This is a genomic window from Acinetobacter sp. YH12068_T (genome assembly GCF_024606005.1).
In the GTDB taxonomy this organism is placed as follows: domain Bacteria; phylum Pseudomonadota; class Gammaproteobacteria; order Pseudomonadales; family Moraxellaceae; genus Acinetobacter; species Acinetobacter amyesii.
On record NZ_CP094555.1, the window covers coordinates 1,900,209 to 2,015,551 of the forward strand.

119 protein-coding genes, 4 tRNA genes and 1 pseudogene (2 of these 124 cut by a window edge) are annotated in these 115,343 nt (G+C 39.9%); 41 read left to right on the forward strand and 83 right to left on the reverse strand.

Features of this window, described 5'->3' with window-relative positions; all coding sequences use genetic code 11:
• The 3 genes from MST18_RS09170 to MST18_RS09180 form a co-directional block, all read left to right on the forward strand.
• Positions 1-43: the 3' end of a hypothetical protein gene (locus MST18_RS09170; RefSeq protein ID WP_078193577.1), read on the forward strand. 302 nt of this gene lie to the left of the window's left edge; 43 of the gene's 345 nt are visible here — the last part of the coding sequence; its start codon lies beyond the left edge, outside the window; its stop codon occupies positions 41-43.
• Positions 44-189: 146 nt separating this feature from the next.
• Positions 190-891, forward strand: a complete 702-nt coding sequence (locus MST18_RS09175; protein ID WP_180133039.1) for a VIT family protein — start codon at positions 190-192, stop codon at positions 889-891.
• 135 nt (positions 892-1,026) lie between these two features.
• Positions 1,027-2,238: a YeeE/YedE family protein gene (locus tag MST18_RS09180; RefSeq protein WP_180129443.1), complete on the forward strand. Its 1,212-nt coding sequence runs from the start codon at positions 1,027-1,029 to the stop codon at positions 2,236-2,238.
• Between the two features lie 38 nt (positions 2,239-2,276).
• On the opposite strand, the gene MST18_RS09185 is transcribed toward MST18_RS09180, so the two are convergent.
• From MST18_RS09185 to MST18_RS09195, 3 genes are all read right to left on the reverse strand, one after another.
• Positions 2,277-2,798, reverse strand: coding sequence for a hypothetical protein (locus MST18_RS09185; RefSeq protein WP_180133038.1), 522 nt, complete (start codon positions 2,796-2,798; stop codon positions 2,277-2,279).
• Between the two features lie 65 nt (positions 2,799-2,863).
• Positions 2,864-3,643 (reverse strand): TIGR03915 family putative DNA repair protein, encoded by a 780-nt coding sequence (locus MST18_RS09190; protein WP_180115206.1) that lies wholly within the window; start codon positions 3,641-3,643, stop codon positions 2,864-2,866.
• 9 nt (positions 3,644-3,652) lie between these two features.
• Positions 3,653-4,912: a putative DNA modification/repair radical SAM protein gene (locus MST18_RS09195; protein ID WP_180133037.1), complete on the reverse strand. Its 1,260-nt coding sequence runs from the start codon at positions 4,910-4,912 to the stop codon at positions 3,653-3,655.
• 214 nt (positions 4,913-5,126) lie between these two features.
• Between MST18_RS09195 and MST18_RS09200 the strand changes: the two genes are divergently transcribed.
• Entirely contained in the window at positions 5,127-6,170 is a 1,044-nt protein-coding gene (locus tag MST18_RS09200) for a nitronate monooxygenase family protein (protein WP_180133036.1), read from the forward strand.
• 185 nt (positions 6,171-6,355) lie between these two features.
• Here the strand turns inward: MST18_RS09200 and dusB are convergent, their stop codons facing one another.
• Positions 6,356-7,333, reverse strand: coding sequence for a tRNA dihydrouridine synthase DusB (gene dusB, locus MST18_RS09205; RefSeq protein WP_249679974.1), 978 nt, complete (start codon positions 7,331-7,333; stop codon positions 6,356-6,358).
• Between the two features lie 501 nt (positions 7,334-7,834).
• On the opposite strand from dusB, the gene MST18_RS09210 reads away from it, so the two are divergent.
• Both MST18_RS09210 and MST18_RS09215 read left to right on the forward strand, forming a co-directional pair.
• On the forward strand, positions 7,835-8,209 hold the full coding sequence (locus MST18_RS09210) for a hypothetical protein (protein ID WP_180133035.1): 375 nt from the start codon (positions 7,835-7,837) through the stop codon (positions 8,207-8,209).
• Positions 8,210-8,521: 312 nt separating this feature from the next.
• Positions 8,522-8,692, forward strand: coding sequence for a hypothetical protein (locus MST18_RS09215; protein WP_180088197.1), 171 nt, complete (start codon positions 8,522-8,524; stop codon positions 8,690-8,692).
• A gap of 91 nt (positions 8,693-8,783) precedes the next feature.
• Here MST18_RS09215 and MST18_RS09220 read toward each other — a convergent pair whose 3' ends face one another.
• Positions 8,784-8,999, reverse strand: a complete 216-nt coding sequence (locus tag MST18_RS09220) for an acyl-CoA thioesterase (protein ID WP_257227505.1) — start codon at positions 8,997-8,999, stop codon at positions 8,784-8,786.
• 117 nt (positions 9,000-9,116) lie between these two features.
• Entirely contained in the window at positions 9,117-9,299 is a 183-nt protein-coding gene (locus tag MST18_RS09225; protein ID WP_078193584.1) for a hypothetical protein, read from the reverse strand.
• Positions 9,300-9,576: 277 nt separating this feature from the next.
• Between MST18_RS09225 and MST18_RS09230 the strand changes: the two genes are divergently transcribed.
• The 3 genes from MST18_RS09230 (at position 9,577) to MST18_RS09240 (ending at position 11,758) form a co-directional block, all read left to right on the forward strand.
• Complete coding sequence (locus tag MST18_RS09230; RefSeq protein ID WP_180133034.1) at positions 9,577-10,782, forward strand: DUF1615 domain-containing protein; 1,206 nt, start codon at positions 9,577-9,579, stop codon at positions 10,780-10,782.
• On the forward strand, positions 10,749-11,378 hold the full coding sequence (locus MST18_RS09235) for an HAD-IB family hydrolase (protein WP_180088193.1): 630 nt from the start codon (positions 10,749-10,751) through the stop codon (positions 11,376-11,378). The genes MST18_RS09230 and MST18_RS09235 overlap by 34 nt, the downstream gene beginning before the upstream one ends.
• A gap of 176 nt (positions 11,379-11,554) precedes the next feature.
• Positions 11,555-11,758: a hypothetical protein gene (locus tag MST18_RS09240; protein ID WP_180003812.1), complete on the forward strand. Its 204-nt coding sequence runs from the start codon at positions 11,555-11,557 to the stop codon at positions 11,756-11,758.
• 84 nt (positions 11,759-11,842) lie between these two features.
• On the opposite strand, the gene MST18_RS09245 is transcribed toward MST18_RS09240, so the two are convergent.
• Together MST18_RS09245 and MST18_RS09250 are read right to left on the reverse strand one after the other, a co-directional pair.
• Entirely contained in the window at positions 11,843-12,937 is a 1,095-nt protein-coding gene (locus tag MST18_RS09245; RefSeq protein ID WP_078193588.1) for an acyl-CoA desaturase, read from the reverse strand.
• 12 nt (positions 12,938-12,949) lie between these two features.
• Entirely contained in the window at positions 12,950-14,017 is a 1,068-nt protein-coding gene (locus tag MST18_RS09250) for a ferredoxin reductase (protein WP_180133033.1), read from the reverse strand.
• A gap of 168 nt (positions 14,018-14,185) precedes the next feature.
• Here MST18_RS09250 and fabR point away from each other — a divergent pair, with 168 nt between their 5' ends.
• Positions 14,186-14,860, forward strand: a complete 675-nt coding sequence (gene fabR, locus MST18_RS09255; RefSeq protein ID WP_372491111.1) for an HTH-type transcriptional repressor FabR — start codon at positions 14,186-14,188, stop codon at positions 14,858-14,860.
• A gap of 62 nt (positions 14,861-14,922) precedes the next feature.
• On the opposite strand, the gene MST18_RS09260 is transcribed toward fabR, so the two are convergent.
• Positions 14,923-15,720 carry an alpha/beta fold hydrolase gene (locus tag MST18_RS09260; protein WP_111883850.1) on the reverse strand — a complete coding sequence of 266 codons (798 nt, stop codon included), beginning with the start codon at positions 15,718-15,720 and terminating at the stop codon, positions 14,923-14,925.
• Between the two features lie 106 nt (positions 15,721-15,826).
• Entirely contained in the window at positions 15,827-16,090 is a 264-nt protein-coding gene (locus MST18_RS09265) for a PAAR domain-containing protein (protein ID WP_078193592.1), read from the reverse strand.
• Between the two features lie 514 nt (positions 16,091-16,604).
• On the opposite strand from MST18_RS09265, the gene MST18_RS09270 reads away from it, so the two are divergent.
• Positions 16,605-17,042: a hypothetical protein gene (locus tag MST18_RS09270; RefSeq protein ID WP_180133032.1), complete on the forward strand. Its 438-nt coding sequence runs from the start codon at positions 16,605-16,607 to the stop codon at positions 17,040-17,042.
• A gap of 112 nt (positions 17,043-17,154) precedes the next feature.
• On the opposite strand, the gene rapA is transcribed toward MST18_RS09270, so the two are convergent.
• The 5 genes from rapA to MST18_RS09295 all read right to left on the reverse strand — a co-directional run bounded on the left by rapA (position 17,155) and on the right by MST18_RS09295 (position 23,276).
• Entirely contained in the window at positions 17,155-19,992 is a 2,838-nt protein-coding gene (gene rapA, locus MST18_RS09275) for an RNA polymerase-associated protein RapA (RefSeq protein ID WP_180023849.1), read from the reverse strand.
• 141 nt (positions 19,993-20,133) lie between these two features.
• Positions 20,134-20,778 (reverse strand): RluA family pseudouridine synthase, encoded by a 645-nt coding sequence (locus MST18_RS09280; protein WP_180133031.1) that lies wholly within the window; start codon positions 20,776-20,778, stop codon positions 20,134-20,136.
• A gap of 133 nt (positions 20,779-20,911) precedes the next feature.
• Positions 20,912-21,616, reverse strand: a complete 705-nt coding sequence (locus tag MST18_RS09285) for a phosphopantetheine-binding protein (RefSeq protein ID WP_180133030.1) — start codon at positions 21,614-21,616, stop codon at positions 20,912-20,914.
• A 161-nt stretch (positions 21,617-21,777) separates the two neighbouring features.
• Positions 21,778-22,110: a hypothetical protein gene (locus MST18_RS09290; protein WP_180133029.1), complete on the reverse strand. Its 333-nt coding sequence runs from the start codon at positions 22,108-22,110 to the stop codon at positions 21,778-21,780.
• 383 nt (positions 22,111-22,493) lie between these two features.
• Positions 22,494-23,276, reverse strand: a complete 783-nt coding sequence (locus tag MST18_RS09295) for a hypothetical protein (protein WP_180133028.1) — start codon at positions 23,274-23,276, stop codon at positions 22,494-22,496.
• A 156-nt stretch (positions 23,277-23,432) separates the two neighbouring features.
• Here MST18_RS09295 and MST18_RS09300 point away from each other — a divergent pair, with 156 nt between their 5' ends.
• A complete protein-coding gene (locus MST18_RS09300) occupies positions 23,433-24,347 on the forward strand; it encodes a LysR family transcriptional regulator (RefSeq protein ID WP_180084262.1) in 915 nt (304 codons plus the stop codon).
• A 109-nt stretch (positions 24,348-24,456) separates the two neighbouring features.
• Here MST18_RS09300 and MST18_RS09305 read toward each other — a convergent pair whose 3' ends face one another.
• From MST18_RS09305 to MST18_RS09320, 4 genes are all read right to left on the reverse strand, one after another.
• On the reverse strand, positions 24,457-24,873 hold the full coding sequence (locus tag MST18_RS09305; RefSeq protein ID WP_180023855.1) for a heme-binding protein: 417 nt from the start codon (positions 24,871-24,873) through the stop codon (positions 24,457-24,459).
• A gap of 102 nt (positions 24,874-24,975) precedes the next feature.
• The gene (gene hemL / locus MST18_RS09310; RefSeq protein WP_180133027.1) at positions 24,976-26,274 is read right to left on the reverse strand and encodes a glutamate-1-semialdehyde 2,1-aminomutase; all 1,299 of its coding nucleotides are present in this window, start codon (positions 26,272-26,274) and stop codon (positions 24,976-24,978) included.
• Positions 26,275-26,309: 35 nt separating this feature from the next.
• Positions 26,310-26,930, reverse strand: coding sequence for a thiamine phosphate synthase (thiE, locus tag MST18_RS09315; protein ID WP_078188828.1), 621 nt, complete (start codon positions 26,928-26,930; stop codon positions 26,310-26,312).
• A gap of 592 nt (positions 26,931-27,522) precedes the next feature.
• A complete protein-coding gene (locus tag MST18_RS09320) occupies positions 27,523-27,906 on the reverse strand; it encodes a DUF962 domain-containing protein (RefSeq protein WP_180034739.1) in 384 nt (127 codons plus the stop codon).
• 320 nt (positions 27,907-28,226) lie between these two features.
• Here MST18_RS09320 and MST18_RS09325 point away from each other — a divergent pair, with 320 nt between their 5' ends.
• Positions 28,227-29,687 (forward strand): inorganic triphosphatase, encoded by a 1,461-nt coding sequence (locus MST18_RS09325; protein ID WP_180133086.1) that lies wholly within the window; start codon positions 28,227-28,229, stop codon positions 29,685-29,687.
• A gap of 327 nt (positions 29,688-30,014) precedes the next feature.
• Positions 30,015-30,344 (forward strand): hypothetical protein, encoded by a 330-nt coding sequence (locus MST18_RS09330; RefSeq protein WP_180084258.1) that lies wholly within the window; start codon positions 30,015-30,017, stop codon positions 30,342-30,344.
• 68 nt (positions 30,345-30,412) lie between these two features.
• Here the strand turns inward: MST18_RS09330 and MST18_RS09335 are convergent, their stop codons facing one another.
• The gene (locus MST18_RS09335) at positions 30,413-31,102 is read right to left on the reverse strand and encodes a TetR/AcrR family transcriptional regulator (RefSeq protein ID WP_257226209.1); all 690 of its coding nucleotides are present in this window, start codon (positions 31,100-31,102) and stop codon (positions 30,413-30,415) included.
• A 117-nt stretch (positions 31,103-31,219) separates the two neighbouring features.
• Here MST18_RS09335 and MST18_RS09340 point away from each other — a divergent pair, with 117 nt between their 5' ends.
• Positions 31,220-32,464, forward strand: coding sequence for an MFS transporter (locus MST18_RS09340; RefSeq protein ID WP_180133026.1), 1,245 nt, complete (start codon positions 31,220-31,222; stop codon positions 32,462-32,464).
• 35 nt (positions 32,465-32,499) lie between these two features.
• Here MST18_RS09340 and MST18_RS09345 read toward each other — a convergent pair whose 3' ends face one another.
• On the reverse strand, positions 32,500-33,132 hold the full coding sequence (locus tag MST18_RS09345; protein ID WP_180084256.1) for a hypothetical protein: 633 nt from the start codon (positions 33,130-33,132) through the stop codon (positions 32,500-32,502).
• Between the two features lie 106 nt (positions 33,133-33,238).
• Between MST18_RS09345 and MST18_RS09350 the strand changes: the two genes are divergently transcribed.
• Entirely contained in the window at positions 33,239-33,640 is a 402-nt protein-coding gene (locus MST18_RS09350) for a DUF3144 domain-containing protein (RefSeq protein WP_180133025.1), read from the forward strand.
• Between the two features lie 172 nt (positions 33,641-33,812).
• Entirely contained in the window at positions 33,813-34,877 is a 1,065-nt protein-coding gene (locus tag MST18_RS09355; RefSeq protein ID WP_180133024.1) for an amidohydrolase, read from the forward strand.
• 81 nt (positions 34,878-34,958) lie between these two features.
• Here the strand turns inward: MST18_RS09355 and MST18_RS09360 are convergent, their stop codons facing one another.
• Together MST18_RS09360 and MST18_RS09365 are read right to left on the reverse strand one after the other, a co-directional pair.
• Entirely contained in the window at positions 34,959-37,727 is a 2,769-nt protein-coding gene (locus MST18_RS09360) for a pitrilysin family protein (RefSeq protein ID WP_180133023.1), read from the reverse strand.
• A gap of 149 nt (positions 37,728-37,876) precedes the next feature.
• Entirely contained in the window at positions 37,877-38,698 is an 822-nt protein-coding gene (locus MST18_RS09365; RefSeq protein WP_180133022.1) for a PhzF family phenazine biosynthesis protein, read from the reverse strand.
• 104 nt (positions 38,699-38,802) lie between these two features.
• Between MST18_RS09365 and MST18_RS09370 the strand changes: the two genes are divergently transcribed.
• On the forward strand, positions 38,803-39,411 hold the full coding sequence (locus MST18_RS09370) for a flavin reductase family protein (RefSeq protein WP_180077708.1): 609 nt from the start codon (positions 38,803-38,805) through the stop codon (positions 39,409-39,411).
• A 109-nt stretch (positions 39,412-39,520) separates the two neighbouring features.
• Positions 39,521-40,252: a hydroxyacylglutathione hydrolase gene (gloB, locus tag MST18_RS09375; protein ID WP_180133021.1), complete on the forward strand. Its 732-nt coding sequence runs from the start codon at positions 39,521-39,523 to the stop codon at positions 40,250-40,252.
• A 92-nt stretch (positions 40,253-40,344) separates the two neighbouring features.
• Here the strand turns inward: gloB and MST18_RS09380 are convergent, their stop codons facing one another.
• Positions 40,345-40,611, reverse strand: a complete 267-nt coding sequence (locus MST18_RS09380) for a hypothetical protein (RefSeq protein WP_111883866.1) — start codon at positions 40,609-40,611, stop codon at positions 40,345-40,347.
• A gap of 441 nt (positions 40,612-41,052) precedes the next feature.
• Between MST18_RS09380 and MST18_RS09385 the strand changes: the two genes are divergently transcribed.
• Complete coding sequence (locus MST18_RS09385; protein WP_078188846.1) at positions 41,053-41,256, forward strand: hypothetical protein; 204 nt, start codon at positions 41,053-41,055, stop codon at positions 41,254-41,256.
• A 304-nt stretch (positions 41,257-41,560) separates the two neighbouring features.
• On the opposite strand, the gene MST18_RS09390 is transcribed toward MST18_RS09385, so the two are convergent.
• The 6 genes from MST18_RS09390 to MST18_RS09415 all read right to left on the reverse strand — a co-directional run bounded on the left by MST18_RS09390 (position 41,561) and on the right by MST18_RS09415 (position 44,455).
• Positions 41,561-41,645: transfer RNA gene (locus tag MST18_RS09390), tRNA-Leu, on the reverse strand.
• Between the two features lie 72 nt (positions 41,646-41,717).
• A tRNA-Leu gene (locus MST18_RS09395) sits at positions 41,718-41,802 on the reverse strand.
• Positions 41,803-41,838: 36 nt separating this feature from the next.
• A tRNA-Trp gene (locus MST18_RS09400) sits at positions 41,839-41,912 on the reverse strand.
• Positions 41,913-41,949: 37 nt separating this feature from the next.
• Positions 41,950-42,034: transfer RNA gene (locus tag MST18_RS09405), tRNA-Leu, on the reverse strand.
• 107 nt (positions 42,035-42,141) lie between these two features.
• Positions 42,142-42,966: a protein kinase gene (locus MST18_RS09410; protein ID WP_180133020.1), complete on the reverse strand. Its 825-nt coding sequence runs from the start codon at positions 42,964-42,966 to the stop codon at positions 42,142-42,144.
• Positions 42,944-44,455, reverse strand: coding sequence for a DUF3336 domain-containing protein (locus MST18_RS09415; RefSeq protein WP_180133019.1), 1,512 nt, complete (start codon positions 44,453-44,455; stop codon positions 42,944-42,946). The genes MST18_RS09410 and MST18_RS09415 overlap by 23 nt, the downstream gene beginning before the upstream one ends.
• A 189-nt stretch (positions 44,456-44,644) precedes the next feature.
• On the opposite strand from MST18_RS09415, the gene MST18_RS09420 reads away from it, so the two are divergent.
• Positions 44,645-45,517: an ATP-binding protein gene (locus MST18_RS09420; RefSeq protein WP_180133018.1), complete on the forward strand. Its 873-nt coding sequence runs from the start codon at positions 44,645-44,647 to the stop codon at positions 45,515-45,517.
• Positions 45,518-45,585: 68 nt separating this feature from the next.
• Here the strand turns inward: MST18_RS09420 and MST18_RS09425 are convergent, their stop codons facing one another.
• Together MST18_RS09425 and MST18_RS09430 are read right to left on the reverse strand one after the other, a co-directional pair.
• Complete coding sequence (locus MST18_RS09425) at positions 45,586-46,929, reverse strand: amidase (RefSeq protein ID WP_180133017.1); 1,344 nt, start codon at positions 46,927-46,929, stop codon at positions 45,586-45,588.
• Entirely contained in the window at positions 46,926-48,206 is a 1,281-nt protein-coding gene (locus MST18_RS09430; protein ID WP_257227504.1) for an MFS transporter, read from the reverse strand. The genes MST18_RS09425 and MST18_RS09430 overlap by 4 nt, the downstream gene beginning before the upstream one ends.
• A 112-nt stretch (positions 48,207-48,318) precedes the next feature.
• Here MST18_RS09430 and MST18_RS09435 point away from each other — a divergent pair, with 112 nt between their 5' ends.
• The gene (locus MST18_RS09435) at positions 48,319-49,287 is read left to right on the forward strand and encodes an Lrp/AsnC family transcriptional regulator (protein ID WP_180115229.1); all 969 of its coding nucleotides are present in this window, start codon (positions 48,319-48,321) and stop codon (positions 49,285-49,287) included.
• A 38-nt stretch (positions 49,288-49,325) separates the two neighbouring features.
• On the opposite strand, the gene tsaD is transcribed toward MST18_RS09435, so the two are convergent.
• The gene (gene tsaD, locus MST18_RS09440) at positions 49,326-50,342 is read right to left on the reverse strand and encodes a tRNA (adenosine(37)-N6)-threonylcarbamoyltransferase complex transferase subunit TsaD (RefSeq protein ID WP_180023873.1); all 1,017 of its coding nucleotides are present in this window, start codon (positions 50,340-50,342) and stop codon (positions 49,326-49,328) included.
• 146 nt (positions 50,343-50,488) lie between these two features.
• Between tsaD and rpsU the strand changes: the two genes are divergently transcribed.
• Together rpsU and MST18_RS09450 are read left to right on the forward strand one after the other, a co-directional pair.
• The gene (rpsU, locus tag MST18_RS09445; protein ID WP_001136722.1) at positions 50,489-50,704 is read left to right on the forward strand and encodes a 30S ribosomal protein S21; all 216 of its coding nucleotides are present in this window, start codon (positions 50,489-50,491) and stop codon (positions 50,702-50,704) included.
• Positions 50,705-50,743: 39 nt separating this feature from the next.
• Positions 50,744-51,190, forward strand: a complete 447-nt coding sequence (locus MST18_RS09450) for a GatB/YqeY domain-containing protein (protein ID WP_078193617.1) — start codon at positions 50,744-50,746, stop codon at positions 51,188-51,190.
• 113 nt (positions 51,191-51,303) lie between these two features.
• Here MST18_RS09450 and MST18_RS09455 read toward each other — a convergent pair whose 3' ends face one another.
• The 14 genes from MST18_RS09455 to MST18_RS09520 all read right to left on the reverse strand — a co-directional run bounded on the left by MST18_RS09455 (position 51,304) and on the right by MST18_RS09520 (position 64,862).
• A complete protein-coding gene (locus MST18_RS09455) occupies positions 51,304-51,861 on the reverse strand; it encodes a GNAT family N-acetyltransferase (protein ID WP_180133015.1) in 558 nt (185 codons plus the stop codon).
• Positions 51,862-51,908: 47 nt separating this feature from the next.
• On the reverse strand, positions 51,909-52,268 hold the full coding sequence (locus MST18_RS09460; protein ID WP_111885700.1) for a hypothetical protein: 360 nt from the start codon (positions 52,266-52,268) through the stop codon (positions 51,909-51,911).
• A 122-nt stretch (positions 52,269-52,390) separates the two neighbouring features.
• Positions 52,391-53,830, reverse strand: coding sequence for a M48 family metalloprotease (locus MST18_RS09465; protein WP_180133014.1), 1,440 nt, complete (start codon positions 53,828-53,830; stop codon positions 52,391-52,393).
• 85 nt (positions 53,831-53,915) lie between these two features.
• Positions 53,916-54,887: a D-glycerate dehydrogenase gene (locus MST18_RS09470; protein WP_180133013.1), complete on the reverse strand. Its 972-nt coding sequence runs from the start codon at positions 54,885-54,887 to the stop codon at positions 53,916-53,918.
• A gap of 20 nt (positions 54,888-54,907) precedes the next feature.
• Complete coding sequence (locus MST18_RS09475) at positions 54,908-55,555, reverse strand: hypothetical protein (protein ID WP_180133012.1); 648 nt, start codon at positions 55,553-55,555, stop codon at positions 54,908-54,910.
• A 172-nt stretch (positions 55,556-55,727) separates the two neighbouring features.
• Complete coding sequence (locus tag MST18_RS09480; RefSeq protein ID WP_180007308.1) at positions 55,728-57,617, reverse strand: M48 family metalloprotease; 1,890 nt, start codon at positions 57,615-57,617, stop codon at positions 55,728-55,730.
• Between the two features lie 91 nt (positions 57,618-57,708).
• Complete coding sequence (gene purF, locus MST18_RS09485) at positions 57,709-59,247, reverse strand: amidophosphoribosyltransferase (RefSeq protein WP_078193623.1); 1,539 nt, start codon at positions 59,245-59,247, stop codon at positions 57,709-57,711.
• A gap of 24 nt (positions 59,248-59,271) precedes the next feature.
• Positions 59,272-59,859 (reverse strand): CvpA family protein, encoded by a 588-nt coding sequence (locus MST18_RS09490; protein ID WP_180133011.1) that lies wholly within the window; start codon positions 59,857-59,859, stop codon positions 59,272-59,274.
• 5 nt (positions 59,860-59,864) lie between these two features.
• Positions 59,865-60,866 (reverse strand): quinone-dependent dihydroorotate dehydrogenase, encoded by a 1,002-nt coding sequence (locus MST18_RS09495; RefSeq protein ID WP_078188867.1) that lies wholly within the window; start codon positions 60,864-60,866, stop codon positions 59,865-59,867.
• A 90-nt stretch (positions 60,867-60,956) separates the two neighbouring features.
• Complete coding sequence (gene gspM / locus MST18_RS09500) at positions 60,957-61,436, reverse strand: type II secretion system protein GspM (RefSeq protein WP_168378926.1); 480 nt, start codon at positions 61,434-61,436, stop codon at positions 60,957-60,959.
• A complete protein-coding gene (gene gspL, locus MST18_RS09505) occupies positions 61,436-62,575 on the reverse strand; it encodes a type II secretion system protein GspL (protein WP_180133010.1) in 1,140 nt (379 codons plus the stop codon). Before gspL ends, gspM begins: the two co-directional genes overlap by 1 nt.
• Positions 62,576-62,602: 27 nt before the next feature.
• Positions 62,603-63,058 carry a histidine phosphatase family protein gene (locus MST18_RS09510; protein ID WP_078193626.1) on the reverse strand — a complete coding sequence of 152 codons (456 nt, stop codon included), beginning with the start codon at positions 63,056-63,058 and terminating at the stop codon, positions 62,603-62,605.
• A gap of 79 nt (positions 63,059-63,137) precedes the next feature.
• On the reverse strand, positions 63,138-64,211 hold the full coding sequence (locus tag MST18_RS09515; RefSeq protein ID WP_180133009.1) for an NAD(P)H-dependent glycerol-3-phosphate dehydrogenase: 1,074 nt from the start codon (positions 64,209-64,211) through the stop codon (positions 63,138-63,140).
• A 60-nt stretch (positions 64,212-64,271) separates the two neighbouring features.
• Positions 64,272-64,862 carry a nitroreductase family protein gene (locus MST18_RS09520; protein WP_171525909.1) on the reverse strand — a complete coding sequence of 197 codons (591 nt, stop codon included), beginning with the start codon at positions 64,860-64,862 and terminating at the stop codon, positions 64,272-64,274.
• Positions 64,863-65,075: 213 nt separating this feature from the next.
• Here MST18_RS09520 and MST18_RS09525 point away from each other — a divergent pair, with 213 nt between their 5' ends.
• Complete coding sequence (locus MST18_RS09525; RefSeq protein ID WP_180106623.1) at positions 65,076-65,465, forward strand: hypothetical protein; 390 nt, start codon at positions 65,076-65,078, stop codon at positions 65,463-65,465.
• 98 nt (positions 65,466-65,563) lie between these two features.
• On the opposite strand, the gene rhlB is transcribed toward MST18_RS09525, so the two are convergent.
• Together rhlB and MST18_RS09535 are read right to left on the reverse strand one after the other, a co-directional pair.
• The gene (gene rhlB, locus MST18_RS09530; RefSeq protein ID WP_180003018.1) at positions 65,564-66,715 is read right to left on the reverse strand and encodes an ATP-dependent RNA helicase RhlB; all 1,152 of its coding nucleotides are present in this window, start codon (positions 66,713-66,715) and stop codon (positions 65,564-65,566) included.
• 99 nt (positions 66,716-66,814) lie between these two features.
• On the reverse strand, positions 66,815-67,027 hold the full coding sequence (locus MST18_RS09535; RefSeq protein WP_005014923.1) for a cold-shock protein: 213 nt from the start codon (positions 67,025-67,027) through the stop codon (positions 66,815-66,817).
• 415 nt (positions 67,028-67,442) lie between these two features.
• Here MST18_RS09535 and MST18_RS09540 point away from each other — a divergent pair, with 415 nt between their 5' ends.
• The 6 genes from MST18_RS09540 to MST18_RS09565 all read left to right on the forward strand — a co-directional run bounded on the left by MST18_RS09540 (position 67,443) and on the right by MST18_RS09565 (position 70,991).
• Complete coding sequence (locus MST18_RS09540; protein ID WP_078189214.1) at positions 67,443-67,637, forward strand: sulfurtransferase TusA family protein; 195 nt, start codon at positions 67,443-67,445, stop codon at positions 67,635-67,637.
• A 142-nt stretch (positions 67,638-67,779) separates the two neighbouring features.
• Complete coding sequence (rpoH, locus tag MST18_RS09545; protein ID WP_180034717.1) at positions 67,780-68,649, forward strand: RNA polymerase sigma factor RpoH; 870 nt, start codon at positions 67,780-67,782, stop codon at positions 68,647-68,649.
• A gap of 169 nt (positions 68,650-68,818) precedes the next feature.
• Positions 68,819-69,184: a DUF423 domain-containing protein gene (locus tag MST18_RS09550; protein WP_180133008.1), complete on the forward strand. Its 366-nt coding sequence runs from the start codon at positions 68,819-68,821 to the stop codon at positions 69,182-69,184.
• Positions 69,185-69,241: 57 nt separating this feature from the next.
• On the forward strand, positions 69,242-69,439 hold the full coding sequence (thiS, locus tag MST18_RS09555) for a sulfur carrier protein ThiS (RefSeq protein WP_111885686.1): 198 nt from the start codon (positions 69,242-69,244) through the stop codon (positions 69,437-69,439).
• Positions 69,440-69,451: 12 nt separating this feature from the next.
• Complete coding sequence (locus MST18_RS09560) at positions 69,452-70,237, forward strand: thiazole synthase (protein ID WP_111885685.1); 786 nt, start codon at positions 69,452-69,454, stop codon at positions 70,235-70,237.
• Between the two features lie 181 nt (positions 70,238-70,418).
• Positions 70,419-70,991, forward strand: coding sequence for a hypothetical protein (locus MST18_RS09565; protein ID WP_180115240.1), 573 nt, complete (start codon positions 70,419-70,421; stop codon positions 70,989-70,991).
• Positions 70,992-71,073: 82 nt separating this feature from the next.
• On the opposite strand, the gene MST18_RS09570 is transcribed toward MST18_RS09565, so the two are convergent.
• Entirely contained in the window at positions 71,074-71,685 is a 612-nt protein-coding gene (locus MST18_RS09570; RefSeq protein WP_180115241.1) for a glutathione binding-like protein, read from the reverse strand.
• Positions 71,686-71,900: 215 nt separating this feature from the next.
• Between MST18_RS09570 and MST18_RS09575 the strand changes: the two genes are divergently transcribed.
• The 3 genes from MST18_RS09575 to trmB all read left to right on the forward strand — a co-directional run bounded on the left by MST18_RS09575 (position 71,901) and on the right by trmB (position 76,464).
• The gene (locus MST18_RS09575; RefSeq protein ID WP_180133007.1) at positions 71,901-73,343 is read left to right on the forward strand and encodes a SulP family inorganic anion transporter; all 1,443 of its coding nucleotides are present in this window, start codon (positions 71,901-71,903) and stop codon (positions 73,341-73,343) included.
• A 289-nt stretch (positions 73,344-73,632) separates the two neighbouring features.
• Positions 73,633-75,573 (forward strand): ATP-binding protein, encoded by a 1,941-nt coding sequence (locus MST18_RS09580; protein ID WP_180133006.1) that lies wholly within the window; start codon positions 73,633-73,635, stop codon positions 75,571-75,573.
• Between the two features lie 174 nt (positions 75,574-75,747).
• Entirely contained in the window at positions 75,748-76,464 is a 717-nt protein-coding gene (gene trmB, locus MST18_RS09585; protein ID WP_180023891.1) for a tRNA (guanosine(46)-N7)-methyltransferase TrmB, read from the forward strand.
• 104 nt (positions 76,465-76,568) lie between these two features.
• Here trmB and MST18_RS09590 read toward each other — a convergent pair.
• The 6 genes and pseudogenes from MST18_RS09590 to MST18_RS09615 all read right to left on the reverse strand — a co-directional run bounded on the left by MST18_RS09590 (position 76,569) and on the right by MST18_RS09615 (position 83,933).
• Positions 76,569-78,185 (reverse strand): annotated as a pseudogene (locus MST18_RS09590) (GMC family oxidoreductase).
• Between the two features lie 214 nt (positions 78,186-78,399).
• Complete coding sequence (locus MST18_RS09595; protein ID WP_180133005.1) at positions 78,400-79,083, reverse strand: class I SAM-dependent methyltransferase; 684 nt, start codon at positions 79,081-79,083, stop codon at positions 78,400-78,402.
• Positions 79,084-79,145: 62 nt separating this feature from the next.
• Positions 79,146-79,922: a Rossmann-like and DUF2520 domain-containing protein gene (locus MST18_RS09600; RefSeq protein ID WP_180133004.1), complete on the reverse strand. Its 777-nt coding sequence runs from the start codon at positions 79,920-79,922 to the stop codon at positions 79,146-79,148.
• Between the two features lie 227 nt (positions 79,923-80,149).
• Entirely contained in the window at positions 80,150-80,362 is a 213-nt protein-coding gene (locus MST18_RS09605) for a hypothetical protein (protein WP_078193638.1), read from the reverse strand.
• A gap of 332 nt (positions 80,363-80,694) precedes the next feature.
• Entirely contained in the window at positions 80,695-83,304 is a 2,610-nt protein-coding gene (gene pepN, locus MST18_RS09610) for an aminopeptidase N (protein ID WP_180077671.1), read from the reverse strand.
• Between the two features lie 353 nt (positions 83,305-83,657).
• Positions 83,658-83,933: a hypothetical protein gene (locus MST18_RS09615; RefSeq protein ID WP_180003034.1), complete on the reverse strand. Its 276-nt coding sequence runs from the start codon at positions 83,931-83,933 to the stop codon at positions 83,658-83,660.
• A 493-nt stretch (positions 83,934-84,426) separates the two neighbouring features.
• Between MST18_RS09615 and MST18_RS09620 the strand changes: the two genes are divergently transcribed.
• The 3 genes from MST18_RS09620 to thiM all read left to right on the forward strand — a co-directional run bounded on the left by MST18_RS09620 (position 84,427) and on the right by thiM (position 86,878).
• A complete protein-coding gene (locus tag MST18_RS09620) occupies positions 84,427-84,690 on the forward strand; it encodes a hypothetical protein (protein WP_078193641.1) in 264 nt (87 codons plus the stop codon).
• Positions 84,691-84,839: 149 nt separating this feature from the next.
• Complete coding sequence (locus tag MST18_RS09625; protein WP_111885041.1) at positions 84,840-85,997, forward strand: hypothetical protein; 1,158 nt, start codon at positions 84,840-84,842, stop codon at positions 85,995-85,997.
• Between the two features lie 11 nt (positions 85,998-86,008).
• Positions 86,009-86,878 (forward strand): hydroxyethylthiazole kinase, encoded by an 870-nt coding sequence (thiM, locus tag MST18_RS09630; RefSeq protein WP_180119806.1) that lies wholly within the window; start codon positions 86,009-86,011, stop codon positions 86,876-86,878.
• 95 nt (positions 86,879-86,973) lie between these two features.
• On the opposite strand, the gene MST18_RS09635 is transcribed toward thiM, so the two are convergent.
• The 3 genes from MST18_RS09635 to MST18_RS09645 form a co-directional block, all read right to left on the reverse strand.
• Positions 86,974-87,525 (reverse strand): DUF3828 domain-containing protein, encoded by a 552-nt coding sequence (locus MST18_RS09635; protein WP_180133003.1) that lies wholly within the window; start codon positions 87,523-87,525, stop codon positions 86,974-86,976.
• A 19-nt stretch (positions 87,526-87,544) separates the two neighbouring features.
• Entirely contained in the window at positions 87,545-88,273 is a 729-nt protein-coding gene (locus tag MST18_RS09640; protein ID WP_180133002.1) for a hypothetical protein, read from the reverse strand.
• 382 nt (positions 88,274-88,655) lie between these two features.
• Positions 88,656-90,176 carry a transporter associated domain-containing protein gene (locus MST18_RS09645; RefSeq protein ID WP_180133001.1) on the reverse strand — a complete coding sequence of 507 codons (1,521 nt, stop codon included), beginning with the start codon at positions 90,174-90,176 and terminating at the stop codon, positions 88,656-88,658.
• A 627-nt stretch (positions 90,177-90,803) separates the two neighbouring features.
• Between MST18_RS09645 and MST18_RS09650 the strand changes: the two genes are divergently transcribed.
• Entirely contained in the window at positions 90,804-91,268 is a 465-nt protein-coding gene (locus MST18_RS09650; protein ID WP_078193646.1) for a MarR family winged helix-turn-helix transcriptional regulator, read from the forward strand.
• 21 nt (positions 91,269-91,289) lie between these two features.
• Here MST18_RS09650 and MST18_RS09655 read toward each other — a convergent pair whose 3' ends face one another.
• Positions 91,290-91,949, reverse strand: a complete 660-nt coding sequence (locus tag MST18_RS09655; protein WP_111885089.1) for an SOS response-associated peptidase family protein — start codon at positions 91,947-91,949, stop codon at positions 91,290-91,292.
• 262 nt (positions 91,950-92,211) lie between these two features.
• Here MST18_RS09655 and MST18_RS09660 point away from each other — a divergent pair, with 262 nt between their 5' ends.
• Positions 92,212-92,973 carry a hypothetical protein gene (locus tag MST18_RS09660; protein WP_180133000.1) on the forward strand — a complete coding sequence of 254 codons (762 nt, stop codon included), beginning with the start codon at positions 92,212-92,214 and terminating at the stop codon, positions 92,971-92,973.
• A 75-nt stretch (positions 92,974-93,048) separates the two neighbouring features.
• On the opposite strand, the gene MST18_RS09665 is transcribed toward MST18_RS09660, so the two are convergent.
• From MST18_RS09665 to MST18_RS09685, 5 genes are all read right to left on the reverse strand, one after another.
• Positions 93,049-94,491 carry an aldehyde dehydrogenase family protein gene (locus MST18_RS09665; protein ID WP_180132999.1) on the reverse strand — a complete coding sequence of 481 codons (1,443 nt, stop codon included), beginning with the start codon at positions 94,489-94,491 and terminating at the stop codon, positions 93,049-93,051.
• 111 nt (positions 94,492-94,602) lie between these two features.
• Positions 94,603-95,079 carry a hypothetical protein gene (locus MST18_RS09670; RefSeq protein WP_180132998.1) on the reverse strand — a complete coding sequence of 159 codons (477 nt, stop codon included), beginning with the start codon at positions 95,077-95,079 and terminating at the stop codon, positions 94,603-94,605.
• An 88-nt stretch (positions 95,080-95,167) separates the two neighbouring features.
• On the reverse strand, positions 95,168-97,330 hold the full coding sequence (locus tag MST18_RS09675; protein WP_180132997.1) for a malate synthase G: 2,163 nt from the start codon (positions 97,328-97,330) through the stop codon (positions 95,168-95,170).
• Positions 97,331-97,854: 524 nt separating this feature from the next.
• Entirely contained in the window at positions 97,855-99,006 is a 1,152-nt protein-coding gene (gene zapE, locus MST18_RS09680) for a cell division protein ZapE (RefSeq protein WP_180132996.1), read from the reverse strand.
• Between the two features lie 84 nt (positions 99,007-99,090).
• The gene (locus MST18_RS09685; protein WP_180132995.1) at positions 99,091-100,098 is read right to left on the reverse strand and encodes an AraC family transcriptional regulator; all 1,008 of its coding nucleotides are present in this window, start codon (positions 100,096-100,098) and stop codon (positions 99,091-99,093) included.
• Positions 100,099-100,255: 157 nt separating this feature from the next.
• On the opposite strand from MST18_RS09685, the gene MST18_RS09690 reads away from it, so the two are divergent.
• Both MST18_RS09690 and MST18_RS09695 read left to right on the forward strand, forming a co-directional pair.
• Positions 100,256-101,785, forward strand: a complete 1,530-nt coding sequence (locus MST18_RS09690; RefSeq protein WP_180133085.1) for an NAD(P)/FAD-dependent oxidoreductase — start codon at positions 100,256-100,258, stop codon at positions 101,783-101,785.
• 49 nt (positions 101,786-101,834) lie between these two features.
• Positions 101,835-102,743 (forward strand): lysine exporter LysO family protein, encoded by a 909-nt coding sequence (locus MST18_RS09695; RefSeq protein WP_180132994.1) that lies wholly within the window; start codon positions 101,835-101,837, stop codon positions 102,741-102,743.
• Between the two features lie 77 nt (positions 102,744-102,820).
• On the opposite strand, the gene pyrF is transcribed toward MST18_RS09695, so the two are convergent.
• The 18 genes from pyrF to MST18_RS09785 all read right to left on the reverse strand — a co-directional run.
• Positions 102,821-103,501 (reverse strand): orotidine-5'-phosphate decarboxylase, encoded by a 681-nt coding sequence (gene pyrF, locus MST18_RS09700; protein WP_180132993.1) that lies wholly within the window; start codon positions 103,499-103,501, stop codon positions 102,821-102,823.
• 242 nt (positions 103,502-103,743) lie between these two features.
• On the reverse strand, positions 103,744-104,109 hold the full coding sequence (locus MST18_RS09705) for a lipopolysaccharide assembly protein LapA domain-containing protein (protein WP_180023907.1): 366 nt from the start codon (positions 104,107-104,109) through the stop codon (positions 103,744-103,746).
• Between the two features lie 24 nt (positions 104,110-104,133).
• Positions 104,134-104,436, reverse strand: a complete 303-nt coding sequence (locus MST18_RS09710; protein WP_067767464.1) for an integration host factor subunit beta — start codon at positions 104,434-104,436, stop codon at positions 104,134-104,136.
• Positions 104,437-104,598: 162 nt separating this feature from the next.
• The gene (gene rpsA, locus MST18_RS09715; RefSeq protein ID WP_078193655.1) at positions 104,599-106,278 is read right to left on the reverse strand and encodes a 30S ribosomal protein S1; all 1,680 of its coding nucleotides are present in this window, start codon (positions 106,276-106,278) and stop codon (positions 104,599-104,601) included.
• A gap of 107 nt (positions 106,279-106,385) precedes the next feature.
• Positions 106,386-107,069, reverse strand: a complete 684-nt coding sequence (gene cmk, locus MST18_RS09720; RefSeq protein WP_078193656.1) for a (d)CMP kinase — start codon at positions 107,067-107,069, stop codon at positions 106,386-106,388.
• Positions 107,070-107,086: 17 nt separating this feature from the next.
• Complete coding sequence (locus MST18_RS09725) at positions 107,087-107,518, reverse strand: SRPBCC family protein (protein ID WP_180084221.1); 432 nt, start codon at positions 107,516-107,518, stop codon at positions 107,087-107,089.
• Positions 107,519-107,544: 26 nt separating this feature from the next.
• Positions 107,545-108,096, reverse strand: a complete 552-nt coding sequence (tadA, locus tag MST18_RS09730) for a tRNA adenosine(34) deaminase TadA (RefSeq protein WP_078193658.1) — start codon at positions 108,094-108,096, stop codon at positions 107,545-107,547.
• 7 nt (positions 108,097-108,103) lie between these two features.
• On the reverse strand, positions 108,104-109,225 hold the full coding sequence (locus MST18_RS09735) for an enoyl-CoA hydratase/isomerase family protein (protein ID WP_078188941.1): 1,122 nt from the start codon (positions 109,223-109,225) through the stop codon (positions 108,104-108,106).
• Entirely contained in the window at positions 109,222-109,935 is a 714-nt protein-coding gene (ung, locus tag MST18_RS09740) for a uracil-DNA glycosylase (RefSeq protein WP_078193660.1), read from the reverse strand. Before ung ends, MST18_RS09735 begins: the two co-directional genes overlap by 4 nt.
• Before the next feature lie 36 nt (positions 109,936-109,971).
• Positions 109,972-110,568 (reverse strand): 6-carboxytetrahydropterin synthase, encoded by a 597-nt coding sequence (locus tag MST18_RS09745; protein ID WP_180077646.1) that lies wholly within the window; start codon positions 110,566-110,568, stop codon positions 109,972-109,974.
• A 130-nt stretch (positions 110,569-110,698) separates the two neighbouring features.
• On the reverse strand, positions 110,699-111,646 hold the full coding sequence (gspK, locus tag MST18_RS09750) for a type II secretion system minor pseudopilin GspK (RefSeq protein ID WP_180094183.1): 948 nt from the start codon (positions 111,644-111,646) through the stop codon (positions 110,699-110,701).
• 39 nt (positions 111,647-111,685) lie between these two features.
• Positions 111,686-112,315, reverse strand: coding sequence for a type II secretion system minor pseudopilin GspJ (gene gspJ, locus MST18_RS09755; RefSeq protein ID WP_180133084.1), 630 nt, complete (start codon positions 112,313-112,315; stop codon positions 111,686-111,688).
• 46 nt (positions 112,316-112,361) lie between these two features.
• Positions 112,362-112,754, reverse strand: coding sequence for a type II secretion system minor pseudopilin GspI (gene gspI, locus MST18_RS09760; protein WP_078188947.1), 393 nt, complete (start codon positions 112,752-112,754; stop codon positions 112,362-112,364).
• A complete protein-coding gene (locus MST18_RS09765; RefSeq protein ID WP_078193664.1) occupies positions 112,744-113,301 on the reverse strand; it encodes a type II secretion system protein in 558 nt (185 codons plus the stop codon). Before MST18_RS09765 ends, gspI begins: the two co-directional genes overlap by 11 nt.
• A gap of 9 nt (positions 113,302-113,310) precedes the next feature.
• Positions 113,311-113,925: a TetR/AcrR family transcriptional regulator gene (locus MST18_RS09770; protein ID WP_078193665.1), complete on the reverse strand. Its 615-nt coding sequence runs from the start codon at positions 113,923-113,925 to the stop codon at positions 113,311-113,313.
• 42 nt (positions 113,926-113,967) lie between these two features.
• Positions 113,968-114,741: a TatD family hydrolase gene (locus MST18_RS09775; RefSeq protein ID WP_180132992.1), complete on the reverse strand. Its 774-nt coding sequence runs from the start codon at positions 114,739-114,741 to the stop codon at positions 113,968-113,970.
• 31 nt (positions 114,742-114,772) lie between these two features.
• On the reverse strand, positions 114,773-115,114 hold the full coding sequence (locus MST18_RS09780) for a PilZ domain-containing protein (RefSeq protein WP_111885061.1): 342 nt from the start codon (positions 115,112-115,114) through the stop codon (positions 114,773-114,775).
• A 15-nt stretch (positions 115,115-115,129) separates the two neighbouring features.
• Positions 115,130-115,343 carry the 3' end of a DNA polymerase III subunit delta' gene (locus MST18_RS09785; protein ID WP_180132991.1) on the reverse strand. The gene runs 770 nt beyond the window's last position, so only the last 214 of its 984 coding nucleotides appear in the window; its start codon lies off the right edge, out of view; the stop codon is at positions 115,130-115,132.

Consider the following 115,343-nt stretch of genomic DNA (forward strand, 5'->3'; position numbering starts at 1 on the left):
TGAACAAGGTGCAGCTGACGTGAAAGAAAAAGCGCAGCAATAAGCATTTTATAAAAAAAGCACCTTCGGGTGCTTTTTTTATATCTGTATTTTATTCAACTTACTGTTTCAATCTATTTTTAACTTGAAATTTAACCGATGTCAGGTCAATCTTATGAGGTCATATAAATAACAAACTTAGAGAAAATAATGTCTTACTCACATCATGCCGAAAAACATTTTATGGAACGTACGGGTTGGCTACGTGCATCTGTACTCGGTGCAAATGATGGCATTATCTCCGTCACTAGTTTAATTATGGGCATGGCTGCAAGTGGTGCTTCTAGCCATACCTTACTCATTACCTGCATTGCAGGACTCATCTCTGGTGCAACCTCTATGGCGGCGGGCGAATATATCTCTGTGAAATCTCAAGAAGACGTCGAAAAAGCAGATCTTCACATGGAGCATAAAGAACTGCAAAAGAACCCTGAGCTAGAACTTAAAGAACTTACCCAAATTTATATTCAACGTGGTTTAGAGCCAACACTGGCCCATGAAGTCGCAGTCCAATTAACTGCACATGATGCACTTGAAGCCCACGCCCGAGATGAAATTGGAATCCATGACAATACCGCAGCAAAACCCGTTCAAGCAGCGCTATCATCGGCTTTAGCCTTTTCAATTGGTGCAATATTTCCGATGGTTGCGATCTTGATCAGTGCTGACATGCATATTGAAAAAACTGTTATGGCCGTTGGCGTGATTTCCCTAGCACTCCTCGGTGCCTTAGCTAGTTATGCAGCAGGCACTTCTATGTTGAAAGGCAGTATACGTGTTGCGCTTTGGGGCATTGCAGCCATGCTTTTTTCTAGCTGGATTGGTTCTTTATTTAATGTAAATCCAGTTTAACGCTCGATTTATCAGTTTTTTATATATATTAAATCAATTATACACAGCAATGATTGTGTGATTTTTCAACAATATTCATTTTTACAATATATAAAAACCGTAAAATAGAGATACATTTTTTAAGCTTTTTTCTCCATGTCTGTTATTGCTGCGCCAGCCAATCGATCAAATGTATCGATTTGGGTGGCTTTTGTTTTATTAATTTTAGGTACCCTTGGTGCTTATCTCGTTGTAGGCGTTAACCAAGCATTGCTATTTTTAATTGGTGGTGCTTTGGGTATGACGCTTTATCATGCGTCTTTTGGTTTTACCTCGAGTTGGCGTGTATTCATTAAAGAACGTCGTGGTCGTGGCTTGCGTGCACAAATGATCATGTTGGCTTTGGCTGTACTGCTCTTCTTCCCAGCTTTAGGTGCGGGTGAACTATTTGGCAACCCAGTCAAAGGTAACGTTAATCCTGTTTCAATGTCCGTGATGATCGGTGCCTTTATTTTTGGTATTGGTATGCAACTTGGCGGCGGCTGTGCATCAGGCACTCTGTACACTGTGGGCGCAGGTAGCGCACGTATGATTGTAACGCTGATCTTCTTCTGTACAGGTTCACTGATTGCAACTTCACATATTCAATGGTGGTTTGACCTTCCCCACTTTGAGCCGATTTCTTTAGTCAAAAGCTTTGGTGTAGTCCCTGCACTGGCATTAAACTTTGTGCTCTTTATATTGATTGCCGCAGCAACAGTTTACTTTGAAAAGAAACGCCATGGTCAGCTTGAGGTTGAGCCGCAAGCAATGCAACACGGCTGGAAACGTTTTCTACGTGGACCATGGCCATTGGTTTGGGGCGGAATTATCCTAACTTTACTGAACTTTGCCACACTCGCACTTGCAGGCCGTCCTTGGGGCGTGACCTCTGCCTTAGCCGTTTGGGCCGCAAAATCAGCAAGTGTTATGGGGATTGATGTTGCATCTTGGGCATATTGGCAGCAACCTGCAAATGCCAAAGCACTCACCGAATCATTATGGTTTGATATCACGTCGATGATGAATTTCGGCATCATGCTCGGTGCCTTACTCGCAGCAAGCCTAGCTGGTAAATTTGCACCAAACTTTAATATCCCAAAACGTTCACTGCTAGCGGCTGTGATCGGTGGTTTGATGTTGGGTTACGGCGCACGTTTAGCATACGGCTGTAACATTGGTGCGTATTTCAGCGGTATTGCTTCAGGTAGTTTACACGGTTGGTTATGGTTAGTATTTGCCTTCATTGGGAACGGTATTGGCGTCAAACTACGTCCAATCTTCTTCCCTGGCGAACGTCCACAACCGGAAAAGTTAACAGGCTGCTAATTTCTGTAAATAAAAGCCCCTCATTGAGGGGCTTTTTTTTAATCTGCTAGTGCGGCTTTTAGATTACAACCATATTGCATGGTTTCTTGTGCCTGTTTATATGTGGTATAGCGGTTGATAATAAAATCATAAAATTGGTCTGCATTCGCAAATACCTGACTCAAATCTTCGTTTGCGGCATTTGGCAGTTTAACGTCTTTCACCAAGGCTAAGTTCACATGTCCGAGATGATACATTTCAGAAAAATAATGATTCATTACTTCGCAATAGGCAATTTTGGAGCTTTTTAAAGCGGTATTAGCAACAAAATGCTGATTTAAAGTTTTTAAGTTCTGAACATCTAAAGCGGATTGATCTGAAAAAGCCATACTTTCTACTTTTTTTAGTTGACTAAAATCGGCTGCTAGAGTTTGATTTAATTGTTCAAAGCGTTGTTGTAATCCCGCTGTATCGGCAACTTGATAACTTTGCGGATTGAATGTTTTCTTTTCTTGTTCATTTGCAGAACACGCCGTGAGCGTCATTGCCGTCAGAACGGTTGTAACAAGAAATAATTTCATCAAAGTCTCACTTAAACAATCAAAAGCTCGATCATTATGCCCGAAAACAACTAGATGATTCACACTTAAATCGCTTTCTCATTCATATAACGCCAATAACGACGTGGCACATACTGCACATGTAATTTCATATTACGTCGGGCTTCAATATTGACACTTCTAAAATAATCTTTCCAAAGCTGATCATATAAAACCTCATCATCATCCAGTTCGATATTAAAGGATTGACTATGGCCTGATTGTATTTGCCTATCTATGGTTGTGGCATCCATATCCACTTGATGCACCTGTTTTAAATCATAATAAATGCCATAATTGCGTTTTTCATCGTAAATCAGCCAACGTTGATCTTGATAGCGTGATTTAAAATGCCGTTCGATCAAAGGCAATACATTAAAGTCAGGTGAGACTAAACTGATAAACAAGCCATCCTGACATTTTTTAAAGCGCACAAAAGCTTCCATTCGGTGCTTTTCACGCCCCACTTGCTTCGCCCACTGACTCATCCCTAATACATCAGCATGACCATAGTTTTTAGACACATCACGCTGTTGCTGGAACACATAAATCGCAAAATTAAAACAATGCTGAAAAGCCTGCTGCTGCTCGGATAAAAACGCATAATAAAACTGCTTCAAAGCACTTTCAGATGCTTTAAGCTTTAATCCTTGCCATACCCGCTGTGCTTGTTCATCGTGACTAGCCACATCAATGACTTCGGCGAAAAGACCTGCCTGCACTTGCCCATCTGTACAAATCTGAACGTCAAATTGCTTAAATTGAAAGGCCCGAAAAACACAGCTTAACAATCCTGTCATCGTGCCATCAAAGACATAAATACTCACGACTGTATCCTAAAAACCGAAGTTCAATTGTGGAGAAATTTGCTGCGTATATTTCGACTGGCCACTTTGCAAAATCTGCTGTCTTATTTGATGAGGCTGTTGTTCACGAATAAATTTAGGTGAATCTTCACAGCGTATAAAATGTTGTGCTCTGTTGTAGGAAATACCCATACGTTTTAATTGGTCGATATGAATTTTACCAAAACGTCGTGCTTGAACAATTTTTTTAGCAGAACGCACACCGATGCCCGGCACACGTAAGATCATTTGATATTCAGCACGATTGATATCCACGGGAAATTGCTCGGGATGACGCAGTGCCCACGCTAATTTAGGGTCAATATCCAATTCTAAATTTGGACGTTCTTCATCGACCAACTCTGTCGCTTCAAATCCATAAAAACGCATTAACCAGTCACTTTGATACAGCCGATTTTCTCGTAATAAAGGTGGCGCAGACCCCACAGCTGGCAGCGCACGCTCCTCTTCGTTAATTGGAATATAACCCGAATAATACACACGCTTGAGCTTAAACTCTTTGTAATGACGGTCTGCCATCAGTATGACATCACGGTCAGACTCTTGATGTGCGCCCACCACCATTTGCGTCGTTTGTCCTGCGGGTACAAATTTGGGGACTGTACGTATTATTTTTCGTTCATCTTTAAATTGAATCAAACGATCTCGCACAATACCTAAGTCTTTTTGGACTTCGACATGACTTTTTTCAGGTGCAAATTTTTTTAAACCATCTTCTGTCGGCATTTCCAAATTAATGCTCATACGGTCAACATATAAACCTGCTTCGGTAATGATTTCCTGAGATGCCCCCGGAATGGTCTTCAGATGAATATAACCATTAAAATTTTCTTCTAAACGCAGTTTTTTTACCACCTGCAACATACGTTCCATGGTGTAATCCGCCGATTTAAAAATCCCCGAACTTAAAAATAGCCCCTCAATATAGTTCCGACGATAAAAATTCATAGTCAAATCGACCACTTCCTGTACCGTAAATGCTGCGCGCTTTACGTCGTTACTTCGACGGGACACACAATATGCGCAGTCAAAAATACAGACATTGGAAAATAGAATTTTTAATAACGAAACGCAGCGACCATCTTCGGTATAGCTATGGCAAATACCGTTTCCAGTATTACCCAGACCTTTGTCTTTATTTTGGCGCTTACTACCACTCGAAGAACATGAGACATCATATTTGGCAGCATCGGCTAAAATTTGCAGTTTTTCACGGATACGTTCAGACATGGAAGAATTATAAAATTTAAAGTGAACACAGCATTATTTTAAAAGGATCCACCTCAAAAGTCGGGTCATACATCATTACTACGACACGAGGTGTCGCTTAATTTCAAGTACAACTTTCGTGTAAGCATAAGACCATTTTGATATGAAATAACGAATATTATTTGCTTAATTTCACTCGCTTGGGCAAAGTATTTAGAGTGATTGGAGTATGCACATGACTTTATTAGAAAAACTTGGCATCAAACACCCTATATTTCTTGCCCCAATGGCAGGTGTTTCTACACCTGAACTTGCTGCAGAAGTGTCAAATCAAGGTGGACTTGGTTCACTGGGTTTAGGTGCAAGCAGTGTTGAGAATGCACGTCAACAAATATTACAAACTCAAGAACTCACTGAACAACCTTTTCAGGTCAATTTTTTTTGTCATGACACAGTAGAACTCGATGAACAAGTTGCTGCCAAATGGATCATGCAATTTAAATCACGCTTTGCTCAATATAATGCAGAAGCTCCAGAAGCACTGAACTGTATTTATCCAAGCTTTAAAGATAATGACCATTTTCTAAACCTCTTACTGGAAACGCGCCCTAAAGCGGTAAGCTTCCATTTTGGTATTCCACATCCACATCAAATCCAAGCCTTGAAACAAGCGGGTATTTTGACTCTAGTTTCTGCAACCAACTTAGCAGAAGCTAAACTGATCGAAGCTGCAGGCATTGATATCGTGATTGCTCAAGGTATTGAAGCTGGTGGTCACCGTGGCATTTTCAATGAAAACTTTGATAGTAGCGTTAAGACACGTGACTTGGTTCAGCTCTTGAAACGCCATATTCAATGTCCAATCGTTGCGGCTGGTGGTATTATGAATGGACATCAGGCCTATCAAATTATGGAGTTGGGTGCAGATGCTGTTCAATTGGGCACTGCTTTTGTGCAATGCAAAACATCAAATGCAAATGAAGCTTATCGCAAAGCATTATTTGATGCACCCATCACGCAGATTACATCAAGTATTTCAGGCCGCCCTGCTCGTGGCATTATCAATAACTGGCACACAGATATTGACACACCGACTCGCCCGACCGTCCCGGCTTACCCATATAGCTATGATTTAGGCAAACAATTACATGCCGCTGCTAGCAAGCATGGTGTACATGAATATGGTGCTTTTTGGGCGGGAACCAACGTCTCTCAAATACGTGAATTGGAAGCACCTGACTTGATCAATCAATTGGTTTTAGAAATGCGCTTCAACTAAAACTTAGCTCTACGCGTCATTCAAACATGAATGCCTAAAAAAGCCCTCTAAAACGAGGGCTTTTTATTAGATACTGATTTCAAATCATTTAAAATAAATTAGTTTTAATCTATTTCAATAAATCTAACTAACTTAAATATCGACCTACATTGTATCGAATTGAACATATTTCGTTTGGTTTTCAGTTATTTGGTTTCAAGCAAGTTGACCTGATCAACTTGAACATCACTCATGATCTGACCATGATCGAGTAAGTGATTAAAATAGTTCTCGACGACTTTATATTGATCTGCTGTAGATTCAACTTTATACATATTTTGGCGGAACTCATTACTAGAACGTAAACCTTTGGTGTACCAAGCAATATGTTTGCGTGAAATTCGACAACCTGAATATTCACCATAAAAACCATATAATTCAGACAAATGTCCAAGCAATACGTCACGAACCTCCATAATACTTGGCGCCGCCATATGCTCACCTGTCGTCAGGTAATGTCCTATTTCACGGAATATCCATGGGCGACCTTGAGCTGCACGACCAATCATGACTGCATCGGCACCGGTATAATCCAATACATATTTAGCTTTTTCAGGTGTATCAATATCACCATTGGCAATCACAGGAATATTGATCAACGATTTCACATCTTTAATTAAGCTATAACGCGCCGTATTCAGATACATATCTTCACGTGTACGACCATGAAGTGCCAATGCAGCAATGCCAGCTTCTTCGGCGCGTTTCGCAACGCGCATAATGTTTTCATGACCATTGAGATAGCCCAAACGGGTTTTTAAGGTCACGGGCACATCAACTGCATCAACCACAGCATCTAAAATGCGAGCCACCAAGTCTTCATCTTTGAGCAGCGCAGAACCTGCCAATTTATTACAGACTTTCTTCGCCGGACATCCCATATTAATGTCGACAATTTGCGCACCATTTGCTACCTGATAGCGCGCAGCTTCAGCCAGCTCAGCTGGATCTGACCCTGCAATTTGAGCTGAGATAGGTGCTATCTCACCATCAAAATTGGCACGATAAAGACTCTTTTTACTCATGCGTAGCGTTTTATCTGCCGTCATCATTTCACTGACAGCATGACCTGCGCCAAAATATTTGCAAAGTGTACGAAATGGGCGATCTGTAACCCCTGCCATAGGTGCCACCCACAGTTTTCTCTCGATGGGACGATCGAATAATTCTTGAATGACAGGATGTTGACTCAATGTTTTAACCTCTAGCTATATTTAGCAAATGATGCCTGAACCACATTCGAAATCTTCCAAGCCACTTTTACAATGCTAAATTCAAATCTATGTTCGCAAAATCAGTTGAGCGTAAAAACGTTTCATGGCAATGATTATGCAATTGAATGATGACAATGAATATCAACATTGCTCAACGATTGAATTGAGGAATTTGAAGCTTCGGAATTGGACGGCAAATTTGCAATGCGATAGTTTAGTAATTCCAAACAAAAATTTCTACGCTTTTGCTTAAGAGTCGTTGAAACTTATGCATCAGCCATGTAGTTCACACACTATCGATTCAACATCAGACTTTCAGCAGATCTGCCTGTACAGGTGTTACTATAGAGGGATACTACTAAAATGATTGAAAACTTAAATCTATAAATTCACACGAGTGAGTTGAACTTTATGAAAAAATTGAAAATTCTCTCTTTTATATTTTTCGCTACTTTTCTGACTGCCTGCCAACAACCGAATGACGAGGTAGCTGCAGCTGAAAGCCAAAACGCTGATTTAACAACGGAACAAGCGACTCAACAATTTGAGCAGTCAGATGCGCAAATCAGTCAATACCTTGATGTTTTAGATGCCCCAAGCATATCGATCAAGGAAAAAACACAAGTCTTATGTCATGACTACCCTCATGAATATAAAACTAACTACATGCCTGCCATGCTCAAACTCGCAGCCCAAGACTATACTCAAGATAAAATGTTGAATGATTTGAAGATTGCACAGGACTATTACAAAGAAAAACTCAAAATTGAATGCCCTGCTGAATAACCTCCGTTTCATCATGGCGTCATAATTGTGCGATAAATTGTAATTAAGCGAAAAGTGGGTAAGTTTCGCTGTAATAACAACGTAAAATATACTTCCCGATTTATTCGGGTTTTTCTTTTTAAAGCTTTCAAATAATAAACGGCAATTGAATGGCACATATTATTTTGTGATAGACTTCAAAATACTGATTTATTTTAATAATTTTTTCGTTGAAATTCACAATTTGGACACAGAACAATCTATTTTAATTACACGTTTCTCATGATTAATACATTAAGTTGTTTTTTCCAAAAATAGACTGAAGATTGAATCATGAAAACTTTAAATAAAGCACTTTTTGCTGCACTTATCTCTACGGCGGCTGCAACTACATTTGCTGCTGAAGAACAAAAAGTTGAAGCTGCTGCATCTGAAGTTCAAACAACGGAAGTTGCTCAGGACGCGACTGAAGTAGCCTCTGCTTCTGAAGCCGTTGCAAAATAATTCAGTAAACATTTAAAAACCCACAGTTTGTGGGTTTTTAAATTCACAGACATTTTAGATCTGTCGCAGCTTTCAATGAATTTGATTTCAATTATTTAAAATATAAACGTTGAATTTGACGTGCCCGCCGGTTTAAACCTAATATTTCTTTTCTTTGCAAAATATCTTCTTCACAAAATCCCAAGCGCTGGATTAACTCAGGCATTGCTAAGTCTGCATGTTCGATCAACTCGGCATCTTGTTCAGTTGACCAAATAACTTTTGAAGCTGTTAATTTTTGCTGATGTTTTGACCTTCTCATTTGCATAGTATAAAAGACTTTTGGTTAATTCACAAAAAAGCCCACCCGATGTGAGCTTTTTTTAGCACAGACTGAGTATTCATCATCTATTGGATTGAAATATAAATTTACTGAACGATGATGTTAAAGATTTTCATCCTTTGTGATCATCACTGAGGTTAAAATTGGAACTGCAAAACAAGGTAGTAAGAGTAAGATCCAATATTCCACCATTGGTTTAGCCACAACAAAGTTTATAACGATTGCCCCCAATACCATAACTAACGCAATCAAACCTAAGAAACGACTGAAAAATTTAGCAGGCATAACAATCCCCCTTAAAAAATTATGGATTTCAGCTAGTATATACCTTCATTTTTTATAATCTGTTGAAAATGATATTGGAATATTCATCTATTTAGCTCAAAAAGCATTCTTTTTCCAATCATCCTGACCGAACTGCTTGTTTTTAGACGCGTAGATCTCCATAAATAGATTGACAGTCCCCTATGAGGCATATACATATTTATTCATTACTTATGTATTTTGCATAGTATACTGCTCCTGCTTTGTCGCCCCCATATGGCTGAGTTTATTGGAAAATATGAACAAAACTTTTTCGACCACATTATGCTTTAAATCCCTTTCTGTACTGGCTTTATCCATTGGCTTGACTGCCTGTGGTAATGGTTCATGGTGGAGCAAAGATGAACCCACTATGGAAGCGGAACAGATTAAAAAAGCCATTCCACCTCGCGTGAATGATCGTCTGTCATGGGCCAATGATATCTACGACATTAGTGATCAGCTCGGTATTCCGACCACGAAAGAAAATGTCTGTACGATTGTTGCTGTGGTCGATCAAGAGTCCAATTTTGTTGCTGACCCACATGTGCCGGGACTCGGTGAAAAAGCCGTTAAAGAAGTTCAAGATCGTCTTGAAGAAAAGTTTAAAGATAAATTGGGTGATGGCATCGGTGGTACAGTCGCTGGCTATTTCCAAGATGTGTTGAAAAATCAACCGAGTCCAGAAGATAACTATCTCAGCCAAATGCGCCGTGTTAAAACTGAACGTGAGCTAGACGAGCTATATCGTGAAATTTTTGACTATATGTCTAAACACTATCACGTGAGTGCGTTAACAGGCGCGGCGAAATTGGTTGGACAAGATATTGGTGAAAAGCTCAACCCCATTACCACTTTAGGTTCGATGCAGGTCCATATAGGCTATGCTAAAGACCATAAGCGCCAAGGTGGAAATATTGCGGCACTACGTACAGATATGTATAGCCAATATGGCGGTTTGTATTATGGCATTCACCGTTTAATGATGTACCCGGCTGAATATGACAAACCGATTTATCGTTTTGCAGATTATAACTCTGGTCGTTATTCGAGTCGTAATGCAGCATTCCAGAGCATGTTGAATGACTTAACCCCTGCTGAGCTCGGCTTAGATGGTGACCTCTTACTTTATAATAAAGATGGTTCTCCACGTTCAGTAAAAAGTCAGTCTGAAACCGCGCTGATTGCAGTTTTTGCAGAAAACAATGTGATCGCGACGCCACGTCAAATTCGTTCAGATCTTAAAAAAGAAAAAGATCAGGACTTTGAAGATACTTTGACGTATAAAGCGGTCAAAAAGTTGTACCAAGAAAAGACTGGTAAAGAACCGTTTTACGCCATGATGCCTGAAGTCGTAATTTCGGGGCCAAAATTAAGCCGTGATTACAATACCAATTGGTTTGCCACACGAGTCGATGGACGTTATCAAACATGCATGCGCCGCATCAAAAACCTAAAACTTTAGCCTTATTTGATTTTGACGGAACCCTGTGTAATAAAGACAGTTTTACAGGGTTCATCTTCTATTCCCTGCCTAAAAGGCATATCGTGCGCCAAGGGATTAAAATTCTCCCTTGGATTCAAGGCTATTATCTCAAGCTATATCCTGCACATGCAATGCGTCCTCGCCTATATGCCGCAATGTTTAGCCAAGCCAATCATGAGCACATTTTAAATCAAGCAGCGCAATATGCTGAACATTTGATGGCAGAACTCAATCCTTCACTGTATGAACAATTACAGCAACACCAAAAACGCGGTCATGAAGTCGTATTGGTTTCTGCATCCGTCGATTTATATCTTAAACCTGTGGCCAAAAAGCTCGGGGTCAAACTGATCTGTACTGAAACTGCAACCAATAACCAAAAACTGACTGGTTTATATGAAACCTTAGACTGTAGTGGTGAGCAAAAGAAAATTCGCGTTTTGGAGCAATTTAACCTTCAAGACTACGAGTATGTTTATGCCTATGGAAATAGCGATGAAGACCTCGCTATGTTCGAATTGGCCACCCACCATTTCATGAATGGACAGGATAAGCGCCTACCGGAACTCGACTAAAGTCGAGTGATTTAGTTTGGTTTATTAATCAAAGTTAACAATCACAAACTTAAATTTAAGTCGCTCTAATATATGATTAAATTTTGAAAATTCTGCTTTTATTTTGACTTTATAGTGTGCTATTTTTCTCATTAATTAGAAATAATGCGGTCAAATATTAAAAGCGGGAAAAGAATATGAATCAATTCAATCCACCGAAATATGTCAAAGGCCTCCATATTAAATTTGGCGAAAATCCATTTGTACTCCTTGCTCAATTTGCTTTCTCAGCCACTCGCCAGATGTGGACGAAAGAAGAAATTGAATTGGTCATTCGTATGGCTAAAAAAGGAAATTATATGAATTTGATTAAGATCCTCAAATTACATATCAAAAATTGAAATAAATATTTTCCCCAAAGTTAATATAAAAAAGCCATGCAAATGCATGGCTTTTTTAATCCAGTCACTCAAGTGCAGCTTTTATTACTTTTTAAATGGAAACGCATATTTCACAATACGTTTTAGTACACTGCCGTACTGTTTCACTAAGCTTGCGTTGTTATAGTTCAAACCATATTTTTCACATACGGCCTGTACTTTTGGCGCCATTTTACGATAACGACGCGCAGGAACATCTGGGTATAAATGGTGTTCGATCTGATGGCTTAAATGCCCTGTCAAAATATGAAATGCTTCTGAACCGGTAAGATTTGAAGAACCACGAATTTGACGCATGTACCAATGTCCACGACTTTCATTTTCAAGTACTTTTTTCGGGAAAACTTCAACATCTTTGGTAAAGTGACCACAGAAAATAATACTAAATGTCCAAATATTACGAAGACCATTCGCAACGAGGTTCCCTGTAAGCACAGGTAATGCTGCAGGCCCTGCAATAAGCGGGAAGAACACATAGTCTTTAAATAATTGCTTGCCTATTTTGGCTTGCATTGGTTTCCATTCTTCTTTGGTTTGCTGTTTTGTTTTACGGCCTTTGAAGTATTTACCCAATTCAAGGTTTTGAATGGCAACACCCCATTGGAACAATAAGCAAAATGGAATGCTATAAATCGGTTGTAATAAATAGCCCGGCTTCCAACGCTGTTCTGGGAATAAACGAACGAGACCATAACCAATATCATCATCCATACCTTTAATGTTGGTATAGGTATGATGTTTAAAATTGTGAGTTTGGCGCCAGTTATCTGCAGTACCCACGATATCCCATTCATAAGTCTGACCATTGAATTTAGGATCATTCATCCAGTCATATTGACCATGCATGACATTATGACCTAATTCCATGTTTTCCATGATTTTGGCAAAACCTAAAAGACCTGTGCCTAAAATCCATGCTGGCGGAAACCAACCTGCAAACAATAATGCACGACCCGCCATAGATGAATATCGAATGGTCGAATACACACGGCGAATGTATTTCGCATCCTTTTCACCTAAGTCATCTAAAACTTCTTGCTTAATCGCGTCAAGCTCACGCGCAAGTTCATCTAATTGCGATTGGGTTAACTCACGGTTTTTAGGATTTTTAAAATATTCAATTTTTACAGGCATGTTCATATTTTTTCTACCTTATAAATCAATAACGAGATCTGACTGTGCTGAGTTCACACAAATTTTGAGTAAATTACCCGGTTCTTTATTTTGGCTACCATTGACCATATTTTTAGTCGAACCTTCAACTTTGTTGCAGGCACATTTATTACAAATGCCCATACGGCAACCGTGATTTGGTTTGATATTTTGCTGTTCAAGACTGGCTAAAATTGATTGGCCTTTTGGAATACTGACGGTTTTATTGGATTGCGTAAGCGTGACATTCACAAAGCCAATGTCATCCGTTGCAATTGGACTCATGCTAAATGCTTCACTCATAAAGCATTGTGCATGATCAAATAACGCTTCGGCCTGAGTGACGAAACCCGATGGACCACATGCAAACACAGTACTGTGCTCAATGTCGTCAATTTGAGCAGCGTGAGCGGCATTTAATCGTGGATCAGCAACTTCTTCTTGGGTAAAGAAAATTTGAAATTTAAAGTTTGGATATTCATTTGCCAAAGCTTCGAAGCGTAATTTGAATGCGGCATCATCGTGATACTTAACCCAGTACATTAACTGAATTGGTTGCTCCGCAATTTGCTTAGTTTTGCTCATCGCTTTCAACAAACTTAACATTGGCGTAATACCACTACCCGCAGCCAATAGTAGCAACGGCGCAGAATTTGACACCAAAGTCATATCACCAAAAGGCTGACCAAATTCTAAGATGTCACCCACTTGCGCTTGTTCTACGAGCCAAGTACTCACAATACCCGTATTCACTTTTTTTACGCTAAGTAATACGTGTTGATCATCTAACTGAGTCAAACTATAAGTACGTTCGTAACGGATCCCATTTACACGAGCAAAAACAGGATGATGCTGACCAGCTTCACCCATTTTAAACAAACGGTTCACCTGTATAGTTAGGCTGACCATCTCATTTGCTGCATTTTCTTTTTGTACAATTTTGCCGAGTGCCTGATTACCAGACCATAACGGATTAAATTTCTGCAACCAGAAATTCACCGCATTGACGTCTATAACACTGTCTTTGAGTGCGTTTAAAGGCTTTTTTGCTTTTTCGAGTACATGCATAATCAAATACAACTCATGGGAGGTTTTTAATTATTATACACATGTATATATATTTGTATATACGCTTGTGCATTTAATCGACATTTTCACAAAAGCTATTAGCAGACGCTATAATATGTTAATGTTTTTAATCTATTAAAAAATATGACTCAGTCTGCACAGACGAATATGGTTAACATGTACCAGGAAGAATTACATTCTGAAGCTGAAACTCCACTTGCAGTTCGCACTGTAGGTCGTAAAGCAACAATTACCAAGGAAGAACTGTTTCAGGCAGCGCTTAATTTAATTGGTCCACAAAAAAGTATTTCATCACTGAGTTTGCGTGAAGTTGCACGTGAAGCTGGCATTGCTCCAAATAGTTTTTATCGTCACTTCAAAGATATTGATGAATTAGCCATTGAGTTGATTGATCGAGCTGGTGGTGTGTTACGTCAAATTTTGCATGAAGCACGCCTTCAGGCATCACGCCAAAGCAGTATTATTCGTAGTTCAGTTGAAGTATTTATTCAGCAGCTAGATGCCGATGAAGGCAACTTAAGCCTTTTACTTCGTGAAGGCTATACTGGTTCGCATTCCTATAAAAATGCAGTTGAGCGTCAACTTAACTATTTCCAACAAGAATTAAGAGAAGATTTAATCGTGCTTGAACGTTTAAATCAAAGTAAATTGGCTCATCCTGACATCGTGGCACGTGGTATTACCCAATTGGTGTTTAACATGGGTGCAAAAGTCATTGATCTACCGACAGAACAACGCAAAGAAGTTGCCGAACAAACCATGATTATGATTCGTATGATCCTGGAAGGCGCTCGCCATTTAGACGAAGCACAGATTCGCTAAAAGTTAACGGTCAAAAAAAGGAGACGTTCAGGTCTCCTTTTTTATGAGCAAAATTTATTTTTCTAATGCTGTAAGTACTGCATGACGTGTAGCGCTGTCTGTTTCGGCTGCTCAAGTGGAAACATGTGCCCACCTTCAACTACACTATAATCTATACCATAGGTTTTCTTCATTCCGTCAGGCAAACCTTGTTTATAAAAATGGCTGTTATCTGCGGTGATAAGGTGTACAGGCATTTGAGGGGCTTTTCGTGGAGTACGCCACCACCATGCAGGTACTGTACGGAAAATTTGCGCTTCCACGGCTTTTGGAATGCTGAGGGTCACGCCACCGCGTTTTTCATCAGTGCGAACACCTTGTGCAAAATAATCCTCAAAACATTGCGGATCAAAACTTTTAAATAAACGATTATTCCGTAGTGCCGTATAGGCTTCATCCAAATTTGACCAATGATCATTGCGCTTCAGCGTAATTGCTGCAGGGGTAATTTTATCGACAGCTTTGAGCTTTAATTTTTGCATACCTTCAAAAATGGCAGACTTAGGACCGATTACGAAAGGTGGATCCATAATAATCAGTTGTGAAAACAAATCTGGACGTTTATAAGCCGCCATAAGGGTGACTAAAGAGCCAAAAGAATGCCCAAGCCCAATCACTTTTTGTTTTGGGAATTGGTGCTCGATATCTGCTATGACTTGATCGACCAAATATCGCCAATCTTTGGTGATCGGATAGCGCTCATCCATACCAATCAGCGGAATCGCCTTCACATCAAATTGCGGTGTAAAGTAGGATAAAAACTTTCGATAACTTGCAGCAGGAATACCATTGGCATGGGTAAAATGGATCGCGCTTTTCATCTAGAACTCATCCAATCAACTGATGATGCCACATCATAAAGAGATCAATACGATTTAAACAGGACTCAATGAGTTTATCTAGATGACCTCAAAGTCAGTTTGCAGATTATTTTTGTGAACCGACCATTGATTGATTCGGTAAAAATGTTGCGCCACAAGTGGTTTTATCTCCAGCAACCACAACACCTCGCCCCTTTACCGTTGTACTTTGATCTGCCGCGATCGCAGCCACAGTCGAATTACATTTCGGGCAATAATGTTTCATGCCATTTAAATGTACTGCAATACCATTAATCACAAATGAAGGTTCACATTCTGAAACCACACCACCGTGTGACGTTTTACTACCTAAGGTAATTAAGGATTTCATATTTTTATTTTCTTCTAACGAACTGCTGAAATTTGAAGCATTTTAACGGAACTGCCCTCAACTCGCTAGCATCGACGTATAAATTTAACCAAGCCAAAACTTTACTTAACTTAAGCATCAAAACACGACATTAAGACAGTTCGTGAACAATCATTTGATTATGATGCTATCGCTATATGTCCGAATACATTTAATCATTTCACTTTCAGGATTCAATCGATATCAATAACGACAGTTTATGTCGCGATGCCGATTATTTTACTAATCAAAGCATGTATATTGGGTCTAGCAATGAGCATGAAGCAAAGCGCCCCATTTTACAATTTCAGTATTTAACTGAACTTCGAATCAGAACAAAGTGTGTTTCTACACCATGATTAACTTTAGATCGTTCAAAGATTGAAAACATTATTCAAAACCATTTTTAGTAAATATTTAGACTCAATACGTAGCACAACTTCATATAAATAGCGCAGATAAATAAAGCATAACCATTCTATTTTCAGGAGGTTTTATGATTTTAATAAATGACTTTAATTTAACCCAACCGCAAAAAGTCATGGTGTTAGACCATATACTGGATGACACAACGCTGTTAAGAGAAATACTCGCCTTGTGTAAGACTGCAGACCCAGAGCTCATCGTGGCGGAAAGCAAAGAGGCTGATTTAGTTCTACGCTTATTACCTGAAATACATGATTATTGTGGTGCCATTGCCTTAAAACAGCCGCTATGTAATGACATCGACTTTGATTTACTTAGTGTTCATTATGTAACACACAGCCAAGCAGAACGAAGTACGATCCAAATTCAGTTAGCAAAAAATCATCCTGACTATACAAAGCTTGATGGCATATTTTATATGTTGGATGAACATGAAAATTTTGATCAAGCTGTAGAATTGCTGAAGAATAGTTACTTTTTTTATGCCGATGTCGACAATTTAGATTAAAAATAAACAATACAAAACTTTGATTTAGCGTAAATCTGTCGTGATTAATTTTACAGTTATAATTTTAGCCATAAAAAAAAGCACCCTAAGGTGCTTTTTTAAGATTCTTAACTTATGGCTTAACCACTACCATAATTTGAATCGCTTCTGGTGTAACCGCTAGACCATCAAGCAGTGTTAAACCTTCTTTTTGCAGTTTTTGTAAACGTGCAATTTCGTCTTCACGAATACTTGGGTTGAACTGCTTCAAATAAGTTAAACGGTCAATTTCATATTGCCATTTGCTACCGTAGATTTCTTTGGCTTGTTGTTTAAAGCCCGGTAATGCACCACGAGCAATTTCAAGCGCTTGCGTATAACGCTGTTCAATGACATCACGACGCGCCTTAACCACTTGGCGGCAACTGTTGCCATCAAGATGATGTAAATAAGGACGTAAAATTTCAGGTGCAATTTTTTGCGATAAATCCTGACCTTTTTCGCTCAGTAATACACGAACCAACTGTTGTGGCAAACTTGACGGCAAATTCAATGCTTTCGGTGCAACCACATCGACTTTAAACCACACTTCCATTAACACAGAACCTTGCGGTAAAGCGGCCGATTTCAATACAGCAACGTTAGTACTACCAAAGCCTTGCGTATTAATCATTTCCATCACACTTTCAGTGAATGGATGCTCAAGTGTTAAATATTGAGCATCTTCACGGATCTGTGCTTGGTCACGATAGAACGTCGCCGTCATACCTTCTTCGTCCAAAGTCAGACCTTGAACTTGCATTTGATCCGTTGGCTTGATGATCACGGTACCATTACTTTGCTCATCAAAATCAATGTTTGTAGACGCCATAAAGCGCTTCATGAACATTGGTAACGTAGTATTGTCGTCGTAGTCTTCAAGTGCAGTCACAATTTCTTGTGCCACGATTGGACGGCAAGAGTTGTACTCAAGTAAACGGTCACGACCTTCTTGAAGTTCAGCTTCAAGCGCTTCACGTTGCACACTTACGGCTTCGAGCAGATCTTCAAACTCTTGGCCTTTATCTGCCAACAAACAATCTTTCAGATTGACGATAAAGTTTTCTTGTAAGGTTTGCGCAGTCGGCGAGATATTACAGAAAATATTTAATGCTTCGTTATACCAACGGAACATACGCTCTTGAGCAGTACCAACCAGATAAGGCACATGAATTTGAATACGATTTTCTTGACCAATACGGTCTAAACGACCAATACGTTGTTCAAGTACATCTGGGTTTGCAGGCAAGTCAAACAAAACTAAGTCCGATGCAAACTGGAAGTTACGACCTTCAGAACCAATTTCTGAACATAGTAAAATTTGCGCACCGTATGACTCTTCAGCAAAATAAGCTGCTGCTTGGTCACGCTCTAATAAGCTCATGCCTTCATGGAACATCGCTGTACGAATACCCGCATGCAAACGAAGTACATTTTCTAAAGACTCAACCACTGGACCACTACGTGCAATCAATAACACTTTTTTGTGTTTCAGGTCTGTACGCAGACGTTCCATCAACCACATCACACGTGGGTCTGTTTCCATCCACGAGCCATCAAGCTGCGCTTCTTCAGGCCACATTTGTTCACGTAGCTTGCCATCTTTAGACCAGTTTTCTGGTGCAGGTAATGGCGCAGGCTGACAGTCACGCCCCGGGAAGCCTTGAATCGCTTCACGAGTATTACGGAATAAAATACGACCAGTACCATGACGGTCTAATAATTCGTGAATGGCACGGAAGCGTTGTTCTGGCTCGTCAGTAATTCGATGACCTAATAGACTTTCAATCGCTGCCAAATGCCCTTCTTCGAGTGGTAGATCAGACATGAGTACTTCAGCAATTTTAGCTGTTTGGTGATACTGCTCTTCTTCATCCAAGAAACGATCAAGCGAACTAAAACGTTGTGGATCGAGCAGACGCAAACGTGCAAAGTGACTTTCCACACCTAATTGTTCAGGCGTTGCGGTTAATAACAAGACACCCGGCGTTTTTTCAGCAAGTTCTTCAACAAGGTCATAACGGTCATTGCCGCCTTCTTCTTCTGACCACATTAAATGATGGGCTTCATCGACTACAAGCAAATCAAAACCAGCTTCAAGCGCTTGTTCACGCAAGTCATCATGGTCGATCATCAAATCGACACTGGCAATGATGCATTGTTCTGTTAAGAATGGGTTGAGATCTGGATCGTGTTCTTTAATCGATGCTGTACGTGTTAGATCAAATAATGAGAACTCAAGATTGAAACGACGACGCATTTCAATCATCCATTGATATTGCAATGAATCAGGTACTAAGACCAAGATACGTTCTGAACGACCCGTTTTGAGTTGCTGATGAATGATCAGACCTGCTTCGATGGTTTTGCCCAAACCGACTTCGTCAGCAAGTAATACACGCGGAGCAAAACGTTTACCCACTTCATGCGCAATATACAGTTGGTGTGGAATGAGACCCACACGTGAACCTACCAAGCCACGTAGAGGGCTAGACTTCATATTGGCTTGAAGAAGCAGTGCTTCGATACGCAGGTCATACCATTCTTTATAATCCACTTGGCTTGCGAGTAAACGATCTAATGGTTTTGCTAACTGAATACTTGCACCAATACGTGTTTCATTCAGTGCTTTACGCTCTTCAGTACCATCGGCAAGTTTACGTACCGCGTTATAACGAACCACGCCACCACGGTCTTCAAGCGATTCGACAATCCAAATTTGACCTTCTTGGTCTTGGACTTCGTCATTTACATTGAAAACAATACGAGATAAAGGTGCATTGTGACGGGCATAGACACGAGTTTCATCACTTTTCGGGAATAAAATGCTGACCGATCGCTCATCAACATCAATAAGAACACCTAAACCCAGTTCCGTTTCTGTATCTGATAACCAACGTTGACCAATAGCAAACTGCTGCAATTTTTCCACCTTTTTCTCAAGTTCGGTCTGAAAATATTATGCTCAAACTGTGAATGTTATTTGAGCAAAAATCTAGACCATAAAGCAATATATTTTGACATAAAGCCCACTAAATAGTGAGCAGAATTCTTAGGGATTTAAATGATTTTCCTAAAATGGTACAGGACAGTGAAATTCCACTGTTTGCTCTGTTTCAGGATGGTTAAAACTCAAACGCTCAGCATGTAAACATAAGCGCGGCATCAGCTGTTGTTGTTCAAGTGTTGCATATAAAGTATCACCTACAATAGGATGACCTAAATATTGCATATGAACACGAAGCTGATGTGATCGACCGGTAATAGGAGTTAACACTACACGTGTTACGGCTTGACCCTGAATCTCAAAATGTTCAGTGGCTTTCCAATGCGTAAGTGCAGGCTTATTATGTGCAGGATCGGCAATATGCAGTGGCGGATGTACTGGGTCATACACGACGGGTACATCAACAGTACCTTCACCTTCGAGCGTACCCGCAACCAATGCCTGATATGTTTTTGAAGTTTGACGTTCTTGGAACTGGCGTGAAATTCGATTTTGCCCTTGACGGGTTAATGCAAAAACCAAAATACCTGAGGTATCACGATCCAAACGATGGATGAGCAAAGTATTCGGCTCAATTTGTAATAATCGATTGATAACACAGTCTTGTAAATCTACTGTTTTTCCCGGAACTGTGAGTAAACCTGCTGGTTTATGGATCACCATAAAGTCAGTGTCACGATGTATCAGGTGTTCGGTTAGAAAATTACTCAAAGTTCAATCCAGTTCTGATCTCGAAAAACAAGGCGGCAATAATAAAAAGCTTAGCCAACAATTACAATGCACAAAGGCATATTTCCCGACGTATTTTCCGATTTAGAACAAAAATAATTCCAATTGGCTTTGTTTAGTCTGTACTGAGCAATTTTTCTAGCAATGCTTCTAGACTTGCATCATCTAAAAAGTCTTCATAACGGATGTTTGCACCATTGGCACGCCACAACCCAATTAAGCTGACCATGGCAACGGAATCGAGTCCATAACTACGTAAATCGATTAAGGGATCTATTTCCAATGCATCCATATCTAGCTGCTCTGCAATAGCCAATAAAATACCTTTGGTTGACAAAACGAATTCCGTTGGTGCTGACAGATTCCAAAGCCGCATCAAATTATAACTACTCATATGATGAATACCTTCACCTGACAAGGAGTCCACCCACTGAATATGCTGTTCCTGATTACTCAGCACAATTGCGTCATCAACGATGCAGATTTGCTCTGTTACGCTATATAGATGCGGCAAGATCTGTTTCAGCATAGGTGTGATTTGCCCTGCAAAGATGAGCTGCGGGTGTGTTGTTGCATATTCACCGAGCTGCTGCATGCCTTGAAGTAAATCATCACCATATAAATCGACAATAGGAATCTCTAAAGCTTTGGCTTTATTGGTCAGTTGGATCAAATTTTCCATCAACTGCGTATCTTGTATACCCTGCTGCATGCGTAAATTTTGTAAGCCAACCAGTACCAATACTGACTGTATTGATGACAGCTGCCATTTTGCTTGAGATGGTGAAATTTGGATTTTCTTGGGCATGGGATAAAGCATACAGACTCGGTACATAACTCAAGTTGGAACAATTGATATGCTAACGCAGAATCATATCTGAAAGTGACTTTCGGCTACTGATAATTTACTTTTTGGTCAACTTTAAACTTATAGATTTTTTTAATTCTATTAAGTTTATTAGATAAACCTAAGTTTTGGTTTTATTCAAATTCGGATAAAAAATAATCTTGTAAATATTCAAGTGATTTACCCTCATACAGCAAAGAAAAATCACCATAGTGCTCTTCTAAACTTGAGCTGTCATCAATAACACCTAATACATTACTAATTGAATCAATCATTACTTGTCGTAAGATTGAGAAAAAAATTCTCTTATGTTCGTCTGTTAAAGTATTAAAAAAACTTATTGCATCAATAAAATAAGGATCTTTTATTTCTGATGGCAAGGTATCTGAAAACAATCCTTTATAGATTTCAAGGTTTTCGTTGATTATTCCTATTTTGAGTAAATATACTAATTCCTTTGAGTCCATAGCTGTCCTTTTATTTTAATTTGTATAACGTCCATTCTTTTTAAAAGAACATAAAAAATTTTCAAATATCATTTTTTTATTTTACGATAATTTCTTTAATATTCTTTTCATTCACAAACAATATTCGAGATACATCAATACTCATCATTGTAAAATATATGTATAGCTGCTCCTCCCTAGTATACATCGCATTAAGAATTACATTTTTTTAATATATTTCCTAAATCTGTATATTACATAGTATATCAAACTAGAACTGATCATTATAAAACACACTGCTAGCACTCCAATAAGCCCTGATACTTCAAACGACCACATTTTCTAGACTGTTTTACTACAATATGAATGCTGACAAGAGCACGCCCCCTGTCAGCTTATCGTATTTATTTTTGTGGTTCGACGGTAGGTGCCGCCAAAGGTGGTGACATCGGATGTACCGAAGGTTCACCGCCTGCAACACGAGACAGAGGCAGCCACTGTGCGAGTATTGGATTGGTTCGATCAAATAGTGGAGTTAACTTTAATTCAGAAGGTAACAATTCACTCAAAGAGCTCATGCTTTCAAGTTTAGCCAAAGCCTTGATGCTATCTTCAGCCGCATTACCTGTATCCACTTTGGCAGCCACAGTCACAATACTGACTTGCTTTTCATCTTGATTAAACATCAGCCAAGCACTGGACAAACCTAGCGCCTGCGCTTGCTCTCGCAAAGTCGGCCAAACCTCTTTTAGCAGCTGATCTAACTGATCATGCTGTGTAGAAAACCGTTCAAAACGCACAACATGATGCGATGTTGCTAAGGATTTAAAATCATGCGCACCAGCAACACGCCAAATATATCGCTGCACATTCAAGAAAAATGGGCGGCTCCAAAACTTTACATTCGGCTCAAACTCCAATTCTTCGCTGGTGAAACGCTCATAATCTTTTACATTTTCCCAAGTATCAAATAAGTAGCGTCCACCAGTCCAAAGCGCACCACTAAAACGGTCAAAACCAAGTGGCATATATTTGTGGCGCATGCCCGGACGCACATCCATGCTGCGACGTTCAATTTCCTGCATATTCACTAAATCATGCATCTTGATTTCACTTGCAACCGGGAAGTCTGAAGTAAACGCTGCTTCTGCCTGAATCGGGCCTGTTTCGTAGTTGAGAATCGCCATGTGTATCTCCTATATTCGTTGTGGAGTTGTATAAATAATTGCTCTCAGCCAGTGCTGAATCAGCTGTTAAACCCACTTTATCGAAAATAAATTCTTGAAAAAGATCTTCAAATTTAATTTACTTATTACATCATGTAATTAATAAGCAGAAATATTATGTTGCGTCACTATGATGATCTGCAAATCGGCAGTCTTGAATTATTCTGTTTAACCGTGGAAAAGAAAAGTTTCTCTGCTGCAGCAATTGCAGCAGGCATTTCTCCTGCCGCAGTCAGTAGAGCGATATCACGCATAGAAGCAAAATTTGGGGTAAAGCTATTTGTCCGCACTACACGCCAACTTAAAATTACCGATGCTGGGCAGCATTATTATTATTTTTGCAAACAAGCCCTGAATAGCCTACTCGAAGGTGAAATGCAAATCAGCGGTGAACAGGAACACCCCATCGGCTTACTGAAAATTAGCGTACCTACAGCTTATGCACATTATCGACTGCTGCCTAAAATGGCTAAATTTGCCGAGCTGTTTCCACACATCAAGCTCGAGATTCATGTCAGCAACCATAATGTAAATTTAGTAACTGATGATTATGATATTGCGATTCGCGGTAATGAGTTAACCGACTCTGGCTTAATTGCACGAAAACTTGAAGATGCTGCATTATGCATTGTTGCTACACCTGAATATTTGAAAAGGCACCCTGCACCTATAAACATCGAAGACTTACAGCATCACGAATGTATTTTGTTTGAATTGCCGAGTTCAGGTAAGTCTGGACCGTGGTCACTCATGGATGCAGGCAAAAAAATTATGGTTGATGTGCAAGGAAAAATTACCTGTAAAGATGATTATCTCTCGACCTTAATCTTAGCTAAATCAGGTGCGGGACTGATGCAGGTCTACCGCTTTTCAGTGGAGCAAGAATTACAAAGCGGCGCGTTGGTGGAAGTTCTCAAATCTTATAGCCAAACAACTCGGCCTTTTTATTTACTCTATCCAAAGTCTAACTATCAGTCTTCTAAACTCAAAGCATTTATCAATTTCATGCTGAATGCTTCGGCTCAATCTTAGAAAATTTCGATTTAATGCTATGGGCGAAGTTACTAGACATTTAAATCAAAATAAAAAAAAGCCCAACATATCGATTGGGCTGAATTATCTATTTCACTCAAGATCATGCTTAGTTTTGCTGCGCGAAAAACTTCTCAATCGCCACTTGTGCAATTTCTGCATCTTGAAATGACTTTACCCCAGACACGCCCATTGCACCCACCAATTGCCCTTCATACAAAATCGGCTCACCACCTTCCAGCATGCCATTAAACGTCTGCATGGTTAAGAAACCCATCTGCCCACCTTTTATCAAATCTTCAAACAATTTAGATGGGCGCTTACTGATGGCTGAACATTTGGCTTTTTCTAAGCATAGATTTGCTGTCATTGGCGCTGCACCATCCATTCGTTTCATCGCCAATAAATTGCCTGTATCATCCATTACCGCAATGCTGACATTAAAACCTTGTTCAACTGCATAAGCATGTGCTGTGTTTAGTAAAAATTCTGCATCTGCCAAAGTTAAATAATGCTTGGTTTTCATTTAAAAATCCTTTTCTTAAAAAGCCGAATTTAAAACAACAATAAAGCCCACAGCAGGCTGCGGGCTTTATTCTAAAGCAGAATTTACCGATTTAAATGAAAATTACTTCATTTCGGCAAAAACTTCTTTCGCCATTTCAATGGTAAATGCAATATCTTCATCGCTATGCGCGCTTGAGAAGAAACCGGCTTCAAATGCTGAAGGCGCTAAGTTTACACCGCGCTGTAACATGCCGTGGAAGAAGGTACGGAAAGCATCTACATCACATTTCAAAATTGAATCAAAACCAGTAATTTCAGTTTGATCTGTAAAGTAAATACCAAACATACCGCCCACTTGCTGGGTAAAGAACGGGATGCCTGCTTCATCTGCAGCAGCCTGTAAGCCTGCAAGTAAACCTGATAATTTTTCAGTCAAAGTTTCATAGAAGCCCGGCTGACGCAAATGTTTAAACATCTCAATACCGGCACGCATAGCCAATGGGTTACCAGACAATGTACCCGCTTGATACACCTTACCCAGTGGCGCGATACATTCCATCACTTCGCGTTTACCGCCAAATGCACCAACTGGCAGGCCTGCACCAATGATCTTGCCTAAAGTAGTCAAGTCAGGCTTTACGCCATAATGCGCTTGCGCACCGCCAAGACCGACACGGAAACCTGTCATCACTTCATCAATGATGAAAACAGAACCATGCTCGTCACAGACATCACGAATTGCTTGCAAGAAACCCTCAATAGGTTTCACCAAGTTCATGTTGCCTGCAACTGGCTCGACAATTACACCTGCAATTTCTGAACCGAATTTTGCAAAGCATTCTTTAAGCATCGCAATATCGTTATACGGCAGTGTTAAAGTGTGTTTGGCGAAATCAGCTGGAACACCTGCAGAAGTCGCTTCACCCTCACCTTTAGTAAGTAGGCCAGAACCCGCTTTCACTAAAAGCGAATCTGAATGGCCATGGTAGCAGCCTTCGAATTTTACAATCTTGTCACGGCCGGTGTAGCCACGAGCAAGACGGATGGCGGTCATCGTTGCTTCAGTCCCTGAGTTGGTCATACGAACCAATTCAATAGACGGCATAATTTCGCAAATAATATCCGCCAAAGTTGTTTCATGAACGGTTGGCGCACCAAAACTCAAACCATCAACAGCCGCGTCTTGAACTGCTTTGATAATGTCGGGCTGCGCATGACCTAAAATCATTGGGCCCCAAGAGCCGACATAGTCGACATAGCGTTTTCCGTCTACGTCATAGAGATATGCACCTTGCGCTTTTTCGATAAATACCGGTGTACCGCCTACACCATTAAATGCGCGTACAGGAGAGTTTACACCGCCAGGAATATGCTTGCTGGCTTGTTTAAATAATTGTTCTTGCTTAGCAGATAAGCTCATAAAAATTCTCTACTTATTCAATCTAAAAAATAAAATTAAGCTTGTTCAGCAAAAAGCTCAGACCATTCATAAACACGACTGCTAACAGCAGACATTGAACGACCTAATACATCACTAATCACAGCACAAAGATCAGCACCTGCTTCAATGACTTCTGCTGAATTTTCTACAGTTAAACCACCAATTGCACAAATAGGTACATTTAGTTTCGCTTTGGCTTGTTTTAGCGTTTCTAAGCCAATATTGCCTGCTTCAGGCTTAGTTTCAGTTGCAAAAATGGCACCAAAAGCCACATAGTTTGCACCGTCTGCAATTGCCTGCTCAGCCAGTTCTAAAGAGTTATTGCAGCTTCGACCGATCAAAACATTTTTAGGTAAGCGTGCTACAGCTTCAGCAATTGAACCGTCATCTTGCCCTAAATGGACACCCACACCATATTGAACTGCAGTTTCGAGATCATCATTAATGACAAAAGGCACTTTGTACTGATTACACATATTTTTCATGTATTCAATTTCATAAGCCTGATCTTCCTTTGCCACTTTTTTACGACGATATTGCAAAACAGCAACTTCATAAGTTGCCATCGCGCCTTCAAGCTTGGCTAAAAGCAATTCGATAGGATCATCATTGGTAATGAGGTATAAACCACGCATAGTTCAATCACAACTTAAAACTTTTGAATATTATAACGATTAGGTCTGTGAAATGTTGCTTGGGATATAAAATTTTAATGCTTTGCTGCTGAGAAAGTTATATTCCTTTTCACAGGACTACTTATATAAATGTTTAATTAAATTTTCTGTAGAAAATGGCAAAAAATACCTATTTTCAGGTATAGAACAAAACTGATACAAATTATTTAATAGTGCACCAGAAGAACTCAAAACGCAGCGCATAAAAACACAACACTTTTATAAAAATAAAAATGTGTAACCTATTAGACTTTTTGGTGCTTGGTAAGAAGCGTTTTGGGGAGCGTTCAGAGCATCAAAAAGTCTAGCCTATTTTATGAAAATTTTTATTGTTATATCTTTCAAACAATAGACTTTTCTAAGGCCATAAAAAAAGCCTAGAGAAGGTCACTCTAGGCTCGGAAAACTGGGGTTTATCGACTATTCATGTTTTAGATAAGAATTAAATAAACAATATGAACATTATTAGACTAATCACTCTAATTTTGCAAGTCATTTACTCAAAAAAATCACACCCATATCCATAAAAATTAAGCGTTTGATTAATAAACAATTAACTATCAATCTTATCTAAATTACGGTGTTTTAAGCTTAAGTTCCCCTTCACAATATCAGACAGCATGCGCCAATCGGAAATAAAGCTGTACAAAGGTTGCTTGAAACTAGCTGGCTTATTTTTTTCAAAGAAAAAATGTCCGACCCATGCACAGGCATAGCCTGAAACCAGGCCATAAGCAAAATACTTCGGTTGTCTTTTTAAAATTGCTTTTGCAAAGAAATAGAGTCCTATACTGCTGCCTGTGGCATGTAAACGTCGGCTCATGATATTTCGATGTTCAGTCAAATAAAATCGATAAAATTGCGAGTAGTCACGAATAGGCAACTGAAATTCGGGCTTTAAATCTCGATTAAACTCGGGTTGTACTTGTGAATTCATTTTGTGCTCATCCTGAACTTATTTTAATCAACATAGCTCAAAACTCGCCCACTTTAAAGGCGTAAAATTTTATTTTGTTCCAATGAAAATTGAACTATTGTGAATTATACAATTGATGGAATATCCATTTTTAAAACTTTTCTTTGGCCAAAATCAGCGCTTTCAAATCAGTCAAGTCTTACTTCTCAACTGTTTTTCGCTACAATCGAAACGCGTTTAGCTCATAGAAAATTTACGTACGATTTAGTTTTTCATTTTTATAAAAATTTAGAGATCGCTTCATGCCAGATTATGAAGTTGTAACATCAGGACAGAAAACCATGGTTGAAGTTGAATTAAAGTTCCAGATTCCAGAAGCACGTCGAACTGCATTATTAAAAGCACTCGATCCAAAAAAATCGGAACAAATTCAACTTAAAGCTAAATATTTTGATACCCCAGATCGAAAAATGGCACAGCAGCATGCAGCTTTGCGTCAACGTTTAGAAGGAACGCGCTGGATTCAAACCCTGAAAGCTGCAGGTAAAAGTCACATTGAACGGTTTGAACATAACTTAGATTTGGGCGAGCATGAACAAGCCCCTGCCCTAGATTTATCGGTCTATGCCAATGAAGCTGAAGTTCAATCGGTTTTAAAAACCACTTTAGGTGATCAGCAAGATTCTCTACAACTTCAGTTTGAAACAGATATTCTGAGAACTTATCGCGTCATAGAGTTTGAAGACGCCAAGATCGAAGTTAGCTTAGATGTCGGCTGTATCCGTAGCAACAGCACAGAAACAGAGGTTCACGAAGTTGAATTTGAACTTAAAAGTGGCTCTATTCAATCGCTTCTAGCCTTTAGTTTTGAATGGGTTAAAAAGTACCATTTGTGGTTAGACGTTCGCAGTAAAGCGGAAATTGGTAACTTGCTGGCATTGAATCAAACTGTGAGTCCAGCAGTTGAGGCTAAAGAATTTCAACTCAGTAAAAAAGACACTGCCGCAAAAAACTTACGACTTTTAATTGCACAGGAAATGCAGCACCTTCTGCCTAATATTGCCGCAATTTCTGCAGGTGTGGCTCAGGCTGAGCACATTACACAAGCTCAGAAAGCACTCCATCATCTACAATTAACCATTTCGCTGTTTAAAGATTGGAACAGTGATATCGTTGAAAAATGGGCTTTGCAATTGGGTGCATTTAAGCAACAGTTTGAACAATTACATCATTTTGAGCACATGCAAAATACTTTGGGAGGCTTTTTACAAAACCCAACGACTTCAGAAAATTTAACCAAAGATATTTTGTATGCCAAAGAGAAGTTAGGCAATTTGGTTAAATCGACTCAAAATGTACATCATTATCTTGAGCTTTTAATGTTTAGTTTGAAATTCGATGATGCGCCGCAGCAACATGATTTTAAATGGTATGCTCAAACAACCCTGCAAAACCAATATAAAGCCCTCCAAGAGGCTTTAAATGATGCCGACATTAACAATTTTGAAAGCTTAGACGTGCTTTCTCAACGAATACAAGAGCTTAAATTTAGCTTCCCAATTTTGACGTCGATTTACGATGTAAAAAATTTGCAGAAATACAGTAAAGCACTCAATGATGCACAAGTTGCGGCACAGGAATACCAAATCCTTTCCTCTTCTGCACAGTATATTCAGCAAACAGAGCTGGAAGCTAGCGATTGGTTTGTTCTCGGTTGGTTGACGGCAAAACTAGAGGTTTATGCTGATAAGCTATTAGAAGCGACAGAACAATTCCTTGTGAGTCGAAAACTCATTAAGTAAAATCAAAAAGGGAGATTCAATGAGTCTCCCTTTTTATTTGCATCCCACATTGTCATATAGATATTCATTTGTTGAACATTCAGATTCAAAGTCGGTTAATTTCAATTCATCATTTCTTTAGTTTGACTCAGTTACATTGAAATATTTTGAGAAGCTATTATTTTTGTTTTCTGGATAAAAACTTTTAAAATAAGCTATCTGAAAAATTAGATTCAGGGTGGTTTTATGTTGAATAGTCACATACCTGTAATTCATCCCCTATTTTCATTTTCACTTATATTTATCCTTTTCCCATTACTAAGTGCTTGTAGTGAACAACATAAGCCTGTGCAAAGCACCGAATTAAGGCGCACTGCATCCTTACAAGTAGAAAAGCCGCTTTCTCCAACTCAAAACTTTGATCAGACACGACGAACCTTTAAAGTCCTGCGCAATAATAATGAGGACTATGGTGATGAGTCTTACCAAATCAAAACCGATGCTGGCACACTGAGTATTTACAGTATGAACTTGAATCCGCAGCAAGGTCAGCTACTATCCAGCGTCAAGTCTGGAGAATGTCTAACTCTATCGAGTCAAAGTGACAATTTAATTGCGGTTGATGGTTATATCAGTGTGATGGAATTGGGCGACATTAAAATTCATCCCTGCAAATAAGCGTCAAAAAATTGTTTTTGTATAACAGTCATTCAAAAAACTAAGAAAATTGCCTTAAGGCTACGCTGCTATTGGGGGTTTAATTCATAATCCATACTGATTTGACCTTGTGCTAATAACTCCCATGATCTCATTGCATTACTCACCATGCGCTGTAATTGTATCAAGCCCATGCCATCACGCGCTTGTATGGTCATTCCTTGTAATAAGGTCATATAAAAATCAGTCAATTGCTCTGCATGAGCCAAACTTTCAATTTCCGCATTGTGCACACCTATAGCGAGCCGATCCATAATTTTTGTTTTGGTATAGGCACGTCGTTGTTTGAGCTGTTCTTGTATGGTTTGATTTTGCTGTGAACAATTCATCGTGGCCACTACCACCATACAACCTTTAGGTTTATTAGTTTGCACCAAATGCTGAATACTGTCGTACAGGTAGAGCTCCATCGCAATTTTAGCCGTTTGACCTGCTTGTAGAATTTTTTCTGCAGGCTGAACTTCGTGTTCACTATAGTATTCAATACATTTTTCAAAAAGCGCCGTTTTGTCGCCAAATGTGCCATATAGACTAGGTGCGGTGATATTCAAAGCTTGAGTTAAATCACTGATGGACGTTCCTTCATAGCCAAATTGCCAAAACAACATCATCGCCTTTTCCAAGGCTTGCTGTTCATTAAAACATTTAGGTCGTCCACGCTTCTTGACCGAATCGGCTGGATTAGCGTGCTGATTTTCTTGCTTTGAATCATTCATCATAAGCTAACATTTATATTTTATAACGTTCACTAATAAAATAATTGGCGCTCACAATTTAATCAAATAATTTATTTTTATAACAGTCACTATTAAATTAAATAATTAAGGTGTAACGCTATGAATCCGCATGCTACAGCTTTAAAACCAGATAAACAGTTGACGCAGCAGCCTGATGAATCTTCTCCCAATCAAGGGAATTGGTTTGCAATCCTCACGGTTGCCATTACAGCTTTCGCCCTTGTCACCAGTGAGTTTTTACCCATTGGCGTGTTAAATGCCATTGCTCAAGATTTAAATATTAGTGTAGGTACCGCAGGTTGGGTGATTAGCCTCCCTGGCATTATGGGTGCGATCGCAGCGCCCCTGCTTTCTGTTGCTGTGAAGCAACTTGACCGTCGTATCTTACTGATTGCCTTAACCGTGATTATGGTCATTTCTAATTTTATAACTGGCTTCGCAGAAAGCTTTGCGCTGTTGTTGTTTAGCCGTTTTCTATTGGGTATTGCTATCGGTGGATTTTGGGCAACAGCCATAGCCTTGAGTGGACGTGTCGCACCCAGTCATCTCGCCATTGCCAAAGCCACTGCGATCGTCATGGCAGGAGTTACCTTAGCGACGGTTTTAGGTGTTCCATTAGGTACATGGCTGAGTGACTGGTTAGGTTGGCGTAGTGCGTTTCAAATCATTGCAGCGATTGGCATCATCATTTTAGTTTTAGAAATCAAATTTCTCCCAAAACTTCCACCGACATCGGCTATTCGATTTAGTGATTTACCTGCACTGATTCAACATGATAAAGCACGTAAAGGCCTGATTATTATTTTATTAATTGGTTTTGCTAATTTTTCTTCTTATAGCTATCTCGCCCCATTTTTTAAGAATCATGCAGGCTTTGATGCGACCACCATCAGTTCATTATTATTGATCTACGGTATAGCCGGTTTCTTTGGTAATTTATTTGCGGGTTATAGCAGTAACATCAATGTCCGCTATACCCTTGCTTTTGTTGCCTTCAGTTTTATCGTAGTATTTTTTAGCTTTCCACACTTTGCAGTTCATTTATTCGGTGCATATCTTTTAACGGCATTATGGGGATTCGCTTTTGGGGCATTTCCTACAACGGCCAATATCTGGATGTTTGTACATGCCCCTGAAGCTGTTGAAAAAGGCATGCCACTGTTTATTGGTATTTTCCAACTCATGATTGCGTGTGGCTCACTGTTTGGCGGCTATATTGTCGATCATTTTAATGCCAATACCTTATTGTATTCGGTGATGATCTTTGTCGCATTTGCCATAGTGGCTATATTCACTTTAGGGCGTGGATTAAATTACCCGAAGCTTCCTTGTACAGCGAACTAAGTCCACGCTCTAAGTGATATCGTCAATACATTTGATTAACGATATTTCCCAAAGATTTTCCACGTATTGTTATCGGCTAAAGGGTCGCTATAGCTATCACTACGGGCTTTACGTGGTTTATCACGGGCATCCACCAATTTAAAGTCGTTTTCGACACTGAGAACAATGCCATTCACATAAAAACGGGTACGGGTGTATTCACTTTGTCCATGTTGAAATACATAGGTTCTGAGGTCAATAAATTCACGGTGTGCGACCAAAGCTGCCGTATCATCGCTGTCTAGCCATAGTCGCATCGCTTGAATTTGATCTGCTTCAAATTGCCCACATTTTTCAACTAAGCTGGCAATACCCCGAAAGGTTTTAGATTCTTTCGCACGTGTTTTGTTGATTCGAATACGATCCACGTGAAAATAAAAAAGCGGCAGATTCAAATGACTCGGCAAATGGACTGCATCGAGGACTTCATCTTCCATAAAGGGCTGAAATAAGTCCTGAGCACGTTCAATTAAGCCAGTCCACTGTGCATAATATTCGGCTACTTCAGATTGTGTACCATAATAAATGGGCAGCCCTTCTACATTGGCTAAGGTTGAGGGCGGCCAAATATTTTGTCGAAGTAATGCAATATCACTTTTCAGACTTTGCACTGCGATTGCATCTTGCATGGAGCATTCCATTCTACTTAGGCTATTTTTAGATTAAGTCAAAGGTTTAGTTTCTGCAAGGCTTTGCCTATAATACTGCATTAGATTTTTATGCTAGGACACATTCATGGTTCAAAAGATTGAAGCTACTGATGTAACCGAAGAAGAAGCGTTGAATGCAGCTTTCTTTGAACGTGCGGATGAATTTATTAAACAAGCCAATGAATTTTGTCGCGTTGAAAAAGGTTCTCAAGTCAAACCTGCAGAAATGCGCGGTCAAGTGAGTGCTGCCATGTTATTTGGTACTGCTCGCTTTAATACTTGGGTTGCTGCAAATGGCTTCAAAGATGGCAAAGAAATGCGTGATGCCAAAGATCAAGTGATGTCTTATATTCTTCAACAATTTCAAATGATGCTTGAAGATAATTATGATGAATATTGCGAACAGTTTGAAAACTATCTTCGCTTCCGTCATAACGAAGAATTCCATGCAAATAAGCATGATCACGACCACGATTATCAGCATTAATCAAAAGCCCTTCGGGGCTTTTTTTATACAACTTCTCTTTCACAAAGCTTTGATTTAATATTTAGTCATAACGTTGTATTTTCATCATTCATGCTATTTTCAGTGCCTCGCGTATTCGAAAATACAATGAAATACGCAAGAAATGGACATGGTTTTAAGGACAAGGATAGCAATGCAGACGCTCGATTTTGCCATCGTGGATTCACATATACATCAATGGGATCCATACAATACCCCACATGCCGCTTCACTTGCCGTGAAATTATTGGGTAAACATCCCTACTTGCTCGACAAAATGATGCGCTTAGTTAAGCCGCAAGAGTTAATTGACACTGTTGGATTGACCAAACATGTGACGACACCGTATTTGCCTGAAAATTATAAGCAAGATGCAGGACATTATCAGGTCGATCAAATCGTACATGTAGAAGCGAGCTGGCATGACCATAAAGGTAAAGGGGTAGTTGGTGAAACCAAGTTCATTGAATCCTTAGACTTTAACGCTCAAAAAATTAAACTTGGCGCCATAGTCGGCACTGCAGACCCATGTGACAGTAGTTTTAAGAAAATTCTTAAAATGCATAAACAAGCCTCCCCACATTTTCGTGGCATACGAAAAATGGCAGCTGTACATGAAGACCCAAAAGTTCATGCATGGACCAATGAGCCCCATCTCTATACCAATAAAAAATTTATGAAAGGTTTTGAAGCTCTTGCTCAAATGAATTTAAGTTTTGATGCATGGGTTTATTCAGACCAAATTCGTGATTTAACCGCTTTAGCACGTGCTTTCCCTGAAACATCTATCGTGCTGGACCATTTTGGGACACCTGTCGGTGCCTTTGGACCTGTCGGCTCACATACAGGCTTAACCCAAACTTCACGTGACAATATCTTGTTTCGTTGGAAAGATGATTTAGCTGAACTGGCAAGTTGCCCAAATGTTTATACCAAAATGTCTGGATTATTCATGCCGGTGCTGGGTCATCAGTTTCATAAAGAACAACGCCTTGCATCCAAACAAGAGATTTTCGATTGCGCCTTACCGCTTATTTCTCATGCTCTACAATGCTTTGGGAAATACCGTGTGATGTTTGGCTCTAACTTCCCGATGGATAGTGTGAGTGCATCCTTGGTGAATATTATTGACGCCTTTTCAGATGCGGTCGCGAGTTATGATCATGATGCACTGACTTTAGTCTTCCAACAAAATGCCCGTCAGTTCTACCGCCTATAAGTTCGTTAAGATAATCTTACAATCAAGTCATACAATGCAGCTCAAAAAAAATCCTCCAGATGGAGGATTTTTTTATTAAGTTTATTTTTGAGTAGATTTTACAGCTTGACCATATTGGTCAGCCATCACCTCAATCAAACGCTCAGGTTGAATATATTTTTTGATGACAGCATTAACATCCGCTTTGGTCAAACTAGCAATGCGTTGATCACGCTTTTCACGATAGTTTAAATCACGACCTTTTTCTAACTGTGGAATCAACATGCTATGAATGCGACGGTCATCTTCAAGTGCAGTTAAACGCTTTTTCAAAATACTGGCTTTGGCTGCTTCTACTTCCTGTTCCGTCACGCCATTTTTCAATAAGTCTTGCAACACTTTATGAACAGACTGAGAAACTTGTGCTGATTTACCCGCAGTGTAGTTTGCATCAATACTCAGTACACCTGAATTCACCCATTCATCAAAATTAATGTCTGCACTAAAACCATAAACCAGTGCATTCTTTTCACGTAACTCTTGAGCTAAACGTGAAGACAACTGTGAATCACCGAGTATGTGGCGTAATACTTGTAGCGCAGGAGAATCGGTATGCTCTACACCTACAGGTAGAGTCATAATGGCTTGGTAACTACCAAACTCACGCTGTTCAGACAATGCATGCACTTTCTGTGCAGGATACGCTGTAAATGTAGACTCTAAGCGTTGATATGGCTCGCTGGTTTTCCAATCTGCAAATTCTTTTTTCAGAATTTTTTCTATTTGCTTGGTATCAAAATCACCTGTTACCGCAATTTGTGCATGCTGTGTTTTAAAGAATTTTTGATGTAACTGCTGCACTTGATCACGTGTAGCTGACTCAATTTGTTTTTTCGCAAGTTCAGGTTCGAAGTGATAACGAATATCCCCCGGCTGATAGATCTCGACAATACGCGACAAAGTCATTGCTGCAACGGTATCTGGCTCTGTATAAGGTCGATCCAAGCTCGATAAACTTTGCGCTTTGATTAAATCAAATTGTGACTGCTCAAAGGCCGGAGCTTTAATAACATCAATAACATATTGCAAAAAATCAGCAAATTTTTCTTTACGAGCAACCACCTGAATCATGAGACCATTATCATTTGCACTGACCGTTGCACCGCCACCAACATCAATAATTTTATCGGCAATTTGCTGCAAACTTTGATCTTTAGATGCACGGAACATGAGGTAAGCTGTCAAATCTAGCAACTCACCTTTATTCATTAAACTTTGTGCTGTACCAAAATCCAATGCAATCGTGGCATAGGTCTTGTCGTCACGTGTTTTAGTTGGAAACAACGCATACTGAATGCCGTTTTTAAATTTAGCGCGCTGAATCTGCTTTTCTTTCTGATTTAAATATTGCTTAGACTCTGCAACATATTGCTTCACTTCAGCACGATAAACACTCGCATCTTTCAACGGCTCTTCTGCAGGCGCTTGCTGATCTAAAGTTTCAGCAGGTTTCGACGCAGCCTGTTGCTGTGCTTTCTTCTGGTCTTCAGGTGTTGGTAGAATATTTCCTGTGACACGGTATTCAGGCTTTAGAAAATCCTTATACACTTGATTCACGTCGCTTACACTCAGCTTTTGTACTTTATCTAAGTCTCTGAAATATTGAGACCAGTCCCCGTTATAAGCCACAGTATAAGAACTAAGACGCTCGCCAAGTGCTGTTGCGCTATTTTTGACATTGTCAGCCATATTTCGAGTCAAGCTTTTAACACGGTTCAGCTCAACATCGTTAAAGGCTTTGTTCTGCTCCACACCTTGTGCAAGACTGGTTGCCACTTTGTTTGCATCATGACTTGGGCCATATATCGCCCCCATAAACACCAAATTAAAATCTTTATCTAACCATGTGGTGGATTGAACTGCGGTTGCTGTCCCTGTTTCCACCATGCTTTGATACAAATGCCCACTTGGCTGTAAGGTATACAAGGTTGGAGATACCGCCAAAGCAGTTTTAATCGGCTCGATTGCACCATTTAAATAAATATTAAATTTGCCAAAGTCACTACCCTTATGAACAGTAAATTCGCGTTGCTTTAATTTCGTTCCATCTAATTTAGGGACTTTGGCCTGTTCAGGAATTTGACGTGCGGCAATTGGGCTAAATTGTTGATCAATTTGTTTTAATACAGCCGCTTTATCAAACTTACCAGAAATCACCATCACTGCATTATTTGGCGCATACCAACGGCGATAGAACTGGTTTAATTCGTTCATATTGATCGATTGAAGTTCTTTCAAATCACCTATCGGTAAGCGGCCTAAAGATTGATTGCCATAGGCTTCTTTTAAAACTTGGTCGATTAACACTGAAAATGGCTGATCTAAACGAATTTCACGTTCACGCTTAACGATATCAATTTCTGTTGGTACAAATTTTTCCTGAAGTACCAATTTGTCCATCCGTTCTGCTTCTAAATGCAAAACTTGATCGATTGAACTTTGTTCAGGACGAACCACATTGGTGTATTTCGTTGAATAATAATCCGTACTGGCATTGGTCATCAGCGTGAATTGGTCTAAGCGACGCTGAAATTCATCACCTTTGACATTTTCAGTGCCTTTAAAGGCCAAATGTTCGAGCAAATGTGCCAAACCACCTTTGCCCGCAGGGTCATTTAAAGAACCCGTTAAATACACCGTATTCATAAACACTTTGCTTTCTTTATCGTTTTGCGCCAAAACCACACGAAAACCATTATCTAATTTATATTCTTCAATGGTTTGTTCAGTTTTAACCAATACAGGTTGAGCAAATAGGCTGGTACTTAAACCTGCAAAAAAAAGTGAAAGCGTTAAATGTTTAATACGCATGTAATTCAAGTGTCCTTTATATTAAGCATCGATCAGCGCAGTGCTGTCGATCAGATTGGTTTTGATTTTATGCTGAGCTTTTCTGGATTAATAGTTACTTTTTATTAAATACATGCCGCAGATTTCGACAGCATGTATTTGATTTATGTTCAGATATAAATGTCCGACTGCATATATAAACACGCATAGCCTGAGATTTCTATACGGTCATTTTCAAGCATTTGACAGTGTAACTCACCACCACGACTCGATGCTTGATACGCCAAGATTTGACGTTTTTCTAGACGTTCTGCCCAAATAGGCACGATTCCAGTATGAATAGAACCCGTAACAGGATCTTCATTGATGCCATTGCCCGGTGCAAAATAGCGTGAAATGCAGTCATATTGCTGGGCTGCCGCAGTGATTGCAACATCAGTAATCGTACCCGGCGCTGTGATGGCGGTGCGGATTTTGCCAAGACGTTTTAAAATTTCAAAATTCGGTTGTTCATCCAAGACTTGTTGAGCCGTTTCATATTCCACGATATACGCCTGCGCATTTTGATAAACCTGCTTAAAAGGTTGACTCAACCCTAGACGTAGCTCTTCAGGATAATCGCTCACGACCTGTGCCCGACGCACAGGGAAATTCATCAGAATTTTTCCATCTTCAGCTTTATTTACGCTAAAAATACCGAGATTTTTGACATGAAATTGGATGTTTTTTTCAGCCGTATAAAACTCAAAAAGTACATAACTACTGGCCAATGTCGCATGTCCACAAAAGTCCACTTCAGTGGTCGGTGTAAACCAACGAATTTCAAAATTGCTGCTGTCAATTTTTTTCACAAATGCAGTTTCAGACAGATTATTTTCCAAAGCAATCTGTTGCATCAAGTGTTCATCTAACCATTCATCTAACACCAAAACCGCCGCTGGGTTGCCTTTAAATAACACTTGGGTAAATGCGTCAACATGATACATTTTCATTGATAGAACTCCTGATTTAGTGATTTATATTAAAGGCTTTTGAAAATATTTCATGCGTTATATGCTATGTAGCAACACTTTTTAATAAAACATCTAAGTTTTAGATGAACTTAAATATAGGCACAATTTTGAAAACGCATATTCACCCCGTTCCTTTAGAAAAATCATACCGACTTTTAAATCATGGGCCGACTGTGCTCGTCTCTGCTCAGGATCAAACCCATACCGGTGTGATGACTGCGGCATGGGCATGCGCCTTAGAGTTCAATCCTGCAAAAGTGACGGTAGTACTGGATAAATCAACTAAAACACGTGAGATTATTGAAAATTCAGGCTATTTCGCCTTACAAGTACCGACACTGAAACAACTCAAACTCGTCTATGCACTTGGCATGATGAGCCAACGTGATGCGCCAGAAAAATTACGCCAATGTGGCGTGGAATTATTTCAATTTAATGCCTCAGATATTCCTGTAGTTGAAGGTTGTGCTGCTTGGCTACTGTGCAAACTTATTCCTGAGCCGCACAATCAACAAGCGCACGATCTGTTTATTGGCGAAGTCATTGCTGCCTATGCAGACGACCGCGTCTTCCGTAACGGACATTGGTATTATCATGAAGTAGCAGATGAATGGAAAAGCCTACACCATGTTGCTGGCGGGAACTTTTATACCATTGGTAATCCCGTATCTGTAGACGAGACACCAGACTAAAATAGCGCTGTGAGCTCTGTCGTTTATCTAGGGTTGAAAATCAATAATCATCCGTTTTGAGCATTTTCATGCTAACTTTAACTTAATTTTAAATATTGAATGAATGGATATGGCGTTTAAAATACATACATTGGATGTCAAAAATTCACTGCAAAATTATATTTGGCTGCTTGAACACACCGAAAGCCATGATGTCATTGCGGTAGATCCTACTGAAGCTGCCTTAGTCGAGCGCTATTGTCAGGAACATCAACTCAATCTCACACAAATTTGGTTAACGCATTGGCATAAAGATCACGTCGGTGGCGTACCGGAACTTATTCAAGATAAAAACATTGCCGTTTATGGTCCCCGTGCAGAATTAAGCCGTATTCCATGGGTGAATTATCCTCTCGATCATAATGACCGTTTTGAATTTCATGGTCTTGAAGTCGAAATAACAGCAACGCCCGGCCACACCCTCGGTCATATCGTATATTTTATCGATGACATTCATACACTGTTCTGTGGCGATGTATTATTTGCTATGGGCTGTGGACGTGTATTTGAAGGTACTTTTCAACAAATGTACGATTCATTGAACCGTATTGCCGCATTCCCTGCAGAAACTCAAGTGTATTGTACTCACGAATATACCCTATCGAATGCGCAGTTTGCGCGGCATGTTGAACCTGACAACCTTGCCATACGACAGCGGTTTGATGAGGTTGAATCACTGCGCATGCTCGGACAATGTACTTTACCAAGCAGCATTGAATTAGAACTAGAAACCAATCCATTTTTACGCGCAGAAAGTGTTGAAGCGTTTCAGCGCTTAAGAGAACTCAAAGACAATTTTTAATTGGATTGAGAGTTTAATGAATTTAAGATTTCATCACAAATATACTGTTTTTATTTGTGATGAATATTTCGGGACGATTTATCATTCTATATTTATAAAATTTGATTGGTTGCAGCAAACTCATCCAGTTCAGCTTGAGTCACAACTCGTACGGCTTGCATTTCATCGATACGTACCATCAATAAACCACCTAATGCCGGTTGATAACGTCGTGCACTACCAAATGGTGTATATGCCACTTTGGATTGCTCCGAAAAGACCAACCAATCTTCATGTCCAAGCATCACCGCAACAGGCGTCTGTCCCGCTTGTTGCATCTGTTCAATTTTTGCTTTTACAGCGTGCTCAATGTTCTGCATGCGTTCAATCTACTTATACCAATAGAACATAGTATAAAAGCTTTTCGATAAATCTTGATGAGAAATAGCATTGCAAGCTCACCTATCCAGCGAATTAGGCTTTGAACAAACTGTTATTTGCAATCCACAACTGCATGCCCAAACAGCTGTGCATTCTAAGCCAAACAATCGTTTATTTTGCGCACAGCTTCTCTATAAACATAGTTCAGATTTTAAGCCAGCAGTTAAAACCCAAATTTTTAAAATACGTTATATTTACTTACATTAAGTTTAGCTTGTTATAAAACAGCGAGTTAAATAAGTTTATACCGTTTACAAGCCGATAATCTGTTTATTTATCCATCAAAATTTCATATTTTAAATAAAAGTTTTCCATTTCCCCTTTAAAAAATATTTTGACACCCCTATTTAATATTTTAATGATTGATAAGGAGTTCGCTCGTGAAAAAAGTGGTTAAAGCAAAAAATTTAGTTGCCTTCCGTCTTTGGTTAGAAAAGTTAGGATATTCTGTTCGTACACTGGCAGATAATCGTGGATTTACATTCAGTTTTAAAAAAGAATATGGTCTAGTGACTGTAGATTTGTCTGGTAATGCTTTGGCCATGCAGCTCGGTGAAGAGTTTGAAGATCATTTAAAGGCATAATCTTCTCTATAATTTATTCGAACGATTTGAAATAAATGATTTAATTCGATTGATTCGAATCCGCATTTCAAAATTTGCCCGTATATTCGGGCTTTTTTCACCTTTGTTTTACTGACTCATTTTAACGAGATAAATTTCAGACAATAAAAAAGCAAGATAAGACATCTTGCTGTATCTCTGGTTCATCATTCTTTTATTAAATTTTTTTATTAGAATTAATCTTCAAAAAAGACCATGTTTAAGACACTGATTTTTTCGCATTTCAAAAACAAAAAAGCAAGGTATAAAACCTTGCTTAATCTAATGGTGGGGACGGAGAGACTCGAACTCTCACACCTCGCGGCGCTGGAACCTAAATCCAGTGCGTCTACCAATTTCGCCACGTCCCCAACTCGGGTGCTGACAATGTCAGACTTTAATTTGTTTAAAAACCTGTTTATTTGGCAACTTAATAAATTAAGTGGTGGGGACGGAGAGACTCGAACTCTCACACCTCGCGGCGCTGGAACCTAAATCCAGTGCGTCTACCAATTTCGCCACGTCCCCAACAGGGTTGCTGACAATGTCAGACTTTTTAAAACTTGGCAGAGGATCAAGGATTCGAACCTTGACGAACGGTTTTGGAGACCGTCATGCTACCATTACACCAATCCTCTGTGACCTTCATTACCAAACTCATGTTTAGTAATTCAGTGGTGGGGACGGAGAGACTCGAACTCTCACACCTCGCGGCGCTGGAACCTAAATCCAGTGCGTCTACCAATTTCGCCACGTCCCCGATGGCTGTGTATATTATAGAGATCACCCTTACATGACAAGCCTTTTTTATAAAAAAGCATCTTGTTTGTTTAAATAAAAAACAATAGTGCCTTTTTTGTATTTTTCTTAAGCAAATTCAGCAACTAAGTCGCTTTTTAAGCGATAAAAATCCACCAATCTGTCATTTTTTTGCTTCATCAACATGTGTTGCAATAGCTGATTAAACCCTTGATATTGCATTGGCAGATCAAGCTTTAAGCGTTGGCAATGTAAATAGGCCCAATCTTCATAGTTTTTCGCCTCTAAACGCTGTGATGTCAGCCATTCCAAGAAAATAATCCCCAGCGCATAGATATCACTGTGCAAAGATTTTGCTTGCCCATGGAAAAGTTCTGGAGCCATATAACGTGGTGTCGCAGTTAAGGCATTTTGCTGGTCAACAGCCAACGGGAGCGCTTGCTCAAAGTCGATGAGTCTACACTGCCCTTGCCAATTCACAAAATGCTCTTGTTTTAAATCTGCATGTATCCAACCGTGCAAGCTTAATCGCTCAACCACATCGATTGCTTGCCATAGCACTTGCCTCACCTGCTCAATGCTCAAATTCGATACAGGCTGTAAGAACCAAGGCTCAGCATTGGGCAGTATTAATAGGCGATCAATAGGCTCTTGCTGAATACTGAGATGCGTCTCTTTTATCACTTGAAAAGGTAGCGTGATGCTGTCTTGTGTAGACGCTTGATTGAATAGCTGGTACAGCTCAATTTCTCGACCAAAACTAGCTACATGTTCAGGGCTGCTGTCACTGACTTGCGCCTTGAGCCAATAACGTTGTTGATTGAATTGAAATTGATATAGACGACGGCCAAAAACCAAACTTTTGGTTTTGGTTTTTGGCTCGCAAATGGTTTGCGCTAAATCTGTGGATTTAAACCGCAATAAATTCTGCATGTCGTTGACTGGGTTCATTTTGATAATTTAATAATTCCAAACAATGCTGAATGGTCTTACCGATGCGAGCTTGCGTTTCGATTAATGAAATTTTCGGCCATGTGGCTCTTTCACCTTCACGCTGCAATACTTTAAACAGATAAGGTCGCGGATTTTGCAACATATAACTATAGTGTCTTAAGCCATATTTCCCCACAATATTGACATCACCATAGTAACGCTGATCCACCACGCCATAACCATGATCAAGCAACCGTCTTACCGGTGGAATACTTCCTGCGCGCTCACGGGCGAAATCCATCACCCCTTTACTAATCACCTTACCTTGACGACGAACGATCCGCTCAGGCCAACTCAACATGCTTTTACGAAAGCGTGAAGCATCATCCTGCATAAACGGCACAATATGCGGATTGACCTGACTAGCGATACTATAATTAATATTATATAGACGTGCCATTTTCTCCTGTGGGAAATCACTGCGCACACTACCATCCACCCAACGTGTAGCCGACATATATGGCGTAAATTGCCCGTCATAACGCTTACTGGTCAGTCGTACCGGTGGAAATAGAATGGGCACTGCACAAGATGCCAACACTGCACTCCAAACCAACAAATCGGGTGATGTATACGCATTCATAATTCGTGCATCTTGTGATGCATCATAAGGCGCAACTGCCACATTGATATGCAGACCTGATTGCTTATATGCTTCGGCAAAAGTTAAGTCACCTAAGTTTTCAACCAAAAACTTTTTCAGATATTTTACATCTGCCAAACCGCCATTACCCTGCACTAACTCAGTCAATTTACGAAAGTGAAATGCCTCACTAAAGAAGTTTTGTCCATTTAATAAATTGGTAAATTCTGATGGTTTAGATACACCCAACATCCCGGTCATAATGGCGCCAGCACTGGAACCAGACAGAACTTTGGGCATCAGATCTTGCTCCATCAGTGCTTTACACACACCTGTATGAAACAAACCTAAAGTTGAACCGCCTGAAAACATCAAAACAGGTTGACCATAGGCTTTTTGGCTTTGTTCAAAGAATTCAATTTTTTGTGCAGCATCAAGACAAACGCATTCTTCAGATGCGATAAATGCCAAACTTTTACTCACCTCATCAACATAGTCTTCAATAATTTTTTTGGTGCCGACGTAGGCTTCTGTAAACAGTAAAGGATGAGCAATATTGCCAATATCATAAGTTAAACCTTCACTTAAAATGTACATCAAATCTCGAGTACGTTTCTGAGCACGATATCGTCTCAGTAACCCTAAACGATGAGTAATAATTTCTGCATCAAAATACGGTGAACTATTATCGAATTTCCATTCTTGCGCACCCGATTCTTCATCTATTTTAAGTGCGATATCTTTCCATTCTTCATAACATTCAGCACGGTCGAGCTGACGCTTTAATTTTTTTATCCGATATGCCTGATGTGGATTAATACTTTTTGAAAACCCTGTAAACAACATGACTATCCCTCAGCACACTTTAAACTGTTCACTCAGCTAGATTTATAACAACTTTTTGGTTATTCGAATAGCGCTGATCTCCTAGAACAATCATTTAACTTTGACATATTGAGGCGATTATAACTGCATTATTGATGTACACTGCTGTCATATACTAACCAACAACAAGACACGACAAGCTGACTTATCATGGCTACAATTGATTTACCTGACAACATCCTTCAATCGCTATCTACTGTACTCTTACAACTACAGCACAGTTTGCCTGAGCTTAAACAAGCACCCGATTTTTCGAGTATCGCTTTTAAATGGCAAGATAAACAGCTTAAAGCCATTCAACAGCCCAAAGTCATGTATTTAGAAGATTTAAAAGGAATTGAGCGTCAAAAAGAAAAAGTGATTCAAAACACTTTACAGTTTTTAAAAGGCTTACCTGCCAACGATGTTTTACTCACTGGCTCTCGTGGTACAGGTAAATCATCCATCGTCCGTGCTCTGCTCACCCATTATGCAGACCAAGGTTTACGTTTAATTGAAATTGAGCGTGATGATCTATCTGATTTGCCAGAAATTCAAAAGTTAATTGAAAATCGCCCTGAAAAATTTATCGTATATTGTGATGATTTGGCATTCAATGCTGAAGATGAAAACTATCGCAGCTTAAAAAGTGTTTTGGATGGTTCATTACAATCAGGTTCGAGTAATTTTATTATTTATGCTACCAGTAACCGTCGTCATTTATTGCCTGAATTCATGCATGAAAACACACCTGTAACCAAGGTAGATGTGCCTCAATATAATGAGCTTCATCCACAAGAAGCGATTGAAGAAAAAATATCTCTTTCTGACCGCTTTGGGATGTGGCTGTCTTTTTATCCAATGGATCAAAATTTATATTTAGAAATTGTTGAACATTATTTGGCTAAAGCCGAGATGTCATGGACAGATGAAGCGCGTGCTGAGGCACTACGTTGGTGTCAAGGTCGTGGGCAACGTTCAGGGCGTGCTGCTTATCAATTTTCAAAGCATTGGATTGGGTCAGAACAACTTAAACAAGCCTAGAGCCAAAAAACTAAATAAAAAAGAACCGCTATAGCGGTTCTTTATAATTGAATATGACAAATGATTCTTTAATTCTGACAAATAGGTGGAAGGACAGAACGAATACCTAAACCATTGGCAATTTTCTGCACTGTGTTTACCACATTAACATCATTAGCTTGATATGAAACCAACTGAATACCCATCGGCAATCCACTTTCACTTTGAGTCATTGGAAAAGCATAACTTGGTGCATCTAAATAGTTAAAAGGACGCGTGTATTCACCCACATGACTAAACTCGATATCCATTGAGCTAGACACAGCTGCAAGGAATGGGCTCACTGGAAACAGCAAACATTGACCATTTAAAGAAGCTTTAAATGTCTGCTGAAACTCAGTTCGCTCTGCAATCAATGACTCGTATTTTTCCTGTGAAATACTCTTACCGCGTAGCACACGCTGACGAACTAATTCCCACATCTGTGTTTCAGCATTTTCAGCTGTATCGCCATGATATAAATAACTTTCATAAGCAATAATGTCAGACGTCCGGTCCGATAAATTATGAAAATCGAAATGTGCAGGTGGTTGCCAGCTTTTAATTTCGATTCCCAATGATTCGATGCGTTTTAGCCCTTCGCGCCAAAGGGTTAATACCTCAGGCTCAAGCGGATATGGAAATGCAGATTCATCTAAAGCATAAATTACATTTTGACTTGATGCCGCTCCAACATCTACATCCATCAATACATTGACTAAAGCGCTAATATCATCTGCAAATCGTGCAAAAGGCCCTAGAGTATCTAAAGTTTTGGATAAAGGTACTGCACCCGTGTCGGCAATTTTATGGGCTGAAGGTTTAAAACCAAATATACCATTTAATGCTGCTGGTGTACGAATCGAACCACCTGTATCACCACCAAAGGCCATAGGACTAAGACCACTAGCCACAGCAACCGCTGAACCTGAAGATGATCCACCCGGTGCAAATTGCTGCTCTGCCCACGGGTTTTTAGGTGTGCCTTGCATTGGATTTTGACCAGACAAACCAAAAGCCAACTCGGTCATTTTAGTTTTACCTAAAATCACAAAACCTAAATCTTGCAATTGATCAACCAGTTTACAGTTCGCTTGCGCTTTTTGATCTAAATAAACCGTACCTGCATAGGTGATATGACCCGCTACATCCAGATTATCCTTTAGTAAAATTGGCACACCATGAAATGGACTCAATCGTGTGCCTTGCTGAAGCAACTCATCTAAATGTTGTGCCTGTTGCAAAGCCTCGATTTCGAATAATTCCGAAATACAATCTAGATGTTTAAATGTTTGGTTTCGATCAATATAAAATTGAACTGTCTCTACTGAAGTTATCTTTTTGCAGGCAATCTGGCGACCAAGCTCAAGTGCAGATAAATTCACAATATTCATTTTATATCTTCCAAACCTTTTCCTGCCGTTTCAGGCATTTTCATAAATGTGATTAATGTTAATAATGCGCCAACCAATACCATAAAATAGAAGTAATCTTGTTTACCAATACTTTGTAGCCAAGTTAGCACATACGGTGTTGTGCCGCCGAGTAAAGCCACCATCAAGTTGTAGGGTGCGCCAATGCCAACTGCACGAACTTCTGTCGGAAATTGTTCAGACATGACAGCTGGGCCAATGGCGGTATATAAAGCATATAAAACCAAGCCGAAAAGCTCGACCATTAAAATAGATGCAAACGTACCATCCATCCATTTAATGATTGGATAAAAGAACACTAAATATCCCACAGCAAATACAATCAACTGCGGTTTACGACCAATTTTGTCTGATAGCCAGCCAAATACAGGCTGACACAACATAAAGATAATTAAGCCAACAGTATTTGCAGCAAAGGCTGTTTGTGGCTCTGCGCCTAAAACTTTAATGGCATAGGTCGGGACATAGACCACAAAAATATAGAATGCAAATGTTGTTAAGATAGAAATACCCACAATACGAAGCGTTTCTTTCGGATGACGTTTAATCAGTACAACCAAAGGATTTTTTACTGATTCTTTTTTATGGGTCATTTCGCTATCAGGTACTGATTTACGAATCCACATACCCACCAAGCCGCCAATCGCACCCAAAATAAACGGAATACGCCATCCGTATTCGCTCATTTGCGTTTCAGTTAAAGTACTTGTTAAAGCCCAAGCAAGACCTGAGGCCATCAAAATACCAATCGCTGAACTGAAAAACATAAAGCTTGAATAGAATCCGCGTTTATTTTTTGGTGCCATCTCTGAAAGATAAGTTGCCGCTGAAGCGAACTCACCCCCCAAAGATAAACCCTGAAGTAATCGCGCTAATACCAAAATAATCGGCGCAAAAATACCAATTGATTCATAGGTTGGTGAAAGACCTATCATCAAAGAACCACCTGCCATCATTATGATGGTTGCGGCCAAAGCTGCTTTTCGACCATAGCGGTCAGAAAAGATCCCCAATACGATTCCACCTAATGGACGCATGAAAAAACCTACAGCAAAAATTGCGAAGGTCGCAAGCAAGGATGCAGTTGGATCATCTGATGGGAAAAATTGTTTCGCGAAAAATACTGCAAAAGTTGCATAAATCGTCCAATCGAACCATTCAATAGCATTTCCTACAGTTCCTGCAAGAATAACTTTCTTTTGTGATACATTTCCTTGTGTGGAAATTGAGTTTTGCATTTTTGACTCATCCATAAGCGTCTCATTTAATATTTAGACATAAATACAGGTTGTATTTTATTTTCTAGACTTAAATTTAGATTATAATTAGTTTTTAGACAAGTCAATCATCATGAGTGAATCTTTTAGTTTCGACGAAATCGATACTGCATGCATCAAAGCTCTTATCTCCAATCCGAGAGGATCATGGCGAGAACTGAGCCAGATTAGTGATGTCCCTGAAAAAAAGCTGTCTCGACGTCTAGGTAGATTGCTAGATGACCAAGTTATACGAACTGCAATTGAATTAAATCCTGTGGTTGCCAATAAGGGTTACACCGTTCATGTCTGGATCAGTGTGAAATTTGGGAAGGAAAAAGAAGTTGCGCAATTTTTTGCAAACCGTCCAGAAGTACGCATTGTTTTTCTAACCACAGGACTTGCCGATATTTTCCTTGAAATTGGATTAGAAAAGGCCGCCGATCTCTCTGTTTGGATGCATGATTTTGTTACGCATATTCCGGATATTAAAACCGTAGAAACCCAAGCCGTATTAAAACCATTTACTTGGGCCAGTAAACCCAAAGCTTTAGAAGGTACAAGCGATAAAAACGTCAATTTTAGAAGTTTGACTGAAATAGAGTTAAAACTGATTCATGCTCTGTCTATTGATGGGCGTTCATCTATTAAAAGTTTGGCAGAGCAAATCGAACTCAGTGAACATAAAACTCAGAAATTATTGAATGATTTATTGGAAGAAGGCATTTTCAACATTCGTGTCGATGTAGAACCCAGTTTGATGGGCTATAAGTCCGAAGCGATTATTTTGATTAAAGCTCGTCCAGATGCAGCAAATCAAATTGCCAAGACCTTGTCTGAACTTAAAAACACACGCTGCCTATTTGGTATTAGTGGAGATTCACAATTTTTCTGGCATGTCCTATGTAATGATTCAAGTGATTTATGGAAACTCATTACAGAAGATCTTGGTAATTTTGAAGGCATTCAATCTTGCAATACCAACATGGTGACATTGGCATTAAAACGTGCAGGATTTATGCGAAAAATCAGCAGCGCGCAGTTATTTTCAAATTTAGATTAAAAAAAGAACCGCAAATGCGGTTCTTTTTTTAACGATTTTTACGCTTCGTTTGGATTACTTAATTCCGTCATCGGCCAACGCGGTGTAGTTGTAACAGACAAACCATCATGCTGACCCGCTTTAAGACGCTGATAACCTGCAAACGCAATCATTGCACCATTATCTGTACACAGCGCAGGTTCTGCATAAAACACATTTGCACGGATTTTTGCCAAATCAGCCTCTAAGCGCTCACGTAAACGCTTGTTTGCACTTACACCGCCGGCAATAACTAAACGTTTTAAACCCGTTTGTTTTAATGCCTTCACTGATTTTTTCACCAATGTATCAACCAACGCTTCTTGGAATGATGCAGCGATATCCGCCTCACGACCTTCGCCTTCAACTTTTTTTAGTTGAACTGAAACGGCAGTTTTTAAACCACTAAATGAAAAATCTAAACCTTGGTGTAGCATTGGACGTGGAAATTCAAAGGCATTGATGTCACCATTGATCGCCAATTTCGAAATATTTGGACCACCTGGGTATGGTAGACCCATCATTTTAGCGACTTTATCGAATGCCTCACCTGCTGCATCATCAATCGACTCACCCAATAATTCATATTGACCAATTCCATAAGCAGCCATCAATTGAGTATGTCCGCCAGAGACTAAAAGTGCCACAAATGGAAATTCTGGTGGAGTTTTAGACAACAGCGGCGCCAACATATGACCTTCCATATGATGTACACCAATTGCAGGTTTATTCAGTGCAAATGCCAACGTACGACCAAACAATGCGCCTGTCATTAATGCACCCATCAAGCCCGGCCCGCGAGTATATGCAATGGCATCAATTTCAGATTTATCCATCTGACTTTCTTCAAGCAATTGTTTTAATAACGGAATTAACTTACGCACATGGTCACGTGAAGCTAATTCAGGTACCACACCACCATATTCTGCATGCAGTTTGATTTGGCTATACAATACTTGTCCGCGTAATCCTTGCTCACTATCGTAGAGTGCGAGTCCTGTTTCATCACACGAAGTTTCCAAGCCTAAAACGATCATTAAACTGCCTTTTGCCCATTTCAAAATATTGCGAAACCTATTATAGACTTGTGATATGAGATGTAAATGAGTAAAATACTGACCTTCACTTGTGATCAAGGGTAATTCGACCCGAGATCTTATCCATAACTTAATGAGGATTCTTCATGCCACAAGTTAAATTGAAAGAAGGCGAACCAGTAGACGTAGCTATCCGTCGTTTCAAACGTTCATGCGAAAAAGCGGGTGTTCTTGCTGACGTTCGTAAACGTGAATTCTACGAAAAACCAACTCAAGAACGTAAACGTAAAAAAGCTGCTGCTGTTAAACGCTACCAAAAGAAATTGGCTCGCGAATCAGTACGTACTACTCGCCTTTACTAAGATTAATTTGTGATTGATTGACTAACCTGGACAAGATAAATGACTACTTTAAAAAACCAAATAACTGAAGTTTTAAAAGCCGCTATGCGTGCTAAAGAAATGGACAAGTTAACGGTAATACGTAGTCTACAGGCAGCAATCAAGCAAATCGAAGTCGATGAGCGCATAGAGCTTGACGATAAGCAAGTTCTTGCGGTCATTGAAAAGCAAATCAAACAACGCAAAGAATCGGTTAAAGCCTTTTTAGGTGCAAATCGAGATGATTTAGCTAGTAAGGAACAAGCCGAGATTGAGGTGTTATCTCAATTTCTACCAGAAGCTATGACTGAGGAAGAACTTGATTCCATCATTGCGCAAACAATTACTGCGCAAGAAGCTACTAGCATGAAAGATATGGGTAAGGTGATGAACTCTCTACGTCCGCTCATAGCCGGACGTGCCGATCCTGCACAAGTTTCAGCTAAAATTAAAGCGAAACTCTCTTAATCTTTCATCTAGATTGTTTGATTTGGTCTATTTAAGTACGCTGATGACTTAAATAGCCAAATTATCCAAATTCAAAAATAATTCAAATACATACATTATTTATTTTTTCTTTATTATCTAACGATTTCATACTTGCAAATATCTCGCCAACTTCCATCTACTGGATTTTGAATTGCCGCTTCATCTATTTCAATCAATTTAAAATTTGCTCGTTCACATAGACGTCGTGCTTGCTTGTTTTCTACATCTACAAAAGCGTTTAATTGCTGAAATCCTAGATCATTCAATAATTGATCCACAAATAACTGCAAAGCTTCTGTCATCAAACCCTGCCCTTTAAATTCAACATTTCCCCAAAATCCAACGTTAGCTTGGTTTTCCATCCAATTGATTTGATGAATATCCATGACACCTAAAAAGTTATGCGACTGTTGCTCACGAATCACATAAACAAAATTTTCCTGATTTAACGCAGCCAACACTCTCGAATCACAAAATGCCAATGAAGCATCTAAATTAGGTTCTTGTAAGGACCAAGCCAAACTTGCAGGAAACATTCGTAAGGTTACTATACTTTGACAAATCGCCTCATAAAGTGCTTTTGCATCGTGGCGCTGAATCAACTGAAGCGTGATTCTGCCATGACTCATATCAAAATCATCGAGTTTCATTTTTATTCAGTTTCTCGTAATGATTTAAAATGCTTATAAATTTATTTTTAATTTAGGGCACATTGAACATTATATTTTTTTAATAATTGCATCTCTTTTGATGCGATCACCTGCTGAATCACATCCTGCTTATTCATATTACGGTACTCACGATCTAAAAATGCACGATTTTCGTCTGCGGCACGATAAAGATCATTCACATAAGTCTGAACAATACCGCAGTATTTCACTTGCTGGTCTGCTTTAAATCCCTGTTGCTGCGGATCTAACTGACTAAAAAATTGGCGTACATCGGTTTTATATTTTTCGTTAATATCATTCACAGCAATCACATATTGCTCTGCGCTAGCAGCTGCAATATTCGTTGCTAAGCCCAACAGACAGGCCGCCAAAATCATATTTTTCATTTGTAAGTTCTTAATCATAAAACATTTTACATCCAGCTAGTTTACACTGATTAATCCAAGCCACTAAAACTACAATTTACACTTTATAATCGACATAGATAAGTGCATCACATTTGAAATCTTTATATTTTTAATTTCCGTTCATTTTGCATTTCATCTACACGTTGCTTGATTTTCGCAGCAAGACTTTTCGAGTCTTTGGCGATGCGCTGCGCCTGTAGCAAAGATTTAATCGCGCGCTCTTCATCCCCACCCCAATACTCTACTTCAGCTCGATATCGCAGCACATTGACCGAACGGAAGCTTGCATCTTTGTCTGCATCAGCCATTTGCAACATCAGTCGCCAACCACTCAAGTCGCGTGGATTTGCTTGTAAAAATCGCTGTAGAATCAGTTGTGCTTGCGCATATTCTTTGTTTCGAATCAAAGCCTCTGCATATTTATAATTTAATGCACGATTTTCAGGCATGATGATTGCCGAACTTTTCACAGCGTTCACAGCATCGGCTGTTTTGTTTTGACCCAACAGCACATCGGTCTGCAAAATAGTAAAAAGTGCATGCGAAGCATTTTGTTTTGCTGCTTCATTTAATAACTTTTGAGCAGCACTAAAGTCACCTTGTTTAATATGCAAGCTCACCAAAGCCAACTCAGCTGCATAGTTCTTTTGTGCCACCATTGCATTTAATTGCAATTCAGTCGCCTGACCTGATAGTACTCGACTATACCAACGCAGAATTTCAAAATCTTGATCAACCAAACTGGTTTTAACTTTAGGCAACTGATTGGCACGTAAGCGAGCTTCGCTCATACGCTCCGTGGTTAAAGGATGCGTCAACCAAAAATCAGGCAGAAAGCTCACTCGACTCGTAGAGCGATGCATCACTTCAAAAAAGTCAGCCATGCTTTGCGGATTGTATCCTGCACGGTACATATACTGCATCCCGATGCGGTCTGCTTCACGTTCTTGGTTTCGGCTATAGGTTAGCTGTTTATCCATTAAAGCGGCTTGTGAACCCATCATTACAGCCGCACCCACATCACCATCTGCCTGTGAGGCCACCAAGGCTCCGACTAAGATACCGGCTAGGGACAATAAACCTTGCCCTTTAAAAGCTTCTTGTGAACGACTGTAATGACGTTGTGAGACATGTGCAATTTCATGCGCCATCACCCCTGCCACTTCATCCATGTTGCGAGCTGAATTAATTAATCCAGCATTTAATGCAAATAAACCACCAGGCACAGCAAAAGCGTTAATTTGTGGATCATTAATTAATAACAAGCCGACCGGTTGATTAAGTTGAGTTTGGCTCAAAATATGCGTAAAGACAGATAAAAGACGATCTTCCATCCACGGATTTTCAGTCACAGGAAGTTGACGATGCACCTCACGATACACTTTCTCACCAATGGCACGTTCTTTTTGTTGATCCAACAAGCCAACGCCACTACCTATTTCAGGCACAGAAAATTGTGGGGATGAACTAAAATCTACGGACTGCGTCTGCGCCAATGTCGAACAAAGCCCGAGACCACATGCCAGTAAAATCTTTTTCAAAGTCTATTCTCTAAATTTCATATTCGTACTTCATCGAATATAGCATTGAATTTTGGTGAATTATGGAGAAAACTGTTGTGATTGTTTATTCAAATTTTGGATTGACCACATAGCGTGGCGCGCGCTCATGTACCAAAACATCCACTAGATTTTGATAAGCCAACTCTGCCATACGTTTACGGGTTGCCGCTGTTGCTGAACCCACATGGGGTAATGTCACGACATTGGCTAATGTAAATAATGGCGATTCTTGAAGCGGCTCTTGCTCATACACATCTAAGCCTGCTGCAAAAATTTGACCACGACTTAATGCATCGATTAAAGCGGCTTCATCAATTACTGAACCGCGTGAAATATTGACCAATACCGCATGCGATTGCATCAAGGCCAACTCACGTTCACCAATTAAAGCTTTCGATTCTGCATTTAAATCCACTGCAACGACCACAAAGTCAGCACGTTGCAACAAATCATCCAAATCGCAATATTGCGCTGATAAAGATTCAGCCAATTCAATTTTTTCTCGGCGATTATGATAGAGCACATTCATATTAAAGCCGTAGCGAGCACGACGCCCAATTGCTGCGCCAATATGTCCTAAGCCAATAATTCCGATGGTTTTAGCAAAGATATCCATGCCAAATTGCTCAGGACCCACTGTACGCTTCCACTGCCCTTGTTTGGTCCATTGATCCAATACAGGCACTTTACGTGCTGCACTCATCAATAAGGTAAATGCTAAATCTGCTGTAGTTTCCGTCAACACATGTGGTGTATGACTCAACCAAATATTTTTTTGATTTAAAAATGCTAAATCATAGTTGTCATAGCCAACACTTACACTTGAGATAACTTTTAATTGTGAGGCATGCGCTAAATTCGAAGCATTCAACAAACGTCCCGCACCAATCATGGCGTCAGCATCTTTTGAATGCTCAAGTATTTGCTGATTCACATCGCCCAATTTAGGGCTAATTTGAAAAACTTTAAATTGCTGTTCTAAACGTTGAATTATTTCTTGATCTATTTGACTAAAAACCACTACTTTTTTTTGCATAAATTTTCCATTTACGTAATTTAAGTATTTTGTCCTGCCTTATTTTGCATAAATTGCCATAGGCGTTTTTTCAATAAAGGCTGTTCAATCATTTGCTGTAAAGATGCCAATGGATACACCTTCGCATGCTCTAAATGCGGAATATCGCCTAGGCAAATGACATTTTTATCCAAGCTCATCGCATCGATAAAGCCCTGCACATAAGATGCTGCACCACAACCATCTTGCAAATTCACCCAACCAAAAGGCCACTGTAAGGCAAAAAAATCGGCACTGACTGCGCGCTGAATATTGCTCCACAAAACTTGCTGCTCTGCCGTTAATTCTGTGGCATCAATGACAATGACACAGTGCATTAAACAGATGGCTTCTAAGTTAAACGAAGGGATTTGAACAATTGGACGAACTTCAACAGGCTCAACAACCTTTGGTTCATCTTTAGGTGCTTCTACAGGTTGATTTACAACAATATCAACGTTCTTTTTAAGCTCAGTCTGTGATGAAACAGGCGTTGGCTGAGACTCATTTTTGAGTAGAATTTCAGAGACTATTTCAGGAGCCGCCTGATCTCGCCAAATATTTGAGCTAAATTGCTGACACGGAGCCGCCTGAGGAATCCATATATCAATTCCCATTGCCGCCATTATGCTTCGCTGATGCCCAATCATGCTTTTATTTTCACCTATTCAAGGCTTGATATTCTAACGGGATTCATTGGTTTTTGCTGAACTTTTATAAATCAATTAGATCATACTATTTCTTTAAAGATTCTGTAGACTTGCTCAGATTACTTTTCATTGACACTTTTAATCTATTCATAAATCAAGCCGCTATAAATAATTATACGATCATTAAACTATTTTTCTTTTGCATTAGTTCAACTATCTCAGCTGATTCAAATCCAATACGCCAATATAGTAGCTGCAAAACATCCAACTCATCTTGCGTGATAATTCGATCATTCCATAAACATATTTCAGCAACCCCAAGAATGCTTAACCGCTCACGCAGCAGCAGCCCAGAAATATCATTTAGGATTTCAGCCAAATCAATTGGCTCATCAGATATATCGCGATAGAACTCTAGTTCTTCTTTCGTTAAGATTCGATTGAGGATTTTTTCACGCACTTCGAGTTGGTTATCACTGTTAATTTGTTGCACATGCAACAAGGCATCAATCAAACGCACAATACTCGGTTTTACATCTTCTAAAGATGTAGGTGTATGTGCAGGCAACAGATTTAACTCATATTTCACTGTTTCAAGTAGTAAGGCATCGAGCAAACCAATTTCACCATCTTCTTGAATAATTTTGGCCAGCTTGGTTAAGAACTGCCGTGAAATCGTCGCAGGCATAGTGCCAATATTTTTACATGCCTCATGAAAAATGGAGATATGCACACGACCATCAAGATTCAATAAGGCATCCACAATCGCACGACTCACTTCAGCTTCAGTCGGAATAAACTCTCGATACTGACGAATCATTAAAATAGCAACCATCACCTCACGCGAACCCGTTGCTGTTTGCAAGGCACGTTGGATCAATTCAGGCCGCTGCCAATTTTCACGAATCTCGGGGTTCAACGGTTTAATTGCATCTCGTATCGCAAAACTAATCGGTGACAAGCGCAGTAAAGGTAATGGTTGTGGCGAGTTCCATGGTGTTGCAACATCTGGACTAGCTTCTTCTAGTGAACGGAATAAATAAAATAGCGGCTGGTTTCGCAGTTTTTTTAAATTTTCTAGTTGCAGGTCATGAATGAGAGCCGGATTTAATTCAAAAATACGCTGTTCAATACTTGGGTGAATATTCATCCAGTTTTGCGGACTGAGTGAGTTTGCAAAACACATATGAGAAATCGATTCCGCATATTCACTATGAATTTGCGAACCTGAATGATGAACATAAATCCTTAATAAGGTTTGAATATTGGCATCATTTTGAATCAGACGTTTGGTTTTCTGATCATTACGATAGGTTCGAGAACCCAAAGAGATATATTTAATAAAGCGGGAAATCAATACACCTAAGCTTCCGATCAACCAAATGACCGCGCCAATCGCAACAAAAAGGGTTTCAAACTTATTGTCCCGTGCTTGTCCATTTTTATAGAAGCCACGTTTTGCAATTTTACTGCCCCACTGACTAAAGGTCGTCAACCCGCTATATAAGATTTTCAAACGGGTATTTTCCGCAGCTTCCCCCGACAAGATTTTATTAAATTCATGGCTCAGCAAACCATACATTTCCATCTCATCTAGGGTTTGTAAGGCGCCCCAAGTTAAAATGATCGACGTATCTCGAGGGCTAAAACCAGCGGTGAGCGCATTCACACCCACTTCATCGGGTAGGACATAAAGTGCAGGAGTATCGATTAGAAAGGTATCTGCCAGCTGCTCAGTCATACGCAGTGCAACACTTTCTTCAGGAATACTTTCTATCAGACTGAGACGACGCGCACCTAACTGTTTTGCAAGTGAATAACCACCTAAACGAAAGGTGTAAAAATCATAGAGAACTGAAACCAACATAATCAGCAGTACAGCAGCCACTAAAAATGGGCTAAGGACATGCCAATAGATAGACTGAGTGGAATCATAATAATCCACAATTAAACCGACAATTACATTAATAATTGCGACGGTCAAAAACACTGCCGCCATACACATGGTGACAGGCCAAAACATATTTTTGTTTTTTATAAAATCATAACCCACACGTCTCAATGTAATACCCTTAAGCTACATTGTCTTTTGTTTGCTCATCATAAATGAAAAAAGCAGGAAATTCCCGCTTTTTCAGTGTGTTTTCAGCAGATTATTCTTCGCGAACACCTGTTAAATCCACAGAAGCCGCATCAATGTTGACATCGATATAAGCTGGCTTTTCATTTTTTGCAGAGTCATTACGCTTACGCTCTAATGCTGCCAAATATTCAGCATCAATACCACCTGCCACATATTTACCATCAAATACCGAGCAATCAAAGTCCTGTAACTCAGGGACTTTCTTGGTACGTACTGCAGATTTTAGATCTTCCAAGTCTTGGAAAATCAAGCGATCAGCACCAATAATTTCACGAATTTCTTCTACACTACGTTCAGACGCAATCAGTTCAGATTTGGCTGGCATATCTATGCCGTACACGTTTGGATATTTCACCATCGGTGCAGCAGACGCAAAGAATACTTTTTTCGCACCCGCATCACGCGCCATTTGAATGATTTCGTTACAAGTTGTACCACGTACAATCGAGTCATCGACCAATAGTACGTTTTTGCCTTGGAACTCTAGCTCTACAGGGTTAAGCTTTTGACGCACAGATTTTTTACGAAGTTGCTGACCCGGCATAATGAAGGTACGACCGATATAACGGTTCTTCATGAAGCCTTCACGGAATTTCACACCTAAAGTATTTGCAAGCTCTAGCGCTGAAGTACGTGAAGTATCAGGAATTGGGATCACGACATCGATATCGTGCTCATCACCCCATTCACGTAGAATTTTCTGAGCAAGTTTTTCGCCCATTTTCAAACGTGCTTTGTAAACTGAAATACCGTCAATGGTTGCATCTGGACGCGCAAAATATACGTATTCAAAGATACAAGGACGATATTCAGGGGCTACTGCACACTGCTTGGTCGACATCACGCCATCAGCAGTAATATAAATTGCTTCACCCGGTGCAATATCACGCTCAACCTTAAAGCCGAGCGCTGTAATTGCGACAGATTCAGACGCAATGATATATTCCATACCATTTTCAGTCTCACGCGAACCGTAGATCAATGGGCGAATACCATTTGGATCACGGAAACCAACAAGGCCTTGACCTGTGATCATAGCAACAACCGCATAACCACCTTTGCAACGTTCATGCACACGTGAAACCACGTGGAATACATCTTCAGCGCTTGGTGTAAGTTTTGCGCGTTTTTGCAATTCGTGAGCAAATACGTTTAATAATACTTCTGAGTCTGAATCGGTGTTCATATGACGTAAGTCAGTCTTGAACAAGTCATCATGAATTTCAGCAGCATTAGTTAAGTTACCATTATGTGCAAGCGTAATGCCATAAGGTGAGTTTACATAGAATGGCTGAGCTTCAGCACTGCTAGAAGAACCCGCAGTTGGGTAACGAACATGGCCAATACCATAATTACCCTGTAATGCACGCATATGACGTGTGTGGAACACATCACGTACCATACCCGTATCTTTACGCAGGAATAAACGACCATCCTGACAAGTTACGATCCCGGCTGCATCCTGTCCACGATGTTGTAACATCGTTAACGCATCAAACAACATTTGGTTAACAGGTGATTTACCAGCTATACCAACTACTCCACACATAGCAACCTCGCAGACAAGCTAGGGTTAATAAAAAGGATTATTTGTTGACTCACCCGATCCAGAACGTCCGTGCTTGTTCTGCGACTCAGATGGGAGATCTGAAGATTTCTGAGCATCTTCAGACTGAATATGATGAAGTGCTTGATTTGCAGCATCTTTGGACAATTCGGTTGCCCAAGGCGCATATGGCAATAATGACTGAACCATTTTAGATTGTTTCCAATGTGGTGAACTTTCTACCCAAGGACCTAGCCCCTGCATAGTGATCAGCACCACCAACAATCCTTTCAAGCTTCCGAAAACACCACCTGCCAGTCGATTTAACGGACCGAGCTTTAATATTTTCAAAATACTGTTCAATAACCATGTCGCGACCCAAGTCATGACTACAATCAACAATACAATAAATGCGAACGCGGCAATCTTCTGTACCACTGGATCTGTACTTAAAGATGTCATCGAAGGTGCAAGGACGGTTGCATACTTTGCCGCAATGACAAGTGCAAGAATCCATCCAATGAAGTTCGCAAAGGCTTTTACAAATCCTTGACGCAAACCGTTAAGCCCTCCAATGAGCAAAATAATCAGTATAAAGATATCAATGGTATTCATGATATTTACAATGCGTCTACGCAGTCTTTTACAAGTGTCGGACCTGTATATATGAGGCCACTATACACTTGTACAAGGCTTGCTCCTGCTTTTTGTTTCGCAACAGCATCTGCGCCCGACAAAATACCACCCACACCGATCAATGGAATTTGACCGTTTAATACTTTAGCAAAAGCCGCCAAACATGCCGTACTTTTTTCAAAGACTGGCGCACCGGATAGACCACCAGCTTCATCACCAAATGGAAGGCCTTCAACACCTTCACGTGACAAAGTCGTATTGGTGACAATCAGACCATCAATTTTAAATTTTAACAATTGTTGTGCAATAAAATTAATGTCTTCTGGTTCTAGATCTGGTGCAACTTTAAGTACTAAAGGTACATAATGTTGATTTTCATCCGCCAACTCGAGTTGACGTTTCTTGAGTGTCTCTAACAGTTCAGTCAAAGCATCACCGCTTTGTAAGCTGCGAAGATTTTTTGTGTTAGGAGATGAAATATTAACCGTAATATAAGAAGCGTAGTTATAAACTTTTTCTAGACAAATCAGATAATCGTCAACTGCTTTTTCAACAGGTGTGACTGCATTTTTACCGATATTGATCCCAAGTACACCCTTAAATTTTGCAGCTTTGACATTTTCGATCAACTGATCCACGCCATCGTTGTTAAAACCCATACGGTTAATAATGGCTTTTGCTTTCGGTAAACGAAATAAACGAGGTTCAGGGTTCCCTGATTGTGGAAGTGGTGTAATTGTACCAATTTCAATAAAGCCGAAGCCCTGGCTCGCCAGCGCATCGATATAAGCACCGTTTTTATCAAGACCGGCTGCTAAACCAACAGGATTAGGAAATTCGATTCCCATACATGTCACTGGTTTAGACGCCACGTTTTGACGCATCATTCCCATCTTGTGAGAAGATTTCAACAGTGACAATGTCAGCTCATGTGCACGCTCTGGTGCTAAAGTAAACAACAAAGGGCGGGCTAGAGAATACAACATATCTATAAAAGTCTACTGCTTTTTAAGTCGGCATATTATAGGCACAGCACAGATAAAACACCATGCTTAGCAGATCTTTATTTTTACCGATTATTGTACACTCGCTGTTAATTTAACCTGTCCTGCTTCAGAACTTAATTCCATCTTTTCAATACTTAAGCCCATTTGAACCAATTGCGTCAAAAAATTGGCCAGAATTGCATAATTTTCATGCATCACAGCAATCTGTATTTGCTCGCCGACTTGTTGAGATGCTACTGACAAGCCCTGTTGTTGCGATACACGCTGAACTTTTTCCAACGCGCTCAGTTGTGTATCACCTGCTGGTTTCATCGTGACGGCATTACTTTGCATCCAAACAACAGTATCCTTAAGTTCATTCACGCGCTTTTGTTGAAAATTTGCAGCTTTGTTCATATAAAACAGTGCCGAACCAATCGCTGCCACTACAACAAAAATCGTGGTAAAGATCACCATGACTCGTTCACGTGTTGACAGTTGGTCTAAATAATCAGTGATGCGCTCAATTTGCCCATCTATACGTTGCTGTAGGTTTTCCATTTTTATCATTATTGTATTTTCACCAATCCAATCGCGCCGTTGGCACTTGGTTGAATATTCCCTAATTCGACTTTAAAACCTTGTTGTTTTAATTGATTGGTTAGGGTTTGTAGTACTTCTGCCGAATTGGCTTTTAGCTCCATATTCAACATCGAGGCTTCATAGCTGACACGATTTGCAGAAATTTGGTTTTGCATTAAAACTGGCCCGACACGGCTCAGTAAAGACAAAGCCAGTGCATTGCCCGTTTGACTCTGACGCAATTGTGATTCGAACTGGCTTTTCAGCGTTTGTTCGGTCACAGGATAGCTTTGACCAAACCAATATTTAAACTGATCAATCGCTTGTGACGCAGTGATATTTGCCACTTTTTTGTATTGATACCAACGAACTGCATCATAGCTAAACTGTGTAATTAAAGCTGCGACCAAAACTGCTGCACATGCTTTCCAATAGCCACTCACACCAGTATTGGCTTTGGCTTTCGGCAAAACATTGAGTGGATGTTGTTTCGGTTTTTTTATATTGGGTAATTCATAGTGAAAAGTTTCAATGTGATCATGAGTTACAGTGGCTTCAAGACTATGCGTCTGATCTGAACTTAGATTTGAAATCTTATAGTTCGGCTGACCAATTTGATAATCTAAGTACAATGCCAAATCATCAACAGACTGACCGACATATTCACTATTTCGGACCAATAAATGACCGCTGACATTTGCCAAAACATGTTGCCCAGCTTCTGGGCTTGGCAAGACCAAAAAGTCAGGTAATAACGAAATGACTTTTACAGGAATTAGCGTCAAAGCATGCTGCATCGTTTCGACTGCACTATGTGCAATCCCCATGACCGTTAATTCATCCGGACTTTGAAAATGATGCAATACTTTCATTGCATCCAAAGGCAAAATGACATATTCCTCAAGTAAATATTTTACGCCGTCTGGGCCAAGTTTTTTATATTGGTTTTTTGGAAAATTTTGCTGAATGATTTGTACATCACGACTTGGAAAGAAAACAACCGCTTCCTTTCCCGCATATGGCTGAATTTCCTGAATCAATTGTTCAAGTGTCGATGACTGCTTCCAGAAATCCCCTTCTGACCATTGCCAAACCCCATTGGCTTCGGGCATCCATAAATACAACATTAATTTTTCTGCCGTTTTAATTGGTTTTTATGTTGATGGTATAAACGTTTTAATTTGAGTCGATAACCCTGGAGCAATGACCGCTTGTTCATAAATACGCGCTTCTGCCAAAGCATAGGGATTAAAATATTCTGAGACCAAAACACTGGCCATATGTGCCACAACGTTCATATGGCACACCACCACAATAGACTCATACGGTAAATGTGATAACCATTCCACTGCAACTTTGGCATCATCTTCCGGTTTGATGGCATTACAAATAACCACAGGCACATGTGGAAAATGTTTTTGCAAAGATGAAAGTGTTTGCTGCGCACGCAGTAGCGGACTCACCACAAAAACGTCTGGTTGAATTATATCTTTCAAATATGCTGCAGTTTCTGCCGCTTGAGTTTGTCCGCGCGCTGTTAAAGGACGCTTTTCATCATTCCCCATTACTGGCGGAGCAGCTTCGCCATGCCTAACCAATGTCAGTTGCATAAAATTTCCTTATTCTATTCCGCACATTATATACAGTCAGTATGACAAAGCTATGTGTATTGCATATTAATCAGCAAACTTAAACTTGCTGATGTGGCAAGACAAATTCAACGTCACTGCGATGTCCATTTTTCATCAATGACAATGCAATGTTCAGTGCCGGCGCACCTTCAAAAATCACTTCGTACAAGGCACTGGTAATTGGCATATACACACCGAGCTCGTCAGAGCGTGCGCGTACTTGCACAATAGTATTAATCCCTTCCGCAGTTTGTCCCAGTTCTTTGGTCGCTTGTTCTAAGCTTTTACCACTACCGAGTGCAAAGCCGACTTGGTAATTACGGCTGAGCGGACTACTGCAAGTTGCAAATAAATCACCGACACCAGATAAACCTAGGAATGTTAATGGGTTTGCGCCTAATTTCACAGCAAAGCGGCTCATTTCTGCCAAAGCACGTGTCAAAATCATACTCTTGGTATTTTCACCGACACCATAAGCTGCAGCTAGACCCATCGCGACTGCATAAATATTTTTCAGAGCACCACCCAATTCCACGCCATGCACATCATCACTTGCAAATACACGGAACAACGCACTGTGTAGCGCTTGTTGAACTGCATAACGAACCAGTTCAGATTGGCTTGCAATCACAGTCCCCGCAGGTTGTCCTGCAACAATTTCCTTCGCCAAGTTTGGCCCTGAAAGCACACCATAAGGGACTTCAGGAAGTTCTTCACGAATAATATCGCTCATAAAGCTAAAGGTATTGGCTTCAATACCTTTGGTTAAAGACACCACTGCTTGTGAGGTTATAAAAGGTTTGATCTGCTGTAAAACACTACGGAAAGAATGGCTCGGAATGGCTACCAAAATAATGTCACGATTACGTACTGCTTTTTCTAAATCTGAAACAGCAAGCAAACCTGCTTCTAATTGAAAATCTGGCAAGTAACGTTTATTGATATGTGTTGCATTGATGTCCGCAGCTACCGCCTCATCACGAATCCATATCATGGTGTCACAGCCATTACGTACTGCGGTATTGGCCATCGCAGTACCAAAACTCCCACCACCCAACACCGTAACACGTAGTGCAGTTTTTTGGTCAACTGACACAGGGCTAACAAGACTTGCAAAATCAAGTTCTGACATTGTTCTTTTATCCTAATTTCTTTACTGATCGAACTTCATCAATCGATCTATTTTTCACTTTTATTGGTTTGCTTTATGCCAATGGCTTACAAAGTCAGCAGACTGTATTTCAGCACGAGGTGGAATTGCTTTCACAGCTGTACCGATATAAATAATGCCTGAAATCAAATCGTTTTCCGTTAAGCCTAAGGCTTGTTTAAACAATTTAGATTCAACCACCGCCCCACTACGCCACATGGTTGAAAAGCCCTGTGCTTGTAAAGAGAGCAAAAAGTTTTGTACTGCTGCGCCTGAACTTAAAATTTGTTCGAAATGCGGAACTTTGGGATGATCTTGTAATTGGGTTAAAGCCAAAACCAATAGTGGCGCACGAAATGGATGGTGTTTCACACGTTCCAACTGCGCTTCTTCTGTTTGTCCAGTATCGGCTAAAGCATGTGAAAGCAACTCACCAAATGCTTCACGTTCAGTTTCAGGAATAATCACGAAACGCGTAGGCTTAAGACGATGATGATCTGGCGCCGTTAAAGCGGCTTGAAACGCATTTTCCAATTGCTCAGCATTCGGCGCAGGTTCAATTAAATGACCAATCGACTGACGCTGATGAATATTTTGATGAACTGTATCAACTGCTGATTTTAGAATTGACATCTATACACTGTACTTTAAAACGTTTGCTCAAGATTAGCATATTCTCAATAACTTACTCTAGAATGTTTACATCAGACTCAGTGCTTATTTGTTAAGTCAGCTTTATTCACAGATTTACTATAAAAAAACCGCATAACTTGTACAGCAGTTCCCTGTTCTATAAGAAATTTTATGTTCAAATAAATCAAATTGTTTCTAACTCGGGGGCACCGCATGAAAAAATTCAACAAAACTGTTGCCATTGTTAGCACGCTAAGCGCAACTGTGTTTTTAGCTGCATGTACATCTACACCAACAAAATCCTTAGCGATTCAAAAACCAAATAATCAATATGAAGTGACTGCCGTAGGTAAAACCAGTTTAGCGGCAAAAAATAATGCAATTGCAGCTGCAAATAGTACCTGTGGTAAAAATGCGACCCCTGTCGTGGTGGATGAAAAGCAAGAATACAACGGTGTGTTAAAAGGCGTGGTCGATGAAAAGACAGGTCAAATGATTCAGGCGGCGGCTGGCGTACTTGGCACCATTACTGGAAATAGCGGTAGCATCAGCAAAGATGATGATTACCAAACCGTACTAACCTTTAGTTGCCGTGCAAACTAAAACGCTAGTCTGTGATTTTGTTTTGTCATTAACTCAAAATGAAATAGTCGACATGAAATAAAAAAGCCTGCAAATCTGCAGGCTTTTTAGAAGCAAAATTAGCAATAACCGTCTAAACGGGTTAAAGGTAATTTTTGACCAATGGCTTTTTCAATTTCAGGCAGTGAAAAAGCATCATCTTCAGACAAGAAACTAATACTCACACCACGAGTACCTGCACGACCTGTACGACCGATACGGTGTACATAATCATCCGACTGTTCAGGAAGTGTGAAGTTCACTACATGAGAAACACCATCGACATGGATACCACGACCCGCAACGTCTGTTGCAATCATGATGTTATGTTGACCATTTTTGAACTGATCAAGCATTTTCAAACGTTTATCTTGAGCGATTTCACCTGACAACATCACCACTTTATAACCATCTTTTTTGAGGTGATCATAAAGTTTACGCACTTGATCACGACGGTTGGCAAAGATCATAACTTTTTCAATTGGTTCATCACGTAAGATGTCTTCCAGCAATTTATATTTATCAGACTTCGCCACCATGTAGACACGTTGCTCTACATCTGCATTAGTTTTTTTCTCAGGTTCAATTTCAACAGTTACTGGTTCAAACAACCATTGCTGTGCCAAATTTAAAACGTCATAACTAAATGTTGCAGAGAACATCAAAGTTTGTCGTTGTTCTTTACGTGGTGAAAAGCGCACGATACGTTTTACAGATGGGATAAAGCCCATATCTAATAAACGGTCAGCTTCATCAATCACTAAAAATTCTATTTGATCGAGCCAAACTTCTTTTTGTTCAACAAAGTCAATTAAGCGACCCGGTGTCGCCACCATAATGTCGACAAAATTACGATTTAATAGATTTTTTTGCTTATCAAAATCTACCCCACCGAGCAAAGTCATGACATTGAGATCAGTGTATTTCACTAATTCTTTTGCATCACTTTCAATTTGCAAAGCAAGTTCGCGCGTTGGTGCAAGAATCAATGCACGCGGTTCACCACGATAACGCTGTTCTTTAATTGGATTATTCAACAAGTCATTGATCACACTGACCAAGAAAGCCGCAGTCTTCCCAGTACCAGTTTGAGCACGACCAATAGCGTCATGTCCAGCCAATGTAAATTTTAAAACCTTTTGCTGAATAGGCGTCATATCCTTAAAACCTAAAGCATCAATGGCTTTTTTAAGGTTCGGATGTAAATTTAAGGTTTCAAAACCTGATGACATATAGATGTGCCCTAAATGAATAATCACAAAATTGCTGAAGCATTATAAACAAAAAACGCCCCAATTTACATTGGAGCGTTTTTGAGTACATTCAGACGATTAGTCTAAAGGTTGTACTTCTTCAGCTTGGAAGCCTTTTTGACCTTTAACAACGCTGAATTCTACGCGTTGGCCGTCACGAAGTGAACGGTGGCCTTCGCCCATAATTGCGCGGAAATGAACGAATACGTCGTCGCCGCCGTTACGTTGAATAAAGCCGAAGCCTTTAGTGTCGTTGAACCATTTAACAACGCCTTGTTCACGAGCTGTCATAAGTTAATCCTTATCGTATTTAAAAAAGAAGGACCACCCGGTGTTGCAAACAGCAGACCAAACAAGGTTAAAAAAAATATTTTTATTTCTAAGCTTGTAATCATTCTGTAAAACTATCAACAAAATCCCGGTTACATCCAAATATATCAAGAGTTAAGAGGCTTCACAGCCAACAAAAATCTTAACAACGCAACGAGCTTAACACGGGTTTACCGCAATTAATAGATTTTTTTGATCTATTTTCCTTTTGAATATTCTTATTTTTTCACATCGTTTGAGTTATAAATCACAAAGGATTTTTACCTATTTTAGGTTGGGATTTGGCACTGTATTTGCTAATATTTCCATTGAAATGTAAACATGTTGGATCTGCTTCGTGAATGACAGCCAAAATTCGCTTTTAACTGTAGATGCAATGGGTAAACCCTGCCCGATGCCACTATTGATGCTCAAAAAAGCTTTAAAGAAAAGTCCAGACCAATCTTTATTGTTAAAGTCATCCGATCCGCACAGCCAACAAGATGTATCACGATACTGTCAAATACATCAGTTAAACTGTGAAATGCGCAAAATTTCCGATTCTGAGTTTCATTACTTGATTGAATCTTAAAAAGATTCAGTTAAACTAAATTGCTTCATAATTGAATAAAAGTTTACATTTCTATACCCAATTTTCCATAATTTACGGAAATATTGGATTAAGATGAATCTTAGTTATTGGGCTTACCCATTTTAATTCTCAAGGAGAAAACATGAGTGACAGCAGCAATCAATTGATGCCCCTGTCATTATCGGCACCTGGGGTGAATCTTGGTGCTTATATTAGTACTGTTAATCAGATTCCAATTTTATCGGCCGAACAAGAAAAAGAGCTGGCCGAACGTTATTATTATGACCAAGATTTAGACGCAGCTAAAATGCTAGTGATGTCGCATCTTCGTTTTGTTGTGCATATCGCACGTAGCTATGCAGGCTACGGTTTGCCACAAGGCGACCTGATTCAAGAAGGTAACTTGGGCTTAATGAAAGCGGTAAAACGTTTTGACCCAAACATGGGCGTACGTCTTGTATCTTTTGCTGTGCATTGGATTAAAGCAGAAATTCATGAATATGTGATTCGTAACTGGCGTATTGTCAAAATTGCGACCACTAAAGCGCAGCGTAAATTATTCTTTAATTTACGTAGCTTAAAAAAGTCATCTAAAAAATTATCTTTGGCTGAAGCACAGTCGATTGCCAATGACTTAAATGTAACACCTGAACAAGTCTTGGAAATGGAAGGCCGTTTAACTGCTTATGATGCTGCCTTTGAAGCTCAAGGTGATGACGACGATGAAGGTTCGACCCATGTCGCTCCTGCCCTTTATCTCGAAGATAACCGTTACGACCCTGCGCGTTTAGCGGAAGATGAAGATTACGAAGAACAAAGCACTTCAGCTTTACATGAAGCCATGGATCAGTTGGATGACCGTTCGCGTAACATCTTACAACGTCGCTGGTTAGATGACGAAAAGTCGACGCTGCATGAATTGGCGGCAGAATATAATGTATCTGCTGAACGTATTCGTCAGTTGGAAAAAAATGCGATGGAAAAAATTAAAGTCGCAATGTCCTCAAACTAAGTTGAAGGCTTTTCCAGTCATTCTTAAAAAGAGCATTTCGATGCTCTTTTTTTGTTTCTGAATATTTTTGAATGACAAACTGCAACACAAAAACTTTGGGCATTTTTGCTTTAATCCTGCCCGCTAAATATGCTATGGTTATGCGCAAATTTTGTTAAGGTGAATGCACATGTGGATTGCCATTTCCGCACTTAACTTAGCTTTTGCTGTAATGCTTGGTGCCTTTGGTGCACACGGATTAAAAGCGCGCGCGACTGAAGCCCAATTGGCTTGGTGGCAAACTGCAACGGACTATTTCTTTTATCATGCACTGGGCTTACTGGCCATTGCGATCTTATCTAAAGTCATTCCCCAACTTCCAATAAAAGCTAGTTTCCTCCTTATACAAGTTGGTATTTTCTTCTTCTGTGGTTCTTTATATGTGATGGCTCTAGGTTTACCACGCGGTCTCGGTGCAATTACCCCGATTGGTGGAGCGCTGATGATTGCTGGATGGCTCATATTGGCCTGGAATGCATTTAAATACGCAAAATAATTAACAACAGATTTTGGCCTTATTCAATAGGTAAGGCAGCAAGAACGGAATCCACAAATGCAAATCTATTTAAACGGCGAAGCTACACAAACCGAATGTGTCAACCTCTTGCAATTGGTTCAACAATTACAACTGGAAGGCAAACGCTTCGCTGTTGAAAAAAATGAAATGATCATCTCGAAAAGTAAATTGGAACAAACCCCAATTGCAGAGCAAGATCATATTGAAATTATTCATGCCGTAGGTGGCGGCTAAAATGGAGCTCCCATGGAAGATACACCCCTAATCATTGGTTCACGTACATTTAATTCACGACTTTTAGTTGGTACAGGTAAGTACAAGGACTTAACGGAAACTGACCAGGCCATTCAAGCCAGTGGTGCTGAAATTGTGACCGTTGCCATTCGCCGTGTGAATATTGGTCAACATCCAGACCAACCAAACTTGCTTTCAGTGGTACCACCTGAGAAATATACGATTTTGCCAAATACAGCCGGTTGTTTCGATGCGAACAGCGCGGTTCGTACTTGTATGTTGGCGCGTGAACTATTAGATGGTCACAATCTGGTTAAACTTGAGGTTTTAGGCGATGAGAAAACCCTATATCCAAATATTACCGAGACTTTAAAAGCTGCACGTACATTGATTGACGATGGCTTTGAAATCATGGTTTATACCTCAGATGACCCAATTGTGGCACAAGAACTGGAAAGCATGGGCTGTGTAGCCATTATGCCTTTAGGTAGTCTTATTGGCTCAGGTTTAGGTATTCTCAACCCACACACCATTTCGATCATTAAAGACAATGCCAAAGTGCCTGTCTTGGTCGATGCGGGTGTAGGTACAGCAAGTGATGCAGCGATAGCGATGGAATTGGGCTGTGATGGCGTATTAATGAATACAGCAATTGCAGCTGCACAAAACCCTGTTCTGATGGCTTCAGCGATGAAAAAAGCAGTTGAAGCAGGCCGTGAAGCATTCCTAGCAGGACGTATGCCGCGTAAACGCATGGCAAATGCCAGTTCACCTGAAACTGGATACTTCTTTAAATAAGAACTCATTCACGGTATAAAAGAGGACTCTATTGAGTCCTCTTTTTGATTTTTCAAACCTGATAATAATGAAAATATTCCATATATTCTGTACCTTGAGTCTTTGTGCCGCATCTAGTTGGCTGTCTGCCCAAGTGCCCAGCACAGCCAAATCACTCGCGCCTCAAGGTTGGGACATTTTGATGGCTACGACTGGCGACCTAAACAAAGATCAAATGCCAGATATTGCGATGATCGTGGAAAAACAAAAAGTCGATGTGGTGACCTATGATGACGATGGCAAAGTCGTTCATAACCATCCACGACAACTCATCGTATTTTTTAAAACCGCAAAGGGATATCAACGTATCGTTGAAAACAACAGTATCCCAGTCGCTCAGCAACCGAATTCATGCTTACTTGATCCACTTGCTGAAGCAGAAGACATCCAAATCAGTAAAGGCAATTTACTCGTTCATTTTAGTTATTTTATGGCTTGTGGTGGCTGGGAATGGCCCCGACATAGTTATACCTTCCGTTGGCAAAATCAACGCTTTGACCTGATTGGTTTTGACTACAGTAGCTTTCATCGAGCTTCTGGTGAAGAAACATCGAAAAGCTATAATTTTTCGACCTTAAAACGTAAGGAAATTGTAGGCGGCAATATGTTTGAAGATGCCAAAACTCAAACCAAATGGTCAACCTTCAAAGCACCACAACAACTGACGCTTAAAAATATTAACTTTGATGATTTCTATACACAGTTCGAGTACTAAGTTGAACCTGAGCAATAAAAATCTAGCAATAAAAAACCGCCAATTTCGGCGGTTTTTTTTTAATTCAATTTGAATACACAACTTAAGGAATTAATCCTTCATCACGCATCGCAATTTGAACTGATTGGCGCTCTGCAACTTTGTTGCGTAATGCAATGATATTTTTATATGGCGTTAAATCATGACCGATGCCATTTGACCAATTTGTCAGTACAAAGAGATAAGCATCTGCTGGGCCAAAGTTATCATCGACCAAATAGTCGTTATCCGATTCACCAATCGCTTTATCGATGTATGTCAATAAACGATCAATTTCTGCATAAGCTTTTTCTTTAGCGTCTGCATCTAGTGGAGCACCAAAGAATACTGCATAAGCATCATGTAATTCTGAGTTCAAATAGCCAAGCCATTCTAAAACTTTGGCACGACCTAAACCTGATGGCGGAATTAAGTCTTGTTTTGGATCATGCTGTGCAAGGAACGGTAAAATGGCCACATTCTCGGTCAAGATCAAACCTGGGTTAATTTCTAATGCAGGTACATAACCTTTTGGGTTGATCTCGTAATAATCTATCCCTTTTTCTGTTTTATGGTTTTTTAGGTCAACACGGACCAAATCAAAATCGACATTAATTTCATTTAAAATTATATGTGATGCTAATGAACATGCACCTGGAGAATAATAAAGCTTCATATCTGATCCTTGTTATGTACTATTCAATGTTTTAAATCTCTTCTGTCAAACTTTCAAGTGATCAAACCTGTAAATTGCAAAAAAGCGTAAATGCTGAAACACATATACTCATTGACTATTATCCATATTTAAGAAGATTTCAAGTCACTGTGTTATGCATTTTTATACTTAGTTGTTTTAACATAGCCGCGTTTAAGATTTGATGAAAAGTTACCGTGTTACAACTTAAAAAAGAACAATGGTTTTCCAATATTCGTACTGATGTACTCGCTGGCTTGGTGGTTGGACTTGCGTTGATTCCAGAATCCATCGCCTTTTCAGCTATTGCTGGGGTTGACCCTCAGGTTGGTTTGTACGCTTCGTTTTGTATTGCCGCCACCATTGCCTTTTTTGGTGGTCGTACAGCAATGATTTCAGCTGCTACGGGTGCAATGGCCTTACTTATGATCACTTTGGTCAAAGATCATGGTTTGCAATACCTTTTGGCTGCCACGGTTTTAACTGGTGTGATTCAGTTCATTGCTGGCTATTTTAAAGTCGCAAAACTTATGCGCTTCGTCTCGCAGTCAGTGGTGTATGGTTTTTTAAATGCACTCGCGATTTTGATTTTTTTCGCACAGCTACCTGAAATGTCAAAGATGGATAGTTTGGGCTATGTCTTTATGCTTTTAGGGCTTGCAATTATTTATCTGTTTCCATATCTACCTAAAATTGGCAAAGCCATTCCATCACCGCTGATTTGCATTATTGTCCTCAGTGGTTTGGCATTATTTTTAGGTGCTGACCTGCGTACTGTGAGTGATTTGGGTAAGTTTCCAGAGACTTTACCTATTTTCTTGATTCCTGAAATTCCTTTTAATCTTGAAACCCTCACGATTATTTTTCCCTATTCCATTACCCTAGCAACAGTTGGCCTATTAGAAACCATGATGACCACGACAGTGATCAATGAAGTCACTGGAACTGAAGGTGATCGTCATCAGGAATGTCGTGGTCAAGGGATTGCCAATATAGTCAGTGGCTTTATGGGCGGCATGGCTGGATGTGCCATGATTGGGCAGTCGATTATTAATGTTATTTCTGGCGGGCGAACTCGCCTTTCCACTTTGGTTGCAGGTGTATTTTTGTTGTGTTTGGTGGTGTTCTTAAAAGAATGGTTGGCTTATGTCCCAATGGCGGCCTTAGTCGCGATTATGGTCATGGTGTCATTCACTACTTTCCAGTGGAATTCCGTCAAGCAATTTTCAAAGCATCCAATGTCTTTTAATGTCGTGATGATTGCTGTGGTGATCGTGGTGCTTGCAACACATAACTTGGCGCTTGGCGTATTGGTTGGTGTGCTCCTCTCTGCGTTGTTTATTATCAATCAACTGGAAAGTTCGGTAAAAGTCACATCAGAACTTAAAGACAAAGTCCGTAGTTACACGGTCTATGGGCAAATTTTCTTTAGTAGCTCTGAGAGTTTTTATCAATTTTTTGATTTTCAGGAGAGGGTTAGTCATGTTCGAATTGATCTGAGTCATGCACATATTTGGGATATTACTTCCGTTAATATTTTGAAGAATGTCGTGCAAAAATTTGAATCAAGACAGATTCAAGTAGAGGTTTTTGGCTTAAATGAAGCAAGTAGCACTTTACTCGACCGTGTCAGTGACTAATGGATTTTTGAAATATTCACTTTGAATCCAATCAATTTTCAATAAAGTGTGACCTATTGAAACCCTATTCAGGATGTATATAGCAAAGGGTTTCAATAATCAAAGTCTCATTTGTAATGACATTACATAAAATACTAAGGCTATAAAAAAGAGAAAAATTCACCATTCATTCGATTTAACTGTATAATTCATCTCATAAAATTATAACTATCAAGAATAAAACAAAGATTTGATGTGACTTTCTATTTATTTTTTTAAATTGTGGATACACAAAATTGGGGGAATTTTGATGGTATGGTTTTGGTCACGACACTGCATTCAAGCAAATCGGCTGCTGGTCTTAGCGAGTCTATTTTGCCTGCTATGTTGTATTGCTATACCCACTTTTGCCAATTCCACCCCTCAGATCTCAAGCAGTCATTGTCCTGTTGAAATTACCCATATTGCCACAGCTAAAAGCGCTGTCGAGCAAGAGCGCCCACGTACAGGTTGGCAAAATCTGCAAAAGCTTCCAGACACATGGAATAAACGTTGGCCGGACTATCATGGTATCGCTTGGTACAAAATCCAATTTAAGTTGAACTGTAATTTCCATCAGTTAAATCAACCCATCGCTATCGCCATACAAGGCATCACCCAAAGTGGACGGGTTTACATCAACGATACCCTACTTTGGCAAGATTATATTTCAACAGAACATTTTTCACGAAGCCAACATCAACCTAGACTATTGAACTTGCCTAGCTCGAGTTTAAAGCAAGGTGTAAATACCATTTGGGTGCAAGTGTATGGTTCAGTGACCCAAAAATCAGGACTCAGTTCAGTTGAAATTGGAGAATACCCGCAAGTCTATGACACCTTTAAAATTTGGTTACTCGAACAACGACAATTAGTCGAACTCAATACGATGATTAATTTCGTCGTGGCTGTGTTCTTTTTTTTAGCATGGCTCGCCAATCGTAATGAAAGAGCTTACTTATGGTTAACCATCACTGGTATGTGTTGGGTGTTTTATAGCCTGTGTATTATTTTTAATGGGCCAATTGCATTTCTAACCACCGTACAGATCGACCGTATGCAAAATATAATTTTCTGCTTTTATACGGTTTTTGGCTGTATTGGTGCATGGTATTTTGCAAACCACCCATTCCCGAAAATTCAGAAACTGTTATTAAGCCTAGCCACCATCGCCGCGCTCTGTATAGGTTTTGCGCCAGAGGCTTATTTAAAGACCGTCATCCAAATTTGTTTTAGCTTCTTTGTTTTGGTCTTTATGGCCAAATGTATTAGCTACCCATATTTAGCCTATAAAGCCAAAATGGCTGAAACCTATTTGCTTGCAACGCTGTATCTGATTTATTTACCAATTGCGGTACATGATGCGCACTTTATGATGACCATGGAAGGCCATGCGCTCTCACCATATACTGGCCCACTAACCACCCTCGTTTTGGGCGGCGTACTGGCTTTGCGTTTAGCTCGACACACCCGTCAAATTGAGCGTTTTAATAAGACCTTAACTGAAAATGTACAACGAGCTGAACTGAAACTCGCTACCTCACTTGGTCAACAACATCAACTCGCGCTTGAAAATGCACGACTTCAAGAACGAATTCATTTATCTCATGACTTACATGATGGTTTAGGCGGATCAATTGTCCGTTCAATTTTACTGTTAGAACAAAATGACAAAATTGAAAAACCACAAATCATGTCGATGCTTAAACTGTTCCGAAATGATTTAAGACAAGTCATCGATTCAGGTTCGAGTATAGGAACGAAAGTTCCAGACACCCCGATCGAATGGGCGGCACCGATTCGCCATCGCTTTGTACAGCTCTTTGAAGAATTAGACATGAGCTCGAGCTGGAAAATTGCTGCCGAATGGATTCACTCACCTTCTGCGACCCAATGTCTCAATTTGACTCGTGTCGCAGAAGAAACCCTGACCAACATTTTAAAGCATAGTCGGGCTAGCAAAGTTCAAGTCAGTTTGTTCGAAACAGAGACTCAACTGATATTACGTATTGAAGATAATGGTATCGGCTTTGACCCTAATGATGTTGAACAAGGGCTGCATGTCGGCCTACATAGTATGCAAACACGAATCCATCGTATCGGTGGTGAACTTAAAATACAGTCACAGCCGGGTTGTACCGTTCTTGAGGCCATTTTACCGTTTAAGCTTGATGGTGCTGACAGTGAAGATCTTGATGAAAAAACAGCCTAGATTAATGTTAATTCATGACTTTTGAGCTGAGCATTTGACTGTACATGGCAAATGCTCAGCACGGCTCCAATCGGTAAGATTGAGCAAAAAGCGGATTTATTCACGGTAAAAATTTGACTTGTGTATCTCAGGACTTAAAATACGGCATTCGAATTTTTTACATTTGCCAAAGTTATGTCGAACGATCAATTAGACCAGCACGCAGTAGATCTGGATAACCTGAACGAACACCGTGAAATCGTGACGTTTATGCGCCGCTCTGCGCCACTTAATACTTCGCAACGTACTGCGCTGGAACAATATGGTCATCTAATTTTGGAATATCCTGTTGGGGATTTGCGTCAGCATTTTGAACACCCTGAACGCCCATTAACTGTTGAGATCGGTTTTGGTATGGGGCGTTCTTTGGTACTGATGGCAAAAGCAAACCCTGAACGTAACTTTGTCGGTATTGAAGTACATGTTCCGGGTATCGCTCAATGTGTGTATGAAGCAGGTCTTGCAGGTTTAACTAACCTTCGAGTATTAGATGCTGATGCCATCCAAGTGCTACGTGAAATGCCAGATAATAGTATTAACACTGTGCAATTATACTTCCCAGATCCATGGCAGAAAAAACGTCATTTCAAACGTCGTTTTGTATCTCATGACCGTATGCCATTGGTTGAAGAAAAATTAGAAATCGGCGGCACATTCCACTCAGCGACTGACTGGGAACCGTATGCTGAATGGATGATCGAAGTGCTTGAAGAACGTCCACGTCTGGAAAACCTTGCAGGTAAAGGCAATAGCTACCCTCGTCCAGATTGGCGCCCGCAAACTAAGTTTGAACGTCGCGGAATTGAAGCAGGCCATAAAATTAATGACTTCATCTTCAAAAAAGTATATTAATTTTTAAATGAAGCAAAAAACCACCGTTAGCGGTGGTTTTTTATTGCTGTTTTTGATCTAAGATTTATCTGTGTTGTATCAAATCATATAAAAACGGCTTACATCTAAGCTACTTGTGATTGGAGCTGACTTTGTCGAATCATATCCATGGCTTTTTCAGCAATCATCACTGTCGGTGCATTGATATTGCCATTCACCACAGAAGGCATGATAGATGCATCGACGACACGAAGGTTTTGAATGCCGTAGACTTTCAATTCAGGGTCAATCACAGACATCTCATCTACGCCCATCTTACAACTACCGACAGGGTGATAAACCGTATCCACACGCTGACGTAAGATTGCACGTATATCATCATCTGTTTTGACCAGTGAGGTAAATAAATCTTGCTGATAATGACTCGATAAAGACGGCGACATCATTAATTGCTGCGTCAACTTAAAGCCTTGTACCAAATCTTCTAAATCCTGCTCATCCCCTAAAAAGTTTGGATCAATCAATAATGGATCATTGACACTGGAACCACTTAGTTTGATCGTGCCGCGACTTCTTGGATTGAGCAGACACACATGACACGATAAACCATGGCTTGTATGAAATTTCCGTGCATGATCATCTACTAACGCCACGACAAAGTGTAATTGCAAATTTGGTATCGCTAAATCGGGTGAAGACTTTAGAAAACCACCGCATTCTGCAAAATTTGAAGCAATCATACCCCGTCGTTCCTTACGATAGCGACTGAACTGCTTGAACATATCAATTGAGCCGGGTAAAGACACGCCAAATGTGCCTTGGTATTCTTTGACTTTATAACCAAAAATGAAATCGGGATGGTCGTGAAAGTTCTTTCCTACACCCGGTAAATGATGTTTCACTTCAATACCATGCGCTTGGAGTTCGGCCTGATCGCCTACTCCAGACAACATTAAAATCTGCGGTGATTGCATTGCACCGGCACTGAGCAAGACCTCTCGTCTTGCTTTTAGGTGTTTCATTTGCCCTGCATGTTGGACTTCAACACCTGTGGCCACTTTATCTTCTATAATGATTTTATGTGTTGTGGCTTTGGTCTATACAGTTAAATATGGTCGGTTTAAATGCGGAAACAAATAAGCACGCGCCACACTACAACGCTCTCCATTGATATGTGTTACCTGATAAATCCCTAAGCCTTCTTGTTCTGCGCCATTAAAATCATCAAGGACTTTATGACCTTGTGCACGAGCCGCTTCGGTATAGCGTTGATGGAAAATATTATCGCTTTGTACATCTGTGACGGAAAGAGGGCCGTCATTACCGTGAAATTCATTGTGTATTCGGTTGTTATTTTCCGAGCGAATAAAATAGGGCAAGACCTCGTCGTATGACCAGCCAGTATTGCCCTGTACCGCCCATTGATCATAGTCATTTTTATGTCCACGAATATAAATCATGGCATTAATACTGGATGAACCGCCAAGGCATTTTCCACGTGGTTGATAGCCTTTACGACCATTCAAGCCAGCTTGAGGCACAGTTTCAAAGGCCCAATTATTGATCTTGGTCGGCAAGCTCACCACGCATGCAGCTGGAATATTGACCGTCCACTGATCACCTTGCCCGCCTGCTTCTAGTAAGCACACAGATATATTCGGATCTTCACTGAGGCGTGCAGCCAGTACGCACCCCGCACTTCCGCCACCAATCACAATGTAATCAAATTCCATTTTTGACATTATTTTCATCCAATTGATTATTTTTATAAATGCACAATAATGGATTTAACGCTGACTGAAAAGTTTCTTTCTTAAAATAATGAGCGCCATACCGAGCAAGAAAAATGAGACTATTGATCAAAATTTTGATGCAAGTTTCACTCATGCAACGTAGTAACTATATCGATGAAAATGATCGATAAACTTAATATACTCAAACTTGGTCTTTATTCTTTTAATCCATAGCCGTTTTAAAAGCACTGTAAGCTGCATAGCTAAAGATTTGACTGAAACAATAAATTTGATCAAAGCCTATTTCCGTCAGTAAGCTTTGATAGTGCTGCTGGCTAATCAGTTCAAAATCATCTTCTAAACGCTGCATCATTTTTGTCGCTTGCGCAGCAGATAAACCTTGCATTTGGCAAAATTCAGGCAGGACACGCTGCTCAAAATTCGAATGAGTTTGCATCAAGTCAAAACTTAAAAAAATGCCATGCGGTTTAAGCAGTTCAAATGCTTTTGCTAAAAAATTCGTTTTCTCTGACAACGCAATGAAATGCGTCACCAAGATACTCAGCACCGCATCAAAACAACTTACTTCCTCAAAAGCAGTATGACTGCCCAAAACAAATTTGACGCGATGCAACTGTCCAGCGGCTTCAACGCGTTGCCGTGTTTGATTCAGCATATTTTCAGACAATTCTGTAACGGTAAATGACCATGTTGGATTCAAGGCCATGAGATAACCCAATTCATAGCCCGTCCCACATCCAATGATCAGTACATGGGCATCTTCAGCGACATGGCAATTCAACACCGCCTGAATTTGTTGATGGACAAGTTCATAGCCGGGAATTAATTTTCGAATATGTGCATCATAACTTTCGACCACTTGTGGTCTATTAAAATCTTTTGCCATGTAACATCCTGTTTGACATGTATGTCTAAGCTAATAAATATTCATTGTTCTATATGGATTGTTTATTTCTGATGAAGTTCAAAAATCTGCTGACTCAGCATTTCATAGACCGCTTTCAGGTCGACTTGATCAGCTTGCTCAAGCATATTGGCATGCATCAACATGATATTTTGATCCCCACGCATTGCAGGACCTGTTTGCATGTTACGTGGTTCAGCCTGAGTAGCTTTATTGGCTGTCTCTAAAATCAAAGGATAAAGTAAGCTAAAATCGACGTGTTTTGCATCGACAATCTGCTTTGCCATGTCATAACAATAATTACTAAAATTACAGGCAAACACCGCAGCGAGATGCAAACTCAAACGCTGTGCCGAATCATATTGATAAACCCTTTGGCTAAAGCTGTTTGCTAAATCTGTAAGTGTCGTCAAATCTGTAGGATCTGCCGCTTCTACAAAGATCGGTGTCGACGTCCAGTCCACATCTCGATCTAAACTAAAAGTTTGTAAAGGATAAAACACCCCTGCTCGCGAATGCTGCTGGGTCAGTACTGTGATATTGGTGCTACCTGACGTATGCACAATCAGAACTTGTGGCAGATAGGCTTTGACTTGCTGAATAACGGTTGCAATCGACTGGTCGCTCACCGCTATGATCAATAGATCAATCTCAGCATTCAACTCACTTGGGCTATGAATGGCTTCTGCACCTACACTTGCTGCAAGTTTTTCTGCCTTTTCAAGATTTCGCGCATAAACTTGCACAATGTGATGTTGTGGATGAAGCACATTGAGCAAATGATGTGCAACACGACCTGCACCCACAATACTGATTCGCATATAATTTTAACTCATTTTGGATGGCTACAGCATGTCAGGAAAATATCCGACGTGCAAATCGAGTCGTATCGATAGAATGATTTATTTTCAATACTTCCCATCAATTTCGCTCAGATAAGCACAAAAAAAGGGATGTGTTTCATCCCTTTTGCTAGACGTCAATCTGAGTCTGATTCATATCATGTCGCTTTCAATCTAGACAATATCCACGATATGCACTTTAGCTTTTACGATTTACCAATGATTTGATTCAGAGTCTGTAGGTATTGTTCTGCATCTCGGCGCGCATTGAATTTCTTTTCAAATACACCTGTGTTTTGCACACTGTTGGGTGTGTATTCTACCGAAACAACAAAGGTATCAAGCAAATCTCTATTAATCCGAATTGCAATAATATGATGTGAGTTTAAATAAAAACCTTCATCAACCTTAACTAACATGACCCGCCTCAAAAATCCCACATAATAAAATAGATAAAAAATCTAAACATTCATAAACTTGGATGCCTTACCGCATACAGTCATTCATGTGTTAGACCTATTTTATTGTAACGCCATTATGTGATTTATGTTGCAATTATTATGTAATTTAAATAAATGCTCAGAGAAATTTTTTGAGTTTCAGTCATCTAAACATGATTGATTTTCAATTCTAACTAAAGATTGGATAAAAAGACTGGATATAAAAAAAGCCTGCTGCCATAGCCATGGCAACAGGCTCATTTCAGTACGACTGATTTAACTCAAATCAATCGTACAGAGAGGTTGAATGATTAAACACTTAACATGCTATTTAAGGTTTCTGATACATTCTTCGATTTCACGACAGGTTTAAGCGCTTCAAGTTCGGCTTTAACTTCACTACGCTGCGGCTCTGCCAACGTGTACCAACGGGACAAAATTTGCAGTAACCGTGAACCGACAATTGGATTTTTCTCATCGAGGAATTTTGCTAATTCAACAATATGCTGCACACCAAAGCTCCAAGTGTTGACAGGATTGCTATTTAAGCCACCAGTAACCGCACGAATACGGTTCGGTACTTTCAAGTCATAGTCAGGATGAGCAGTCAGTGCCTTAATGGTTTCCGCAGTTGCTTTCGGATGTGCCGCTTGCAACATAAACCATTGGTCCATCGACAAAGCTTCATTCTTAAAGCGTGTGTAGAAGGCTTCTAAAGCTTGCTGTGCTTGTGGTGCATCATTCCAAACCAATACTTTTAAAGCACCAAGACGTTCAGACATATTGCCTGTAGAGCTGAATTGTTCATAGGCCAATTCAAATACGGATGCATCGCCTTGACGTGCCATCATACTCAACATGATGTTTTTCAATGCACGAACACCCATGGCTTGTGAAAATTCTTGCTGCGCATCTGGGTCTAAAGTTGCATAAGTCTCTTTAAAGAATGAACCTAGCTCACGTGCCACACGACTTAACAGTGCTTCACGCTGTTCTTGCACTTGGGCAGGACTGTAGTCGGTATCAATACGACTACCTAAATAACCCTCTGTCGGTACATCGAATAAACGTGAAGCAAGTAATGGATCACGCTCAACCAATGCTGGTAATGTATTTTGAATGGCTTGAACATAGATGTCGGCATCATGGCCATTTAACAAAATACGTTCTAACAAGGTTTGGCTGGCTTGCCATTGGTTAAAACCATTCGGCTCATACTGCATCAGGAATGCAAGCTCTTCATCTGAATAGTTAAATTCAAGATTAACGGGTGCAGAGAAATTACGCAGTAAAGACACAACAGGCTGGGTTTTTACACCGCTAAATGTAATGGTTGCAGTATCGGTATCAAATAAATACACGCCATCTTTGATGCCATTTTCAACCAATGCATCTGAGCTGAGAACTAACTGTTCACCACTCATCGCATCAAACAATGCCAAAGCCACAGGAATAGGCACAGCTTTTAAATTTGGATATTTCGGATGCGCTTTTATGCTTTGTTTCAAACTTAAAGTATAGGTTTGGTTTGCAGCATCGTACTCACCTTTTGCTTCAAGTTTTGGTGTACCCGGTTGGTTATACCAAATCAAGAAACTCGATAAATCTACACCTGATCCCGCTGTTAGTGCTGCTACCCAATCTTCAACAGTCACGGCTTGACCATCGTGGCGTTTGAAATATTCGTCAGTACCTGCACGGAATTTTTCTTTGCCCAAGAGTGTCGCCATCATGCGGTTAATTTCTGCACCTTTTTCATACACAGTTGCGGTATAAAAGTTATTAATTTCAACAAAATGATCTGGACGCGGTGGATGTGAAAGCGGGCCTGAATCTTCTGGGAACTGATGAGCTTTTAACACAGCAACGTCATCGATCCGTTGTACCGCAGCAGATTGTAAATCTTCTGAGAACGACTGATCACGGAATACTGTCAAACCTTCTTTTAAGCAGAGTTGGAACCAATCACGACAGGTAATACGGTTACCCGTCCAGTTATGGAAGTATTCATGTGCAATCACAGACTGAACGCGCATGATCGCAGCATCAGTGGTGTATTCTTCATCAGCAAGCACACAAGAGGTGTTGAAAATATTCAAACCTTTGTTTTCCATTGCACCCATGTTAAATGCACTGGTTGCCACGATCATATAATTGTCTAAATCATAAGGACGACCATAATGTTCTTCGTCCCAACGCATCGAATGTTTTAAAGCTTCCATGGCAATATGACATTTTGGAATGTCTTTTTCTTCTGCATAGATTTCTAAAGCAACATTACGACCTTCAGACGTCACATAAGTGTCTTTAAGTACTGCCAAATCACCAATCACACAAGCAAATAGATACGATGGTTTTTTGGTTGGATCTTGCCAAACGGTATAATGACGACCTTCACCGGTTTCACCCGCTTCAATCAAATTACCATTGGCAAGTAATACAGGGAATTTTTTATCCGCTTCGACACGTGTGGTAAATACCGATAGCACATCAGGACGGTCAGGATAATAGGTAATTTTACGGAAGCCTTCAGGCTCGTTTTGAGTAACGAATAAATCGCCTGCCGCTTGGTATAAACCTTCGAGTTGAGTATTGCTTTCAGGATGAATCACGACTTCGGTTTCAATGACAGCTTGGTCAGGTGCATTTGAAATTACCAGTTGTTCTGCATCTACAATATAGGCATCTGCTGGCAAAACTTGACCATTTAAGCGAATTGACTTGAGTTCCAAATCACGACCCAATAACACCAAATCCCCTGCCGTTTGACGCTGCATCACTAATTTTGCATTTACATTGGTATGCTCATCAAAGACTTGAATATCTAGATCGATACTATCTACGACAAATGATGGTTTTTGATAATCTTTTAAATAAACAGTTTGGTCTGCTTCGACCACTGGATTTGCCGCAATATTCATATCTCGTCCTATTCCTTAGTTATTGCTTCATCAGCTTTTTGAACACATTGTGAATGACTTGATCATACGACAAGATGCATAAGCTGTCTTCGCATTTACAATGATTTATATATGGGCTCAGCGCATGTTGTTTTCAATCATCTTTATAGAATAATTTAAAGGCTGGCACATATTTTCGCCATGTTTAAGCAAAATAAATGCCTGAGTTGAGTACAGCTATAACAATGTGCAAATTTTTTATCTACCTAAAATAAATAAAGCGCCTATATACTAGAAAGAGAAAGTACAGGTGCTTAATCCATCTGTACGTTCAAATTATTGCGCTCAAACTTTCCTGATTAAGACTTAGAGGATTATTGATTTTCGAAAATTAAATCGAGCGCGCTGTCATAGTCTGCAGCAAAGTAAAATTGAAATGCCGTGACTTTTGAGGTGAGGAATTGCTGAATTTCTTCCGTCGCACCCGCCACATAAATTTTAGATACTTGATGTTGCTGCGCCAGGCCAAGTAACTCGATCGTCTTTTCTAAAGTTTGATCATGCCCAATAATCAGCGCACCAACCGTACCCTGTGGCTGCTTATATAATTGCATGCGAGTGATATTGCTGTTTTTAAGTGCGTCTGACATGTGTATTCCATACAAAGAAAGGATAAAAAAGATCAAAACCTTTAGAAATCAAGCTGAATCATGCTGTGTATCAAGTTCAGTAGATTCCGCTTGGTTTCAATTCTAGAAGTTGAGATCATTAGAATTATAAGCTCAATATATACAAATATACTTTTCAAATCCAATCGCTTAGGTGATTCCTTCCAAAAAGCACCTTAGTACGTAATTCATATCAATCTTCTAATTTGTATTTGATTGCATACTTCTGTTTAAACGATGCACCAAGATGTTTCTTTTTCAACAGTTTAAGCATTTTGAGAATTCATTAGACATAGCCATACGCATCAATATTATTTTGCTACTTTTAAATTATTAATTTATTTTCAATATCTTAATAAAACAATATGCCGTTTATCTGCTTTAAAATCTCTACTCAAAACATTTGAGCATGTGTTTTGCATCTACTTAATTGCCAAAAGCAAAATATTCAGGCTAAAACAAAAAGAGGTGCATTATGTTTATTAAAGAACACATCATCCGTATTGAAAATATGAAGACCCTGCAAGCGCTTGATGCTGCAAATATCGATCATCAGGTAATTGCAATGTTTATGACCTGCGAAGGGATCCCACTCAAAGCCTTTGAGGTCAGTTCATTACTTAATTCATATAGTGCATTAGGCACTAAAAAAGTCGCGTCTAAAAAAGTGCAAGCTTTAATACAAGCCAAACAACTTGGAGAGGAGGACGAATCGATCCCATGCCCAGCCGCCTATTAATAATCCATTCTGACTAAAAGCTGCATCATCACTATGCAGCTTTTTTTATTTGTCGACATATCGCCTGAGCTGCCGCAACTGAAATTGCAAACCCGTCTTTAAACAGAGATGTGTATAATCAATTTAACCTTTCAAGAAACGCTGGCAACATGTTCAATATTCTACGCAAACAAATGGATGAAAGTACACAATGCCCGTTGTGTCGTGCATCAATGTATTGGGTAGATGCTGAAAAATTAGATGAGCAAGAATTTAATTTTTATCAGTGTAGCCACTGTCATCATCAAATATTTCCTGAACAGCAATACAACTGTCATTGTGAAAACTGTCAGGCTGCGCGAAAAAAACTACTGAAAGAAACCCGTTTACAAGAACAGCGTAAACTCAAAAATAAAGATATCGTTGAACGTGAATTAAGTGAACTGAGTTTTTTACAGAAACTCTTTTTGCTGGCTTTATTGGATAATCACGTCCAAGAACATACGGCGCATCAAGAATTTATCGACTGGGACGCTATTAAGTATCATAACATCAGCCCGAATTATTTCTTCCAACAATCACTCAAAAAGCATCTCGTGCATGAGCAAATTTTGATTGTGAAAGATGATGCACTACAAGCTGAACAGTATTATATCAATGTCCGTCTGGATGGCTATTCGGAGCCCAGTCTTTTTAGCGTAGCGCAGCAACTCCGTCATTGGTTTTATGAAAATTTAGCCTTGGGTGTTCCCTTTAAAAGTGCTGACGAAGTGAAAGAGTGTTTGTATCTTCTACTGTTTCAAGAAATTGTGCAATTCATGCAGTTTTACTGTAAGACATGGGGTATTCAAATTGCAGGAAATAAAAGCTTTCAAGTGTTCTGTTATCGCCTACTCGACCATTTAGCGGTTGGGCAGATTTACTATATGATTCAGTCAGCACTCGAATATCTACATAAACAAAAAGCCCTGCAAGTTCGTAATGAAAATTTCATTAACACCAATCTGTTAAAAAAGACCTTACAGCAATACCGTGAACGTGGCTTACAGGAAAAATGGGAAACTTTTACCCTCCCTCGTCCGCCACAACTCCCCTTTAGTAAAATGAGTGAAATTTTGCTCTTTAACTTTTTAGGACTCGATGAAAGTATCTTTGTGCAACCAATACGCCATGCTTGGAAAAAAATCGAACCTCGCTTAAATTTTTATTCCACAAAGCGTTGCATGTACTGTGGTTCACAAGAACTCTCTGTCGATTATGATGCCGCAGATTATGTGACCCTGTTCTGCCGTAATTGTAAACATCAAGACCATTACTTCACCCGCTAAGGGAGAAAACGATGAATCAATCTGAAAATTTTGAAACGACCATGAACAGTGAATTGACTGACTTAAATAGCCCGCTTTTGCAAAGCGTTATTAATGCGTGGATTGAACTTCAATCCAAACAACCTTTGGTGCATATCCTCACCAATGCAGTCGCGAGCAATTATGTGGCCAATGTCCTTTTAGCTGCGGGGGCTTCTCCTGCAATGATTGACAATCCCTTTGAAGCTGAAAGCTTTGCCTCGATTGCCAGTGCATTGAATATCAATTTAGGCACGCCAACGTCTGAACAAATGCAGGCCATGCAAATTGCTGCACAAACAGTACAAAATTTAAATAAACCTTGGGTGCTTGACCCTGTCGGTTATGGCCCCGTTTTGCCGTGGCGATCTGAAATGGTTGATCAATTACTCCAGTACAAGCCAAGCATAATCCGTGGCAATGCATCAGAAATCAGTGGTCTTGCAGGTAATCAAGGTGAGTCACGCGGTGTCGATAGCACGCTCAATAGTGCAGAAATTTACTTAAATGCTGCGCCCTTATTAGAACACTGTGAATGTGTGGCAATTTCAGGCGAATCGGATTTCATCTTATCGAAAGAAATGAATGCGGTGATACAGATTAATGGTGGATCTTACTTACAACCCAAAGTGACGGCTTCTGGCTGCGCTTTAGGTGCGTTAACAGCGGCTTATTGCGCCGTGAGTGAAACGCTAACTGCTGGCACGGTCGCAGCACATTTGCACTTTGCGATTGCGGGTCAAAAAGCCTATGAAATTAGCTCAAGTGTCGGCAGTTTTAATGTTGCATTTTTAGATGAAATTTATAATCTCAATGAAGATGATTTCAATCAACTTGCCAACATACAAATTTATGCACTATGAACTACGATAGCTTGAGAAAAAAACAGCTTGAGTAAAAGGTTCAAGCTGTTCAGGGTTTCATGCTGTTTTTGAATAATTAGAACGCGTCAAAAAGCTTACTGTGCCGTACTATCACTTGCAGCATTGGCATCAAACATTTCTGAATCTTCGATCGTTTCTGTTGGATTACTCAAAATCATGTCTAGGTCATAGTCCCCCACATAAACAATATTTTTGATTTTTGAACAGTCGCCATCACTCATTTCATAATTTAAGACTTTGGCTTCATCACCAATTTTAAACTCAGCACGAACAACGTTTTTATTTTCATCAAAACTCAGTTTAGGCTCAACGCCTTTTTTCGAATCTTGCTGCGGATCTTGGCTATCCGTGAAAATATCAAAATCCACATTACACTCTTGTCCCGACTGCTTACAGTTAATTTCTGCTTGCATACGTTCCGCTAACGATGGCTCAAAATAGGCAGTAAGTTGATCTTTACTCAAAGCGTGCAATTTCAACTCTTGATCATAAATTTGTTTGACCAATTTTTCCGGTGCAACACATTTCTGCGATTGCTCTTGTATTTTTTGCTCTGCAGGCTGACAAGCCGTTAAAAAGACTGCCGCACCAAAACCTAATAATCGATATATCGTCATTTGTCGCATAACACATCCATGTCCATCATTAAACTGCTCGCCCAACTGCCAGATTCATACTTGCTTCAAAAATGGTTGAAACATTTAATTTACAAATACACATTAACCCCATGCCATCAAAATAATCTGGCACGTGCTGCATAAAAAATTGAACATGTTCATCAGATTTTTTCCGTAGCCGAACCAATTGCTCAGGCGTCACCTTCGGTAAATCACAACGATGAACAAAAATATCCTCAGCCCGATGCTGCACATCATGCTGACGGATTTTATAACTATTTAAAACATCCACATACTCGGTGGGCATCGGAACACCATGCCTTGGATAAAACTTAACAGAGCGCGAGGCAAATAATGTATATACCTTTGGTTGTGCCAATGTAGCCACAAACCACATTGGAATCGCTGGAAAACGAATCTGATGCTGCATCGCCACTTTAATCGCCGAGTTTAAGGTCAGGTTTTTCCGACGATAATCAACCAATACCCCTGCCCGTGAATTAAAAATAAAAATCGGCCGATTTTTATGCATAATTTTTAATATACGCACAATGTTTTGCCCAATCAGTTTTTCCTGCTCAAAATACTGAATGATTGGTAAGGCAACAATATCTGGGTCATGCATGTATTGATAAAGTTGCTCAATCCTAGAAGTTGGAAAAATACATTGATCAAACTCCCAGAGCCGTTGAAACAACTCATGTTTTTCTTCAATCGTGAGTTTGCAAAAATCAATGATATTCTCAGTGATCGCCATACCAACACCCATTTTCTTAATGGATTAACTTTGATGTTTTTTCAAAGTCCCTAGTTATAAAGTTTTCAAAAACGATATTTAAAATGAAATAAAATTATTAATAGATCATCTATGATGATTAAAACCCCGAGTTAAAAATGAAACGCTATTTAACCTCATGCCTTTTTAAAACCAACCCTATCAATATTTTTTACTTTTGAACCGTTTTAGCCCTCTAAAAGCCCAAAAGTTGCAGCGTTTTTTGACTGTTACATCATGTAAATATAATACGTTTTAACATCGTGAATTACAGCCTCCTTGGATAGGATTTCTTATACTTTCTAGTCATACAAAAAAGACAGCTTCGAAAAGCTGTCTTAGGGTCATTTTTAATATTTGAGCATTAGGCCTGGTAATAGATATCAACCGTTTTAATGCGGTTTTCATCCATTGCCGTGACTTTAAATTGAATGCCTTTAAAATCAACCACAGTACCGACTTCTACATTGCCGTGGGTCTGATCTAAAATGAGACCTGAAACACTGATATAACCATCATCTTCTTCGATCAAATCCAGCATTTCCAATTCAAGTTCTAACTGATACAGATCGAGCATGCCTGAAGCTTTCCAATGTTCATCATCGATTTTAATCAAATCAAGTTGTTCATCTGCATCAGGGAATTCACCAGCAATTGCTTCAAACACATCGAGTGGTGAAATCAGACCTTGTACCGCACCAAACTCATCCGTAACCAATACCAAAGAGCCTTTAGAAGTCCGCAAGGTATTAATCGCATCAATCACCTTCATTTTTTGGAAAATAAAGATCGGACGATGACGTTTAATCAATGCTTTTAGATCATCTTCACTGTCTAGAACATCAATAAGTTCTTTCGCGCGGACAATACTAATCACTTTATCCAAGCTACCACGACACACAGGGAATAAACTGTGCGGCACTGAAAGGACTTGCTCACGAATTTGCTCAGGTGTGTCATTTAAATCCACCCAAGAAATTTGATTACGGGGAGTCATGATCGACGCAACTGAACGCTCTGCAAGCGTCAATACACCACCAATCATGTAACGTTCTTCGTCTGCAAAGGTTTCTTGCGCTTGATTACCGACTTGATCGGATTCTAAGCGTCCACCCATCAACTTTAAAATACTGTCCGCAGTACGGTGACGTAATGGAATTTTCGCTTCGTGTTTTTGAGCATTACGCTGACTAAACTGATTAAAGGCTTCGATGATAATCGCAACACCAATACCTGAGTAGATATAGCCTTTCGGAATGTGGAAACCAAAACCTTCTGCAATCAAGCTAATCCCGATAAGCAATAAGAAGCTTAAACATAGGATCACGACGGTCGGATGTCGGTTTACAAAAGCCGTTAACGGTTTAGATGCAAGTAACATCACTGCCATTGCCACAATCATTGCAGCCATCATGACATAAATGTTGTCGACCATACCGATTGCTGTAATGACAGAGTCTAAAGAGAAAACCGCATCTAAGACAACAATTTGCGCCACGACTGCTGTAAAGCTCGCATAAGCCACTTTTGTTGTCACTTGAACTTCTGGTTTTCCTTCTAATTTCTCATGTAGCTCTGTGACCGCCTTATAGACTAAGAACAATCCACCGAACAATAATATGAGATCTCGACCAGAGAATGTCCAATCAAAAACGGTAATCAGGGGCTTTGTTAATGTGACCAACCAAGAGATTGCAAATAACAATCCTAATCGCATAAATAATGCGAGTGAAAGACCAAGTACGCGGGCTTTATCACGTTGTTCTGGAGGGAGTTTTTCTGCCAAAATGGCAATAAAGACTAAGTTATCAATCCCTAGTACAATTTCTAAAATAATTAATGTAAGTAAACCAACCCAGATTCCGGGATCTAACAAAAATTCCATTAGCTCTCTTCCTCATTCTGGATTGTGAAAATATCTTCAAGCAGACCAACGCACGGCGACGGATCCATAAATTTAACCTGTGTAACTAGAGACCATTCCATTATGCACAATCTTGCGCATTTGTAATGTATTCAAGCATATTTTTTCGCATCAACTATATGACAAAATGTTAAGAAACGCTGAATGCATTACAAATCGAATGGGCGATATAAAATACACATCTAGATGTTAAAACCTACTTTTTGAGATCTCCTCTTCCACTTTAAAAAAAGTATGAATTCACCTGACTTTTAATTAAATGTAATTAAATGTAATTAAATGCATTGTATGAGATTGTATGACAAATCTAATGAATTATTTATTTCTACCTTTTGGTAAAAAATATTAATATTCAATTCAAATTAAAAACTTATTTATTTTCACTACACTATCTCTATACTTAACCTTATTTTTAATTTCTGTTAAGTATTTAGACAGAATATCAATATAATCTATTTAGATAATCTAAAAATGAGATATCTTCTACTTTCTATTTTTTTATTGTGAACTCTTGCTATTACCCTCTATTTTTCAATAGAATGTTAAAACATTAAATAAAATTAAAACAAATATTCAGGGGACTCCTTTATGACAAAAAAGTATTCAAAATTTTTACCATCCACCGATGACTTTAGTTTAGAAAATTTTCCTTTCTACTGGGTTACTCAGGTGCATTCACAATATGTTTTAAACGTCGACCATGCATTGAAAAAGTATGGCGTTGATAATTCACGTCGTCGTATCCTGCTCGCACTCAAGTCTAAACCTCATGCGAGTGTTTCGGATTTATCTGAAATGGTCGTATCTAAAATGTCGACGACAACCAAGATCGTTTATCGTTTAAAAGATGAAGGCTTAGTAGATACCTATTCTTGTGAAGATGATGCGCGTATTACCCGCGTCGTGTTAACCGATAAAGGCACTGCTATGACGCAGAAGATTAACGATCTAACGAATGTCGTTCTAGAGCAATCTTTTGAAGGCTTAACACCCCTACAAATTGAAAAAACCATGGAAAGCTTAAAGCACATCTTTAAAAACTTAGCGCGCTAAGCATTCTGCATCACCGAAATATCAATCGAAAATATTCAGTTGGGGACTGATTTTTTCGATTTTTATTTTGGGTGCGTGTGCACATTCAAACTCATCAACAGGAAAACCTTGTACAAAACTTTGGATGTTGGGTGATTTCCAACTTAGCCATTCCTCTAATCGCGCATGTGGAATCACAATGACCGAGCGCTTTACATTGCCCGGCTCATGAAAGTGTTTCATCATCTCATGCTGAATAGCATCCATCGTAATCATGGTACTTGAACGTACAATCTCGTCACCTTGCCGACAAATGTCATATAAGGCAGCAATATAAAACGCTTCTCCATCTTTGCGCTTAACACTCCAACGCTGCGGCTTATTATCGATATACATTGACTCATAAAATTCAGACACGGGTATTACGCCAAACTTACATTTTGAAATCGCATTAATAAACGTAGGCTTTTGATACAAAGTTTCATTTCGGGCATTATAGGTTTTAAGTGCAATTGATTTGTCTTCGGCCCATTTAGGCACCATGCCAAAATTCACTTTTCGCCACTCTAGCCCTTGTTCAGACTTAAAGAGTAGCGGCAAATCATAATTTGGATAGACTTCCTCAGGATATTCAAAGCTGATTTCAGGCAAGTTTTGAGACTTTAATTGCGATAAGGTAATCGGTTTGAAATTAGCACACATATTTGCCATAATCCGCAAAAATTCAATCTTTATAATAAATGAAAAATCTAGACTGAAGTCGCTTTATCGTTTAATTCTAATTTCAAGCCTATATTCAACCGCACATGCCGCAAAAGTCTCTGTACATACCGTTTCATTTCTACCTTTTAGTCTCGACGCGCTCTATCTCAACGAATATCCATTTAAACAAGACCTAATCAATGAGACTGAGATTCCGGCAGGCAAGTACCGCATTCAATATAAGCATTTTCGCAATCAGCAAATGATCAGTACACATCATTGGGTTACGGTCAAAAATCTTCCCAACACCCAAGAACAACAATTTTCATTGGTCATCTTGCCTGATGGTGAAGTAATCAATGTCTCTGACTTTAAAATTACATCTCCAGAGATGTTTCCTGAAATCCGTTTTGCAAAACGTGCTCAAAATAGTTATCGCTTGATGCAAAATCAGCAAAGACAAAGAGATCAGTTTGGCGTGATTTTTCCTGACGTAGATGAAGCCCACACGACAGAATTAGAAGATCAATTTGGCTGGTTTACGGTGAACGCAGATGGAGGCCGTGTCAGGACTAATTGTACAGGCACGTTTAAAATCAATCCTCAAGATGCGCTCCCCTATTTCACTACTGCAAATTCAGCTCTTCAGTTTAATTATCAACAAGGAAACAAAATACATAACGCATATTTAGCGTTTAGTGATAACAATCCGCTTATTCCAATTGCAGATCGAACAATTCATGAGGCAACAGATTACAAAAATGGCTTGAAGTTTGATGTGTATATTCACAATATCCAAAAAATGAAAACCGAGAGTATTTCTTCTAATTATTCAATCTACAATTACAAGGTTCAGGTCAAGCTGTATATGACGGCCTTGCAGCGTAAACCTATGCTGTTGATGAATCACAAAATGTACTATCAGGATAATTGTTCAAGCCAAGATATTGGCTCTTTTCTGTATTACAAAACACGTTGGAGTCGTTTTTGGGACTATATACTTCCTGATATTTCATGGAAATAAACTAGAAATGTCCTGCATAACAGAACCTGCAGTGAAGTCTATTGCACAAGATAAAATAGACTTCACTTTGCTACCTTAAGCAGGGAACGTTTGCCAATGGGTGCGGGTGAATTCCTCAAATATCCACTCACCATTAAAACGACCAAGCCCTGAATTACGTTCACCACCAAAGGGTGCATTAGAATGATCCGCCACACTGATGCCATTGATATGCGTCATGCCTATATCTAGCTTGGCAGCAAACTCTCCGCCGCGCGCTAGGTTTGAGGTACATACTGCACTTGATAAACCAAATCGGGTTGAATTTGCCAATTCTAGTGCATGCGCTTCATCTCGCGCTTTTAAAATCGGCAAGATTGGCCCAAAGCTTTCTTCTAATGCAATATCAGCATGTGCATCCACATGGGTGAAAATATGCGGTGCAACCAATTGACCTTCAATACCACCTGCGTAGGCTAAAATTGCATCTTGCTGAATAGCCTTTTGAATAATAGTTTTTAATTTATCGATTTGCGACTTATTGATAATGGGCCCTATCAGAGTTTCAGCATCATTCGGATCACCGACCACAATGCTTTTTATCCGTTTAATTAATTTTTCAACATAAGCATCGTGCAAGGATTCATCCACAATCACTCGATTGGTACTCATGCAAATTTGTCCTTGATGCAAAAAACGCCCCATCACGGTCAGTTCAACGGCTAAATTTAAATCTGCATCATCTAAAATGACCAAAGGCGCATTGCCGCCAAGTTCCAGCGCTAAACGCTTAATCCGTGAACTTGCCAAAGCTTTCACCCCCACCTGTTGACCCACTTCAGTTGAACCTGTAAATGAAATCATTTTAGGCACAGGATGCTCTACAAAATAGTCGCCAATTTCACTGCCGCTGCCTGCAACAACATTTAATACGCCATGCGGCAAACCCGCTTCTTCAAATAACTTTCCAATCAAGGTTCCACCTGTCACTGGCGTGTCACTTGCAGGCTTCAGCACCACACTATTGCCGCAAGCAATCGCAGTCACCACAGAACGCATCGACAAATGAAATGGAAAATTCCAAGGGCTAATCACCGCAATGACACCCAAGGGTTTGCGCAAGACAAAACTCTTTCGACTCGGATCTTTACTCTCCAACTGCGTGGTTTGCATTTTTTCAGGAAAACTCAGCGATTCTTGGATAATGCCGAGCGCCGCATCAACTTCAATATTGGCTTTTAAACGTGTACTCCCAGATTCATCTATCAGCCATTGAATAATTTCTTCTCTGCGCTGCTGAATGGTTTGAGCTAATTTGTTGATAACTTGCTGACGTACTTTAATAGACTTGGTCTTTTCTGATTTAAATGCTGCTTCTGCCGCACTATAAGCACTGTCTACATCGACACTGCTGGCTGCCTGCAATTCAAAAATCTCTGCTTGACTAAAGGGATTTATATTTTTGATGTGACGCGTTGAAGTCCCTGCTCGCCATTGCCCACCAATATATTGCAAATCTAATGCGGTATAAGCTGACATCGTTTCCATCCCATTTTTATCATTCATTCCAATGTAAAGGCTTCAGCATTGAAAAGCTATGAGAAAAACAGGATAAAACTTTATAATTAATTTCTTTTACAACCTTATACTTTAAACAGGCTGATGAATCTGCCGCATCGCTTTATAGATTCGCCAATAAATATAACAGCTAATGATGACTTCAAAACTTAGATCTTTAACTGTGGTGAGTTGCTCAAGCGCAGCCTCCTCCATGTTAACGGTCAACATGGGTAACAGCCCTTCTACAACAACAGCGATCAAGATAAAGAGGACTAAACTCTGAATCGTTACGGGCAAATACAATGCAATAAAGCGCTTTAAAAAATCTCGGCCTTGCTCGCCGCCATTGGCTTTAAATATGGCATTCACCCAGCTAATCAGCAGACCAACTTGTAAAACAAACGAAGCCCAAGCTTCTGTAGGTTTGGATTCTGGGGTTAACATCAGTGCTAAGTAGCTAAAGAAAATCAATATTGAGCTGGCAATATAGTAGTTTTTATAATGGGTTTCAGAGACTTTATTCAGTCTTATATCATCCACCAACCGATTTACATTCCATAAATACATGGAGTTTCCTTTTCATTTTTTATGTCGACATTCTAACTTTCTCAAGCAATAAAAAAAGCCTCCGAAGAGGCTTTTTTTGATTTACAGATTAGTCACCTGTATAACCTTTTAATTTTAAACGGTAAGCATGAAGAAGCGGCTCTGTATAACCAGAAGGCTGCTCGCCACCTTTGAATACTAAATCATAAGCAGCTTTGTATGCATAACCATCAAAGCTTGGTGCCATTGGTGTGTAAAGTGGATCGTTGGCATTTTGCTCATCCACAACTTTCGCCATGCGCTTAAATACTTCTTCAACTTGCTCAGCAGTTACGATACCGTGACGTAACCAGTTCGCAACGTGTTGAGAAGAAATACGTAAAGTTGCACGGTCTTCCATCAAACCAACGTTGTTGATGTCTAGAACTTTTGAACAACCTACACCCAAATCAACCCAACGAACCACATAACCCAAGATACCTTGAAGGTTATTTTCGAGTTCTTTGGTTTTCTCTTCTTCAGACCAGTTTGTATCTGTCGCTAAAGGCGGTGTTAACAAGTCATCTAAAGATAGCGGTTGAGTATTCAACAACTCTTTTTGACGCTCAGAAACATTGCACTGATGGTAATGGATCGCGTGAATAACAGCACCAGATGGAGACGGAACCCATGCACAGCTTGCGCCAGCTTCTGGATGCTCAATTTTCGTTTTATACATATCAAGCAACATATCTGGTTTTGGCCACATGCCTTTACCGATTTGCGCTTTACCACGTAAGCCGGCTTGAAGACCGATCATCACGTTACGGTTTTCATATGCAGGGAACCAGATTTGAGACTTCACTTCGCCTTTACGAACGAATGGACCTGCTTCCATGAAAGTATGGATTTCATCACCCGTGCGGTCCATGAAACCTGTATTAATAAAGATCGTACGATCTTTCGCTTGCGCGATACAGTTTTTCAAGTTCACAGAAGTACGACGTTCTTCGTCCATGATACCGATTTTCAAAGTCTTCGCAGGTAGACCAAGCGCTTGTTCAGCACGCTCAAATAATTCAACTGCAAATGCAACTTCTTCTGGACCGTGCATTTTTGGCTTAACGATATACATAGAACCTTTACGAGAGTTCTTGTTTTCGTTTTCACCTTTAATATCTGCAAACGTCAATAACGGTGTGATCAATGCATCCATGATGCCTTCGTAGATTTCAGCACCATCTACAAGGATCGCAGGGTTTGTCATCAAATGACCTACGTTACGAAGCAACATCAATGAACGACCGTGAAGCGTAGTTTCACCACCGATTAAATTTTTGTGCGTACGATCTTTATTTAATGTACGCGTGATGGTCTTACCATTTTTCTCGATTGACTCAGAAAGCGTACCTTTCATTAAGCCTAACCAGTTACGGTAGCCTTCAACTTTCTCTTCAGCATCAACTGCTGCAATTGAGTCTTCTAAGTCTTGAATTGTGGTTACCGCAGCTTCAAGAACTAAGTCTTTAACACCCGCAGCATCAGTTGAACCAATTGGGCTCGTCGCATCAATTTCAATGATTACATGCAAACCATTGTTTAAGAGTACGATTTCGGTAGGCGCAGCTTCGTCACCATTAAAACCAACAAACTGAGCTTCTTTCGCTAAAGTTGCAGTTGAGCCATCTTTTAGGCTTACAACTAACTTTTTGCCTTCTACAGCATATTTAGTTGCATCTGCATGCGAACCACTAGCTAGCGGGAAAGTTTCATTTAAGAAGTTTTTAGCAAATTCGATAACTTTTGCGCCACGAGCAGGGTTATAGCCCTTACCTTTTTCCGCGCCGTCTTCTTCAGAGATCACGTCAAAACCGTAAAGAGCATCGTAGAGTGAACCCCAACGTGCGTTCGCAGCGTTTAAGCAGTAACGTGCATTACGTACAGGCACTACTAATTGCGCACCAGCCAATAATGCGATTTCTTCGTCTACATTTTCTGTGCTGATTTGGAAATCTTCTACTTCTGGTAATAAGTAGCCAATTTCAGTAAGGAAAGCTTTGTAAGCTTCGAGTTCAAATTTGTTGTTGCGGTGCCATTCATCAATTTTCGCTTGAATGTCGTCACGCTTAGCCAATAGTGCTTTGTTCTTTGGGCTAAGATCGACAACGACTTGTTCAAAGTTTTTCCAGTAAGTTTCACTGTCTAAACCTGAACCCGGTAGTGCTTCATTTTCGATGAAATCGTAAAGTTCTTTAGCAATCGCTAACTTGCCTTTTTGAATACGTGCAGTCATTGTCTTTCCTGATATTGCTATTTTTTATAACAAGAGATTCTAGTATACCCATTTATACTTTGCTGAATAGTACTATCACATTCCTAAATAATGATCATTTTCTATGTAATGAAATACCCTCATCATTCAACATAATAAAGATCAGAAATACGACGTCATCATCAGCCTGAATACCTTTTTACAGTGTATAAAGTTTTTGAAATGTCGAAATTAGACTTAAGTGCAGAATTTTGTTCTAAAACTGAACAAATAGACCCAAGCGTCAAACAAACTCACTCGATTAAGCCATGAAATGCTGCCAATGTCGATGCTACAACTTCAACCAATCAGTTTAAATTTAACGCTTTTATCGATGAATTATTAAACTGCCCTACTTCTTATTAAATGATGCTTTTATCTTGAGACTTGGCTTTAACTTCTATTGTTCGTTCCACAGCTTTTCTTAATTTATACAAATTATCTAAAACAAAAAATCAAAAAAAAGAACGCCAATAAGACGTTCTTTTTCATTCCAACAGAAAGGCTTAATTTTCTGCGGTAGATTCTGGTGCATTGATTTGACGGTGAGAGGTATGTAGATAATCATCAGATTGCATTTCCAATAAGCGCGAACGTGTACGCTCAATTTCAAATGCCAATTTTTCACCTTGATATAATTCAATAATCGTATCTTCTGAAGTAAGCAACAACTTCACCCCACGGTCATAAAATTCATCAACCAAGTAGATAAAACGACGTGTCCCTTCAGACAAATAATCGGTCATGTGCGGCACATTACTTACCAAGACCGTATTATAAATATTGGCAATTTCAATAAAGTCCGCTGGACTACGTGGTTTTAGGCAAAGCTCAGAAAATTCACACCACAGTACATCTTCCGTATGACCAATGGTTTCTACAATACGCTGATTAATAATAATTGGCTCTTGTGAAACCGTTTGGGTTTGCGTTAATGCTGTAAAACGCTGTGCCATCCACAACTTATGTTCATGTGTTAAAGGCGACTTAAACAACTGCGCTTGTTTCAATACACGTAAACGATAGTCTACGCCTGAGTCTACATTTAAAATCACACAGTTCTTTTTTACCATTTCGATGGTTGGGATAAAACGGTCACGGTGGATCCCGTTTTTATATAAACCATCTGGTGCGATGTTAGATGTTGCAACAAGGGTGATCCCACGCGTAAATAATTTTTGGAATAGATCACTCAAAATCATCGCATCTGTGACATTGGATACAAAGAATTCATCAAAGCAGATCACGACTGCTTCTTTATAAATTTGGTCGGCAACAAGGTCGAGTGGATTACGCTGACCTGAAAGCTTATTTAATTCACGGTGTACGTACTGCATAAAGTGATGGAAATGCATACGTGTTTTGCGTCGAAATGGCACAGAATCATAAAACTGATCCATCAGCCACGTTTTACCACGTCCTACACCGCCCCACATATACACCCCTTTCGGTGCAGTTTGACGACGGAAACGACGAAACGCTTTTTTAGAAGCCTTAAAACGTTGGATTAATTCTTGCCAAACTCGATCCAACTCATGCACCGCTTGCGCCTGTTCCTGATCTGGTAAAAACTGACCAGATGCTAAGGCTTGAGCATAACGCTCAGCCGGTGAAATCGGAGTAAATGCAGTGTTGTGTGGTGACTGAAAATCTGACATATCATTAAATACTTTTTTGGGCTAAATGAATTATAACGAAGAATAAACTCGAAGATATAACACTTTGGCAGTAAAGCGCATTGGCTATTTATTATATTGTCTCGGACTATGCCCAAACCAACGTTTAAACGCATGATTAAACGCCGCAGGTTCTGAATAGCCCAGCAATTCTGCAATCATTTCAATTGAATATTCATTATATTCAATCATACGGAGTGCTTTATCTTTAATAATATCTTCACGAATTTGCTTATAACTGGTATTTAACTGTTGCAGTTGATGACGCAAAGTTCTTTCAGGCAAGTTCAACGCTTGAGCAGTTGCTGCCATACTTGGCATCGCACCACTTTGTAATTCCAAATAATCTTGCACACGTTGAACCAATGATGGCGCATCTTCATCGGCGCTTAAACGTTCTAACTCCGCAATACATTTCGACTCATATAATCGAAAAGTAATAATATCTGCGGAAGGGATCCGAATATCTAAAACATCTTCATCGAACCAAAATGCCGCAAATGGCGCACCAAATCGAACTTGTGGGCCATAATAATCGGTGAACATTTTTAATTTTTCAGGATCTTTGGGTTCAGCAAACGGCAAATCAATTTGAACTTGTGGTGTCGATAACCCCATCATTTTGTAAAGATCGCGGATGAATTTATAAGTTCCTGAAATCTCTGAATGCGCCAATAATGCACCCAGTGTCGCATACACATCTTGTGGTTGATAACATAAGGCCACTTTATGCTGACTGATTTGCAAACTCAAACGCCCAGTTAGATGCGTCAACTGTTGAAAGCGAATTCCCTGATTTAAAGCTTGGCGTAAAGTATCACTGGTGACCAATAACATCAGCAACGGGCCATAACCCGCCAATGTATAATGCTGACCAATAAATAACCCTTGCTCAGGTTCTACATCTTTACCAATGACTTTCAGTACATCCCACTCCAAACTCGGATGAATCACCGAAGTAGGATCGAGTGCATCGACACGCAGCCCGATAGTTTGCAAACGTTGATCGACATCTACGCCTGCTTTACGCATTCCTTGTACAAGATACATCAGGCTTAGAATGGATCGTTTCATAAATCGTAAAATGACATTAAATTTCTTCTTTTTTACTACAAATTTGCAATTATGAACATTGCCGTTTCGATCAATTTTTCTGTCATCTCAATCATATTGTTCTGATCATGAACTCAAGTATGCTTAGTTTGTAATCTCGCTTGGAATTAAAAAAATGATGCAGGAAGCGCAAACAAAAACAGTGCGAACCCCAAAAGCCAATTCGGAAATTCATACGCAAATCGCCATCATCGGCGGCGGTTTTGGTGGCATTGCTATGGCGATACGACTTTTACAACAAGGTAATCAAAATTTTCTAATCCTCGAAAAAGCCAATGATTTTGGTGGCACCTGGCGTGAAAACCACTACCCTGGCGCTGCCTGCGATGTGCAATCACATATGTATTCACTTTCTTTTGCACCCAAAACAGATTGGTCAAAGCGTTACGCCGAAGCGCCGGAAATATTTGATTATATCCAACACGTCACCCGTGAATATAATTTAAAACAATTCTGTCGCTTTAACAGTGAAGTGCTTTCAAGCCAATACAATGAATCAACCTGTGACTGGCATTTAGAACTCAAAGATGGCGTTAAAATTACCGCTCAATATGTGATTTTTGCATCTGGCCCGTTACATGTCCCACAAATTCCACATATTCCAGGCATTGAAAAATTTAAGGGTAAAGTGTTCCATTCTTCGCAATGGGATCATCAATATCCATTAGAAGGTAAAAAAGTCGCATCTATTGGTACAGGCGGCAGTGCCATCCAATACATTCCTGAAATCGCACCACAAACACAGCAACTTTATGTTTTTCAACGTACCGCAGCTTGGGTCATTCCACGAGATGAACGTAGTTATCATGGTTTAGAAAAATCATTATTTAAAAAATATGATTGGTTTCGAAAAATTCACCGCGCTCGCCTGTATTGGACCAACGAATCACGTGTCGTGCCAATTGTTAAGCCGACCACCATGAAGTATGCGCAAAAACTGGCAGAACTGTATATTAAGTATCAAGTGAAAGATGCTGAACTTGCCAAGAAACTAACGCCAAACTACATCATGGGTTGTAAACGCATTTTAATTTCTAATAAATACTTTCCAACCTTTAATCGACCTAATGTGGAATTGGTCAGTGATGCAATACAAGAAATCACTGAAAATGCCATTATTACCAAAGATGGAAAATCCCGTGAAATCGATTGTCTGATCTATGGTACAGGCTTTATTACCGATCCAAGAATTTATTTAAAATCATTTGAATGTATTGGTGAAAATGCTCAAGAACTCAAACAAGTTTGGCAAGCTGGCGCAGAAAGTTTTTATGGCATTTGCACCAAAGGCTTTCCAAATCTGTTCCAATTATTAGGCCCCAACACCGTACTTGCGCATAATTCAGTGGTATTTATGATTGAGGCACAAGTCGATTACATCTTACAAATGATGCAATTGGTTTCAAAATCTAATGTTCAAGCCATCGCTGTCAAAGATCAGGTGCAAGATCAATTTAACACTCATGTACAAGACATGCTTGATGGTACGGTATGGCAATCAGGCTGCGTGAGTTGGTATCAGCAAAATGGCGGTAAAAATTTTGCACTTTGGCCGACTTATACATGGAAATATTGGCTGGCTATTCGAAAAATAAATCCAGCCGATTTTCGACTCCTCAGTAAAACAAAATCTAGTCATGCAGCTTAAGCAATAACAGGTCATAATAGGCAGATATTCATTATCTGCCTATTTTTGTATGCAATCTTTCTGGTTGATTTTCCAGCTCTTGGCCTGTTTAGGGCTTGGTTTTATTCTTGCACGTCGCCTACCCACTTGGCTTGAAAAAATCGCCTTTAAACTCCTGCCGTACTTTACTTATATTTTGTTATTTGCGATTGCGATCGAATTTTCTGAAACATTACACACTATTCCAGCACCTCTGCAAATCCTCTCTTCATCAGTAGTTATTGCACTATTGACCTCAATGGGTGCTTTTATTTGCTGCTATATTTTGTTTAAGCTTTTAGGCTACAAACCTAGTCATGGCAAAGTGTCCATGCAGTTAGTGACAAGCTCACTCATCAATATTAGCTATGCTTTTATTGCATTAGGTTTAGGTTATGCTTTTGCCGAAATTGCAGCACATTTTAGTCTTCAGCCACATATGAGTACTTGGGATCTACTCTTAGTCTTTATGTTTCTGATTGGTCTAGATCTCGCCTACTCACCGCTCGATCGTTCTTGGTTAAATTGGAAAATTCTACTTGTTCCTCTGGGCTGTATCGTCGGTTCACTTTTGGGTGCTTTTGCTGCTGCATACCTATTGCCACAAATCAGCTTAAAAGATTTGATCATGCTGTCACAAGGATATGGTTTCTATTCGATGACAGGCATCGTCGTGACAGAATTAAAAAATGCACATCTCGGCAGTATCGCGCTGATGAATGATTTATTCAGAGAAATTTTTGCGATTGTGTTTATGTATATTATTGGCTGGCGTTACCCACGCTCTGCAATTTCATCTGCGGGTGCAACAGCCATGGATGTCACCCTACCTATGGTCAAACAAGCCTGTGGGAATGATTTTATTCCACATGCCATGGTCAGCGGCTTTATCCTTTCTGTACTTGCACCTATATTGGTGAGTATATTGGCGGCTATCTAACCCCTCACCTAAATCCTCTCCCAAAGGGAGAGGACTTTCTCTCTCCCTTTGGGAGAGAGTTAGAGAGAGGGTAAATATTAAAGTGTCGCCAAAATATCTTTTAAAGTCTGACGCATATTATCCGATTTAGTAATTGGACGGCCAATCACCAAATGTGTAGAACCATCAAGCATGGCTTGTTTAGGTGTCACAATTCGTTTTTGATCATCCGCTGCAGAACCCTCAGGACGGATACCCGGTGTTACCAATGCAAAGTCAGCACCCAAAGTTTCACGTAACATTTTCGCTTCTTGTGCCGAACACACCACACCATCCAAACCACTTTCTTTTGTTAAAGTCGCAAGACGCTTCACATGCTCAAAAGGTTCCACATCTAAGCCTAATTCCGCAAGATCTTCACGACCCATTGATGTCAAAACCGTAACAGCAATTAGCTGAGTATTGTAATTGCCCGCTTTTAGGCGCTCTACACAGGTTTCCATCATTTTACGGCCACCTGATGCGTGGACATTGACCATCCACACCCCCATATCCGCAGCTGCACAAACTGCTTGTGCTGTGGTGTTTGGAATATCATGAAATTTAAGATCTAGAAATACTTCAAAACCTTTATCATGCAAGGCCTTTACGACACTTGGACCCTCATGGGTAAATAACTCTTTACCAACCTTAACTCGACATAATGCAGGATCTAACTGCTCTGCAATTGTAAGTGCGTCATATTGGCTTTTAGCATCTAGTGCAACGATGATACTCAAGAGACTTACCCTTCATTTTGACAAAATTAGTGCATTATAGATGGATTCAACTTGATCAGAAAGTCATAAAACTCATGTTAATTGAAATGATTAATTTGAATTTAGCTATCTCATTATTTTATTTAAGATATATGGCTTATTTTTTCAGCCCATAAAAAAAAACACCCCGATGATCCACCAGAGTGTTTAATATAAAATTTAACTATACTCATAAAAGTAGTTAATTTACTTCATAAACCCAATTATAACGGGTTAGAAGGACGCTCATTTGCATCAATATCTAAAACTGTTTTTTCATGACGTGTATGTGCAGCCGCTTCAGCAGCAGCCAGTTGAGCAGTTTGAATTTGCTCTTTACGTAGGCGCTCAATATCTTTACGTAGACGTTTAATTTCCCAGTTATTTTGAAATACTCGGAATACTTGCACTGCCAATAAAAGACCTAAAACCAAACCTAATGACAATGTTAATAGCAATAAAAGCCCTAAACGCATTGCAGGCACTTGTGTAAACAACAAATCGACTGAAAGTTCAGTTCCGTTTTGCAGTACCAAAGCCAATGAGTATCCAAATAGGACTAATAGAATTACGACCAATACGTAACGCATAAACACCCCTAACTATGTTTTAAATTAGTTTGCAGATTCGTTTACCGCATCACGTAAAGCTTTACCAGGTTTAAAGTGCGGTACAGCTTTTGCTGCAACTTCAACTGATTTGCCGGTTTTTGGGTTACGACCCACACGTGGTTCACGGTGATGTAATGCAAAACTACCAAAACCACGGATTTCAATTCGGTTGTCTGTAGACAAAGCTTCGATCATTTGATCGATCATTATCTTAACGGCTTCTTCCACTAAGGGTTCAGCTAAGTGTGGGTTTTTAAGAGAAATACGCTCTATTAAGTCAGACTTATTAAGTGCTTCAGTAGTCATCTGCGACCTCTTTAATTATCAAGCTACCTAGGATCAGTTTCCCGATAATAACCTGTTTAAATACAAAACGGTAGCGTAATAATCACTTACTACGCTACCGTTACAGTAATTGTGTAAAATATATTAATTAATTTACATTAACAATACAATTCAAACACTTACTTAGTGGTTCATTTGAGCTTTGATCAAATCACCAATAGTCTTAGGACCATTGTCTGAAGTTGCTGTAGCTGTCTTGTTCAAGTTAGCTACTGCTTCTTTTTCTTCAGCTTCGTCTTTCGCTTTGATAGACAAGTTGATAGAACGTGATTTGCGGTCTACGTTGATGATTTTAGCTTCAACTTCTTGACCAACTTCAAGGAACTTAGTTGCATCTTCAACGCGGTCGCGGTTGATTTCAGATGCTTTAAGAGTCGCTTCAACTTCGTCAGCTAACTTAACAGTAGCGCCTTTAGCGTCAACTGCAGTTACAGTACCTTTAACAAGCGCACCGCGTTCGTTAGCAGCTAAGAAATCGTTGAACGGATCGCTGTTCATTTGTTTGATGCCAAGGCTGATACGGTTGCCTTCAGCGTCTACTGAAAGGATAACCGCTTCAACTGTGTCACCTTTCTTGTAACGACGGATAGCTTCTTCGCCTTGTTCGTTCCAAGAAATGTCAGACAAGTGAACTAAACCATCGATACCGCCTGGTAAACCGATGAAGATACCGAAGTCAGTGATTGACTTGATAGTACCTGATACTTTTTCACCTTTGTCGTGTTCTTTAGCAAACTCTTCCCATGGGTTAGCACGAGTTTGTTTGATACCAAGAGAAATACGACGACGCTCTTCATCAACTTCAAGAACCATAACGTCAACTTCGTCACCGATCTGAACAACTTTAGATGGGTGGATGTTTTTGTTAGTGTGGTCCATTTCTGAAACGTGTACTAAGCCTTCAACGCCTTCAGCGATTTCAGCGAAGCAACCGTAGTCAGTTAAGTTAGTTACACGAGCTTTAACGATAGAACCTTTAGGGTAACGGTTCATGATCGCTAACCATGGATCTTCGCCTAATTGTTTAAGGCCTAAAGATACGCGGTTACGTTCGCGGTCGAATTTAAGTACTTTAACAGTAACTTCTTGACCAACTTCAACAACTTCTGAAGGATGCTTGATACGTTTCCAAGCCATGTCAGTGATGTGAAGAAGACCATCAATACCGCCAAGGTCAACGAACGCGCCGTAGTCAGTAAGATTTTTGATAGTACCAGTAACTGTTTGACCTTCTTCAAGCTGAGCAAGAAGAGCTTCACGGTCAGCTGAAGATTCAGCTTCCATAACAGCACGACGAGATACAACAACGTTGTTACGTTTAGCATCTAGTTTGATTACTTTAAATTCTAACTCTTTACCTTCTAAGTGAGTAGTATCACGAATAGGACGAGTATCAACTAAAGAACCTGGAAGGAACGCACGAACTGGACCGATGTCAACAGTGAAACCGCCTTTAACCTTACCAGAGATAACACCAGTAACGATTTCGCCGTCTTCAAAGATTTTTTCAAGTTTAGTCCAAGTTTCAGCACGTTTAGCTTTTTCACGTGATAAAACTGTTTGACCCATACCGTTGTCAAGAGCTTCAACAACTACATCAACAGTGTCGCCAACTTGAACTTCAAGTTCACGTTGTTCATTTAAGAATTCAGCGCGGTCAACAATACCTTCTGATTTAAGGCCAGTGTCAACTGTTACCCAGTCAGAGTCAATGCTTACTACAACGCCTTGGATGACAGCACCCTTTTCAACGTTGAGGTTTAATTCGCTTTCTTCAAAGAGGGCTGCAAAAGATTCGGTCATGATATACCTAGTAAAGTCAGCGGTCTTGGATCAGACAAGGCCGGTTTAATTAAGCGTCTACATAGTCCGTATAAGACTGATCAAGCTATGCTTCTGCTGAAAATTCTTTAGTTTGCTAATTGCTGATCGATGTAATTCGTCATCAGCGTGAATACTTCATCAATACTCAAAGTTGAACTATCAATGAAGTAAGCATCTGGCGCAGGCTTGAGTGGAGCGACTGCGCGTTCCATATCTCGCTTATCACGCGCTTCGATATTAGCTAAAATGTCGTTTATTTTAACATCCACGCCCATAGCCTGCAACTGATTTACACGGCGCTCCGCACGGGACTGAGCAGAAGCCGTTAAATAAATCTTGGCTTGGGCATTTGGAAAAATCGTAGTTGCCATATCACGGCCATCTGCAACCAAACCAGGTGCTTGAGCAAAGGCATGCTGACGTTCTAAAAGCGCAGTTCTAAGTGCAGGAATTGCAGCAACTTTTGAAGCAAACTCTCCAACTCTCTCAGTACGGATAACTTTTGAGACATCTTCACCATCTAAAAGCACCGAAACACCTGCTTCATTTGTCACAAATTGTATGTCTAAATTTGTTGCAATTTTTACGCATTCATCGAGCTTAGAGTCTAATGCATCGATTAAGTCTTGCTTATGCAATGACAATCCCAACAGACGATATAACGCACCTGAGTCGAGTAAGTGGAACTGATAATGTGCCGCAATTTTTGCTGCCAAGGTTCCTTTACCTGAGCCACTTGGGCCATCAATTGTAATGATTTGAACTGTCATTGCTCTTCCACTTTTGTTTATACGGTTTTTGCAAGTTTTGAAAAACCAATTTTAATCGCTGACTTCAGTTGCGCAAGGATTAATTGACTAACGAATGGCGCACGCACCTGTAATTCAATCGTATAAGTGACTAAAGTACGCCCGGCATCGATCGCTTCGAATTGAATCACGCCCAAATGATGCTTCACCAATGGGTTTTTAATAATTTTATATTCAATACGTTGGTTTGGCTCAAGCAAGGTAATTTGCTCTTGTAACGGTTTCACTGGCCCAAAGCCCATACGGCGCACAGAACCCACACCATCAGGACGTTCAGGATCTACTGAATCTTTAACACGCACCACTTGAATCGGCGCAAAAGCCACGTTATAGGTCGAATGTTTTGAAAGTAATTCAAAAACTTGCTCGACCGGTGCATTAAATTCTTTTTTTACTTGAATGGATTTCATGATGTACCCTATTTTATTTGACAATATTAATTGTCAGTAGAGTTTACTTGATTTTTTAAATTAAGTTCAGTCAAAGTGGCTTTTTCCTGTAACTTCATCAGTCGTTTTTGTTCACGACGCATTTTAAAAAAATCACTTAATTGTTGGGAGCATTGCGCTTGTAGGCAACCATGCTCAAACTCAAAGATATGGTTATAGTAGCCTGAATTTAATAATTGACGCGAACTGACCAAAGAACCTGCTTTAGGCTCAGTCGTCGCAAATACCACACGCTTAATTCTCGAATGTACCAAAGCGCCCACACACATTGTGCATGGTTCCAAAGTCACATATAAGGTTGCATCGTCAGGTAAACGGTAATTATCGATATTTAAACAAGCTTGACGCAAAGCTTGTACTTCCGCATGTGCGGTGGGATCTTTCAGAGAAATCGGCGCATTAAACCCTGCACCTATGACTTGATTTTGACTCACAATGACTGCGCCTACAGGAATTTCTTGCAATTCGGCAGCTTGTGCAGCCTGCTCGAAAGCAAGCTGCATCCAATGTTCATCACTATATAGATTTTGTTCAGACATCAATTAATTAAATTACACCATACTGTCTTAACAGTGCATTCCAACTGTCAATATTGGTTACAGGAGGCTCATCAGCCAGAATTCCTTTAAGGGAAAGATCTGTACCTTTTTTCCATTCTGGAGACAGGTCTTTATCGACTAGACGGGCGCGTACACCTTCCACAAAGTCTGCATGACGAATTTTCCAATCCGAAATTTGGGTTTCAAGTTCAAACACTTCATTCCAAGAATGTACCTGCTTGCCCCACTGCCATAACAACCATGTTAATGCGGCGGTTGCAGGTGAACCTTTTTGTAGATTTTCACTGGCTTGACGTAACCAATCACTACGCGCATCACTTAAACCTATAATTGATTCATAGTCATGTTCAAAATTATGCCCACGGCACACACTTTGAATCACATCTAACGAGTTTTGTAATGGCCCCGGCCCCACAGGACGATGCATACTATTTAAAGTGTCATCAATGGCACGAAAATCGCCTGCTGGATAATGATCCCAATCAATATTGATGACAGTTTCAAGTACGTTATCACGCTGTGCATCACAAATATGCGTTGCCCAACCGATACCATAAGCACCTGCTGCAGTCATAATCGAGCCGGTTAACCCAGTAAACAACCCAATGGCACCACGGTCAGCAAGGAAACGCGTCGCACCCACATCTGGATACAAACCAATATTAATTTCAGGCATTGCTAAACGTGAATAAGGTGTCACCAAACGGAAAGGTGCGGCCATAAATAGACCTAGGCCACCACCCATCACATAACCTTCGCCCCAAACCAAAATCGGCTTTGCATAATTATGCAGCAGCAAATCTAAGGCATACTCTTGTTCAAAGAATTTATTCGCTGTTTCAACTTCATCATTGACCACCAATTGTCGCAATTTGCGTACATCGCCACCTGCACAAAATGCTTTTGGCGTAGTGGAATCTAACCAAATCGCCTTTACAGCATCATCGTGTTGAAAGTCCTGAAAGACTTCAAGCAACGCTGTACAGATTGATTCATCTAATGCATGAAGCGATTTTGGGCGATTCAAGCGAACAATGCGCCAGCCCTTTTTCGCTTCTTCAACAATCAGATCTGGGTGATAATTTTTTGAAACGGGAGAATAAGTCATGCGTCCAGCTGCCAGTCTATTGGCTCAATGCCATTTTGTTTAAGATAATTATTACTTTTTGAAAACACCTTACAACCAAAAAATCCACCGCGGTTTGCAGCCAAAGGAGATGGATGCGCGGCTTTTAGCACTAAGTGCTTATTTTGGTCAATGCGTTGTCCCTTACGCTGTGCATATGCCCCCCATAAAATAAAGACAATATGCTCACGTTGTTCATTTAAAACATCAATCACATGGTCTGTAAAATCTTCCCAGCCACGTTTTTGATGTGAAGTTGGTTGCCCAGCCTCAACAGTCAGTACCGCATTTAAAAGCAAGACACCTTGTTCTGCCCAGCGTGTTAAGTCCCCATGTTTTGACACAGGAACCCCGAGGTCGGTATTTAACTCATGGAAAATATTACGTAAAGAAGGTGGTAATGCAACCCCCTTTTGTACCGAAAAGCTTAAACCATGTGCCTGATTTGGCCCATGATACGGGTCTTGGCCTAAAATCACCACCTTTACATTTGCCATAGGTGTCGTGTTTAAGGCATTAAAGATCAGCGGATTCGGTGGATAAATCACTTTATCCTGTTTGATTTGTTGTAGCAGAAAGTCTTTTAACTCATCCATGCGAGGGCTAAGCAAAAACTCACTTAGGGCATATTTCCAGCTAGGCTCAAGCTGCACTTTAGCGAGTTTTGCTTGTTGCTCTTCTGTTAAAGACATCACTGTTAACCAATCCTAATAAAACCAAATATTTACTTAAATTCTAACTTGTAAATCAACTGCAGGGTTTAAAAATTTTTGACCCTGTTTTAATTTTTCATACATCTGGGTATCGTTCCATTCCGACTGAACCTGTTCGGAGAAGATAATTTGATCTAACTGCAACAACCCCATTTGTGCGTTGTCGATATCTTCTAAGAAGCTTTGCGCATAGCCTGTGTCTGTCTCATGCACGATCACAGAATACACCTCAACATCACCCTCACCATTTTGAGTTTCTGTTGATTTTAGAACTTGTTGTGCTAAGTAAAAGAAGATTCGTGAAAATTGTTCCGCTGAGGGCGATACGGGTAGTTCGACCCAACGTGCACTGAACTGTTTGCAGGCACGAATGTACTCAGCATCATCGTGTTGCCAAAAACAAATCGCGTGATCAAAACTGTCAAATAAGTCTTTAATTACCCCTTTGAGCAAACCAAAATCGTAAACCATTTGTCCATGGTCAAGTTTCGACGCTTTAAGTAATAGTTCGACTTTATAACTGTGTCCATGAATGGAACGTTTGCAACGGTCTGACGTGCAATTACGCACGATATGCGCGTTTTCAAACTTAAATAACTTACGAATTAACATGTGTCGTAATGCAATCAAATAATCTATGGGTTCTCAGAGATTATAATGCAAAAGTCTAACAAGAGGCATTAATTTTGCTATTCAGCACAATTGGGAAAAGGCATCATGAAAATTTAGCGACCTTTAAGACCTAAAATGGTGCCATACTGCGAAAAGCCACATATACATCTTTATCTTTTCGCACTAACTCACTGGTAAATTGACGCTTTCTTTCATTTAAAATAATTTCAATTTGCGCTTTAAAATAGTTCGACTGCACACCCAATTGTGAATTTAAAACTTCCCTATTTTCTGTGCTCACCTGTGCAAATGGCTCCATTGCCCATAAATCATTGATATTTTCGAAATGTTCAAATTTGGCAGCTTTTTGTTGCAAAGCTTGCTCAACTGCATTGACATCTAAACGATCATCCATAGTCGCTAACAAAAATGCAGGAGCGGTATTAATGTTTACCGTTGTTTCATGCGAGGGCAAGCTACTCACATAGGGCGCAATCAGTTTATATTGAGCACCTTCAAAACCACGGACTGATTTCAGTTCTTCCACACTATGAAATTTTGCATTTGGCGGTAATGCCGCATTATTTAAACCACGATAGTACGCCAGCTCTGCTCCCATCGGGCCAGAGGTCTCATCATTTTCATCTTGCCAATCAATCACGGCTTGACTTAATTCTGCGGGTAAACCAACACGCTGCAATATTTTTTCAAACCATAGCTTTGCTTTGTCATTTACCACACCTTCTTCTGAAACCAAACTATTGAGGTTAAATTTTCCAGATTCGTCTTGCAGCACACCTGCAACAGTTCCACCTTCCACTGGAAAGGCGGGCATAGGCTGAGCCCAATTTTCTTGGAGGTGATCCACCTGCCCTGCATTTTCGGCATCATTTACTAAAAGTTCAGCAAAAAATGCTTCGGCACTTTTCGCATATAACAACGACTGATTTTGGCGCATCACATAAGCGGTATTTTCAGAAGTATGGGCTTGTTGTTTTGCGATGCCTGCTGCAACTATGGTTGCCAAAGCTACCATCATCAGGATAGTTAACAAAGCGATGCCACGTTGCTGTTTCATACGCAACTCCGAACTTCAAATGACTCTACTACCTGACCGCTAACCATTCTTATTTTTATCCAATAAAAAATCAGTATTTAACAAACTGAATAACCATTCGTAGTTTGTCCCATCAACTGTGAGCTGCATCCTGATACCCCGCGGTAACAGTTGAATGGTTTTTTCATTATTCAAATCAGCGGCAGCATCTGGCCAATTCTCTAACTCATTTGGATTGAGTACCGTGATTTCATATTGTTCAACATTATCCAGTAAAACACTCGAATCTGGCTGATCATGCCCCGTTTGGTTGAGATTTTTAAATTTTAGCCGATACAATTTTTTTTCATCAGCTTTGTATTGATATTCCACTCGCTCGTCAGGTGCAATGCCCTGATTTAATGGATCAGTGACACCTGTCTTACTGAAATTAAATCGGCCATTTTGCAATACTAACGCTGGTTGAATATCTCCATTAATATTGGCAGTTAACGGCACAGCTTGTACAGTGTCTCTGAGTATTTGCTGATGGGCATCTTGCAACTGACTGAGCCTTACTTCATGGGTTGCGTTTCGCTCTTTCACTTTCGAGACATAATCAAAGACCTTCCAGCCCAAAGCAGACAGCACTGCGAAAATAGCAATCGCAACCAAAAGCTCAACTAAGGTAAATCCTGCTCGATTCCTCATTCCTTGCTGCACAAGCACAGGCATATCTTGAGATGTACGTTTTTTTCTAATTATTATTTTCATCCAACGGAGCCTTATAGTTAAAGAACACCAAACTGCTAATCCCTGCTTCAACATCGCCTGTTTCAGCATTCATCAAACTCACTTGGATATCAATACGTTGTACATTTGGACTAATGGTGGCTTGGGCTTTTTTGTCAATTTGCCATTGTTCGCCTTGTTCAGTGACTTGTTTAGATGCAGTACCTGTCATCCATTCACGATTGATTTCCATCTTAGCGATTTCATTCAACGCGACGAATTGTGCTTTATTTCTTAAAATTGCGTGTGCTGTCGACTGTGTATATTGCATCGCAACATTAGACAAAGCCATTGCCGCCGTCGCAAAAATCGCCAATGCCACCATGACTTCAAGTAGCGTAAACCCTTTAGCCCGCATTGACTTTCCCTAAATGATCAATTTCGATTTCATTACCAATGGGACGTTCTTCAAAATAAAACTGTATACGCACAGGCTTTACCTCACCATTGCCCAACCATATCAACTTGGGTGCATTGGTATTTAACAAATCATCATTATTGGCATTTTCATACTGCTGATCTAAAGGCTGAATTGTAAAAGAGACATTTTCAGGTAATACTCGGGTTTCAAAATCTTTATAGTTTTGCCATTTATTATTTTGATTTAAAATACTATTTTCTACACGTTTTTGTTCTGGTAAATATTCTTGTACCGCATAGCTTTGCGTGTTGACATCCGTTCCAGCTTTTTGCTGTAAAGCCAATATCAAAGCTTGATCATTTGCATCACGTAAAATTCGTTTCAGATCCATCACAAACACTTCGCGTGCTTGCATGGCTTTGCGTTGATCTGTCCCACCAATATTTAAAAGTACCAATGAGGCCATGATGCCCATAATCACAATCACCACCATCAATTCTACGAGGGTGAAGCCACGAACCGATGATGGTGATGCACTTTTCATAAGCAGCCTTTAAGCGAATTGAGCAACCGCATGCACTTGTTTTGGTAAGGCCAAGGCTTGATCAATATAAGCAACCCGCAAGGTGTCTCTTGAACCCAAATAACGCTGATAAAAACTAGAGTTCAAAATTGCTGCAGCGCCATGTGTAAGTGACCAAATCGAAGCAAGATAATCACGTACTGGCATGCTACTTTGAATCGACTCCAAATAATGCTCAGTCATACGAATGATCAATCGTAGGCGTTGTTTGCGCACTTGATAAAGTTCACTAAACAAGTGTTGAATACCCACACCCGTTGTCGATAAACGCTCTTCAATTTGATGAAACAACACTGTACGTTCTGGGTGATGTAAGTGATGCAACATAAAGAAAGCAAGGTGTTCAGGAAAAGCTTTATCGGTGTCTTTAATCATTTCCAATAACATGCGTTCATTACGAATAATGAGCAACATATATAGTTCATCTTTACTTTGAAAATGTTTATATAACGTCCCTTTTGCCAAGTCGAGTTCTGCCGCTAGCGCATCTAGTGTCATCCCTGCTTCGCCATTTTCCAATAGCAGCTGCTCTGCCACTTGGAAAATTAATGCCTCTCTTGCTCTAAACTGAGCTTGACGATCCATCTTCACCCTATACTCTCTTACTCTTATATCAATTCAAATTATTTACTTAAGATTGAGGAGATTTTCAAAGTTTTGCATTGTAATGAAAGCCATCTCTTCAATTGACTTATCATATACATCACTTAAGGCTTTGGCTACATAAGGAACGTATTTTGGTTCATTAGACTTTCCTCTATAAGGCATCGGTGCAAGGTATGGGCTATCTGTTTCAATCAGCACGCGATCCAGTGGCACTTGCTTGGCCACATCACGCAAATCTTGTGCATTTTTAAAAGAAACAATGCCTGAAAATGACACGTAATAACCACAATCTAAGACAGCTTTTGCCGTTTCCCGATCTTCAGTAAAACAATGCAAAATACCGTGAGTAGATTTCTCTGCACGGATAATATCAACCGTATCATGCTTTGCAGAACGGGTGTGTACAACCACTGGCTTTTTCACGGCCTGCGATGCGTGAATATGGCGGGCAAAACATTCTTTTTGCTCTGCAACAAAGTCGGTACTATGAAAATAGTCCAGCCCTGTTTCACCAATCGCCCAAACCTTTTCAGGTTGTGCTAATTCAATGAGATATTCTTCTGTTGCCCGAGCCATCGTTGCAGGATCTTCACATGGGTGCACCCCAACGGAATAACCCACATCAGCATGACGTGATGCAATTTTTGAAAGTTCGATATGGTCATCTAGATCAACCGAGATACTCATAAATTTTGAGACCCCGGCTTGACGAGCCTGATCCAATGCAAGATCTAAATTACCCTCATAAGGGCTTAGGTCGAGCATGGTTAAATGGCAATGGGTATCTACAAACACAATATGTACCTACAAGTCTTCACTGTTGTAACTACATAGTGTAACTTCTACGCCCCTCAGATTTAAGCCCTGCAAGTAAACGTTCTGCTTCTGTTTTAAAATAAACGCCTTTTTCGCCGCTTAATTGAATTCCAAAGCCTTGTGGTTTAATGCCATTTTGCTTTTGCGAAATCCAAATCACTTTTCCTGTCAAAGGAATTTTTATACTTTGTTCAGGCAAAGTGGCCAATAAGAAAACCTCATCACCCATTTTCACAGCTTGCTTTGATGGTACAAATAGACCACCACCAACGACATAAGGCATGTAGCTCGCAAAAAGTGTTTCCACATCTGGAATATTAGCGTGAACAATCCCGCCCATACGTGGTTGCATGATGTTTCCCCTTAATTAAACATTCATCAGTTTGATGCAAAGCTCATCTACGACCAGATTCCCCTGTACGTTCTGCTCGATGAACCGCTTAGACTGCTGTAATTCTGTATATATCCCAAAGAGTGTTTCGAGTGAATATTGCTCTGCCAACACCCCAAAATCCAAATCTATATTTTTTATGGATTGATTTAGCTTGACACAAATTATATCGGACAACAAGTATTCAAAC

Bases quoted from the DNA above. Each gene is read 5' to 3' on its own strand.
- MST18_RS09175 (WP_180133039.1), top strand. From the start codon at position 190: ATGTCTTACTCACATCATGCCGAAAAACATTTTATGGAACGTACGGGT.
- MST18_RS09180 (WP_180129443.1), top strand. From the start codon at position 1,027: ATGTCTGTTATTGCTGCGCCAGCCAATCGATCAAATGTATCGATTTGG.
- MST18_RS09185 (WP_180133038.1), bottom strand. From the start codon at position 2,798: ATGAAATTATTTCTTGTTACAACCGTTCTGACGGCAATGACGCTCACG.
- MST18_RS09195 (WP_180133037.1), bottom strand. From the start codon at position 4,912: ATGTCTGAACGTATCCGTGAAAAACTGCAAATTTTAGCCGATGCTGCC.
- MST18_RS09200 (WP_180133036.1), top strand. From the start codon at position 5,127: ATGACTTTATTAGAAAAACTTGGCATCAAACACCCTATATTTCTTGCC.
- dusB (WP_249679974.1), bottom strand. From the start codon at position 7,333: ATGGCAGGGGTTACAGATCGCCCATTTCGTACACTTTGCAAATATTTT.
- MST18_RS09210 (WP_180133035.1), top strand. From the start codon at position 7,835: ATGAAAAAATTGAAAATTCTCTCTTTTATATTTTTCGCTACTTTTCTG.
- MST18_RS09215 (WP_180088197.1), top strand. From the start codon at position 8,522: ATGAAAACTTTAAATAAAGCACTTTTTGCTGCACTTATCTCTACGGCG.
- MST18_RS09220 (WP_257227505.1), bottom strand. From the start codon at position 8,999: ATGCAAATGAGAAGGTCAAAACATCAGCAAAAATTAACAGCTTCAAAA.
- MST18_RS09225 (WP_078193584.1), bottom strand. From the start codon at position 9,299: ATGCCTGCTAAATTTTTCAGTCGTTTCTTAGGTTTGATTGCGTTAGTT.
- MST18_RS09230 (WP_180133034.1), top strand. From the start codon at position 9,577: ATGAACAAAACTTTTTCGACCACATTATGCTTTAAATCCCTTTCTGTA.
- MST18_RS09235 (WP_180088193.1), top strand. From the start codon at position 10,749: ATGCATGCGCCGCATCAAAAACCTAAAACTTTAGCCTTATTTGATTTT.
- MST18_RS09240 (WP_180003812.1), top strand. From the start codon at position 11,555: ATGAATCAATTCAATCCACCGAAATATGTCAAAGGCCTCCATATTAAA.
- MST18_RS09245 (WP_078193588.1), bottom strand. From the start codon at position 12,937: ATGAACATGCCTGTAAAAATTGAATATTTTAAAAATCCTAAAAACCGT.
- MST18_RS09250 (WP_180133033.1), bottom strand. From the start codon at position 14,017: ATGCATGTACTCGAAAAAGCAAAAAAGCCTTTAAACGCACTCAAAGAC.
- fabR (WP_372491111.1), top strand. From the start codon at position 14,186: ATGGTTAACATGTACCAGGAAGAATTACATTCTGAAGCTGAAACTCCA.
- MST18_RS09260 (WP_111883850.1), bottom strand. From the start codon at position 15,720: ATGAAAAGCGCGATCCATTTTACCCATGCCAATGGTATTCCTGCTGCA.
- MST18_RS09265 (WP_078193592.1), bottom strand. From the start codon at position 16,090: ATGAAATCCTTAATTACCTTAGGTAGTAAAACGTCACACGGTGGTGTG.
- MST18_RS09270 (WP_180133032.1), top strand. From the start codon at position 16,605: ATGATTTTAATAAATGACTTTAATTTAACCCAACCGCAAAAAGTCATG.
- MST18_RS09285 (WP_180133030.1), bottom strand. From the start codon at position 21,616: ATGCTTTATCCCATGCCCAAGAAAATCCAAATTTCACCATCTCAAGCA.
- MST18_RS09290 (WP_180133029.1), bottom strand. From the start codon at position 22,110: ATGGACTCAAAGGAATTAGTATATTTACTCAAAATAGGAATAATCAAC.
- MST18_RS09295 (WP_180133028.1), bottom strand. From the start codon at position 23,276: ATGGCGATTCTCAACTACGAAACAGGCCCGATTCAGGCAGAAGCAGCG.
- MST18_RS09300 (WP_180084262.1), top strand. From the start codon at position 23,433: ATGTTGCGTCACTATGATGATCTGCAAATCGGCAGTCTTGAATTATTC.
- MST18_RS09305 (WP_180023855.1), bottom strand. From the start codon at position 24,873: ATGAAAACCAAGCATTATTTAACTTTGGCAGATGCAGAATTTTTACTA.
- hemL (WP_180133027.1), bottom strand. From the start codon at position 26,274: ATGAGCTTATCTGCTAAGCAAGAACAATTATTTAAACAAGCCAGCAAG.
- thiE (WP_078188828.1), bottom strand. From the start codon at position 26,930: ATGCGTGGTTTATACCTCATTACCAATGATGATCCTATCGAATTGCTT.
- MST18_RS09320 (WP_180034739.1), bottom strand. From the start codon at position 27,906: ATGAATTCACAAGTACAACCCGAGTTTAATCGAGATTTAAAGCCCGAA.
- MST18_RS09325 (WP_180133086.1), top strand. From the start codon at position 28,227: ATGGTTGAAGTTGAATTAAAGTTCCAGATTCCAGAAGCACGTCGAACT.
- MST18_RS09335 (WP_257226209.1), bottom strand. From the start codon at position 31,102: ATGATGAATGATTCAAAGCAAGAAAATCAGCACGCTAATCCAGCCGAT.
- MST18_RS09340 (WP_180133026.1), top strand. From the start codon at position 31,220: ATGAATCCGCATGCTACAGCTTTAAAACCAGATAAACAGTTGACGCAG.
- MST18_RS09345 (WP_180084256.1), bottom strand. From the start codon at position 33,132: ATGCAAGATGCAATCGCAGTGCAAAGTCTGAAAAGTGATATTGCATTA.
- MST18_RS09350 (WP_180133025.1), top strand. From the start codon at position 33,239: ATGGTTCAAAAGATTGAAGCTACTGATGTAACCGAAGAAGAAGCGTTG.
- MST18_RS09355 (WP_180133024.1), top strand. From the start codon at position 33,813: ATGCAGACGCTCGATTTTGCCATCGTGGATTCACATATACATCAATGG.
- MST18_RS09360 (WP_180133023.1), bottom strand. From the start codon at position 37,727: ATGCGTATTAAACATTTAACGCTTTCACTTTTTTTTGCAGGTTTAAGT.
- MST18_RS09365 (WP_180133022.1), bottom strand. From the start codon at position 38,698: ATGAAAATGTATCATGTTGACGCATTTACCCAAGTGTTATTTAAAGGC.
- MST18_RS09370 (WP_180077708.1), top strand. From the start codon at position 38,803: ATGAACTTAAATATAGGCACAATTTTGAAAACGCATATTCACCCCGTT.
- gloB (WP_180133021.1), top strand. From the start codon at position 39,521: ATGGCGTTTAAAATACATACATTGGATGTCAAAAATTCACTGCAAAAT.
- MST18_RS09380 (WP_111883866.1), bottom strand. From the start codon at position 40,611: ATGCAGAACATTGAGCACGCTGTAAAAGCAAAAATTGAACAGATGCAA.
- MST18_RS09410 (WP_180133020.1), bottom strand. From the start codon at position 42,966: ATGCAGAATTTATTGCGGTTTAAATCCACAGATTTAGCGCAAACCATT.
- MST18_RS09415 (WP_180133019.1), bottom strand. From the start codon at position 44,455: ATGTTGTTTACAGGGTTTTCAAAAAGTATTAATCCACATCAGGCATAT.
- MST18_RS09420 (WP_180133018.1), top strand. From the start codon at position 44,645: ATGGCTACAATTGATTTACCTGACAACATCCTTCAATCGCTATCTACT.
- MST18_RS09425 (WP_180133017.1), bottom strand. From the start codon at position 46,929: ATGAATATTGTGAATTTATCTGCACTTGAGCTTGGTCGCCAGATTGCC.
- MST18_RS09430 (WP_257227504.1), bottom strand. From the start codon at position 48,206: ATGCAAAACTCAATTTCCACACAAGGAAATGTATCACAAAAGAAAGTT.
- MST18_RS09435 (WP_180115229.1), top strand. From the start codon at position 48,319: ATGAGTGAATCTTTTAGTTTCGACGAAATCGATACTGCATGCATCAAA.
- tsaD (WP_180023873.1), bottom strand. From the start codon at position 50,342: ATGATCGTTTTAGGCTTGGAAACTTCGTGTGATGAAACAGGACTCGCA.
- rpsU (WP_001136722.1), top strand. From the start codon at position 50,489: ATGCCACAAGTTAAATTGAAAGAAGGCGAACCAGTAGACGTAGCTATC.
- MST18_RS09450 (WP_078193617.1), top strand. From the start codon at position 50,744: ATGACTACTTTAAAAAACCAAATAACTGAAGTTTTAAAAGCCGCTATG.
- MST18_RS09455 (WP_180133015.1), bottom strand. From the start codon at position 51,861: ATGAAACTCGATGATTTTGATATGAGTCATGGCAGAATCACGCTTCAG.
- MST18_RS09460 (WP_111885700.1), bottom strand. From the start codon at position 52,268: ATGAAAAATATGATTTTGGCGGCCTGTCTGTTGGGCTTAGCAACGAAT.
- MST18_RS09470 (WP_180133013.1), bottom strand. From the start codon at position 54,887: ATGCAAAAAAAAGTAGTGGTTTTTAGTCAAATAGATCAAGAAATAATT.
- MST18_RS09475 (WP_180133012.1), bottom strand. From the start codon at position 55,555: ATGATTGGGCATCAGCGAAGCATAATGGCGGCAATGGGAATTGATATA.
- purF (WP_078193623.1), bottom strand. From the start codon at position 59,247: ATGTGTGGAGTAGTTGGTATAGCTGGTAAATCACCTGTTAACCAAATG.
- MST18_RS09490 (WP_180133011.1), bottom strand. From the start codon at position 59,859: ATGAATACCATTGATATCTTTATACTGATTATTTTGCTCATTGGAGGG.
- MST18_RS09495 (WP_078188867.1), bottom strand. From the start codon at position 60,866: ATGTTGTATTCTCTAGCCCGCCCTTTGTTGTTTACTTTAGCACCAGAG.
- gspM (WP_168378926.1), bottom strand. From the start codon at position 61,436: ATGATAAAAATGGAAAACCTACAGCAACGTATAGATGGGCAAATTGAG.
- gspL (WP_180133010.1), bottom strand. From the start codon at position 62,575: ATGTTGTATTTATGGATGCCCGAAGCCAATGGGGTTTGGCAATGGTCA.
- MST18_RS09510 (WP_078193626.1), bottom strand. From the start codon at position 63,058: ATGCAACTGACATTGGTTAGGCATGGCGAAGCTGCTCCGCCAGTAATG.
- MST18_RS09515 (WP_180133009.1), bottom strand. From the start codon at position 64,211: ATGTCAGAACTTGATTTTGCAAGTCTTGTTAGCCCTGTGTCAGTTGAC.
- MST18_RS09520 (WP_171525909.1), bottom strand. From the start codon at position 64,862: ATGTCAATTCTAAAATCAGCAGTTGATACAGTTCATCAAAATATTCAT.
- MST18_RS09525 (WP_180106623.1), top strand. From the start codon at position 65,076: ATGAAAAAATTCAACAAAACTGTTGCCATTGTTAGCACGCTAAGCGCA.
- rhlB (WP_180003018.1), bottom strand. From the start codon at position 66,715: ATGTCATCAGGTTTTGAAACCTTAAATTTACATCCGAACCTTAAAAAA.
- MST18_RS09535 (WP_005014923.1), bottom strand. From the start codon at position 67,027: ATGACAGCTCGTGAACAAGGCGTTGTTAAATGGTTCAACGACACTAAA.
- MST18_RS09540 (WP_078189214.1), top strand. From the start codon at position 67,443: ATGGGTAAACCCTGCCCGATGCCACTATTGATGCTCAAAAAAGCTTTA.
- rpoH (WP_180034717.1), top strand. From the start codon at position 67,780: ATGAGTGACAGCAGCAATCAATTGATGCCCCTGTCATTATCGGCACCT.
- MST18_RS09550 (WP_180133008.1), top strand. From the start codon at position 68,819: ATGTGGATTGCCATTTCCGCACTTAACTTAGCTTTTGCTGTAATGCTT.
- thiS (WP_111885686.1), top strand. From the start codon at position 69,242: ATGCAAATCTATTTAAACGGCGAAGCTACACAAACCGAATGTGTCAAC.
- MST18_RS09560 (WP_111885685.1), top strand. From the start codon at position 69,452: ATGGAAGATACACCCCTAATCATTGGTTCACGTACATTTAATTCACGA.
- MST18_RS09565 (WP_180115240.1), top strand. From the start codon at position 70,419: ATGGCTACGACTGGCGACCTAAACAAAGATCAAATGCCAGATATTGCG.
- MST18_RS09570 (WP_180115241.1), bottom strand. From the start codon at position 71,685: ATGAAGCTTTATTATTCTCCAGGTGCATGTTCATTAGCATCACATATA.
- MST18_RS09580 (WP_180133006.1), top strand. From the start codon at position 73,633: ATGGTATGGTTTTGGTCACGACACTGCATTCAAGCAAATCGGCTGCTG.
- trmB (WP_180023891.1), top strand. From the start codon at position 75,748: ATGTCGAACGATCAATTAGACCAGCACGCAGTAGATCTGGATAACCTG.
- MST18_RS09595 (WP_180133005.1), bottom strand. From the start codon at position 79,083: ATGGCAAAAGATTTTAATAGACCACAAGTGGTCGAAAGTTATGATGCA.
- MST18_RS09600 (WP_180133004.1), bottom strand. From the start codon at position 79,922: ATGCGAATCAGTATTGTGGGTGCAGGTCGTGTTGCACATCATTTGCTC.
- MST18_RS09605 (WP_078193638.1), bottom strand. From the start codon at position 80,362: ATGTTAGTTAAGGTTGATGAAGGTTTTTATTTAAACTCACATCATATT.
- pepN (WP_180077671.1), bottom strand. From the start codon at position 83,304: ATGAATATTGCGGCAAATCCAGTGGTCGAAGCAGACCAAACTGTTTAT.
- MST18_RS09615 (WP_180003034.1), bottom strand. From the start codon at position 83,933: ATGTCAGACGCACTTAAAAACAGCAATATCACTCGCATGCAATTATAT.
- MST18_RS09620 (WP_078193641.1), top strand. From the start codon at position 84,427: ATGTTTATTAAAGAACACATCATCCGTATTGAAAATATGAAGACCCTG.
- MST18_RS09625 (WP_111885041.1), top strand. From the start codon at position 84,840: ATGTTCAATATTCTACGCAAACAAATGGATGAAAGTACACAATGCCCG.
- thiM (WP_180119806.1), top strand. From the start codon at position 86,009: ATGAATCAATCTGAAAATTTTGAAACGACCATGAACAGTGAATTGACT.
- MST18_RS09635 (WP_180133003.1), bottom strand. From the start codon at position 87,525: ATGCGACAAATGACGATATATCGATTATTAGGTTTTGGTGCGGCAGTC.
- MST18_RS09640 (WP_180133002.1), bottom strand. From the start codon at position 88,273: ATGGCGATCACTGAGAATATCATTGATTTTTGCAAACTCACGATTGAA.
- MST18_RS09645 (WP_180133001.1), bottom strand. From the start codon at position 90,176: ATGGAATTTTTGTTAGATCCCGGAATCTGGGTTGGTTTACTTACATTA.
- MST18_RS09650 (WP_078193646.1), top strand. From the start codon at position 90,804: ATGACAAAAAAGTATTCAAAATTTTTACCATCCACCGATGACTTTAGT.
- MST18_RS09655 (WP_111885089.1), bottom strand. From the start codon at position 91,949: ATGTGTGCTAATTTCAAACCGATTACCTTATCGCAATTAAAGTCTCAA.
- MST18_RS09660 (WP_180133000.1), top strand. From the start codon at position 92,212: ATGATCAGTACACATCATTGGGTTACGGTCAAAAATCTTCCCAACACC.
- MST18_RS09665 (WP_180132999.1), bottom strand. From the start codon at position 94,491: ATGTCAGCTTATACCGCATTAGATTTGCAATATATTGGTGGGCAATGG.
- MST18_RS09670 (WP_180132998.1), bottom strand. From the start codon at position 95,079: ATGTATTTATGGAATGTAAATCGGTTGGTGGATGATATAAGACTGAAT.
- MST18_RS09675 (WP_180132997.1), bottom strand. From the start codon at position 97,330: ATGACTGCACGTATTCAAAAAGGCAAGTTAGCGATTGCTAAAGAACTT.
- zapE (WP_180132996.1), bottom strand. From the start codon at position 99,006: ATGTCAGATTTTCAGTCACCACACAACACTGCATTTACTCCGATTTCA.
- MST18_RS09685 (WP_180132995.1), bottom strand. From the start codon at position 100,098: ATGAAACGATCCATTCTAAGCCTGATGTATCTTGTACAAGGAATGCGT.
- MST18_RS09690 (WP_180133085.1), top strand. From the start codon at position 100,256: ATGCAGGAAGCGCAAACAAAAACAGTGCGAACCCCAAAAGCCAATTCG.
- MST18_RS09695 (WP_180132994.1), top strand. From the start codon at position 101,835: ATGCAATCTTTCTGGTTGATTTTCCAGCTCTTGGCCTGTTTAGGGCTT.
- MST18_RS09705 (WP_180023907.1), bottom strand. From the start codon at position 104,109: ATGCGTTACGTATTGGTCGTAATTCTATTAGTCCTATTTGGATACTCA.
- MST18_RS09710 (WP_067767464.1), bottom strand. From the start codon at position 104,436: ATGACTACTGAAGCACTTAATAAGTCTGACTTAATAGAGCGTATTTCT.
- rpsA (WP_078193655.1), bottom strand. From the start codon at position 106,278: ATGACCGAATCTTTTGCAGCCCTCTTTGAAGAAAGCGAATTAAACCTC.
- cmk (WP_078193656.1), bottom strand. From the start codon at position 107,069: ATGACAGTTCAAATCATTACAATTGATGGCCCAAGTGGCTCAGGTAAA.
- MST18_RS09725 (WP_180084221.1), bottom strand. From the start codon at position 107,518: ATGAAATCCATTCAAGTAAAAAAAGAATTTAATGCACCGGTCGAGCAA.
- tadA (WP_078193658.1), bottom strand. From the start codon at position 108,096: ATGTCTGAACAAAATCTATATAGTGATGAACATTGGATGCAGCTTGCT.
- MST18_RS09735 (WP_078188941.1), bottom strand. From the start codon at position 109,225: ATGACTTATTCTCCCGTTTCAAAAAATTATCACCCAGATCTGATTGTT.
- ung (WP_078193660.1), bottom strand. From the start codon at position 109,935: ATGTCTTTAACAGAAGAGCAACAAGCAAAACTCGCTAAAGTGCAGCTT.
- MST18_RS09745 (WP_180077646.1), bottom strand. From the start codon at position 110,568: ATGTTAATTCGTAAGTTATTTAAGTTTGAAAACGCGCATATCGTGCGT.
- gspK (WP_180094183.1), bottom strand. From the start codon at position 111,646: ATGAAACAGCAACGTGGCATCGCTTTGTTAACTATCCTGATGATGGTA.
- gspJ (WP_180133084.1), bottom strand. From the start codon at position 112,315: ATGAGGAATCGAGCAGGATTTACCTTAGTTGAGCTTTTGGTTGCGATT.
- gspI (WP_078188947.1), bottom strand. From the start codon at position 112,754: ATGCGGGCTAAAGGGTTTACGCTACTTGAAGTCATGGTGGCATTGGCG.
- MST18_RS09765 (WP_078193664.1), bottom strand. From the start codon at position 113,301: ATGAAAAGTGCATCACCATCATCGGTTCGTGGCTTCACCCTCGTAGAA.
- MST18_RS09770 (WP_078193665.1), bottom strand. From the start codon at position 113,925: ATGGATCGTCAAGCTCAGTTTAGAGCAAGAGAGGCATTAATTTTCCAA.
- MST18_RS09780 (WP_111885061.1), bottom strand. From the start codon at position 115,114: ATGCAACCACGTATGGGCGGGATTGTTCACGCTAATATTCCAGATGTG.